At 61.0% G+C, this 92,807-nt stretch carries 90 protein-coding genes, 1 tRNA gene, 1 pseudogene and 1 riboswitch (1 of these 93 only partly in view); of the genes and pseudogenes, 34 read left to right on the top strand and 58 right to left on the bottom strand.

What is annotated here, in order from left to right; genetic code table 11:
• Positions 1-634: PLP-dependent aminotransferase family protein (locus ACR0C9_RS12615; protein WP_480781140.1), on the bottom strand; the 634-nt coding region annotated here is incomplete at its 3' end.
• A gap of 167 nt (positions 635-801) precedes the next feature.
• On the opposite strand from ACR0C9_RS12615, the gene ACR0C9_RS12610 reads away from it, so the two are divergent.
• Positions 802-1,563: an NAD kinase gene (locus ACR0C9_RS12610; protein ID WP_170449318.1), complete on the top strand. Its 762-nt coding sequence runs from the start codon at positions 802-804 to the stop codon at positions 1,561-1,563.
• A gap of 257 nt (positions 1,564-1,820) precedes the next feature.
• Here the strand turns inward: ACR0C9_RS12610 and ACR0C9_RS12605 are convergent, their stop codons facing one another.
• From ACR0C9_RS12605 to ACR0C9_RS12595, 3 genes are all read right to left on the bottom strand, one after another.
• Complete coding sequence (locus ACR0C9_RS12605; protein ID WP_480781139.1) at positions 1,821-3,257, bottom strand: amidase family protein; 1,437 nt, start codon at positions 3,255-3,257, stop codon at positions 1,821-1,823.
• 76 nt (positions 3,258-3,333) lie between these two features.
• Positions 3,334-5,223, bottom strand: a complete 1,890-nt coding sequence (gene prpE, locus ACR0C9_RS12600) for a propionate-CoA ligase PrpE (RefSeq protein ID WP_170449321.1) — start codon at positions 5,221-5,223, stop codon at positions 3,334-3,336.
• 263 nt (positions 5,224-5,486) lie between these two features.
• The gene (locus ACR0C9_RS12595) at positions 5,487-7,760 is read right to left on the bottom strand and encodes an NADP-dependent malic enzyme (RefSeq protein ID WP_170449323.1); all 2,274 of its coding nucleotides are present in this window, start codon (positions 7,758-7,760) and stop codon (positions 5,487-5,489) included.
• A 279-nt stretch (positions 7,761-8,039) separates the two neighbouring features.
• On the opposite strand from ACR0C9_RS12595, the gene ACR0C9_RS12590 reads away from it, so the two are divergent.
• From ACR0C9_RS12590 to upp, 7 genes are all read left to right on the top strand, one after another.
• Positions 8,040-8,672 (top strand): hypothetical protein, encoded by a 633-nt coding sequence (locus ACR0C9_RS12590; RefSeq protein ID WP_480781138.1) that lies wholly within the window; start codon positions 8,040-8,042, stop codon positions 8,670-8,672.
• A complete protein-coding gene (locus ACR0C9_RS12585) occupies positions 8,617-9,717 on the top strand; it encodes a cupin domain-containing protein (RefSeq protein WP_480781137.1) in 1,101 nt (366 codons plus the stop codon). Before ACR0C9_RS12590 ends, ACR0C9_RS12585 begins: the two co-directional genes overlap by 56 nt.
• A gap of 92 nt (positions 9,718-9,809) precedes the next feature.
• Positions 9,810-10,202, top strand: a complete 393-nt coding sequence (locus tag ACR0C9_RS12580; protein WP_480781136.1) for a cytidine deaminase — start codon at positions 9,810-9,812, stop codon at positions 10,200-10,202.
• Positions 10,203-10,206: 4 nt separating this feature from the next.
• Positions 10,207-11,514, top strand: coding sequence for a thymidine phosphorylase (locus tag ACR0C9_RS12575; protein ID WP_480781135.1), 1,308 nt, complete (start codon positions 10,207-10,209; stop codon positions 11,512-11,514).
• Positions 11,511-12,722, top strand: coding sequence for a phosphopentomutase (locus ACR0C9_RS12570; RefSeq protein ID WP_480781134.1), 1,212 nt, complete (start codon positions 11,511-11,513; stop codon positions 12,720-12,722). The genes ACR0C9_RS12575 and ACR0C9_RS12570 overlap by 4 nt, the downstream gene beginning before the upstream one ends.
• Positions 12,719-13,705 (top strand): adenosine deaminase, encoded by a 987-nt coding sequence (locus tag ACR0C9_RS12565; protein WP_480781133.1) that lies wholly within the window; start codon positions 12,719-12,721, stop codon positions 13,703-13,705. The genes ACR0C9_RS12570 and ACR0C9_RS12565 overlap by 4 nt, the downstream gene beginning before the upstream one ends.
• Positions 13,702-14,334, top strand: coding sequence for a uracil phosphoribosyltransferase (gene upp, locus ACR0C9_RS12560; RefSeq protein WP_170524854.1), 633 nt, complete (start codon positions 13,702-13,704; stop codon positions 14,332-14,334). The genes ACR0C9_RS12565 and upp overlap by 4 nt, the downstream gene beginning before the upstream one ends.
• A 6-nt stretch (positions 14,335-14,340) precedes the next feature.
• Here upp and ACR0C9_RS12555 read toward each other — a convergent pair whose 3' ends face one another.
• Positions 14,341-15,354 carry a hypothetical protein gene (locus tag ACR0C9_RS12555; RefSeq protein ID WP_170449339.1) on the bottom strand — a complete coding sequence of 338 codons (1,014 nt, stop codon included), beginning with the start codon at positions 15,352-15,354 and terminating at the stop codon, positions 14,341-14,343.
• A 127-nt stretch (positions 15,355-15,481) separates the two neighbouring features.
• Between ACR0C9_RS12555 and ACR0C9_RS12550 the strand changes: the two genes are divergently transcribed.
• The 3 genes from ACR0C9_RS12550 (at position 15,482) to ACR0C9_RS12540 (ending at position 18,022) form a co-directional block, all read left to right on the top strand.
• Positions 15,482-16,417 carry a DMT family transporter gene (locus tag ACR0C9_RS12550; RefSeq protein ID WP_480781132.1) on the top strand — a complete coding sequence of 312 codons (936 nt, stop codon included), beginning with the start codon at positions 15,482-15,484 and terminating at the stop codon, positions 16,415-16,417.
• Complete coding sequence (locus ACR0C9_RS12545) at positions 16,414-17,073, top strand: sulfotransferase family 2 domain-containing protein (RefSeq protein ID WP_480781144.1); 660 nt, start codon at positions 16,414-16,416, stop codon at positions 17,071-17,073. The genes ACR0C9_RS12550 and ACR0C9_RS12545 overlap by 4 nt, the downstream gene beginning before the upstream one ends.
• Positions 17,074-17,248: 175 nt before the next feature.
• Positions 17,249-18,022, top strand: a complete 774-nt coding sequence (locus ACR0C9_RS12540; RefSeq protein WP_480781131.1) for a Hint domain-containing protein — start codon at positions 17,249-17,251, stop codon at positions 18,020-18,022.
• A gap of 55 nt (positions 18,023-18,077) precedes the next feature.
• Here ACR0C9_RS12540 and ACR0C9_RS12535 read toward each other — a convergent pair whose 3' ends face one another.
• From ACR0C9_RS12535 to ACR0C9_RS12500, 8 genes are all read right to left on the bottom strand, one after another.
• A complete protein-coding gene (locus ACR0C9_RS12535; protein WP_170628345.1) occupies positions 18,078-20,279 on the bottom strand; it encodes a 3-hydroxyacyl-CoA dehydrogenase NAD-binding domain-containing protein in 2,202 nt (733 codons plus the stop codon).
• Positions 20,272-20,760, bottom strand: a complete 489-nt coding sequence (locus ACR0C9_RS12530; RefSeq protein WP_170449345.1) for a cupin domain-containing protein — start codon at positions 20,758-20,760, stop codon at positions 20,272-20,274. Before ACR0C9_RS12530 ends, ACR0C9_RS12535 begins: the two co-directional genes overlap by 8 nt.
• Entirely contained in the window at positions 20,760-21,971 is a 1,212-nt protein-coding gene (locus tag ACR0C9_RS12525) for an acetyl-CoA C-acetyltransferase (RefSeq protein WP_170449347.1), read from the bottom strand. Before ACR0C9_RS12525 ends, ACR0C9_RS12530 begins: the two co-directional genes overlap by 1 nt.
• An 11-nt stretch (positions 21,972-21,982) precedes the next feature.
• A complete protein-coding gene (locus tag ACR0C9_RS12520) occupies positions 21,983-22,621 on the bottom strand; it encodes a glutathione S-transferase family protein (protein WP_480781130.1) in 639 nt (212 codons plus the stop codon).
• A 276-nt stretch (positions 22,622-22,897) separates the two neighbouring features.
• Positions 22,898-23,110 carry a hypothetical protein gene (locus ACR0C9_RS12515; RefSeq protein ID WP_005981899.1) on the bottom strand — a complete coding sequence of 71 codons (213 nt, stop codon included), beginning with the start codon at positions 23,108-23,110 and terminating at the stop codon, positions 22,898-22,900.
• Positions 23,111-23,165: 55 nt separating this feature from the next.
• Positions 23,166-24,947 (bottom strand): acyl-CoA dehydrogenase C-terminal domain-containing protein, encoded by a 1,782-nt coding sequence (locus tag ACR0C9_RS12510; protein ID WP_170449351.1) that lies wholly within the window; start codon positions 24,945-24,947, stop codon positions 23,166-23,168.
• 42 nt (positions 24,948-24,989) lie between these two features.
• Positions 24,990-25,391 (bottom strand): MerR family transcriptional regulator, encoded by a 402-nt coding sequence (locus ACR0C9_RS12505; RefSeq protein ID WP_170449353.1) that lies wholly within the window; start codon positions 25,389-25,391, stop codon positions 24,990-24,992.
• A 247-nt stretch (positions 25,392-25,638) separates the two neighbouring features.
• On the bottom strand, positions 25,639-26,007 hold the full coding sequence (locus tag ACR0C9_RS12500) for a MerR family transcriptional regulator (RefSeq protein WP_170449355.1): 369 nt from the start codon (positions 26,005-26,007) through the stop codon (positions 25,639-25,641).
• A gap of 116 nt (positions 26,008-26,123) precedes the next feature.
• On the opposite strand from ACR0C9_RS12500, the gene ACR0C9_RS12495 reads away from it, so the two are divergent.
• Genes ACR0C9_RS12495 through ACR0C9_RS12485 form a run of 3 tightly spaced genes read left to right on the top strand, consistent with a single transcriptional unit; the run spans position 26,124 to position 28,382 of the window.
• A complete protein-coding gene (locus tag ACR0C9_RS12495; RefSeq protein ID WP_170524846.1) occupies positions 26,124-26,543 on the top strand; it encodes a PaaI family thioesterase in 420 nt (139 codons plus the stop codon).
• On the top strand, positions 26,544-27,062 hold the full coding sequence (locus ACR0C9_RS12490; RefSeq protein ID WP_170449359.1) for a PaaI family thioesterase: 519 nt from the start codon (positions 26,544-26,546) through the stop codon (positions 27,060-27,062).
• 3 nt (positions 27,063-27,065) lie between these two features.
• Positions 27,066-28,382 carry an MATE family efflux transporter gene (locus tag ACR0C9_RS12485; protein WP_480781129.1) on the top strand — a complete coding sequence of 439 codons (1,317 nt, stop codon included), beginning with the start codon at positions 27,066-27,068 and terminating at the stop codon, positions 28,380-28,382.
• Here the strand turns inward: ACR0C9_RS12485 and arsC are convergent.
• Genes arsC through ACR0C9_RS12465 form a run of 4 tightly spaced genes read right to left on the bottom strand, consistent with a single transcriptional unit; the run spans position 28,379 to position 30,538 of the window.
• Complete coding sequence (arsC, locus tag ACR0C9_RS12480; RefSeq protein ID WP_170524840.1) at positions 28,379-28,720, bottom strand: arsenate reductase (glutaredoxin); 342 nt, start codon at positions 28,718-28,720, stop codon at positions 28,379-28,381. The two genes, ACR0C9_RS12485 and arsC, sit on opposite strands and share 4 nt — an antisense overlap.
• Positions 28,717-29,775 carry a quinone-dependent dihydroorotate dehydrogenase gene (locus tag ACR0C9_RS12475; RefSeq protein ID WP_480781128.1) on the bottom strand — a complete coding sequence of 353 codons (1,059 nt, stop codon included), beginning with the start codon at positions 29,773-29,775 and terminating at the stop codon, positions 28,717-28,719. Before ACR0C9_RS12475 ends, arsC begins: the two co-directional genes overlap by 4 nt.
• Positions 29,772-30,203, bottom strand: coding sequence for a DUF1330 domain-containing protein (locus ACR0C9_RS12470; RefSeq protein ID WP_480781127.1), 432 nt, complete (start codon positions 30,201-30,203; stop codon positions 29,772-29,774). The genes ACR0C9_RS12475 and ACR0C9_RS12470 overlap by 4 nt, the downstream gene beginning before the upstream one ends.
• On the bottom strand, positions 30,200-30,538 hold the full coding sequence (locus ACR0C9_RS12465) for a DUF952 domain-containing protein (protein WP_170524832.1): 339 nt from the start codon (positions 30,536-30,538) through the stop codon (positions 30,200-30,202). The genes ACR0C9_RS12470 and ACR0C9_RS12465 overlap by 4 nt, the downstream gene beginning before the upstream one ends.
• A 109-nt stretch (positions 30,539-30,647) precedes the next feature.
• Here ACR0C9_RS12465 and ACR0C9_RS12460 point away from each other — a divergent pair, with 109 nt between their 5' ends.
• Positions 30,648-32,231: a bifunctional metallophosphatase/5'-nucleotidase gene (locus tag ACR0C9_RS12460; RefSeq protein ID WP_480781126.1), complete on the top strand. Its 1,584-nt coding sequence runs from the start codon at positions 30,648-30,650 to the stop codon at positions 32,229-32,231.
• Positions 32,232-32,287: 56 nt separating this feature from the next.
• On the opposite strand, the gene ACR0C9_RS12455 is transcribed toward ACR0C9_RS12460, so the two are convergent.
• Complete coding sequence (locus tag ACR0C9_RS12455) at positions 32,288-33,940, bottom strand: tetratricopeptide repeat-containing sulfotransferase family protein (protein ID WP_170622074.1); 1,653 nt, start codon at positions 33,938-33,940, stop codon at positions 32,288-32,290.
• A gap of 54 nt (positions 33,941-33,994) precedes the next feature.
• Between ACR0C9_RS12455 and ACR0C9_RS12450 the strand changes: the two genes are divergently transcribed.
• Complete coding sequence (locus tag ACR0C9_RS12450) at positions 33,995-34,660, top strand: SOS response-associated peptidase (protein ID WP_480781125.1); 666 nt, start codon at positions 33,995-33,997, stop codon at positions 34,658-34,660.
• A 47-nt stretch (positions 34,661-34,707) separates the two neighbouring features.
• The gene (mnmH, locus tag ACR0C9_RS12445; RefSeq protein WP_480781124.1) at positions 34,708-35,760 is read left to right on the top strand and encodes a tRNA 2-selenouridine(34) synthase MnmH; all 1,053 of its coding nucleotides are present in this window, start codon (positions 34,708-34,710) and stop codon (positions 35,758-35,760) included.
• Here the strand turns inward: mnmH and selD are convergent.
• The 7 genes from selD to ACR0C9_RS12410 are packed head-to-tail and all read right to left on the bottom strand — an operon-like array spanning position 35,751 to position 43,822.
• Complete coding sequence (gene selD, locus ACR0C9_RS12440; protein ID WP_480781123.1) at positions 35,751-37,910, bottom strand: selenide, water dikinase SelD; 2,160 nt, start codon at positions 37,908-37,910, stop codon at positions 35,751-35,753. The genes mnmH and selD overlap by 10 nt on opposite strands.
• 5 nt (positions 37,911-37,915) lie before the next feature.
• On the bottom strand, positions 37,916-38,302 hold the full coding sequence (locus ACR0C9_RS12435) for a Na+/H+ antiporter subunit G (RefSeq protein WP_170524815.1): 387 nt from the start codon (positions 38,300-38,302) through the stop codon (positions 37,916-37,918).
• Between the two features lie 7 nt (positions 38,303-38,309).
• Positions 38,310-38,579, bottom strand: a complete 270-nt coding sequence (locus ACR0C9_RS12430; protein ID WP_170524812.1) for a K+/H+ antiporter subunit F — start codon at positions 38,577-38,579, stop codon at positions 38,310-38,312.
• Positions 38,576-39,073 (bottom strand): Na+/H+ antiporter subunit E, encoded by a 498-nt coding sequence (locus ACR0C9_RS12425; protein ID WP_170630878.1) that lies wholly within the window; start codon positions 39,071-39,073, stop codon positions 38,576-38,578. The genes ACR0C9_RS12430 and ACR0C9_RS12425 overlap by 4 nt, the downstream gene beginning before the upstream one ends.
• Positions 39,073-40,596 carry a monovalent cation/H+ antiporter subunit D gene (locus tag ACR0C9_RS12420; RefSeq protein ID WP_480781122.1) on the bottom strand — a complete coding sequence of 508 codons (1,524 nt, stop codon included), beginning with the start codon at positions 40,594-40,596 and terminating at the stop codon, positions 39,073-39,075. Before ACR0C9_RS12420 ends, ACR0C9_RS12425 begins: the two co-directional genes overlap by 1 nt.
• Entirely contained in the window at positions 40,593-40,952 is a 360-nt protein-coding gene (locus tag ACR0C9_RS12415; protein ID WP_170449386.1) for a Na+/H+ antiporter subunit C, read from the bottom strand. The genes ACR0C9_RS12420 and ACR0C9_RS12415 overlap by 4 nt, the downstream gene beginning before the upstream one ends.
• A complete protein-coding gene (locus tag ACR0C9_RS12410; protein ID WP_480781121.1) occupies positions 40,952-43,822 on the bottom strand; it encodes a monovalent cation/H+ antiporter subunit A in 2,871 nt (956 codons plus the stop codon). The genes ACR0C9_RS12415 and ACR0C9_RS12410 overlap by 1 nt, the downstream gene beginning before the upstream one ends.
• 220 nt (positions 43,823-44,042) lie before the next feature.
• Here ACR0C9_RS12410 and ACR0C9_RS12405 point away from each other — a divergent pair, with 220 nt between their 5' ends.
• Both ACR0C9_RS12405 and ACR0C9_RS12400 read left to right on the top strand, forming a co-directional pair.
• Positions 44,043-44,513, top strand: a complete 471-nt coding sequence (locus tag ACR0C9_RS12405) for a rhodanese-like domain-containing protein (RefSeq protein WP_170524806.1) — start codon at positions 44,043-44,045, stop codon at positions 44,511-44,513.
• Positions 44,513-45,337, top strand: a complete 825-nt coding sequence (locus tag ACR0C9_RS12400; protein WP_170524803.1) for an alpha/beta fold hydrolase — start codon at positions 44,513-44,515, stop codon at positions 45,335-45,337. Before ACR0C9_RS12405 ends, ACR0C9_RS12400 begins: the two co-directional genes overlap by 1 nt.
• Here ACR0C9_RS12400 and mdoH read toward each other — a convergent pair whose 3' ends face one another.
• The 13 genes from mdoH to cbiE all read right to left on the bottom strand — a co-directional run bounded on the left by mdoH (position 45,338) and on the right by cbiE (position 60,031).
• Positions 45,338-47,206, bottom strand: a complete 1,869-nt coding sequence (mdoH, locus tag ACR0C9_RS12395) for a glucans biosynthesis glucosyltransferase MdoH (protein ID WP_480781120.1) — start codon at positions 47,204-47,206, stop codon at positions 45,338-45,340.
• Positions 47,203-48,702, bottom strand: coding sequence for an OpgD/OpgG family glucan biosynthesis protein (locus ACR0C9_RS12390; RefSeq protein ID WP_480781119.1), 1,500 nt, complete (start codon positions 48,700-48,702; stop codon positions 47,203-47,205). Before ACR0C9_RS12390 ends, mdoH begins: the two co-directional genes overlap by 4 nt.
• The gene (locus ACR0C9_RS12385; protein ID WP_170735256.1) at positions 48,699-49,916 is read right to left on the bottom strand and encodes an OpgC domain-containing protein; all 1,218 of its coding nucleotides are present in this window, start codon (positions 49,914-49,916) and stop codon (positions 48,699-48,701) included. The genes ACR0C9_RS12390 and ACR0C9_RS12385 overlap by 4 nt, the downstream gene beginning before the upstream one ends.
• A 28-nt stretch (positions 49,917-49,944) precedes the next feature.
• The gene (locus ACR0C9_RS12380) at positions 49,945-51,315 is read right to left on the bottom strand and encodes a tetratricopeptide repeat protein (protein WP_480781118.1); all 1,371 of its coding nucleotides are present in this window, start codon (positions 51,313-51,315) and stop codon (positions 49,945-49,947) included.
• Between the two features lie 179 nt (positions 51,316-51,494).
• Positions 51,495-52,679, bottom strand: coding sequence for a CaiB/BaiF CoA transferase family protein (locus tag ACR0C9_RS12375; protein WP_480781117.1), 1,185 nt, complete (start codon positions 52,677-52,679; stop codon positions 51,495-51,497).
• Complete coding sequence (locus ACR0C9_RS12370; RefSeq protein ID WP_480781116.1) at positions 52,666-54,285, bottom strand: thiamine pyrophosphate-binding protein; 1,620 nt, start codon at positions 54,283-54,285, stop codon at positions 52,666-52,668. Before ACR0C9_RS12370 ends, ACR0C9_RS12375 begins: the two co-directional genes overlap by 14 nt.
• 79 nt (positions 54,286-54,364) lie before the next feature.
• A complete protein-coding gene (locus ACR0C9_RS12365) occupies positions 54,365-54,823 on the bottom strand; it encodes a DUF302 domain-containing protein (RefSeq protein ID WP_480580515.1) in 459 nt (152 codons plus the stop codon).
• Between the two features lie 82 nt (positions 54,824-54,905).
• Positions 54,906-55,649, bottom strand: a complete 744-nt coding sequence (gene cobF, locus ACR0C9_RS12360) for a precorrin-6A synthase (deacetylating) (protein ID WP_480781115.1) — start codon at positions 55,647-55,649, stop codon at positions 54,906-54,908.
• Entirely contained in the window at positions 55,642-56,370 is a 729-nt protein-coding gene (gene cobA, locus ACR0C9_RS12355; RefSeq protein ID WP_480580519.1) for a uroporphyrinogen-III C-methyltransferase, read from the bottom strand. The genes cobF and cobA overlap by 8 nt, the downstream gene beginning before the upstream one ends.
• The gene (locus ACR0C9_RS12350) at positions 56,367-57,683 is read right to left on the bottom strand and encodes a cobyrinic acid a,c-diamide synthase CobB (RefSeq protein ID WP_480781114.1); all 1,317 of its coding nucleotides are present in this window, start codon (positions 57,681-57,683) and stop codon (positions 56,367-56,369) included. The genes cobA and ACR0C9_RS12350 overlap by 4 nt, the downstream gene beginning before the upstream one ends.
• On the bottom strand, positions 57,676-58,470 hold the full coding sequence (cobM, locus tag ACR0C9_RS12345) for a precorrin-4 C(11)-methyltransferase (RefSeq protein ID WP_480781113.1): 795 nt from the start codon (positions 58,468-58,470) through the stop codon (positions 57,676-57,678). Before cobM ends, ACR0C9_RS12350 begins: the two co-directional genes overlap by 8 nt.
• The gene (locus ACR0C9_RS12340; protein WP_170452982.1) at positions 58,467-58,835 is read right to left on the bottom strand and encodes a cobalamin biosynthesis protein; all 369 of its coding nucleotides are present in this window, start codon (positions 58,833-58,835) and stop codon (positions 58,467-58,469) included. Before ACR0C9_RS12340 ends, cobM begins: the two co-directional genes overlap by 4 nt.
• Positions 58,832-60,031: a precorrin-6y C5,15-methyltransferase (decarboxylating) subunit CbiE gene (gene cbiE / locus ACR0C9_RS12335; RefSeq protein WP_480781112.1), complete on the bottom strand. Its 1,200-nt coding sequence runs from the start codon at positions 60,029-60,031 to the stop codon at positions 58,832-58,834. The genes ACR0C9_RS12340 and cbiE overlap by 4 nt, the downstream gene beginning before the upstream one ends.
• On the opposite strand from cbiE, the gene ACR0C9_RS12330 reads away from it, so the two are divergent.
• On the top strand, positions 60,030-60,761 hold the full coding sequence (locus tag ACR0C9_RS12330; RefSeq protein WP_480781111.1) for a cobalt-precorrin-6A reductase: 732 nt from the start codon (positions 60,030-60,032) through the stop codon (positions 60,759-60,761). The two genes, cbiE and ACR0C9_RS12330, sit on opposite strands and share 2 nt — an antisense overlap.
• On the opposite strand, the gene cobJ is transcribed toward ACR0C9_RS12330, so the two are convergent.
• From cobJ to ACR0C9_RS12295, 7 genes are read right to left on the bottom strand one after another with little or no spacing between them, the layout of a single operon-like run.
• Positions 60,752-61,516, bottom strand: a complete 765-nt coding sequence (gene cobJ, locus ACR0C9_RS12325; RefSeq protein WP_170524766.1) for a precorrin-3B C(17)-methyltransferase — start codon at positions 61,514-61,516, stop codon at positions 60,752-60,754. The genes ACR0C9_RS12330 and cobJ overlap by 10 nt on opposite strands.
• The gene (locus ACR0C9_RS12320) at positions 61,513-62,241 is read right to left on the bottom strand and encodes a precorrin-2 C(20)-methyltransferase (RefSeq protein WP_170524763.1); all 729 of its coding nucleotides are present in this window, start codon (positions 62,239-62,241) and stop codon (positions 61,513-61,515) included. The genes cobJ and ACR0C9_RS12320 overlap by 4 nt, the downstream gene beginning before the upstream one ends.
• Positions 62,238-62,867 (bottom strand): precorrin-8X methylmutase, encoded by a 630-nt coding sequence (locus ACR0C9_RS12315; protein ID WP_170449426.1) that lies wholly within the window; start codon positions 62,865-62,867, stop codon positions 62,238-62,240. The genes ACR0C9_RS12320 and ACR0C9_RS12315 overlap by 4 nt, the downstream gene beginning before the upstream one ends.
• Positions 62,867-63,988: a cobalamin biosynthesis protein CobG gene (locus ACR0C9_RS12310; protein WP_480781110.1), complete on the bottom strand. Its 1,122-nt coding sequence runs from the start codon at positions 63,986-63,988 to the stop codon at positions 62,867-62,869. The genes ACR0C9_RS12315 and ACR0C9_RS12310 overlap by 1 nt, the downstream gene beginning before the upstream one ends.
• Entirely contained in the window at positions 63,985-67,278 is a 3,294-nt protein-coding gene (cobN, locus tag ACR0C9_RS12305) for a cobaltochelatase subunit CobN (protein WP_480781109.1), read from the bottom strand. Before cobN ends, ACR0C9_RS12310 begins: the two co-directional genes overlap by 4 nt.
• A gap of 3 nt (positions 67,279-67,281) precedes the next feature.
• Positions 67,282-68,337 (bottom strand): cobalamin biosynthesis protein CobW, encoded by a 1,056-nt coding sequence (gene cobW / locus ACR0C9_RS12300; protein ID WP_170449431.1) that lies wholly within the window; start codon positions 68,335-68,337, stop codon positions 67,282-67,284.
• Complete coding sequence (locus ACR0C9_RS12295; protein WP_170449433.1) at positions 68,334-68,714, bottom strand: DUF1636 domain-containing protein; 381 nt, start codon at positions 68,712-68,714, stop codon at positions 68,334-68,336. The genes cobW and ACR0C9_RS12295 overlap by 4 nt, the downstream gene beginning before the upstream one ends.
• Positions 68,715-68,807: 93 nt before the next feature.
• Positions 68,808-69,027, bottom strand: a riboswitch (cobalamin riboswitch).
• A gap of 103 nt (positions 69,028-69,130) precedes the next feature.
• Between ACR0C9_RS12295 and ACR0C9_RS12290 the strand changes: the two genes are divergently transcribed.
• Positions 69,131-70,123 (top strand): NAD(P)-dependent oxidoreductase, encoded by a 993-nt coding sequence (locus tag ACR0C9_RS12290; protein WP_480708378.1) that lies wholly within the window; start codon positions 69,131-69,133, stop codon positions 70,121-70,123.
• A 50-nt stretch (positions 70,124-70,173) separates the two neighbouring features.
• Here the strand turns inward: ACR0C9_RS12290 and ACR0C9_RS12285 are convergent.
• A tRNA-Cys gene (locus ACR0C9_RS12285) sits at positions 70,174-70,247 on the bottom strand.
• Between the two features lie 228 nt (positions 70,248-70,475).
• Between ACR0C9_RS12285 and ACR0C9_RS12280 the strand changes: the two genes are divergently transcribed.
• The 3 genes from ACR0C9_RS12280 to ACR0C9_RS12270 all read left to right on the top strand — a co-directional run bounded on the left by ACR0C9_RS12280 (position 70,476) and on the right by ACR0C9_RS12270 (position 73,494).
• Positions 70,476-71,129, top strand: coding sequence for a protein-L-isoaspartate O-methyltransferase family protein (locus ACR0C9_RS12280; protein WP_170449561.1), 654 nt, complete (start codon positions 70,476-70,478; stop codon positions 71,127-71,129).
• A gap of 95 nt (positions 71,130-71,224) precedes the next feature.
• Complete coding sequence (locus ACR0C9_RS12275) at positions 71,225-72,643, top strand: TolC family outer membrane protein (RefSeq protein WP_170449564.1); 1,419 nt, start codon at positions 71,225-71,227, stop codon at positions 72,641-72,643.
• A 74-nt stretch (positions 72,644-72,717) separates the two neighbouring features.
• Positions 72,718-73,494, top strand: coding sequence for a hypothetical protein (locus ACR0C9_RS12270; protein WP_170622053.1), 777 nt, complete (start codon positions 72,718-72,720; stop codon positions 73,492-73,494).
• 4 nt (positions 73,495-73,498) lie between these two features.
• Here ACR0C9_RS12270 and ACR0C9_RS12265 read toward each other — a convergent pair whose 3' ends face one another.
• Complete coding sequence (locus ACR0C9_RS12265) at positions 73,499-74,956, bottom strand: cobyric acid synthase (RefSeq protein WP_480781108.1); 1,458 nt, start codon at positions 74,954-74,956, stop codon at positions 73,499-73,501.
• A gap of 61 nt (positions 74,957-75,017) precedes the next feature.
• Between ACR0C9_RS12265 and ACR0C9_RS12260 the strand changes: the two genes are divergently transcribed.
• Positions 75,018-75,587 carry a cobalamin biosynthesis protein CobQ gene (locus tag ACR0C9_RS12260; protein ID WP_170449573.1) on the top strand — a complete coding sequence of 190 codons (570 nt, stop codon included), beginning with the start codon at positions 75,018-75,020 and terminating at the stop codon, positions 75,585-75,587.
• A gap of 66 nt (positions 75,588-75,653) precedes the next feature.
• Here ACR0C9_RS12260 and ACR0C9_RS12255 read toward each other — a convergent pair whose 3' ends face one another.
• Positions 75,654-75,974: a DUF6280 family protein gene (locus ACR0C9_RS12255; RefSeq protein WP_037310273.1), complete on the bottom strand. Its 321-nt coding sequence runs from the start codon at positions 75,972-75,974 to the stop codon at positions 75,654-75,656.
• Positions 75,975-76,192: 218 nt separating this feature from the next.
• On the opposite strand from ACR0C9_RS12255, the gene efp reads away from it, so the two are divergent.
• A complete protein-coding gene (gene efp / locus ACR0C9_RS12250; RefSeq protein ID WP_170449576.1) occupies positions 76,193-76,756 on the top strand; it encodes an elongation factor P in 564 nt (187 codons plus the stop codon).
• Between the two features lie 52 nt (positions 76,757-76,808).
• On the opposite strand, the gene ACR0C9_RS12245 is transcribed toward efp, so the two are convergent.
• Together ACR0C9_RS12245 and ygfZ are read right to left on the bottom strand one after the other, a co-directional pair.
• Positions 76,809-77,750 (bottom strand): ABC transporter transmembrane domain-containing protein, encoded by a 942-nt coding sequence (locus ACR0C9_RS12245; protein WP_480781107.1) that lies wholly within the window; start codon positions 77,748-77,750, stop codon positions 76,809-76,811.
• A 111-nt stretch (positions 77,751-77,861) separates the two neighbouring features.
• Positions 77,862-78,599: a CAF17-like 4Fe-4S cluster assembly/insertion protein YgfZ gene (gene ygfZ, locus ACR0C9_RS12240; RefSeq protein ID WP_480781143.1), complete on the bottom strand. Its 738-nt coding sequence runs from the start codon at positions 78,597-78,599 to the stop codon at positions 77,862-77,864.
• A gap of 73 nt (positions 78,600-78,672) precedes the next feature.
• Between ygfZ and ACR0C9_RS12235 the strand changes: the two genes are divergently transcribed.
• On the top strand, positions 78,673-79,347 hold the full coding sequence (locus tag ACR0C9_RS12235; protein WP_480781106.1) for a TIGR04283 family arsenosugar biosynthesis glycosyltransferase: 675 nt from the start codon (positions 78,673-78,675) through the stop codon (positions 79,345-79,347).
• Between the two features lie 7 nt (positions 79,348-79,354).
• Here the strand turns inward: ACR0C9_RS12235 and ACR0C9_RS12230 are convergent.
• Positions 79,355-80,101, bottom strand: a pseudogene (locus ACR0C9_RS12230) (hypothetical protein); the annotation flags it as partial.
• Positions 80,102-80,205: 104 nt separating this feature from the next.
• Here ACR0C9_RS12230 and ACR0C9_RS12225 point away from each other — a divergent pair.
• Both ACR0C9_RS12225 and ACR0C9_RS12220 read left to right on the top strand, forming a co-directional pair.
• Complete coding sequence (locus ACR0C9_RS12225; RefSeq protein ID WP_480781105.1) at positions 80,206-80,976, top strand: alpha/beta hydrolase; 771 nt, start codon at positions 80,206-80,208, stop codon at positions 80,974-80,976.
• A 91-nt stretch (positions 80,977-81,067) separates the two neighbouring features.
• Positions 81,068-81,907 carry a DMT family transporter gene (locus tag ACR0C9_RS12220; RefSeq protein ID WP_170449587.1) on the top strand — a complete coding sequence of 280 codons (840 nt, stop codon included), beginning with the start codon at positions 81,068-81,070 and terminating at the stop codon, positions 81,905-81,907.
• A 6-nt stretch (positions 81,908-81,913) separates the two neighbouring features.
• On the opposite strand, the gene ACR0C9_RS12215 is transcribed toward ACR0C9_RS12220, so the two are convergent.
• The 4 genes from ACR0C9_RS12215 to ACR0C9_RS12200 all read right to left on the bottom strand — a co-directional run bounded on the left by ACR0C9_RS12215 (position 81,914) and on the right by ACR0C9_RS12200 (position 86,415).
• A complete protein-coding gene (locus tag ACR0C9_RS12215; RefSeq protein WP_170519658.1) occupies positions 81,914-82,195 on the bottom strand; it encodes a hypothetical protein in 282 nt (93 codons plus the stop codon).
• 319 nt (positions 82,196-82,514) lie between these two features.
• On the bottom strand, positions 82,515-83,294 hold the full coding sequence (locus ACR0C9_RS12210) for a hypothetical protein (protein WP_480580553.1): 780 nt from the start codon (positions 83,292-83,294) through the stop codon (positions 82,515-82,517).
• Positions 83,295-83,324: 30 nt separating this feature from the next.
• The gene (parE, locus tag ACR0C9_RS12205; protein WP_480781104.1) at positions 83,325-85,283 is read right to left on the bottom strand and encodes a DNA topoisomerase IV subunit B; all 1,959 of its coding nucleotides are present in this window, start codon (positions 85,281-85,283) and stop codon (positions 83,325-83,327) included.
• 139 nt (positions 85,284-85,422) lie between these two features.
• Positions 85,423-86,415: a Hint domain-containing protein gene (locus tag ACR0C9_RS12200; protein WP_170449597.1), complete on the bottom strand. Its 993-nt coding sequence runs from the start codon at positions 86,413-86,415 to the stop codon at positions 85,423-85,425.
• 198 nt (positions 86,416-86,613) lie between these two features.
• Between ACR0C9_RS12200 and ACR0C9_RS12195 the strand changes: the two genes are divergently transcribed.
• On the top strand, positions 86,614-87,222 hold the full coding sequence (locus ACR0C9_RS12195) for a peroxidase-related enzyme (RefSeq protein WP_170449600.1): 609 nt from the start codon (positions 86,614-86,616) through the stop codon (positions 87,220-87,222).
• A gap of 3 nt (positions 87,223-87,225) precedes the next feature.
• Here the strand turns inward: ACR0C9_RS12195 and ACR0C9_RS12190 are convergent, their stop codons facing one another.
• The gene (locus tag ACR0C9_RS12190) at positions 87,226-88,107 is read right to left on the bottom strand and encodes an alpha/beta fold hydrolase (protein ID WP_480708376.1); all 882 of its coding nucleotides are present in this window, start codon (positions 88,105-88,107) and stop codon (positions 87,226-87,228) included.
• Positions 88,108-88,227: 120 nt separating this feature from the next.
• Between ACR0C9_RS12190 and ppk2 the strand changes: the two genes are divergently transcribed.
• A complete protein-coding gene (gene ppk2, locus ACR0C9_RS12185; protein ID WP_170449603.1) occupies positions 88,228-89,151 on the top strand; it encodes a polyphosphate kinase 2 in 924 nt (307 codons plus the stop codon).
• 115 nt (positions 89,152-89,266) lie between these two features.
• Positions 89,267-90,631 carry an MATE family efflux transporter gene (locus ACR0C9_RS12180; protein WP_170452993.1) on the top strand — a complete coding sequence of 455 codons (1,365 nt, stop codon included), beginning with the start codon at positions 89,267-89,269 and terminating at the stop codon, positions 90,629-90,631.
• A gap of 3 nt (positions 90,632-90,634) precedes the next feature.
• Here ACR0C9_RS12180 and ACR0C9_RS12175 read toward each other — a convergent pair whose 3' ends face one another.
• The gene (locus ACR0C9_RS12175) at positions 90,635-91,036 is read right to left on the bottom strand and encodes a hypothetical protein (RefSeq protein ID WP_170622045.1); all 402 of its coding nucleotides are present in this window, start codon (positions 91,034-91,036) and stop codon (positions 90,635-90,637) included.
• Positions 91,037-91,048: 12 nt separating this feature from the next.
• Positions 91,049-92,251 carry a pyridoxal phosphate-dependent aminotransferase gene (locus tag ACR0C9_RS12170; RefSeq protein WP_170622044.1) on the bottom strand — a complete coding sequence of 401 codons (1,203 nt, stop codon included), beginning with the start codon at positions 92,249-92,251 and terminating at the stop codon, positions 91,049-91,051.
• A 91-nt stretch (positions 92,252-92,342) separates the two neighbouring features.
• Between ACR0C9_RS12170 and ACR0C9_RS12165 the strand changes: the two genes are divergently transcribed.
• Positions 92,343-92,735, top strand: coding sequence for a helix-turn-helix domain-containing protein (locus tag ACR0C9_RS12165; RefSeq protein ID WP_170622043.1), 393 nt, complete (start codon positions 92,343-92,345; stop codon positions 92,733-92,735).
• Positions 92,732-92,807: the 5' end (the start) of a succinate dehydrogenase assembly factor 2 gene (locus ACR0C9_RS12160; RefSeq protein ID WP_170519632.1), read on the top strand. Its footprint extends 182 nt past the window's final position; the window shows 76 of its 258 coding nt (coding positions 1-76); the start codon lies at positions 92,732-92,734; its stop codon lies off the right edge, out of view. Before ACR0C9_RS12165 ends, ACR0C9_RS12160 begins: the two co-directional genes overlap by 4 nt.

The following is a 92,807-nucleotide window of genomic DNA, read 5'->3' as shown; positions in this document are numbered from 1 at the left end:
AATGCGCCATGTCCACGTGCAGATACGCGCCGACCATGTCGGCGATCTGACGCATGCGGGCAAAGTCGATCTGACGCGGGATGGCCGAGCCACCGGCGATGATCAGCTTGGGCTGGTGTTCCTTCGCCAGCGCCTCGACCTGATCATAGTCCAGCATGTTGTCTTCTTTGCGGACACCATATTGCACCGCGTTGAACCACTTGCCCGACTGGTTAGGGCGTGCGCCATGGGTCAGGTGGCCGCCTGCGTCCAGGCTCATGCCCAGAATGGTGTCGCCGGGCTGGATCAGTGCCTGAAATACACCCTGATTGGCCTGGCTGCCAGAGTTCGGCTGCACATTGGCAAAGCCGCAGCCAAACAGTTCCTTGGCGCGGTCGATGGCCAGGTTCTCGGCGATATCGACGAACTGGCAGCCGCCATAGTAGCGCCGACCGGGATAGCCTTCGGCGTATTTGTTGGTCATGACCGAGCCCTGCGCCTCCATCACGGCGGCAGAGACGATATTCTCGGACGCGATCAACTCGATCTCGTCGCGCTGGCGGCCCAGCTCGGATGTGATCGAGCCGAAAAGTTCCGGGTCGCGGTCGGACAGGGATTGGGTGAAAAAGCCCGTATCACGAAGGTTGGCGTTCATTTGCGCTCCATAGACTGGGGTAAAAACTTGCGGATTTCCTATCGGAAACCCACCATCGGCAAAAGGCATAAAGCGACGATTTGGCCCGCTGCGGCGTCAAGTCTGGCCTATTGAGGAAAGGTATGTTTGTTTCGGAACCAAATGTGTAGCACCGGAAACCAGACCCAATGAAAAAAAGAATCGCCTTCCTCGCCAGTGAGGCCGAGATGGCGCAGGACGCCCGTGATCGCCTGATTGAACAATATGGCAATGCCGCCCCGCGCGACGCCGAGGTGGTGGTTGCCCTGGGCGGTGACGGTTTCATGTTGCGCACATTGAAGAACATGCAGCATCTCGACGCGCCGGTATACGGTATGAATCGCGGAACAATCGGGTTCCTGATGAACAATTTTCATGAAGAGGACCTGATGGCCCGTCTTGCAGATGCGCAGGAAGAGGTCATCAACCCGCTGGCCATGCGGGCCATGGACCAATCGGGAAAGCTGCACGAGGCATTGGCGATCAACGAGGTCTCACTGCTGCGCGCAGGCCCGCAAGCCGCACGGTTGAAAATCAGCGTCGATGGGCGCGAGCGGATGGCGGAACTGGTCTGCGACGGTGCGCTTCTGTCCACGCCTGCCGGTTCGACGGCGTATAACTACTCGGCCCATGGTCCGATTCTGCCAATCGGGGCGGACGTCCTTGCCTTGACCGCAATTGCCGCATTCCGGCCGCGCCGCTGGCGGGGGGCTTTGCTGCCGAAGATTGCCAAGGTTCGATTCGACGTTCTGGACGCAGACAAACGCCCCGTCATGGCCGACGCTGATTCCATTTCATTCCCGGATATCGACTGGGTTGAGATTCGGTCAGAGCCTGCAATCACCCATCGCATCCTGTTTGACCCGGGCCATGGTCTGGAAGAGCGCTTAATCTCTGAGCAATTCACCTAAACTGCGATTTTTTTAGATTTATTTTCTCTTGTGTGAAGAAGTTCACACGGCATTCGTTACGGATTGGCTAATCTGACCGTGCTCGGAGATCACGCTATGGTGGGAGTGAGTGGCCACCTGTACGGCGTTTTCGAATGATTGCGTAAATTTCGCGCTGGCGAGGGTGGGTGGTGCTACGCTCGTCATCAGAAATCCGGGCATATTTAAGCAGCTGGACCCCGGGCCCAATAACCCGGGGTCTATTTTGTTTGGGGCGGTTACCCGTCTGAAAGCCTGTCCCATAGTGGCAGACACATCTGCCCGACACGTTCTTCGATGGCGGCGGCAGCGTCCACGGCCAGATCTTCGCGCCAGCGCCGCGCGGCAATCTGGACATTGATGGGCTGCGGACCTTTCGGCAACTGAGCCAGACGGGCAGGGACGCAGGCGGCGGGCAGGCCCAGAAAGTTCATCGCGTAGGAATAAACGGCGCAGCCCAGAACCTCATGCACGCCTTCGGCCCCTTCGGTGTCGCGGTCCGGCTTGAAGAAGGGTTGCGGCAGGAAGGGCGACAGGACCAGCGGGTAATCCTGTAGAAACAGCGACCATTCGCGCGCATAATGGCTGCGTTTGGCCAGCATCCTAAGCAACTCGGTTTCGACGATAGGCGGGAATTCCTGAAAATAGACGTCGAAGATGTCCTGAATGGTCTGAGAGCCCGCAGCCTCGACATCCGACTTCATCAGCGTCAGCACTTCGCCCATCAACGAGCGATAGCCGATCCGCCCGCATTCAAAGACATCGGGCGGATCGATTTCTTCCACCAGATACCCGGCATCCGCCAGCGCATCGCGCGCGGTGTCCTGCGCCTTTTCGACCTCGGGGTGAAGGGCGTAGCCAAAGGTGTTTTTGGTAAAGGCAACTTTGATCGGCCCTTCCAGATCGTCCCCGCGCCAAGGCATCGGCACGTGGAAAGGGTCCCGTGCGTCGGGCGCGATCAGGCTGGGCATCGACAGGTGCAGATCCGCAGCGGACCGGGTCAACAGCCCTTGCACCGACATGGATTGGGCCAGCGATCCGCGCTCGGCCTTTTGGCTGGGGTTCCAGGCGGGCACGCGACCCAGGCCGGGCTTGACCGTAACCGCGCCATTGGCGGCGGCGGGAAACCTGAGGCTGCCACCGATGTCATTGCCGTGAGCCAGCGCGCCGATACCCGCCATCACGGCAGCACCGGCCCCACCAGACGATCCCCCGGGCGAGATATGCTGACCCCAGGGGTTATGGGTGCGCCCGTATAGCGGGTTGTCCGTATCGGCGCGGAAGGAAAACTCTGGCGTGTTCGTGCGGCCGATCACAATGGCCCCGGCCTTTTGCAGGTTCGACACAACCGGGGCGTCATCCGGCGCGATCACGTCTTTCAACGCGACCACGCCGTTTGTGGTGGCGTGGCCCTTTTGATCGACATTCACTTTGATCGTGACCGGGACGCCGAACAACGGGCCGGGATCTTCGCCCTTTGCACGCGCCTGATCCAGATCTCGGGCACGGTCAAGCGCCTGATCGCTCAGGTCTTCGACCACTGCATTGAGGCTGGGATTGACCGCATGCATCCGATCAATCGCGGCTTGTGTTGCGGTTTCGGCGCTCAAGTCGCCGCTGCGGATCAGCTGTGTCAACTCGGTGGCGCTGAGACGCCAGATATCGCTTTGTGTCATGGGCCCTCACTGTCTGATCGTGACAGTAGGGGGCCTGTATCCGGTTGCAAGGGGGGCGGTGCAGGCCGCCCCGGACTTATTGCGCGTATCCGATGGTTTGCAGGGCCGCTTTGATCTCGTCCAGAATGGCCGGATCATCAATGGTTGCAGGCATCTTGTAGTCCTGCCCGTCGGCAATCGACACCATGGTGCCGCGCAGGATCTTGCCCGAGCGGGTTTTGGGCAAACGATCCACCACGACAGCCAGCTTGAAGGCCGCGACCGGCCCGATCTTGTCGCGGACCATCTTGACGACCTCCTGAACCACGTCGCCATGATCGCGTGCGGCACCCGCGTTCAGACACAGGAAGCCGACCGGCATCTGGCCTTTCAGCTGATCCGAGACGCCAATCACTGCGCATTCTGCGACGTCGGGATGGGCGGCCAGTACCTCCTCCATCCCGCCGGTCGACAAGCGGTGGCCCGCCACGTTGATCACATCGTCGGTGCGCGCCATGATATAGAGGTATCCATCCTCGTCGATCATGCCTGCGTCGCCGGTTTCGTAGTATCCGGGGAAGTGTTCCAGATAGGATTTCCGGAAACGGTCCTCGGCATTCCACAGCGTTGGCAACGTGCCGGGGGGGAGGGGGAGTTTCACGGCAATCGCGCCCAACTCACCCGGTTTCATCGGGTGGCCGCCCTCGTCCAGGATTTGCACATCATAGCCGGGCATCGGTTTGGCGGGCGAGCCAAGTTTGGTCGGCAATTCCTCGATCCCCAATGGGTTGCCAGCAATGGTCCATCCGGTTTCGGTCTGCCACCAGTGGTCGATCACCGGAACCTTCAGCGCGTCCTGGGCCCAGATGATCGTATCGGGGTCAGCGCGTTCGCCCGCCAGATACAGCGCGCGCAAGCCGGACAGGTCATATTTGGCCAGCATCTCGCCTTTGGGGTCCTCGCGCTTGACGGCGCGGATGGCGGTGGGGGCGGTGAAAAAGCTACGGACATTGTGTTCCGAGATCACCCGCCAGAAGGTGCCCGCGTCGGGGGTGCCGACAGGTTTGCCTTCGAACACGATGGTGGTGTTGCCGTGGATCAGCGGGGCATAGCAGATGTAGGAATGCCCCACGACCCAGCCCACATCCGAGGCCGCCCAGAACACATCGCCCGGATCGACATTGTAGATGTTCTTCATCGACCAGTTCAGCGCAACCAGATGCCCGGCGGTTGGTCGCACAACCCCTTTCGGCGCACCCGTGGTACCCGAGGTATAGAGGATATAGGCCGGATCATTGCCTGCAACCGGCACGCATTCCGCCGGTTCAACGCCGTATTGGAAGCCGTGCCAATTGAAGTCGCGTCCTTCAATCAGTTGCGCAACCTCTTGTTCACGCTGGAAAATCACGCAGAACTCGGGCTTGTGCTTTGCCATGTCGATGGCGCCGTCCAGCAGGGGTTTGTAGTGCACCACGCGGCCCGGCTCCATCCCGCATGAGGCGGCGATGATCGCCTTGGGCTGTGCGTCATCGATGCGGACGGCCAGTTCGTTGCTGGCAAAACCGCCGAACACCACCGAATGCACGGCACCCAGTCGGGCGCAGGCCAGCATCGCCTCAAGCGCTTCGGGGATCATCGGCATATAGATGATGACCCGGTCGCCCTTTTCGATGCCCTTGGCCCGCAACGCCCCGGCCAGGGTGGCGACGCGGTTGCGCAGCTCGACATATGAGATCTCGCGCTTGGTATGGGTGATCGGGCTGTCATAGATAATGGCGGTCTGCTCGCCGCGCCCGTTTTCGACGTGGCGGTCGACGGCGTTCCAGCAGGTATTGACCTGCGCGTCACTGAACCATTCATAAAGCGGGGCGTTATCGTCAAACAGCGCTTTGCTCGGAGGTTTGTCCCAATCGATCCCTTTTGCAGCGTCCATCCAGAACGCCTCGGGGTCGTTTTTCCAGCTATCGTAAACGTCCTGATATGCCATTTTGTCTTCCTCCCAAAGCACTGAGCACGTTGTTAGGTATCCGCCGCGTATCAAACAAGCGGCGCTTGTGGCGCCGCGTCAGTTTATCGCAAAATCTTTGCAGTTCGGTTCGGAATGATCTGCAAATTATTGCAAACCCGTTTGGTTTTTTGGGCTTAGTTGAATAACCTTGCGGAAATTGCAAATTTGTTAACTTTTCTGTGCAAAGGCGACGACTCGCCGAACGCCAAAGCAGGCGTTCGGCTTCATAATCGCGCATCGCATCAGCCGTAATGTGCGACTGGGGTGCCGGCGATGGCCGCCATGTTCAGCAACCCGCGCGCTGTGATCGACGGTGTCACGATATGGGCTTTGTTTCCCATACCCATCAGAATCGGACCAACCTCGATCCCGTCGGCTTTCATCTTCAGAATGTTCCGCACTCCGCTTGCCGCATCGGCATGGGCAAAGACCAACACATTTGCCGCCCCTTCCAAACGCGAGGCCGGGAAGATCCGGGCCCTGAGCTCCGGGTCCAGCGCGGCATCAAGGTTCATCTCGCCTTCGTAGATGAAATCTCTTGGTCGCTGATCGAGTATTTCGATGGCAGCACGCAGGCGTTTGCCCGAGCCTTCGGCCTGATTGCCGAACTGAGATTGCGAACAGAAGGCGATTTTGGGCTCCAGCCCGAAACGCCGCACATGGCGGGCCGCGCCTATGGTGGATTCGGCCAGTTCCTCGGGCGTTGGCAATTGCCGGACATGGGTGTCGGCAATGAACAGGGGGCCGTCTTCCAGAATCATCAGCGACAGCGCGCCATGCGGACGCAGGTCGCCCTTGTTCAGCACCTGCTCGACATAGTTCAGGTGCCAGCGATATTCGCCGAACGTGCCGCAGATCATGCTGTCCGCTTCCCCCCGGTGCACCATGATCGCCCCAATGGCGGTTGTATTGGTGCGCATGATGGCCTTGGCCAGATCCGGCGTCACGCCCCGGCGTTGCATGATCTTGTGGTACGAGCTCCAATAGTCGTAATAGCGCGGGTCGTTCTCCGGGTTCACGATCTGACAGTCCTTGCCGGGGCGGATGGTCAGGCCCAGCCGGTCGCAGCGGGCATCGATCACCTCGGGCCGTCCGATCAGGATCGGTGTTTCGGTGGTTTCTTCCAGAACGGCCTGCGCGGCACGCAGGACCCGTTCATCCTCGCCTTCGGCAAACACGATCCGGCGCGAGGCTGCAGCGGCGGCTTCGAACACAGGCCGCATCAGCAGGGCGGATTTGAAGACGGTCTGGTTCAGCTTTTCCCTGTAGGCATCCAGATCCTTGATCGGACGTTTGGCAACGCCGCTGTCCATCGCTGCGCGCGCCACAGCCGAGGACACAACGCCCACCAGACGCGGATCAAAGGGTTTGGGGATCAGATAGTCCGGGCCGAAATTCAGCTGCTCGCCCTTATAAGCAGCGGCAGCCTCGGCGCTGGTGGTGGCGCGGGCCATTTCGGCGATACCATCGACGCAGGCGATTTGCATCTCGTCATTGATCTCGGTCGCGCCAACGTCCAGCGCGCCGCGGAAGATGAACGGAAAGCACAGGACGTTGTTCACCTGATTGGGAAAATCGCTGCGCCCTGTGGCGATGATCGCATCCGGCGCGACCTCGCGCGCGGCTTGGGGCAGAATTTCCGGGGTCGGGTTGGCCAACGCGAAGATGATCGGCTGATCGGCCATTCGGCTGACCATTTCGGGCTTCAGAACGTTCGGGCCGCTGAGACCCAGAAACAGATCGGCCCCATCGATCACGTCGTCCAGCGTGCGCAGGTCGGATTTCTGCGCGAACTGATCCTTGTGCGGGTTCATATCCTCTTCGCGGCCCTCATAGACCAGCCCGTGAATGTCGCACAGCCAGATGTTTTCGCGCTTCACGCCAAGCTTGACCAACATGCTCAGACACGCGATGCCCGCCGCGCCACCGCCGGTCGAGACGATCTTGATGTCCTCGAAGGACTTGCCGGCGACGTGCAGCGCGTTTTTGGCGGCTGCTCCGACCACAATGGCCGTGCCATGCTGGTCGTCGTGAAAGACGGGGATGTTCATGCGCTCGCGGCACAGCTTTTCGACGACAAAGCAATCCGGGGCCTTGATGTCTTCCAGATTGATTGCGCCGAACGTGGGTTCAAGCGCGCAGACGATATCGGCCAGCTTTTCCGGGTCGGGCTGATCGACTTCGATGTCGAAACAGTCGATTCCGGCGAATTTCTTGAACAGGACCGCCTTGCCCTCCATCACCGGCTTCGAGGCCAGCGCGCCGATATTGCCCAACCCCAGAACAGCCGTTCCGTTCGACACCACAGCCACCAGATTCCCGCGCGAGGTATAAAGCTCCGCGTTCGACGCATCGGCCTTGATCTCAAGGCTCGCCTCGGCCACGCCGGGCGAATAGGCGCGGGCCAGATCGCGACCATTGGCCATTGGCTTTGTGGCCTTGATCTCAAGCTTTCCGGGTTTTGGATGGGCGTGATAGTCAAGCGCGGCTTGTCTTTGGCTGCGTGAGTCAGACATCAGCGATACGGCTCCCTTCTGGTATCTAACCGTGTGGTAACCCAGTTTTTGCGGCTTGGCTACGTTGCGTCACCTATCACAGCTTGATGTCTCTTAATCCCGGCTTGGTTGATTTCCGTTGTAAAATATTTACATTCGGCCAAATCCACTCACTCAAACTGCCGAACCAGCAGAACCAAGATAGGCATGACTTTCAGCACTGAAACCAAAGCAGAGCGTTTGACTCTGCCCGTTCGATTTGCACCCGCAACCGGCGTTGCGGTGACCCATTGTGTCATGTTGGCGACGCTGCTGTTTTGCGTGGTTGGGATACTGTGGCCAACCTGGGCGATCACGCATGTTAATGAAGGCGGTATTGTCGAGATTGCATCGGCTGTGATGCTGTTCGGCGCGGCTGTGGCGGCGTTGGTAACTTTGAAGGGGTTGCCGCGAGTGTATATTTCGCTGGGCTGTTTCCTTCTGGCAGAGCGAGAGATCGACACCGAGATCTTCGCCACAGACAGCTCGCTTGCGGCTGTTTTCAACGCGATTGACAACATGCTCGATCCCACTTGGGTTCGGGTGGTTCTGGGTCTGGTCTTGCTATTCGGAGTGGTTTGGCACGGGATCCCAACGATCTGGAAAGCCCGCAACGCCCGTGCGCCATTCCTTACCGTTTTTGCTTTGGCAGTGTTGGCTGTCGTCGTGGCGCAAGTCGTGGATCAGGTCGCACGGCCCAAATATACGGACTTTTCCCAACTGACACTGATGCGTCTCTTTGTTGTAGAAGAAACGCTCGAGCTATTGTTTTCGATTGGCATTTTCGCTTCGGTTCTGATCGGATGGCGTAAACACCAACAGCACGAGACACTGCCCGATGCGCCCTTTGCGTTCGAACCAGACGATAGCCGAGTTCCGCTTACCAACGAATGAGCTAAGGGACGACATCCCGTTTTACACCAAGGTTCTGGGGATGCGGATGGACATGATCTATCCCGCAGACGATCCGCGGACTGCCGTGTTTTCGGGTCATGGGTTGCGCCTGCGCATCGAAAAGGATGCGCCTGAAGGTGCCGGAACGCTTCGCATCCTGACCGAAGACCCCGACGCATTTGCAGGCGGCGAACGGGTATTGGTCGCGCCAAACGGAACCCGAATCGAGATTGAAGACCGCGACCCGCCGCTGGTCATGCCTGAGACTGTCCATTCCTTTGTCGTCCGTCGTCTGAAAGATCAGGCCCCTTGGATCATCGGGCGCGCGGGCATGCATTACCGCGATCTGGTGCCGGATCGTCTGGGCGGCTCGATCATCGCCAGCCATATCCGCATCCCCGATGGCGGGCCGGTGCCGGATATGGTGCATTTCCACAAGGTGGGCTTTCAGCTGATCTTCTGCATCCATGGCTGGGTCGATGTTGTCTACGAGGATCAGGGTGACAAGATGCGCCTGACCGCCGGGGATTGCTTTATCCAGCCCCCGGAAATCCGCCACCGTGTGTTGGAAGCCTCGGACAACGTGCAGGTGATCGAGATTGGCGTCCCGGCCGAGCATGTCACCGAGATCGACCATGAGATGGAACTGCCGACGCCTCATTTGCGTCCGGACCGGGAATGGCAGGGCCAACGCTTTGTCTACAATCAGGCCAAGGATGCCGAGTGGATGCCCTTCCGGTTGCCGGGATACATCTGCCGAGACACGACGATTGCCGAAAACACCAAGGGTGTGGCCGGGGTACAGGTCGTCCGCCGCGGGCAGGGGGATCCGGTCTGGGCCAGCCATGATACCGACATTCACTTTACCTTCGTCATGACCGGAGAGGTCACGTTGGAGGGCGAAGGGCGCGAGCCATACCGGCTGGAACAGGGGGATGCCTTTGTTATTCCGCCACGAATGCGCACGCGGCTGGCGGATCCTTCCGAGGATATCGAATTGCTTGAGGTGACATTACCGGGAACCTTCAACACAATGCTGGAATAGGCGAAAAACACATGCTGGGGGCTTCAACTTCCCCGGCGCTTGCTATTAGGGTACGTTTTTCTGACCAACTGATCAAAAATTGGGGAATCGCCATGTCGCTCAAAGATGCTGCCTTGAAGGTTCGCGAAAACGCCCATGCGCCTTATTCGAACTTCAAGGTGGGCGCGGCGATCCTGTCCGGGTCCGGCACTCTGTATGTTGGCTGCAACGTCGAAAACGTGGCTTATCCCGAAGGCACCTGTGCCGAAGCAGGGGCGATAGCCGCCATGGTTGCCGCAGGTGAGACCGAACTGGCCGAGGTCTACGTCGTGGCCCAAAGCCCACAACCAGTACCGCCCTGCGGGGGGTGCCGTCAGAAACTGGCCGAGTTCGGTGGGCGCAACGTGAAGGTCACGCTGGCGACGACCGGGGGGATGGAACTGGAAACCACCATCGGTGATCTTCTGCCGGGCGCGTTCGACGCGTCCCATATGCAGGACGCCTGAGCCAATGGATGCCCGCTCGATCATCGCAAAACTGCGCCGGCATGAGGTGCCGACCAGCGAAGACCTGTCATGGTTTGCACAAGGTCTGGCTGATGGCGGGGTCAGCGATGCGCAGGCCGGGGCTTTTGCGATGGCAGTCTGCATGGGCGGGCTGGGCGCGCAGGGACGTGCCGACCTGACCCTAGCCATGCGCGACAGCGGCGATGTCCTGAGTTGGGATTTGGATGGGCCGGTCATCGACAAACACTCGACCGGTGGCGTGGGGGACTGCGTCAGCCTGATACTGGCCCCGGCGCTGGCGGAATGCGGGGCCTATGTTCCGATGATTTCCGGGCGGGGCCTTGGTCATACAGGTGGCACGCTGGACAAGCTTGAGGCAATTCCCGGCGTCACCACGCAGATCGGGCAGGACCGTCTGGCCCAGATACTAAGCGAAACCGGGGCCGCGATTGTTGGCGCAACCGGTCAGATCGCACCGGCCGACAAGCGGCTTTATGCGATCCGGGATGTCACGGCGACGGTCGAAAGCCTCGATCTGATCACCGCGTCAATCCTGTCCAAGAAACTGGCGGCTAGCCCCGAGGCATTGGTGCTCGACGTCAAGGTCGGCAGCGGCGCGTTCATGAAAACGCTGGACGAGGCGCGCAAGCTGGCACAGGCCCTGACCGAGACCGCGAATGCGGCGGGGTGTCGGACCTCGGCCGTGATCACCGATATGCATCAACCCTTGGCCCCGGCGCTGGGCAATGCGCTGGAAGTGGCCGAGGTGATGAATGTTCTGACAAATGCGCATTACGCGCCGTTGGCCGAAATTTCGGCCGAGCTGGGCGGCGTATTGCTGGCCGATGCGGGCATGGTTGCCACGGCGGATGAGGGGCGCGACAAAATCACTGACGTTATCCGCGACGGGCGCGCAGCCGAGCGGTTTGGCCGCATGATGGCCGCTGTCGGCGGGCCGCTGCAGTTCGTCGAAAACTGGTCACGCTTCCTGCCCGAAGCCAGCGTGATCCTTGAGGTTCAAGCCCCGCGCGGTGGGTATATCAATGCGATAAATGGCGAGGCATTGGGCCTTGCCGTGGTTGCCTTGGGCGGTGGTCGGCAGGTCGAAAGTGACGTGATCGACCCGGCGGTCGGTATGTCCGGCATTGTCCGGCTGGGCGACAAAGTCGACAAAGGCGCGCCCTTGGCCGTGGTGTATGCAGCGCGTGAAGACGCCGCGCGGCAGGCCGCAGAAACGATCCTGCAAGCCATCTCGATCGGCGATGATGCACCGATGACCCCGACGCTGGTTCATGAAAGGATCACCGCATGAGCCGGGCTTTTCTGGTCGTCATGGACTCGGTCGGCATCGGCGGCGCGCCGGATGCGGGCCAGTATTTCAACGGCGACGTGCCGGACACCGGGGCCAACACGGTTACCCATATCGCGCAGGCCTGCGCCGAGGGTCGCGCCGAAGACGGGCGCTCTGGCACGCTAGACCTGCCCAATCTGGACGCGCTGGGCCTTGGTGCTGCGGCGCGTCTGGCGTCGGGGGAGGATACGCCGGGGCTTGATGCTGATCCTTCGGGCCTCTGGGGCTGCGCGCGCGAACGTTCGCCGGGCAAGGACACGCCCTCGGGCCATTGGGAACTGGCCGGTTTGCCCGTACCGTGGGATTGGCACTATTTCCCCGACACCACCCCGGCCTTTCCCGCTGATCTGAGCCGCGCCGCAGCCGAGGCAGCGGGCGCCGATGGCATTTTGGGCGACTGCCACGCCTCGGGTACCGCGATCATCGCGGAACTGGGGGCTGAGCACATGCGAACCGGCTGGCCGATCTGCTACACATCAGCCGACAGCGTATTCCAGATCGCGGCGCATGAAGACAGCTTTGGCCTCGAACACCTGCTGCAGATGTGCCGGACGCTCGCGCCGCGTTTGCACCAGATGAAAGTGGGTCGGGTGATTGCACGGCCCTTTGTCGGATCGCCTGAGGACGGATTCACCCGCACCACCAACCGCAAGGATTTTGCGATCCTGCCGCCTGCGCCGGTGCTGACCAATTGGGTGCAGGATGCCGGGCGCAAGGTGCATGCCGTAGGCAAGATCGGCGACATCTTTTCGATGCAGGGGATCGACACGCTGCGCAAAGGTTCGGATGCCGAGTTGATGAGGCACCTGTCCGATCTGGTGGACCACGCCGAAGAGGGCAGCCTGACCTTCGCCAATTTCGTCGAATTCGACAGCCTCTATGGTCACCGCCGCGACATCAGCGGCTATGCGCGGGCGCTGGAATGGTTCGACAGGGAAATCGGTGTGATCCTGCAAAAGCTGCGCCCGGACGACCTGCTGCTGCTGACGGCCGATCACGGCAACGATCCCAGTTGGACTGGAACCGATCACACGCGCGAACAGGTGCCTGTTCTGGTCGCTGGAAAAGGCAGCGGCCAGATCGGGCAAATCGCATTCGCCGACGTCGCCACCAGCATTGCCCATCACCTGAACGTACCGGCGCAAGGGCCGGGGAGAAGCTTTCTATGACCGTCGCAGACCTGCCCAAGATCGAGTTGCACCTGCACCATGAAGGCGCGGCCCCGCCCGCCTTTATCCGCCAACTCGCCCATGAAAAGCGCGTTGATCTGAGCGGGATTTTCAAACCCGACGGCAGCTATGACTTCCGCGATTTCGCCCATTTCCTCAGCGTGTATGAGGCCGCTTGTGAGGTTCTCAAAACGCCCGAGGATTTCCGCCGCCTGACGTTGGCGATACTTGAAGAAAGCGCCGCAAATGGTGTTGTTTATTCGGAAACCTTTCTCAGCCCCGATTTCTGCGGCGGCGGGGATCTTCATGCCTGGCGCGACTATCTGACGGCCATTCAGGACGCCGCTGACGAGGCTGAGCGCAAGTTTGGCATCACCCTGCGCGGCGTTGTCACCTGTGTCCGCCATTTTGGTCCTGAACAGGCCAAACGCAGCGCCCATTGCGCGGCGGAAACCGCAGGCGACTGGATCACCGGGTTTGGCATGGGCGGCAACGAATCCGTGGGCACCCAGGGGGATTTCAAATGGGCCTTCGACTGCGCCCGCGAGGCGGGTTTGCGTCTCACCACCCATGCGGGCGAGTTTGGCGGCCCGGAAAGTGTCCGTGATGCGATCCGCGATCTTGGTGTGGAACGCGTCGGCCACGGGGTGCGCGCGATTGAAGATCCTGACCTTGTGCACGAAATTACCGACCGTGGTATCACGCTAGAGGTCTGTCCGGGATCAAACGTGGTCCTTGGCCTGTTTCCTGATTTCGCAGCCCACCCGATTGCGCGGTTGCGCGATGCAGGCGTCAAGGTCACCGTTTCCACCGACGATCCGCCCTTTTTTCATACCACCATGCGGCGCGAATATGAGATGCTGCACGCAGCCTTCGGCTGGGACGCCGAGGACTTTGCCGCACTGAATGAAACAGCCCTGAACGCGGCTTTTTGTGACGAAGACACCCGCGCGCGGGTCAAGAAAAGACTGGAGAACTCATGAGCGATCACCTGACCGTCGTCGACCACCCGCTGGTGCAACACAAGCTGACGCTCATGCGGGACAAGGGTACCTCGACCGCCGTGTTCCGGCAGTTGCTGCGCGAAATCACGCTGCTGTTGGCTTATGAGATCACGCGGGAAATGCCGCTGACGACGCGGCATATCGAAACCCCGATGGAGGAGATGGACGCCCCCATTCTGGCCGGCAAGAAGCTGGCGCTGGTCTCGATCCTGCGGGCGGGCAACGGGATGCTGGATGGGGTGCTGGAACTGATCCCCTCGGCACGGGTGGGATTTGTCGGCCTCTATCGCGATGAAGAAACGCTGAAACCCGTTCAGTACTACTTCAAGGCCCCTGAGGGGCTGAAAGACCGTCTGGTCATCGCCGTGGACCCGATGCTGGCCACCGGCAACAGCTCTGCCGCCGCGATTGATCTGCTGAAAGAGCAGGGCGCGACCGATATTCGCTTTCTCTGCCTGCTGGCCGCACCCGAAGGTGTCGAACGCATGAAAGAGGCGCACCCAGATGTGCATATCGTCACCGCCGCGCTGGATCGCGAGTTGAACTCGAAAGGCTATATCATGCCCGGTCTCGGTGATGCCGGGGACCGGATGTTCGGCACCAAGTAAGGCGGATCACTCGCCGCAGATATTCTGTAGCCGGACCCAATCGCGGTCCGGCAACACCTGTTCCAACGTGCGCCCGGCCATCGGGTCGGCCTCGATCAGGCCCAGCACGGTTTCCCCGGTGATGTCACGTGCATAGGCATAAGGGGTCGAGGGCAGGGCGGCCTGCGCGAACATCGCCAGCAACGCCTCATCCGTGACCGAGGGGCGGGGTTCGGACAAGACCTGTTCGGTATAGCTGTCGACGATCTGAGGCGTCAGCCCTCCGGTTGTCAGCAATCGAAACGCCGAGGACGCGCCCGTCCGGTCCAGCAAATCATCCAGCGGGTCCTGCTGTTCGGACCGCGCCCGTTCTGCAATAACATATCCGGCGGCGACGGCTGGATCCTCATGATCCTCGACCAATGACCGGCTGAGTAGCACGGTACCGCCCGGCAGGCTGAGGCTGTCCTGCACCCCTGCAGGCAGGATGATGATCTGCCGCACGCCGGTCCGTTTCGCCAACCGATCCAATGACGCCTGCGCATCGCGTGAGGTACAGGCACGCCCCGACACACGCTCGATCCGTTTCAGAATCGCGCCGCCGATTTCCTGCCGCTTCACCTCGGGCACGACGGACACCACGTGGCTTTGCAGCGCTCCGGGCAGCCACAACAGCATGACCGCCAGAACAGCGGCAACAACGCCCCCAACGCTGAGCCACCGCAGACGCCCGGGATGCGGACGTGCCTTGTCGATGGCGCGTTGCAGCCGGTCGATGGCTTCTAGCATGGTCTTTTCGCTTTCGGCCAGCTCCAGCGTCTCATCCGGGTCGCCATCGGGGTTGAAGATCGCCGGGAAGACGCCCGGATTTTGCCGTTCCAGCGCCGCCAGTGACCAATGCGTCAACGCCCGGTCATTGAAATCCGAGATGGTGAGCGTGGCCTCACCAATCGAGACGACAACCTCGCGCCGTTGTTCATCGGGCGAGGGGCGCCACAGACCGGTGGCTTCGATCCGCTGGTACTGTTTCAGGGCGGTCATCTGGATGGGTTCTGCTCGTATTTCTTTTGCCGCAGCTTAGCACGCCCAAATCGCGTGGCGCAAACTTGTTGCGTCGGGATTGGCAATTGTGCTGGATGGCGGGACGCAGAACAGGAACATGTGGCAGATGCAGGCAGCTAAACCGACCTCACCGATTTTGGCCGCGGCCCTGATGGTCAGTTCCATGGCCATCATCGGGGTTGTGGACAATGTCGTGATTCTGCTGGCCGAGACAATAGGGCTGTGGCAATTCCACCTGAGTCGGGCCGCTTTGATGTTGCCCTTGATCGCAGGGCTGTCGCTGCTGGGCTTTGGCACGCTGCGCCCCAAACGGTTAAGGCCTGTCGTGGTGCGCAGCCTGCTGATCACCACGGCCATGCTGTTCTATTTCGCCTCGCTGGCTTTGATGCCGATTGCGCAGGCGCTGGCCGGGCTGTTTACCTCACCGATCTTTGTGCTTCTGATCTCGGCACTGGGGCTGAAACAACCTATCGGTCCGTGGCGTATCGGGGCAGTGATGATCGGGTTCATCGGCATCCTGTGCGTTTTGCAACCCAACCCAACCGATTTCGACGCCCGAACCCTGTTGCCGGTGGCGGGCGGGTTTTTCTATGCGCTCAGCGCCATTGTCACCCGCAGTCATTGCTCGGACGAAAGCACGGTGGCTCTGCTGGCGAATATGGTGATGACCCTGGGACTGGCAGGCGCAATCGGGTTGGCCTTTTTCACCGCCTTTCCGGTGGATACGCCCGAGGGGCCGGATGGGTTTGTGACCCGAGGGCTGGTCTGGGACTTCCAACCGGCCATCCCGTGGATCGTCGTGCAAGCCGTGGGGTCGACCATCGCGGTCTTCATGCTGATCAAGGCGTATCAAGTGGGCGAGCCGTCCTTTGTTGCCGTGTTCGAATATTCGGTGATGATCTTCGGCCCGCTTTTTGCCTGGGTGGCGTTGGGGCAGTCCATCGGCGTGATGCAGGTCTTTGGCATCGGACTGATTGCAACGGCGGGGGCCGTGCTGGGATGGCGCGCCAGTCGCGCAACGGCAGAGCAGGGCGTGGCGTGATCATCTCGACCGGACGCCGTTATGTGTTCGTGCATATCCCCAAGACCGGGGGCACGTCGCTGGTGTTGGCGCTGGAACAGCGGGCGATGAAGGATGACATTCTGTTGGGGGATACGCCCAAGGCGCTGAAACGTCGACGCCGCGCCAAATCCCTGAACGCGCGCGGGCGCTTGTGGAAGCATTCAACGCTGTCCGATATCGACGGGGTTCTGTCTGCCAAGGCTTTGACGTCGATGTTCGTGTTTACGATGGTGCGCAATCCGTGGGACCGGATGGTGAGCTATTATCATTGGCTGCGGGTACAGAGCTTTGATCACCCGGATGTCGGGCGCGCCAAAGATCTGGATTTCGGGTCGTTTGTCCTGCATCCGTCCACGCTGCGATCCTTTCGGCACCACCCCGCGCGCGCCTATGTGACCATGGCCAACGGGGCCGAAAGATGTGACGCATATATTCGCCTTGAGCATTTCGCACAGGACGCGTGGCCTCTGATCGAACATCTCGGGTTTGACGTGGAGCTGCCGCATCTGAACCGGTCGAAGCGGGATCGCGATTACCGTCGGTACTATACGACGCAAACAGTGGATGCGGTTGCCCAAGCCTGCGCGGAAGATATTCGGAGATTCGGATATCAGTTCGACGGATCGGCCCAGTAATCGTTTCCGAACGCGGATCAAAAGAAGTATTTACCCCGCATTTGTCTGTAAAATGTGCGCAAAAGGGGCCTCAAAAGGCCCAAATTGGGCGCAAATATGTCAGAAATAAGTCACCTCTTAAAATTCATGCTATCCGTTTTGCATCGTTAGTTTGTGCCACAAGGGGGTGAGGCACGTGTTTGAAGTAGTGAGTGTTTCGGGGTTTTCGGATCAATCTGGTGACGTTGATTTCGCCGACCCGAATAAAGCGGTAAACGCACGCCGTGGTGGTTTGTTGCACGGCACCAAAGTTGCTACCACAAGTGGCTGGAAGTTGATCGAACGGGTTGCCGTGGGCGATCTGGTGCGAACTTTGGATAACGGGTTTCGCGAGGTGCGCCGGATTTCGACCTGTTGCGTCGTTATTCCGGCCGATGAAACCCGCGCCGATTACATGCCGATATTTGTACCCGCACGGGCGACCTATAACGGGCGGCCTGTCTGGTTGATGCCCGAGCAGGGCATGGCGCTGGATCTTGGGAAACTCGATCCCGACGCGGCGGGTGTCTCGGTTATTCCGGCCCGGATGTTGAACGGCGCGTGCCGGATGTCGGCGCAGGTGCCGGGGTCATCGTTCCAGGTGACGACTTTGTTTTTTGACACGGATGAGGTGATCTTTGTCGAGGGTGGGCTGCAGGCCTTTTGCCCGGCTGGTCGGTTCAGTGCCCGTTCGGCACAGGATCACGCGCCCTATAGGGTGGCGGATGAACAGACCGCGACGGCTTTGGTCAATTCGATTGCAATCAGGGGCGACGTTTCAGCCCTTGCAAACCCGTTGGGTGCACTGCCTGCACCCATCCCGCAGGAACCGATTTTTCCGATCCGCCCGCCATCCGGCATGCGCAGACCGGGGCGTCCGGGCAGGCCAAATGCGCCTGTCCTGTTTCTGCGGCCTGAATGGCAGACCTAACCAAACACGAAAAGAACGATGCAGGCGCGTGGTGTCACGCGCCTGCATCAATTGATTAAGCGGCTTTGGCTTCGGGGTCGAAGCGGCCATAGAAGGTCTGACCTTTCTCGGCCATCTCACGCAGCAGCGGCGGGCAGGCAAAACGCTCGCCATAGGCTGCGGCCAGTTGGTCGCAACGCTCGGCGGCGTAAGGCGCGCCGATGATGTCAAGCCAGCTCAGCGGACCACCGGACCACGGCGCAAAGCCCCAGGCCAGAATGGCGCCCACATCGCCTTCGCGGATGTCTTCCAGTACACCCTCTTCCAGCGCGCGCACCGCTTCCAGAACCTGCGCGAACATCAGACGTTCCTGCACTTCGATCAGGTCGGGCTGATCCTCGGCCAGCGGATACTTGTCCTGCAGGCCGTTCCAGTACCCGACGCGCTTGCCCTTTTCGTCATAGTCAAAGAAGCCTGCGTTCGATTTGCGGCCCAGACGGCCCTGTTCTTCCATCCAGAAGATCAGATCGTCCGAGGGGCTTTCGGGATAGGCATCGCCCATCGCCGCCTTGGTGGCACGGGCGATCTTGGCCCCCAGATCGATCGAGGTCTCATCAGTCAGCTGAACCGGACCCACCGGGAAGCCCAGTTGCCGCGCGGCGTTGTCGATCAGCACGGGGCTGACGCCCTCGGTGATCATGCGCGCACCTTCGTTGATGTAGGGGATGATGCAGCGGTTGCAGTAGAAGAAGCGTGCATCGTTGACCACGATGGGCGTCTTCTTGATCTGGCGCACATAGTCCAGCGCCTTGGCGACCGCGCGATCCCCGGTTTCCTTGCCCTTGATGATCTCGACCAGGAACATCTTCTCGACCGGCGAGAAGAAGTGGATGCCGATGAACTGATCCGGACGCGCCGAGGCTTTGGCCAGATCGGTGATCGGCAGGGTCGAGGTGTTCGAGGCAAAGATGCAATCCTCGGGGATGATCGCTTCGACCTTCTTTGTCATCTCGGCCTTGACGCCCATGTCTTCGAAGACGGCTTCGATGATCAGGTCACAGCCTTTCAGGTTGTCCAGATCCGGGGTCGCGGTGATGCGGCCCAGCATGGCCTCTTTCTTTTCAGCGGTGACCTTGCCGCGCTTCATGCCCTTGTCCAGATAGGTCTCGGTATAGGCCTTGCCCTTGTCGGCGGCTGCTTGATCACGGTCGACCAGAACCACTTCCATACCGGCCTGCGCCGACACCAGCGCGATGCCCGCACCCATCATGCCCGCGCCCAGAACGCCGATCTTCTTGACCGACTGATCGGGAACACCAGCGGGACGCACAGCGCCTTTTTCCAGCGCTTCCTTGTTCAGGAACAGCGAGCGGATCATGGCACCCGAGGACGGGTTCATCAGCACGGATGTGAACCAGCGCGCCTCGATCTTCAGCGCGGTGTCGAAATCGACCAGAGCGCCCTCATAAACCGCGCTCAGCAGCGCCTTGGCAGCCGGGAAGGCGCCTTGGGTCTTGCCATGCACCATCGCCGAGGCTCCGACGAAGTTCATGAAGCCCGCAGGATGGTAGGGCGCGCCGCCGGGCATCTTGTAGCCCTTGGCGTCCCAGGGCTTGACGATGTCGCCGTCCTTGGCATTCAGCACCCATTCCTTGGCCGCAGCCATCGGGTCTTCGGCGATCTCATCGATATAGCCTGCGCCCTTGGCTTTCTTGACGTCCAGCATCTTGCCTTCCAGCAACAGTGGAGCCGCCGCGATCGCGCCAACCTTGCGCACCATCCGCGTGGTGCCGCCCGCGCCGGGGAAGATGCCGACCATAATCTCGGGCAGGCCGAACTTTGCCTTGGGGTTTTCGGCGGCAAAGATGCGGTGCGTGGACAGCGGCAGTTCCATACCGATGCCCGCGGCGGTGCCGGGCAGAACGGTGGCAATCGGCTTGCCGCCCTTCTTGGTCTTGGGGTCCATGCCCGCAAGCTCGATCTTGCGCAGCAGGGCGTGCATCTGCATCGTGCCCTCGAACAGACCCTTGGCCGGATCGTCGCCCGCCTGTTCCTTCATCACCGCCAGCAGGTTCAGGTCCATGCCACCGGCAAACGACCCTTCCTTGCCCGAGGTGATGACGATGCCCTTGACCGCGTCATCGGCCAGCGCATCATCGATGCAGCTGCTCAGTTGCGCCAGCCCGTCAAAGGACATCACGTTCATGGTTTTCCCGGGCACATCCCAGGTGATGACGCCCACGCCATCAGAGTCTTTTGTCAGAGTGAATTCAGTCATTGTCATCTCCAATCTGGTCAGCCGTCAGCGGGCTGCCGTCTTTGCGGGTAAAGCGAAAGCCGTCGGCATCGAACTTCACCATCATGTCTAGGTCGCTGTAATAGCCGGTCTCGGTCGGGGTCCGTGTGCCCACCACCAGAAAGGTCGCGGGCGCATCGGTTTTGTTCACAAGGTGGTGGCCGTTGGCCTCACCTGCGGGAAAAGCGGCGCAATCACCGGGCTGCATCTCATGCTCACCATCATCGTCGATCAGGGTACAGGTGCCGCTGAGGACGATGGCGAACTCGTCCTGTTCCATGTGATAATGGCGCAGCGAGGACAGCCCCTGCGGTTCCAGCCGCACGATGTTGACCCCGTACTGGGTCAGCCCGCCAGCATCCCCCACAGGCTGGACAAAGCGGCCATCGCCTGCCTTTGCCAGCTTGCCGGGATAGCCCGAACCGCCCCTGAATGGGATCTGAGAGAGATCCAGCTTGGGCATCAGACCCTCTCGATGATGGTTGCCGCACCCATGCCGGACGCGATGCAAAGCGTTGCCAGACCCATTTCCTTGTCCTGACGCTCAAGCTCGTCCAGCAGCGTGCCGATGATCATCGCACCGGTTGCGCCCAGCGGGTGACCCATCGCGATCGAGCCGCCATTTGGGTTGACCAGCGCCGGATCGACGTCAAACGCCTGCTGGAACCGCAGCACGACCGAGGCGAAGGCTTCGTTCACTTCGAACAGGTCCAGATCGCTGATCTTCATGCCATTGTCGGCCAGAATCTTCTCTGTCACCGGAACAGGGCCGGTCAGCATGATGGTCGGATCGGTGCCGATCTTGGCGGTCGCCTTGATACGCGCGCGCGGTTTCAGGCCGTATTTCTCGCCAAACTCCTTGTTGCCGATCAGCACAGCAGCGGCCCCATCCACGATGCCCGAGCTGTTGCCCGCGTGGTGGACGTGGTTGATCTTTTCCAGATGCGGGTATTTCAGCATCGCTACCTTGTCAAAGCCCGGCATCTGCTCGCCCATCATCTGGAAGGACGGGTTCAGCGAACCAAGGCTTTGCATGTCGGTGCCGGGGCGCATGTACTCGTCGCGGTCCAGAATGGTCAGCCCGTTCTGATCCTTGACGGTGATGACCGATTTCTCGAACCGGTTGTCCGCCCAGGCCTCTGCGGCACGGCGCTGCGATTCAACCGCCAGCGCGTCCGCGTCATCGCGAGTAAAACCATATTCGGTGGCAATGATGTCGGCCGAAATGCCCTGCGGCACGAAATAGGTGCCCATCGCCAGCGAGGGGTCCACGGCAATCGCCGCACCGTCGCTGCCCATGGCCACGCGGCCCATCATCTCGACACCGCCGGCGATATAGGCCTCGCCTGCGCCGCCTTTGACCTGGTTCGCCGCCAGGTTCACCGCTTCCATGCCCGAGGCGCAGAAACGGTTGATGGCCAGACCGGGGATCGATTCATCCAGATCCGAGGCCAGAACAGCCGAGCGCGCCAGACAGCCGCCTTGCTCCATCACCTGCGTGACGTTGCCCCAGATCACGTCCTCGACAGCGTGGCCTTCCAGATTGTTACGCTCTTTCATCGCGTTCAGGGTCAGGGCGGACAGGCGCACCGAGGTCACCTCGTGCAGGCTGCCATCCTTGCGGCCCTTGCCGCGCGGGGTGCGCAGGGCATCATATATGTAAGCTTCGGTCATGAGACTTCTCCTTAAGCTCGATCCGACGGGTTGCCGGGCATCAGGTCATAGGGGTGTTTCCAGCCGGGCTGTGCGCTGAGACGGGTCAGCCAGGCATCGATATGGGGCCAGTCGGCACGGTCAAAGCCGAATGGTTCGGGGTAATACAGATAGCCGCAGCAACTGAGATCCGCGTTGGTGACGCCATTACCAACAATCCAGTCACGGCCTTCCAAATGGGCATTAAGGACTTCGTAAGCCGCTTTCAATCGCCCCTGATTAAACGCAATCACATCCGGGTTACGGTGTTTTTCCGGCAGGAAATTGACCAGAAACCGCGTCAACCCGGCCATCGAGCTGAGCTTGTGGTTGTCCCACAGCACCCAGCGAAGGATCTCGTAGTTCTCGTCCCGGTCCTTGCCGCCGAACTTGCCGGATTTTTCGGTCACGTAAGCCTGAATGGCGCCGGACTGGCTGGTGCGAAAATCGCCATCGACTAGAAACGGGGCTTCGCCCATCTCGTTGGCGTCCTTGCGGAACTCTGGCGTGCGGGTCTCACCGTTGAAGAAGTCGACAAAGACCGGCTCCCACTGCAGCCCGGACATCTCCAACGCCAGCGCCGCCTTGTAGCTGTTTCCGCTTTCTCCGAAGCAGTGCAGTTTGATCGTCATGCGATTGCCCCTCCCAAGGCGCATGTGGTCAGGTTGGAATTGAGTATTTGTAAAAAGATGAAGTGAGGACGTTTACCATTTATCAAACCGGATCTGTTTCACTCGGCTTGCGGTACAGGCTGGAGAGCCGATGACCGCAAAAGGTGAAGTCGTCCCTGTCCTGATGGCGAGTGCGCCCGGTGGCAGGGGCGCATCACGTCTTCATCTTTTCAGAAATACTCCCGCCGGAGGCGTCCGGCCCTAAGGCCGTAGCAGGCAGTTGGTTGGTGCGTGCCCTCACCGTTTTCGCGCTTCCAGCTCAGAGTTGAAGATGCGCAGACGGTGGGTCAGATTCTCCTCGTCAATCACGCTGTTGAAGTTCTCGAACAGAAAGGACAGCGCCTCACCTTCATCCAGACCGGCCTCACGGGCGAAACCCTTGAGTTTGCGATACCCGTCTTCAGTCATGGCGACCGGAAAACGGCGGGTCAGGCGAAAACGTTTTGGCATCTTGTATCCTCTCAATAGCTGGGCCCGGGCATGAGCGCCCGGACCCAGACTGAGATCAGAAGCTCGCCGCGTCCAGAGCCATCACAGTGTCCGCACCGGTCTGGATACGGGCCAGATGCAGCGTCGTGGCGGGCAGGCGGCGGGCCATGTAGAAGCGACCGGTATTGATCTTGGTCTCGTAGAACTCTTTGTCCGACGCACCATTGTCCAGCGCACCCTGCGCGGCCTTGGCCATCTGCGCCCACATCAGGCCCAGGCAGACATGGCCGAACATATGCATGAAGTCATAGGATCCCGACAGCGCGTTGTTGGGGTTCTTCATGCCCTGCTGCATGAAATACATTCCAGCGGCCTGCAGATCCTTCGACGCAGCCTTCAGCGGTTCGATGAACGCCTTGTCATAAGCTTCGTCCTGGCCCGTGTTCTCTTTGCAGAACCCCTTGACCATTTCGAAGAAGGCCATCACGTGCTTGCCGCCATCCTGTGCCAGTTTGCGGCCCACCAGATCCAGCGCCTGAACGCCGTTGGCGCCTTCGTAGATCTGGGCGATACGGGCGTCGCGGGTGTATTGCGACATGCCCCATTCCTCGATGTAGCCGTGGCCGCCATAGACCTGCTGCGCCTGAACCGTCATGTCGTAACCCTGATCGGTCAGGAAGCCCTTGATCACCGGTGTCAGCAGCGAAATCAGACCGTCCGCGTCCTTGTCACCCGAGCGATGCGCCTTGTCGATCATCGTCGCGCCCCACAGGATGAACGCGCGCGCGCCTTCGGTAAAGCTTTTCTGATCCATCAGGTTGCGGCGGATGTCGGGGTGCACGATCAGCGGATCGGCGGGGCCGTCCGGGTTTTTCACGCCGGTCACGTCGCGGCCCTGTAGGCGGTCCTTGGCATATTCGACGGCGTTCTGATAGGCGGCCTCGGCCTGCGCCAGACCCTGCATGCCCACACCCAGACGCGCTTCGTTCATCATGGTGAACATGGCGCGCATGCCTTTGTGTTGGTCGCCCAGCAGCCAGCCGGTCGCCTCGTCATAGTTCATCACACAGGTCGAGTTGCCGTGGATGCCCATTTTCTCTTCGATCTTGCCGACCGAAACACCGTTGCGCTCGCCCGGGGTGCCGTCTTCGTTCACGATGAATTTGGGCACGATGAACAGCGACACGCCTTTGATGCCTTCGGGGCCGCCGGGGATCTTGGCCAGCACCAGATGGATGATGTTGTTGGACATGTCGTGATCGCCAGCCGAGATAAAGATCTTCTGACCCGAGACCTTATAGCTGCCGTCTTCCTGCGGTTCCGCCTTGGTGCGCATCAGGCCCAGATCGGTGCCGCAATGCGGTTCGGTCAGGTTCATGGTGCCGGTCCATTCGCAGCTGACCATGTTGGGCAGGTATTTGTTCTTCTGCTCGTCCGAGCCGTGCGCCAGAATGGCCGAGGCCGCGCCGTGGGTCAGGCCCTGATACATGGTGAAGGCCTGGTTCGCGGCCGAGAACATCTCGCCCACAGCAGTCCCGATGACATAGGGCATGTTCTGGCCGCCATACTCTTCCGGCATGTCGAGGCCAGTCCAGCCACCTTCTTTCACCTGCTCGAAAGCGTCCTTGAACCCGGTCGGCGTGTAAACGATGCCGTTTTCCAGCCGACACCCTTCGGTGTCGCCCACGGTGTTCAGCGGATGCAGCACATTCGCGGCAACTTTGCCTGCTTCTTCCAGAACTGCGCCGGTAAATTCGGCTTCCAGTTCATCATAGCCGGGAATATCCGACTGCGAGACTTTCAGAACGTCATGCAGGATGAACTGCGTGTCTTTGGTAGGCGCGTTATACACGGGCATGGAAAGCTCCCTTAATTCATATTTCCAGCCGGCAGGCCGAGGTTACTCGGCTGCCTTTTTTTCCTGTTTCATCGAGGCGATGACTTTTTCGCCCCAACGCAACTGTTCTTTCAGATCGTCGATTGCCTGCGTCAGTTCTTCGCGGCGCGATTCCATGTCTGCCAGACGGTCGCACGCGATCTCATAGGTGCGGGTCATCTGGGTCAGTTGCTGATCGCCCACATGGTACAGATCCAGAAGCTGGCGAATTTCCTCCAGGCTGAACCCGAACCGCTTGCCGCGCAGAATCAGCTTCAGCCGCGCGCGGTCGCGTTTGGTGAACAGGCGTTTCTGACCCTCGCGGATCGGAAACAGCAGTTCCTTCGCCTCGTAGAACCGCAAGGTACGGGGCGTGACATCATAGGTCTCGCACATCTCACGGATGGTCATCAGATCTTCGGTCATTCGTCATACTCTCGTCACTGGCGTCACTGGACATGACTTGCGCAGTTGCTGGTCGCTTTACAACATGAGAGTGACGTTTACGTAATCCAAACGCTGCGTCATTTCCAAGTTGACGTAACTTCCGAACGCGTAAACAGACTCAGGGGCAATTTTATTTCCCCCGCGTCAACCGGGAATCGGGGCGGACGCCGCCAAAACGACTGGCAGATTTATGGGCGCTTGCGGCACCCGGCAGGCATTGAGCCTGTCAGTTCAGAGATTTTGCTGTCTGGTCGCGCAGGCGCTTGAGCTCGCCCATCGCCTCGTCCAGTTGCTGGCGTTGCTGGTTCAGTTCGTCCATCTGGCGGTCGGCCATTTCGACAAAGGCAGCCATTTGCGCCTCGTTGCCCTGATCTTCATAGATCAGCAGCCACTGACGAATCTCTTCCAGCGGAAAACCGAATTTGCGCCCGCGCATGATCAGCGTCATGCGCGCGCATTCGCGGGGGCCGTAAAACCGCGACCGGCCTTCCCGATCGGGCTGCAACAACTCGATATACTCGTAGTAACGCAGGGTACGCGGAGTCACATCGTACTCAGCGCACATCTCTTTGAATGACAAACGGTTGTCGGACATTCCTGGTCTCCTTGGCAGCACCGTAGGGTGTCATGAGGACGAGCGCAACAGGCGGGCTTGCCCTTTGCATCGTCCGCGGCTCATAAAGGGGCAACTTGACGACAGGAGCCAAATGTATGGCGGATATCTCAAAATTTGCGCGCCAGTTCATCCAGGCCATTCCTCACGCACAGGCACTTGGGTTAGAGCTGACGTATATTAACAATGGTGAAGCGGAAATCACCATGCCTTACAACGAGGCGCTGGTTGGCGATCCCCGGACCGGTGTCATTCATGGTGGTGCCGTATCGACAATGCTGGACACGTGCTGCGGCGCAGCGGTGATGAGCAATCCGGTGAAGCCGACAAGCACCGCAACCATCGATCTGAGGATAGATTACATGCGCGCCGCAAAGCCGGGCCAGACCATCACCACACGCGCCAAATGCTATCATATCACGCGGAACGTGGCCTTTGTACGGGCCACGGCAACCGATGAAGATCAGGACAATCCGGTCGCCACCGCATCGGGTGCCTTCACCGTGGAGGTCAAGTAAATGGCGCGTGCACGTCCCGAACCCATGCAGGTTGTCAAACAGCGCCGAGATGCCGCGCTGACCGCTTTGGTCGAAGGTGTTCCGTATATCCGCTTTCTCAATATCAGCTTCGACCGGCGCGGAGATGAGCTGACCGGTGTTCTGAATTTTGACGAAAAGTTGATCGGAAACCCGCTATTGCCCGCCCTGCACGGTGGCGTGACGGCGGCGTTTCTTGAGGTCACAGCCCTTATCACTCTAAGCTGGGAACGTCTGTTCCCCCGGATCGAAAGCGGTGAACTGGATGTTGCGGATATTCTGAAATCAGAAGAGACACGCTTTCCCAAGACGATCGATTTCACGGTGGATTTCCTGCGCTCAGGCCTGCCGCGCGACGCCTATGCCCGCGCCTTTATCAACCGATCCGGTCGGCGTTATGCCTCGGTTCGGGTCGAGGCATGGCAGGACAATCACGACAAGTTGTTCGCGCAGGGCACAGGGCATTTCCTGATCCCCCAAAGCCGCTCTGACAAGAGCTAAGGAATGCACGATGCCCCGGCACCCATAACGCACGGGCGGGTGCTGAAGATCGCGGTTCCGATTGTGCTGTCCAACGTGACGGTGCCGATTCTGGGTGCGGTGGACACCGGCGTTGTCGGGCAGATGGGTCAGGCCGCCCCGATTGGGGCCGTGGGGATCGGCGCTGTGATCCTGTCTGCGGTCTATTGGATATTCGGTTTTCTGCGCATGGGCACCACCGGCCTTGCCGCGCAGGCGCGAGGGGCAGGGGATACGACCGAGATGCGCGCCCTGCTGATCCGGGGGCTGATGCTGGGTGCGGCGGCCGGGCTGGTCTTTATCGTCACGCAGGTCGCGATTTTCAGCGGCGCGTTTCTGCTGTCTCCGGCCAGCCCAGAGGTCGAGGCGCTGTCCCGGGCCTATCTTGAAATTCGGATCTGGGGCGCGCCAGCCACCATCGCGCTTTACGCGGTGACCGGATGGCTGATCGCGGTCGAGCGGACGCGGGGCGTGTTCCTGCTGCAAATCTGGATGAACGGGCTGAATATCGCTCTGGACCTGTGGTTTGTTCTGGGCCTCGGCTGGGGCGTTGAAGGCGTTGCCATTGCAACCCTGATCGCCGAGTGGACGGGGCTGGCGCTGGGGCTGTGGTTGTGCCGCGACGGGTTCCGGAACCGGATCTGGCGCGATTGGGCGCGTATCTTCGATGCGGTCCGTCTGCGGCGGATGCTTCAGGTGAACAGCGATATCATGATCCGCTCGGTCCTGTTGACCGGGTCCTTCACAACCTTCCTGTTTGTTGGGGCCGATCTGGGCGATGTCAATCTGGCCGCCAATCAGGTGTTGCTGCAATTTCTGGAAATCACCGCCTTTGCGCTGGACGGGTTTGCGTTTTCTGCCGAGGCGCCGGTCGGTGGCGCGGTCGGCGCTCGGGACCGGTTTCAGGTCCGGCGCGTCTCTGTCGTGTCGTCGCAATGGGGTGTCGGCGGGGCCGTGCTGCTGGGCGCGGTTTTCTTTTTCGCCGGACCTGCGCTGATCGATCTGATGTCCACCTCGCCCGAGGTGCGCGAGGCCGGGCGCGCGTTTTTGTTCTGGGCCGCGATTGCCCCGGTCATTGGCGTGGCAAGCTGGATGTTTGATGGCATCTATATTGGCGCCACCTGGACCCGTGAGATGCGCAATGCGATGCTGCAATCGGTGGCCATCTACGTCGTGGCCCTGTTCCTGCTGGTGCCCAGCTTCGGCAACCACGGGCTGTGGGCCGCGCTTATGGTCCTGAACTTTGCGCGCGGCGTGACAATGGGCTGGCGCTATCCCCGGCTTGAGGCTCAGGTGGCTTAAAGCAGGTCCAACAGGTTTTCCGGGGGTCGCCCGATGGCAGCCTTACCGCCCGCGATAGCCAGCGGCCTCTCGATCAGGATCGGGTTCTCGGCCATGGCATTGATCAGTTCCGCATCCGGTGCATCTTTTGACAGGCCCAATTCCTTGAACCGCTTCTCGCCCGTGCGCATCATCTGAACGGCGGATACGCCCAGAAGGGCCTGAGCTGCGCGCAACTCCTCGACCGAGGGGGCATCTTCAAGATATTTCCGAACCTGAACCTCCGCACCGCGCTCTTCCAGCATTGCCAGACCCGTGCGGGATTTTGAACAGCGCGGGTTGTGCCAATATTCGATCACAGCCAATCCTCTCGTTTGCTACCCACGGCCTGCGCCACCGAGTCGAACCCGTCACGCGCCAGCAGGGCGTCCAGCCCCTGCGCGATCTCCGCAGCCAGCGACAGACCGCCATAGACCATTGCGGTATAGAACTGCACCGCGGACGCCCCGGCGCAAATCTTGGCATAGGCTTGTTCCGCCGTGCTGACGCCGCCGACGCCGATCAGAGGGATGTTGCCGCCGGTGAGGTGACTCAACCGGGCCAGCACGCGTGTCGATTTCTCGAACAAGGGCGCACCCGACAGGCCGCCTTTTTCGTCCTTGTGCGCACTGCGCAGACCGTCACGGGACAGGGTGGTGTTGGTTGCGATCACAGCATCCACGCCGGTCTCGGCGGCGACCTCGGCGATGTCCTGCAATTCGGCCTCGATCAGATCGGGCGCGATTTTCAGGAAGATGGGCAGGGGGCGGGGCAGGGCATTGCGTGTCTCGATGACGCCGCTCAGCAGTGCGCCAAGCGCGGCTTTGCCCTGAAGATCGCGCAGCTTTTCGGTGTTGGGGGATGAGACGTTGACGGTGGCAAAATCCAGATGCGCGGCGCAATGGGCCAGCACTTTGGCGAAATCTCCCGGCCTGTCGTCGCTGTCTTTGTTTGCGCCAAGGTTCAGGCCGATCACAGCATCCTTGGGACGGTTCGCCAACCGTCCGGCCATGACCTCCATTCCGTCATTGTTGAACCCAAACCGGTTGATGGCGGCCTTGTCCTCGGTCAGGCGGAACAGGCGGGGCTTGGGATTGCCGGGCTGTGGGCGCGGGGTCACGGCCCCGACCTCGATAAACCCAAAGCCCGCGCGGGACAGAGGGGTCAGGACCTCTCCGTTCTTGTCAAATCCAGCGGCCAGCCCCACCGGGTTGGGCAGGCGCAGCCCCGCAACTTCGGTGCTCAGCCGGGCCGAGGTGATCGGCCCGGGCGCAGGGGCCAGCCCGGCTTTCAGCGCCTTGATCGACAGCCCATGGGCGGTTTCCGGGTCCATCCGGTGCAGGGCGGCCAGCCCGAGTTTTTCGGTCAGTTTCATCCGAAGGACGCCCCGCCCTCGGTCGAACCGCAGCGGATCAGGCGCGAGGTTTCGACCGCCGCCTGACGATGCACAACGGCTTTCTGATAGTCGGGAGCGGTGACCATTTCCAAAAACACATGAGCGCTGGGATAACGGGCGATGAACACTGCATCCCACGCTTCATCCGTCGGTCCGATCAGGGTTGCCTGAAACACGCCGCGCCACAGGATCGACGCGCCCAAACGGGCAATGATAGGGGCGGTCTCTGCCCCGTATTTGCCATAGGCATCCGCCCCGGTCAGGTCGGCCCCGGCCAGTTCGTGACCCGCCGGATAGGCGGCCTTGGCGCGAAACTTGACCAGATTCAACATCTCGATGGGGTGATCGCGATCCAGCGTCTTGAAGGTTTCAAACTGCTCGCGTTCGGGATCGATATAGGCGGTCATGCCATCTCCTTCGGGAAGTGGTGTGTTTGGCCATCAAAGGGCAGCGCGCGCGACCAGACCACGTCACTCATGCGGATCTGGCGATAGAGATGTGGGAACAAGGCCCCGCCGCGCGACACCTCCCATTTCAGGTCATCGCCCATGGCATCCGCGTCGCAGGCCAACAGGGTCAGCCCCTCGATACCGGCGAAATGCTTGGCTGCGGTTTCAGCCGCCTGTTCAGCGGTGGAAAAATGCACGAACCCGTCGGACAGATCGATCGGAGCCCCGTCCGATGCCCCATTGGCCTGCAACTCGGCCCATTCATCGGCCCGGAAAATTTTGTAGATCAGCATGTCTTGGGTGATGCCTCGCGCTGCGGGGGGAATCAAGTCGGATTTGCCCCTTTGACTCTTTCCCGTCCACAGCGCACGATCTGCGCAATCAAAGATAGGGAGTATTCAAATGTTGACCCGTTTCCTGACATCGGCCGCCGTGTTGGCCCTGACCGCAGGTGTTGCGGCGGCTGAGTATAAGCTGACGATTTTGCACACAAACGACATTCACAGCCGCATCGAGTCGATCAACAAATACGATTCCACCTGCGACGCCGAAGACGAGGCCGAGGGCAAGTGTTTCGGCGGCGTGGCCCGGCTGAAAACAGCCGTGGACGCCAAGCGGGCCGAGCTGGCGGATGAAAACGTGCTGCTTCTGGATGCGGGTGACCCGTTCCAGGGCTCGCTGTTCTACACCACCTACAAGGGCGCGGCCGAGGCCGAGTTCATGGAAGGTATCGGCTATGATGTCATGGCCGTCGGCAACCACGAGTTCGACGATGGCCCCGAAGGTCTTGCAGCCTTCATCGACGCGGTCAGCTTCCCGGTGATCTCGGGCAATCTGGATCTGTCGAATTCGGCCGAGTTGAAGGACAAGGTGCAAAACCACGTGGTTCTTGAGGTTGGTGGCCAGAAGATCGGCATCATCTCGGCGCTGGCAACGGATACGGTCGATACCTCAAGCCCCGGCAAGGACGTGGTGTTTAAGGACGAAATCGAAAGCCTGAAGGCCGACGTCGCGGCGCTGCAGGAAGACGGGGTGAACATCATCATCGCGCTGAACCATGTGGGTCTGGCCAAAGATCTGGAGATCGCCGAACAGGTTCCCGGCTTGGATCTTGTCGTTGGCGGCCATTCGCACACGCTGTTGTCGAACACGGACGAAGGTGCTGCGGGTGCCTATCCGACGATGGTGGGCGATGTGCCGGTGGTGCAGGCCTATGCCTATTCGAAATATCTGGGCGAAGTGGTTCTGACCTTCGACGATGACGGCAATCTGATTTCCGCAGAAGGTGAGCCGATCCTGCTGGACGCCTCGGTCGCCCCTGACCCGGACGTCGCAGCGCGTGTCGCCGAAATGGGCGCACCGATTGAAGAGATGAAGCAGCGCGTGGTTGCTGAAACCGGTGCCGCGGTCGAAGGGTCGCGCGATATTTGCCGGGTGCAGGAATGCGAGATGGGCAACCTTGTCGCCGATGCGATGCTGGCGCGGGTTGCGGATCAGGGGGCCCGAATCGCCATCGCAAACTCGGGCGGGCTGCGCGCCTCGATTGACGAAGGCGAAGTGACCATGGGCGAGGTCCTGACGGTTCTGCCGTTCCAGAACACGCTGTCGACCTTTGAGATCAGCGGTCAGGGCGTCATTGACGCGCTGGAAAACGGTGTCAGCCAGGTGGAAGAAGTCAAAGGCCGTTTCCCGCAGGTTGCCGGTATGACCTTCACCTGGGATCCTTCGGTCGCGCCGAACGAGGGCCGTATCACTGAAGTCATGGTTGCCGAGGGTGACGGCTTTGTGCCGATCGATCCGGCAGCGACCTATCTGGTCGTGACCAACAACTATGTGCGCAATGGCGGAGACGGGTACAGCATGTTCGAAGGCGACGACAAGAACGCTTATGATTTTGGTCCTGATCTGGCGGATGTGACAGCGGAATATCTGGCCGCAAACGCGCCGTATACGCCTTATGTCGATGGGCGTATCAAGCAGAAGTAAGGCGCTGGTATATCAAAGAAAGCCGCATCATTTCGATGCGGCTTTTTTCGTTTGGATCAGCTGAAATCGTACTCAGGCCATAGATCGGGATCGAACCCGTCCAGCATGGGCTGAATATGCTCGGCGACGGCGCGCCAGCCACCGATCGACTTGGTCGAGATCTTGTTGCGCACCTGATCGATACTGGCTGTTCGCACTTGTTTCGTATTGTCCTCGGGGCGCACCATCGCGGGGTGCCATTCAATCTCGCAGAACGCAGCGATGTCTCTGCTATAGGTTTCCGGGTCGGCAACCAGTTTTTCATAAGGCACGGTCAGGATGCGACCGGCAAACGCGGCATCCCAATGCGCCATGTACCGACGGTACAGGTTGGCCGTATGCGCAATCGATTCCAGGTTCGAGGCATAGTTCATACCGCCCGCCGGGAAACGCCGAATCCATTTTGACAGGCCAACATCCCGAGGATCGCGCAACATGTTGATGACTTTCGCGTTCGGGAACGCCCCAAGGACGAAGCCGACGCGCTGGAAGTTATGGGGCATCTTATCGACAAAGGCTGTCGAATCCTCGGGGATCGGCGGCATTAGCTCGCGAAACTGCTGCGCGAACTCGCGTGCTGCATCCGCGTCGAACGCCTGTTCGCCCGATTGGAACTCGACAGACAAATCCGCCGCCAAAGTCAGTTCGCCACAACCCGCGATACCGGGCGCGGCGCTGAGCATCATTTCCATCAACGTTGTGCCAGAGCGGGGCTGCCCGATCACGAAAATCGGGGCTGGGGTCTCGACCAGATCAGAACTGACTGCAGGCCCGCCAACCGGAAACAGGTTCGTAATCGCGTTAAACTTCTTATCTTCCGCCGCAAAATGGTAGGGATTGGTGCCGTGCTGCGTCGCGTTGGCTTGCGCGAAATGCGGCATCGCCGCACCCAGCCCTTCAATCTTCGAGGTCAGGTGGGCCTTTGCGAATTGAAGCTCTTGCAAGTCGTGATCACTGGCATCTATCGCCGCTTCAACCTTGTTCAAAAGGGCAGAGGCATTACCCTTGTCGGCAATGGTCGACAATTGCAGCAACGCGTTCTTGTGGTTCGGGTCCTTGTCCACAATCGCACGATAAAGCGTGCCAGAGCTCTCTTTGTCGCCGCTTTGGTGCAAGGTAACTGCTTTGGCAAAGGCGACTGCCGGATTCTCGGCGTCCAACTCGAATGCGCGTGAGACATCGCGCGTATTTTCCTCCACAAAGCCGATCCTTGCGAAAGCACGCGCCCTTTTGATCAGCAGATCAGCATTATCGGGATCATTGGCCAGTTTCTGCGTCGCATAGTCGATGATCGACCGCCAGTTGCTGCCCTTCAGCGAAATCTCTTCGATGACCCGCGCAAGTTCCTTGTTGTTCGGAAACTTCTCGGATTTTTGTTCCGCATAGGTCAGCGCGCGCTCGATCTGGCCGGTCTGCATCAACGCATTTGCAAGGTTCTCGACAAATTGCGGGTCTTCCGGCTTCATACGCGAGGCTTCGACGAAATGCGGGATCGAGCGTTTGTATTGCTTCATCTCGGTCAGGACGAACCCGGCTATGGCGCGATAATCGCAGTCCTTCGGGAATTTCTTGATCCCCAGCTCGGCCTTTTTCAACGCCTGTGGCAGTTTTCCTGCCTCCAAAAGCTCGATTGCCTTGTCTTTCAGGGATTTCGCCGTTTGATTTTTCATGTCACCCCATGAGACCTTGTGCCTGAATGAAACACTTTCGAGGGTTCATTACCCATGTGCGGACGGTTTGCAATAACTCTTCCCAATGATGCCATGGCGCAGCTTTTTGCCGGCAGGCCTGCCAACGCCTTGCCCGCCGTCCCGAACTACAACATTTGCCCGACAAATCAGGTCCACGCCGTGCGGTTGGGTGAGGGCGGTCGGCAGTTGGACGCGCTGCGGTGGGGATTTCTGCCCCGTTGGTACAAGACCGAAACCGCAGGGCCCTTGTTGATCAACGCCCGGGCTGAAACACTGGCTGAAAAACCCGCTTTTCGCGATGCCTGCCGCGCGCGACGGTGCCTGATCGTAGCCACCGGTTTCTACGAATGGACCAAGACGGAACAGGGCACCCGTCTGCCCTGGTATATTCATCGCAAAGATGGGGCTCACATCGCGTTTGCAGGGGTCTGGCAGGATTGGGGCCCTGATGACGCCCGGCAATCCACCTGCGCCATCGTCACCACGCAAGCGAACCAAAACCTGTCTGCCATTCACCACCGGATGCCCTTGATCCTTGAGCCGGACGACTGGTCCTTGTGGTTGGGTGAGGCAGGCAAAGGTGCCGCGCGGCTGATGAAACCCGGGGCCGAGGATGTGTTGGAGTTTCACCGGGTCGACCCGACGGTCAATTCCAACCGCGCGTCGGGCCCCGAATTGATCGAGGCAATCGAAGAATGATCGCTGACAGGCTTTCCATAGGTCGCGCGGACAGCTAGATCGTTGCCATGGCTCTGAAATTCTCTGATCTCACACAGCTTTATTCGCATGGGTTCGACACCGTGATCGACGTGCGCAGCCCGGCAGAGTTTGCCGAAGATCACCTGCCTGGTGCGATCAACCTGCCTGTTTTGGACAATGAAGAACGCGCGCGGGTGGGAACGATCTACAAACAGCAAAGCCCGTTTCTGGCCCGCAAGCTTGGGGCCGCGTTGGTGTTTCGGAACGCGGCCAACCACATCGAACACAGGCTCAGCCATCATGAGGGCAACTGGCGTCCACTGGTCTATTGCTGGCGCGGCGGTCAGCGCTCGGGCTCATTCACCTGGACATTGCAACAGATCGGGTGGCGGGCCGAAGTGGTTGAGGGCGGGTATCGCACCTATCGCCGTTTGGTGAATGCCTACCTGTATGACCAACCGTTACCGTTCCGGCTGGTGGCGTTGGATGGGTATACCGGGACCGCCAAAACCGACCTGTTGCATTATCTGAACCAACGAGGCGTTCAGGTCGTCGATCTGGAAGGTCTGGCCAATCATCGCGGGTCTTTGCTGGGGGAAAGGCCGGGCGGGCAGCCCAGCCAGAAGGCTTTTGAATCCGCTCTCTCTGCCGCCTTATGCGCTCTGGACCCGGCACGCCCGGTTGTGGTCGAGGCGGAGTCGTCCAAAATCGGAGAGCGCATATTGCCGCCCAGCGTCTGGACCGCGATGTGCAACGCGCCGCGCATTCACATCAGCGCACCGATTGAAGCTCGCGCCGCCTATCTCGCTCGCGCATATGACGACATCCTGTCGGACACCGAACGTCTGCGCGACCGGCTGTCACCGCTGCGCCTCCATCGTGGGCACGAGGTTGTTGATGGGTGGTTGCAACTGATCGATGCCGGTGACAAACCGGCCTTGACCCGCGCCCTGATGGAGCAGCATTACGATCCCGCCTACACCAAATCCCGACGGTCTTTTGCGACCGACACACTGGCGCAGATCGAAGTCGTGCGCTTGGATGAGCCGGGCTTGAATGAGGCAGCCGCCCGGATCGAACGGGCTCTGGATCAGCATTGAAGCCGCAGGCCCGGTGCTTCGGTCAGGGAACCGATGCGCACCGCCGGATACCCGGCGTTTTGCAGGTCTTCCAACACCGCGTCGGCATCGTAGGGCGCAATGGCTGCTAGCAACCCGCCTGCGGTTTGAGGGTCGAACAACAGCGCCGCCTTGCCGTCCGAGGGAAGTTCGGGCGCGATTGATCTGTTATCCGCGAACAAGGTGGAATGCATGCCGCTGTCGTTCAGGTCCAAGGCCCCGGGCATTGCGGGAACAGCCTCCAGATCCAGAACCGCGCCACCGCCCGAGGCGTCGCACATGCCCTTCAGGTGACCCGCCAGACCGAAGCCGGTGACGTCGGTCATGGCATGCGCATCGACCAGAATACGCGACGCAGCACCCTGCGGTTGGGTCATGATTTCATAAGCTCTTGCCACGCTTGCACCATCTCCGCGCCCGGCCATTTCCGCAGCCATCACGACGCCGCTGCCAATAGGCTTGGTCAGGATCAGTACATCCCCCGGTCGGCCACCGGCCAGAGTGATCGGCGTATCCCGGCACAAACCCGTCAGCGTAAACCCAATCGTCATCTCATCGCCCATCGAAGAGTGACCGCCGACGATCTCGGCCCCGGCCTCTCGCATGACCTCGTTGGCGGTGGTCATGATCTCGCTCAGGGTGCGTTCCTGTAGTGCTGCGGACATGCGGGGCAGGATCAGAGTCGCCGTTGCAGCCTGCGGTTCGGCCCCCATGGCCCAAATGTCGCCCAAAGCATGCACCGCCGCGATACGCGTCATCAAAACCGGGTCATTGGTCACGCTGCGCAAATGGTCCGAGGTCATGACCTGCCGCACCCCACCCGTTGTCAAAAGCGCCGCGTCGTCTCCGGGCAGGGGCGTCACGTCGGTCCGGGTTGGATCAGGCAAAGCCGCCAGCGCCTGTTGCAATGCACCGCGCCCAACCTTGGCCCCGCAGCCGCCGCACATGGGTTTGTCGCCCAATGTCTCCGTCACGCCTGCCGCATGATCGCGCGGCAGCGCCGGGGCTTGCATCGCGGGAAGATCGCGGAACTTATTCATAAAACTCTGATCGATGTGGTTCTTCCACTGCCACATCAATGCGCCGCTGAACGAGGTGCCCAGCCGCTCGCCCAATGCGGATTTGCCGCCCAGCGAGATCAGTTTCAGGTAATCCTTTTGCGGCACATAGCGCCGCATTGTCCCGGCCCCCAGCGCCGCCCACAGGTTGTGAAACAGAACCGGGGCTTCACGCACCGCATAAACGCCCGCCTTGGGGCGTGGGTTTTCCGTCAGATGGGCGCAGTCCCCGGCGGCGAAAACGGCCGGATCGCTGGTTTGAAGATGGCCGTTCACCCGTATGAACCCGTCCTGCAGGTCCAGCCCGGTGCGGGTGATCCAGTCATAGGGGCGGGCCCCTGCGGCTCCGGTCACGAACTGGGCCTCGATCCGGCGGCCATCCTGCAACGCCACATGATCGGCGGCGATTTCCTTGATCGCGGTCTGTTCCAGCACCTCGACGCCAAGATCAACCATCGCCCGACGGATCGTCGCGGCCGCTTTGGCTCGGGTCGCTGTCAGGGCCGAGGCATTGTCGATCAGCGTCACCTGCGCCGCGCGCTGGCGGGATTTCAACGCATGGGCCATGGCCATGGCCAGTTCGACCCCCGCGACACCTCCGCCGATCACGGCAACCGATGCGGGGCCGCTGCCATCCAGATACGCAGCCCAACGGGCGGCGAAGGGGCCCAAGGGCTTGGCAGGCACCGCATGTTCGGCAAAGCCGGGCAGGGCGGGCATATCCGAGGTAATCCCGACATTGACCGAGGCCACGTCGAACGCCACCGGCGGACGCCCCGGTACATGAACGCAGCGCTGATTGGTATCGATGCCATCGACCGCCCCCAGAATGACCCGCGCACCGGCAAATCGGGCCAGCTTTACCAGATCGATATCCAGTTCCCACCGGGCATAGTGCCCCGCGACATAGCCGGGCAGCATCCCGGAATAAGGCGCGGTCGGGCCGGGGTTGATCACAGTCACCCGTGCACCGGGCAGCGGGTTCATCCCCCATTTGCGCAGCAACAGCGCGTGGGTGTGTCCTCCGCCAATCAGAACCAGATCACGGGTCAGGGGCAGCGGAGATCTATTCATCAGGATCAGTTCGTACTGTGGTCAGGGACGTCTTCGACCTGCTCGACCGCGTGGGTGGCCCAAAGCTCATCCTCACCCGCGTCGGGCAGATCCTCGGGCTTTTCATGGCGATGTATGTGCCATTTGGCAATGAACAGGGCCGTGATCGGGGCGGTCAGGAACAGAAACAGGGTGATCAGCAACTCGTGCAGGGAAAGTTTGCCTTCCAACAAAACAGAATGCGCGATCGAGGCCAGCAGGACGCCGCCAACCCCCAGCGTCGTTGCCTTGGTGGGTGCGTGCAGACGCGACATCGGGTCCTTCAGTTTGATCATCCCGAAAGAGCCCACAAAGCCGAAGATGCCAGACATGATCAGGAAGGCTGCAATCAGAAGTTCGACGAGAAAAGTCATGCCGCCCTCACTCGATAATATTGCCGCGCAGCATAAAGCGCGCGTAGGCCACGGTTGAAACAAAGCCCAGCATGGCGATGATCATGGCGGCTTCGAAAAAGATCTCGGTGCCCTGATCCAGACCGTAAAGGATCATCAGGGCGATGGTGTTTATCACCATCGTATCCAGTGCCAGAACGCGGGTGCCGACGCCATCGGCGGTGATGATCCGCCAGAGGCACATCATGATTGCCGCTCCGAAACAGGCGAAGGCAAACCAGATCGCATAGTCTATCATTCGAAAATCTCCTTCAGGCGGCGCTCGTAGCGGTGCTTGATCTGGTCACGGACCGCGTCGGGGTCGGGCGCGTCGAGGCAGTGCACCAGCAGGTTATGCCCCTGCGCTGACAGATCGCAGCTGACGGTGCCGGGCGTCATGGTGATGGTGCCTGCCAGAACGGTGATCGCCTCGGGCGTGCGCAGTTCCAGCGGGATACAGACCCAGTTGGGCTGGCGGTCCCCGTCGCGCTTGAACAGGATGATCCGGGCAACGGTGATGTTGGCCATGACGATGTCCCACAGAACGACCAGCATGTATTCAACGACCATCGGCCAGTTGCGCAGCTTGGGGCGGTCGGGCCAGTAGGGTTGAGTGATGAAGGGAATGATGATCCCCAGGATCAGCCCGAAGACCAACGAGTTCAGCGACGGTTTGTTGGCCAGCAGCATCCAAACCACCGTCAGCAGGAAGGTCAGGTGCGGGTGCGGGAATACGCGGCGCAGCAGCTTGATCATTCTTCCCCTCCCAACACGGCCGAGATGTAGTGCTCGGGCGTGAACAGTTGTTCAGCGGTTTTGCTGGTGTAGGTCAGTGCGGGCCCGGCAAATATAGTCAGCAGGATCAGCCCGGCGACCAGACCGCAGACGGATGTAAAGGCCAGTCCGGGTTGCGGCTCGGGCGCGGTTTTGGGGGTGGCGTCATCTTCCGGTGTTGATGCATCGTGGCTTTTCCAGAAGATCAACGATCCTGCGCGCGCCAGTCCGACGATGGTGACAAAGGACCCGATCAGGATCACGGCCCAGACCCATCTCGCATCCGGCGCCCCGCGCGAGGCATCGAGCACCAGCAGTTTGCCGACAAAGCCCGACAGCGGCGGCATACCGGCCATGGCAATGGCTCCGACAAAGAACAGGGCCGAGATCAGCCCGGTCTGCGCCATCGGCGCTTTGGGCATGATCGCTCCGCCCCGTCGTTCCATCACCAGATCGGCGACAAGGAACAGCAGCGCCGTGGCGAGCGTCGAATGGAACACGTAATACAGCGCAGCGGCGCTGGCCTGAGGCGTGAACAGTGAGATTGCGATCAGCAGCGTACCCATCGAAGCAATGGCGCAGAAGGCCACCATCCGCGCGATATGTTGCGAGCCCAGAATACCGATAGCCCCGACCGCAAGCGTGACCAGTGCGGCGGGTTGCAGCCAGTCACCGACCAGCCCTTGGGTCGCCTCGACCTCGGGACCGAAGGCCAGCGTATACATTCGGATGATCGAGTACGCGCCGACCTTGGTCATGATCGCAAACAGGGCGGCCACCGGCAGCGGCGCGTTGGCATAGCTGGCTGGAAGCCAGAAATGCAGCGGCAGAACGGCGGCCTTGATGCAGAAGACCAGCAGCAGCAGCACCGCACCGACGCGCAGCAGCGCGGTGTCTTCGGGCGGGATTTCGGCCACGCGCAGGGCGATATCGGCCATGTTCAGCGTGCCGGTCACACCGTAAAGCGTGCCCAGAGCAAACAGGAACAGGGTCGAGCCCAGCAAGTTGTAGGCCACATATTGAACGCCGGATTTCAGCCGCACGGACCCGCCGCCATGGGTCATCAGACCGTATGAGGCGATCAGCAGAACCTCGAAGAACACAAACAGGTTGAAGGCGTCACCGGTCAGGAAGGCGCCGCAAACGCCCATAAGCTGGAAATGGAACAAGGCGTGGAAGTGTTTCCCCCGTTCATCCCAGCCCGAGGCGATAGCGTAGAGCACAATGGGCAACGCCAGCAAAGCGGTCAGCAGAACCATCATCGCCGAAAGCCGGTCCAGCACCATGACGATGCCGAACGGCGCGGGCCAGTTGCCAAGCTCATAGACCTGAATCTCCCCTCCCGCTGCCTGGGCGGTGACGGTCAGGGCAATGCCCAGCAAGGCAACGACGCCCGAGACCGAGAAGATGCGTTGCAGGTCCAGATGATAGCGCAGGACCATGATAATGAACGGGGCCAGGATCGCGGGAAGGACGATCGGCGCAACGATCCAGTGGTTCATGCGTCTTCCTCCGGCGCGTCCACGCTGTCGCTTGCGCTCATGTCGATATGGTCATCTTTCGAGGACAGATAGGCCGACAGGGCGATCATCACGATCACCGCCGTCATCCCGAACGAGATCACGATGGCCGTCAGCACCAGGGCCTGGGGCAGCGGGTCGGTATAGGGGACGTCTTCGTATTTGTTCAGAACCGCAGGCGCATTCAGGGCCAAACGTCCGGTGGCAAACAGGAACACGTTCACCGCATAGGTGATCAGCGACAGGCCAAGAATGACCGGGAATGTCCGTCGGCGCAGGATCAGGAAGATCCCGGCGGCGGTCAGAATGCCTACGGCAGAGGCAACCAGCGCTTCCATCAGGCCTGCTCCTTCTCTTCTACTTCGTCCTGTGGGGCATCCCGCAGCGGGTTGATATCCATCGGGAATTCCTGCGCCATGCCCGGTCGCCACGCAAAGCGCGACAGGCTGTCGAGCGCCAGCATCACGGCCCCCAGAACGGCCAGGAACACGCCCACGTCAAACAACATGGCGGTGGCCCATTCGAACTCTTCCAGCGGGGGCCAGTTGATGTAGCCGAAGTCGCTGGTCAGGAAGGGGCGTTCGTTGAACCAGGCCCCCAGACCGGTGGCGGCGGCGATCAGCACACCCCAGCCGATGGTGCCGTGATAGTAGAACCTTTGTCGTTCAATCGCCCAGGTATAGCCGCTGGCCATGTATTGCATCAGAAACGCAATCGCGACGATCAGACCGGCGATGAAGCCGCCCCCGGGCTGGTTGTGACCCCGGAAGAAGATATAGGCCCCGACCATCAGCGCGATGGGCATCATCACACGGGTGACAACCACCATCATCAGCGGGTGTGAATCCCCCGATTGCGGCCAGTGCGGTTTGCGGTTCAGCAGGTAGCCGCGCACATTGGTGCCCAGAATCGCCTCGGTCAGGGCAAAGATGATCAGCGCGGCAATGCCCAGAACAATGATCTCACCAAAGGTATCAAAGCCCCGGAAGTCGACCAGAATGACGTTCACCACATTGGTGCCTCCGCCGCCTTTGTACGAGTTTGCCAGATGGAAATCGGAAATCGTCGGGAAGGCGAAGTCGCGCAGCATGATCGCATAGATCAACGCCCCGGTTCCCACGCCAGCAACCACGGAAATCGCCGCATCCCGCCAGCGCCGCGCGGCGGAACTGTCCCATGGCGTCTCGGTGGGCAGGAAGTTCAGCGACAGCAGCAGCAGGATCATCGTCACCACTTCGACCGAGATCTGGGTCAGCGCCAGATCCGGTGCCGACAGATAGTTGAAGGCAACCGAAACGATCAGGCCAACAACGCCGATCAGCACGAGCGAGAGCAGACGGTTGCGATGGAACCACATGATGCCCAGCGTCGCGCCGACCAGACAGATCCAGCCAATGATGGGAATGATCTGCGCGGGAATCGGTACACGGGTTTCGACACCGATGGTTCCCGTCGAATAGGCGTAATAGCCAAGCCCTACGGTAAAGGCGACAAAGATGATCGCGTAGCGGCTCAGGACCCCATTGTGCAGTTCATCCGTAATCCACTGGCTGAGGCGCGTGAAGGCGTTGATGATAGCCTCGAAAATCACCTTGGCTTCGGGGCGGGGCAGAGCGTTCCACACATACTCGCCCCGTTTGTGCAGCGCCAACAGGAACAGACCGCCCAGCGTGGCCACGACCGACATATACAACGCCGGAGTAAACCCGTGCCACAGTTTCAGCGAGTAATAGGGCAGTTTCTCGCCCCCGATCACAGCGCTGGACACAACGGCCACCAATGGGCCGACGATAGCGGCGGAATAGAAGCCGATCAGCACAACCAGAACCACAAGGAACGCCGGCGCAATCCACAGCCCGACAGGCGGATCATGCGGATGCGCGGGGTAATCGTCGCGCTGCGGTCCAAGGAACACATGGCTGACGAAACGGAAGGAATAGGCGGCGGAAAACAGCGCCGCCAGCAGGGCCAGACCCGGCATCAGATAGTGCGAGTTCAGCCATGTGGTGTGCACGGTTTCCTCCAGCATCATCTCTTTCGAGAGGAACCCGTTCAGCGGCGGCAGGCCGGCCATCGACAGTGCCGCGATTGTGCCGATTGTGAAGGTGATCGGCATCAGGTGCCTTAGACCCCCCAGCCGTTTGACATCACGCGTTCCGGTCTCGTGATCGACGATCCCGGCGGTCATGAACAAGGCGGCTTTGAACGTCGCGTGGTTGATGATGTGGAACACGGCGGCCACGGCGGCAAACTTGGTGCCAAAGCCCAGCAGCATGGTGATCAAACCCAGATGCGAGACGGTTGAAAACGCCAGCAGCGCCTTCAGATCATCCTTGAACAGCGCGATCACCGCCCCAAGCAGCATGGTTACTAGACCGGTGGTGGCAACGATATAGAACCACGCATCGGTGCCCGACAAAACCGGCCACATCCGCGCCATCAGAAACAGGCCCGCTTTCACCATCGTGGCCGAGTGCAGATAGGCCGAAACCGGCGTCGGTGCGGCCATCGCGTGCGGCAGCCAGAAATGGAACGGGAACTGCGCCGACTTGGTGAAACAGCCCAGCAGGATCAGGATCAGCGCGGGCATGTAATAGGGCGATGCCTGTATCAGTTCCTTGTTCTGCAGAATCACACTCAGATCGTAGGACCCCACGATATTGCCCAGGATCAGCATCCCGGCGATCATCGCCAGCCCGCCGCCACCGGTGACGGCCAGTGCCATTCGCGCGCCCTGACGGCCTTCGGGCAGGTGTTTCCAATAGCCGATCAGCAGGAAGGAACTTAACGAGGTCAACTCCCAGAAGATCAACAAAAGCAGGATGTTGTCGGACAGAACGATCCCGACCATCGCGCCCTGAAACAGCAGCAGATAGGTATAGAACTGCCCCATCGGATCTTCGCGCGACAGGTAAAACCGCGCATAGAGGATGATCAGCAGACCGATGCCCAAGATCAGCAGGGCAAACAGAAAACCAAGCCCGTCCAGCATGAAGTTCGCGTTCAGCCCCAGGCCCGGTATCCAGTCGTACCGGGCGGTCACGACCTCACCTCGCATGACCGAGGGGATGTGGATCAACAACCCCATCAGGGCCAGGAAGGTGGTCAACCCAGCGGCCGAGGCGGCTGCGTTTCGTCCCGCCCGGATCAGGAGGGCTGGAAACACAGCTCCGATAAAGGGAAGGGCCGCGATGAGGAATAGGGACAAGTGCGATACTCCGGTCTGAGCGGTCAATATGATTGAATTGGTAAGGATAATTTATTGACTGTCCAAAAATTGCAAGGTTTCGAACGGCCTCAAAAGATGTATTCCGGATGTGATTAACCTGCGTAATAATGACGCGAACTTGAACGGGTGGCCGGTTTTCCGCGCAGCACCGGCCCCGCTGCTGTGTTAGAAAACACCCGTCAGCGCAGGAGGGCGCCGCATGGCGGACAGGACAAACCGGACCCGAAGGTGGGTTTTGCTGGGTGGCGGGGCCGCCATCGCAGCCGGGTTTGCGATACGGGAATATCGTCTGATCCCGCAGGATTATTCTGGTGGTCAGCTGGACGTATCTCAGGCGCATCAACAGGCGGTTTCGGGCGATGTTCTGCTGGTGGATATCCGCACGCCGCGCGAATGGCGCGCAACCGGCATCGGGCAGGGGGCGCAGCCTCTGGATATGCGGCGGGACGATTTTGTTCAGGCTTTGACGACGTTGACGGGCGGAGATCAATCCGCCCCCGTTGCCCTGATCTGCGCCCGCGGGGTCCGCTCAGCCCGGCTGAGCAACCAACTGACCGAGGCGGGTTTCACCAATATCATCGATGTGCCCGAAGGCATGCTGGGGTCTGCCGCCGGGCCGGGCTGGGTGCGCGCCGGGTTGCCGGTCGAAGCTTATACCGAGGGGACGTAATGGAAACGAAATACTGGCTGTCTTTTTGTTTGGCTTGCGCAGGAAGCTCGGCCCTTGCCGATTGTGGTCCGGATCAAGGGACCTGCCAGACGCCGTCGGGCGAATATCACATAGAATTGCCCAACGCCGAAAACCCGCCATTGGTGGTTTTCCTGCATGGCTATGGGGGCAGCGGTGCCGGAACCATGAGAAACCGCGCTATGGTGGACCCATTGCTAGAGCGTGGCTATGCCGTCATGGCTCCGGAAGCGCTGGAACGACCGGACAGGGGCGGCACCAAAAGCTGGAACTTCTATCCGGGCTTTGGGGATCGTGATGAAACCGCGTTTCTTAGCGAAACGGTCGAAGATGCGGCCGCGCGCTTTGGCATCGACAGTGAACGCGCGATACTTGGCGGGTTCTCGGCTGGTGGCTTCATGGTGAATTACCTGGCCTGCGCGGCACCCGATACATTCTCGGCCTATGTGCCCGTCTCGGGCGGGTTCTGGCGTCCGCATCCCGAAGCCTGCGAAGGGCCGGTTCGGATGTTCCACACCCATGGTTGGACCGACAATGTGGTCCCGTTAGAAGGGCGTCTGCTGGGCGGCGGGCGCTTTCATCAGGGCGATATCTTTGCGGGCCTCGAAATCTGGCGCATCGCCAACGAATGCGAGGATACGAAGCCCAGCGGGTTTTCGACCACCGGGCAATTCATGCGGCGCAACTGGATGGGATGCGCCGAAGGCAGTGCGCTGGAATTTGCGCTGTTTCCCGGCGGTCACAACGTGCCAAGTGGCTGGGCTGACATGATGCTGGACTGGTACGAGGGGTTGCCCGGCGGCTGATTACTCCGCCGGGGTCATTGTGCCTTTGCCTTCGATCAGCCGCTTCAATTCATCCCGGTGACGACGGGCCGAGCGGGTGATGGCCGGTTCGGCAAAATCCTCGCGCATGCCAACCATGCGGCGGGCGGTACCGGCGGACACGCCGCTGAGCGCAGACAGCGGGATCGCCAGTGCTAGGCTGATCGCAATCGGGGCCAGCCAGACCGAGACCAGACCGGCCAGAATACCAACGCTCAGCGCGATGCCGCTGATGGTTTCCAGCGTGTGGCACAGGATCAGGGTGCGCAAGGAATAGCTGCCGCCATCGCGTGCCTGTGGCGACCAGCCCCTTTGAATGCCCAAGGCGGTGCGGAACACGGCGATCATCTGCTGCACCATCAGGATCGGAGCGTAGAGGATCGACAAGATGACCTCGAACAGGAACGAGGTGAAGAACCGCCGCCAGCCGCCGAAATCCGAATAGCGCACACCGCTGAGGGGCAGGGCGGCGACGCCCAGAACCTTGGGGGCCAGCAGCATGGCGTACATGACCAGAATGATCAGTACGTGGCGCGTCTCGGTCATTTCGGGCCATTGCGGGAACAGCGGATTATCGGGGCTGAAGTAATGCAGAACCGAGGCCTCTTCGCCCTGACCGATCAGCGCCCACATCAGCAGCAGCGCAAACCACAGTGGCGACATCAGATATCCAACCGCCCCATGGAACATGTGAAACCGCGAGACCGAGCGGAACCCGCGCGAGCCCAGCAGTTTCAGATGTTGCAGGTTGCCCTGACACCAGCGGCGATCCCGCATGGCGTGGTCGATGAGGGTGGGTGGCGTTTCTTCGTAAGACCCCCGGATGCGCGGCAGGAACCGCACAGCCCATCCGGCGCGACGCAGCAGACCGGCCTCGACGAAATCGTGGCTCATGATCAGCTTTTCCTGCCCGGTCAAGGACCGCAGCTTGGGCAGACCGGCACAAGTGGCGAAGGCCTTGGTGCGGATGATGGCGTTGTGGCCCCAATAATTGCCCTCTTGCCCGCACCAGCGGGCCAGACCTTCGGCAAAGGCGATGCCATAAACGCCATTGGCAAACTGCTGCATCCGGGCAAAGACCGATTGCGCGCCGATCAGTTGAGGGTAGCTTTGGATCAGGCCTGCGCCGGGGTCGCGCGCCAGCGAATCCGTCAGGCGGGCAATGGCGCGGCCGGTCATCAGGCTGTCGGCATCCAGAACCAGCATCGCGTCCCAATCCGCGCCCCAGCGGCTGACCCAATCGGCGATATTGCCAACCTTGCGGTCGGTGTTCTGCGGGCGGCGGCGGTAATAGAGCTTCAGGTCCGGGGCCAAGGTCGTGCGCAGCGCTTCGATACTGGCTTGCTCTTGCGCGGCGATATCCGGGTCGCGCGTGTCCGAGAGGATGAACATCGCGTATTCATGCTGACCACCACGCGCGCGCAGTTCTTCCAGCATGGTGCGGGCATTGCCCAGCACGAACCACGGGACCTCATTATAGGTCGGCATCAACAGGGCCACGCGCAGCGGTTGGGCGCGTTCCCGTCTGATCGGGCGATCCTGCCGGGACAGGGAAATCATGCCCAGAAGCACCGTGCAGACGGTGAAGGAAATCCAGAAGAAGTTGAACGAGATCAGAGCCAGCAGAATGCCTTCGACCAGATTGATCCCCTCGGCCCCGAACCAGTCGCTCATGACCCAGAGCAGGCCCAGCGTTGCCGCCATGGCGGGCGAAAAGGCCAGCGCACGCCAGAACCCGGCGGATCGGCGTTTGCCCGACGGCACCCCGGCATCGCGGAACCCCGCGCGGAAATCCTGCGCGGGCATGGCCAAGGGCGCCTCGGGCGGCATGATATGCAGATCGCGGCTCATGTGGTCCAACGGTACAGCCAGACTTCGGAGGCCGGTTGCTTGCCCACCAGCAGTTGCGCGCGCAGTTCAACATAATCGCGGTCGCCGGGCTGGAACGAAAAGGCCAGACGCACACCGCCTGTATCGGGGTTGCGCTGCAACACGCCGTCCGAAGTTTCGGCATGAGGCGAATTGGCAAAGATGCGAATGGCGTCCAGATCGTCGAACAACTCGCTGGGTTCGAAGTCGATCACGGCCAGACGGCCTTCGCCGAAGGTGTTTTCCCCCATCGCCGTGTTGATGACACGCGGCATCGAGGTGCGCTGGGGTTCCTCGCCCCAGATCAAACGGTAGGTCAGATCAACCCGACTGCATGCAGCATAGGGTTCCGCCGGACGCCAATAGGCAACGATGTTGTCATAGATTTCCTGATCGGCCGGAATCTCGACCAGTGTGACGGTGCCCTTGCCCCAGTCATCCCCCGGTTCGACCCACAGGCTGGGGCGCTTGTGATAGTTCGCCTCAAGATCCGCATAGTCTGAGAATTCGCGCTTGCGCTGCATCAGACCAAACCCTTTGGGGTTGGTATCCACGAAAGACGAAATTTGCAGGCGCGTCGGGTTGGCCAGAGGCCGCCAGATCACCTCACCCGCGCCGTTGCGGATCAGCAACCCGTCACTGTCATGGACAGCGGGGCGGAAATCGTCGAACCGGCTGTGGTTGGTTTGATCGAACAGGAACATCGAGGTTCCAGGCGCGATGCCGACGTGATCCAGCTCGGTGCGCGGGAACAGGGTGGCTTCGACATCCATGATGCAGTCGGCACCGGCGGTAACGTTGAAACGATAGGCCCCGGTCACGCTGGGGCTGTCCATCAACGCGTGGACCACCATGTTGCGCTGGCCCGGTTCCGGGCGTTCCAACCAGAAGCGGATAAATTCCGGGAATTCCTCACCATCCGGATCGCCGGTTTTCAGCGCCAGACCGCGGGCGGACAGACCGTAAACCTCGTGCAGGCCGATGGCGCGGAAATAGCTGGCCCCCTGCCAGACGCAGAACTCATCTGTTTTGCCGGGGCGGTGCATTTCGGTGCGCAGGCGCAGGCCCGAGAAGCCCAGCGTGTCGTCGATAGGCAGGGTCGGAACCTCATCCGACTTGTCGAACATCGCAAGATCGAAGGCCACCGGCTTGGTCATTCCATTCTCAACCGTCGACACTTTGACCGTGCGCGGGAAGTACAGGCCCGGCGTGAAGAAATCGACGTTGAAGGGGGTCTCGGTCTCGTACCAAAGGGCGCGATCCAGTCGGAACCGGATCGAGCGGTATTGCTGGTACGTCAAGTCCTGCCATTCCTGCGGCACCATCTCACGCTCGGCAAAGGGACGGCTGGCCAGTTCACGGGCCAGCTCGATCACATGATCACGGTCAAATGGCACGTCCCCGCCCGAGGCAAAGGTGGCCGGCGCCAGAAACAGCGCGGAGGTTGAGGCCAGAAATGCGCGGCGCGTAAAAGTCATTTCTTAGATTTCCACGGATGAGATTTGAACCAGCCGGCCAGATAGGCCACTGCGATGATCATGGCAAAGCCAATCATGTTGGCGGCGAAAACGGTGGCGCCATCCCGCCCGGCCTGATCCAGCGCAACGCCGATCAGACGGGCTGCCGCCATCGAGAAGACGAAGACCGCAAGCGATTGCTGGCCGACTTTGGTCACCAGCTTCAGCACCACTTGCCAAACCCGTGCGCCAACACTGTGGCCCGAGGCGATCAGGCGGTGGCCATGTTCACCCGCGACGACCCAGCCCAGATAGGCCAGCGACAGGAAGTGGATGTAACGGAACAGGCCGAACTCGGTCTTGCCGCGCAGTTCCTTGGTCAGGGGCCAGATCTCGCGGATTTCTTCGGCCAGGCCGGGGGCTGCAGATTGCACCCACAAGAACACTTTCCACGACCCGATAGGCGCGGACAGAACCAGAAACGCAATCGCCGCCCAGATCAGTGTTTTTGACACCCGCGGGGCAGGGATCCAGCCGCGCATGAAAGCAAAGCCGGTGAAGAACAGCAGCTGCCAGCCGAACGGGTTGAAGAACCATTGCCGGTCCGACCAAGGCTCGGCCGGAAGGGCAAGCGCGCCGGTCTGAGCCACCAGCCAGATCGACACCGAAGCCAGCGCGACGGCCCAGAACCCGATGCGCGACAACGCCATGAACAACGGCATCATCGCCAGCACGACCAGATACATCGGCAGGATGTCAAAGTAGTTGGGCACATAGGTCAGGGTGAAAATCCCGACCATCTGCGGCAGCGGATCGTTGAAGAAATGCTGCAGGTTCAGGGACGAGACGTAGTTCTTTGTAAACAGGCCGGAATTATCCAACGCCGCCATGGTCATGGCGACAAAGAAGAACAGACAGATATGCGCCCAATAGACCTGCCAGATGCGGAACGCCACGCGGGCGGTGCCCATCCACCAACCCTTGCGCAGAAACGCGCCGCCAAAGGCGATGGCCGAGGCCATGCCGGAACAGAACACAAAGATCTCGGTAGCGTCGGAAAACCCGAAGCGCGCCGGGATCCAGCTTGTCCAGGGGTTGCCGGGGATATGGGCAACCAGAATGATGAACATCGCGATGCCGCGATAGAAATCCAGTCGCGGGTCGCGCACGGTTGCCGGAGCGGCCACCGGGGCCGCCACAGGCGCAAAATCAGAAGCGGGCGATGCAGTCGCCATACGTTTTCTGTCCTTCTTGGTCTTTTTGTTATTCGGCCGGGACGCTTTGAGCGTCTCCGCTGTCGCGGGCCGCGTCGATCAGGGCGCGGCGCGCAAGTGCGTAATTGTCCTCGCCCCCGGCACGTTTGGCGCGCCGGTCGTCCAGGATGCGCTCCACCGCGTCCAGACGCCCGGCGCGCAGGCCGGAATCGATTGTGATGCGCTCGAATACATCACGTTGTGCGTGGCTGCCACCTGCCATTTGCATGCCAGCGCGCGCGGTCGACAGGAAATCGAAGGCCGCGCCATAAAGCCCGTCGCCGAAGGCCTCCAGGCCCTTGGCCGCAGCAATGCCTGGATCGGACATGCGGATCGGGGTGTCCCCCTGATTGCGCTGCGCATCCTTCTGAATGCGCTGCAACATTTTGCCCGTCGCGTCCGTGCGGTTGTCACCGGTCAGCGCCAGCAGGTAATGCAAGTCGGCAAAGATCAGGCAGCCATCCTCGGTCCGCGCGGCGCTGAGGTCGGCGAGTTCTTCCCAGCGGTTGCCGACATCGATGCCCTCAAGCTCCAACCGCGACAGCAGCGAGGTCGCGTTCGAGATGTCGCGATAATCATCCGTCTTGTCCTTGCGGATATGCTGATCATACAGCGCCATCACCTGATCGACCTGACCCAGATCCAGATGCATCAGCGCCTTGTGCCACCAGACGTGATAGCGGAAGTTGTTGCAATGCGCCCAGGCATCCTCGCGCCCCGCGAGCCAATCCAGACCCAGTTGCGCGTTCCCCGTCATTTCATGCACATGCGCCACGGCGTGCAGGCCCCAGGCATCGTCCGACACCATCCACAGCGCCTGACGCCCGGCGATTTCGGCCTTCTCGTATGCGCCGGTTTCCTCCAGCGCGAAGGAATGGCAGCCCAGCAAATAGCCGCGTCCGGCATGATCCGGCTCGTAAGCGGGCAGAACCCGTTCAATCGACCGGCGCATTCCCGCCGAGTCGCCCAATACAAACCGCGTTGCATGGCTGAGTTTCATCGCCAGCGTGTCGGTCGGATGGGCGCGCAGAACCTCTTCGAATTTCTGCACAGCTTGCGAGGGCAGGTCGGCCAGATAGAGCGACAAAGCGTCGACATACAGCTTCTCACGCGCCGACACGGTCTGGCGTGTCATTGCGGTGTTGGCTGCGGCCAGAGCCTCGGTCGCGACGGGCAACATCTCGCGCCGACCCAGCAGAACCATGAACAGACCCTTGATCGCATGACCCAATGCGAAATCCGGCTCAAGCTCGAGCACTTTGCCCAGATGCTGAGGGGTGATCGCCGCGTGCGCCATGAACCCAAGCAGAACACCATCCCACGCTTCGACGGCTGCCGGGTGGCTGAGGGTGTTCAATTGTCCAAAAACGTCTTGTTTCATACTTGGGTCCAATCTGATTGCGATATTTGACACTGTTCGATTTATCAGAGTGTGCGGGCGCGTCGTAACAGTATCGACCCTGCTCTCGAATTGGTGAAAAGCCGTGTGTGTAAAAATTGAAAAAAACCGCCGATTCAAGGGCATGTTTCAGCAACTTGCCGCCGAAATGGGCAAGTGTTTCAGTCTTCGAAGGGGTTTTCAGCGCCTAAAACTGCATCAGTATCCGCACCAAACACCGGCGGGGCATGCCGATATGTTACAGGCGTGCGTGACAGGTTCAGGGGATTCCCGATCAGTTTCACCTCGGCAGGATCGGCCTGCATGGCGATCTGCATGCCGCGGGCTGCCACCTGATCCGAGGCAAAAACCTTATCCAGCGTCCGCACCGGGCCAACCGGCACCTTGCGGGTTTCAAGCTCGGAAATCACCGTGGCTGTTGCCTGGGATTTCATTGCCGGACGCAGCACCGCGTTCAGGTCATCGCGATGTTCAAGCCGCGCGGGGTTGGTTGCAAAACGCGGATCGTCGGCCAGTTCGGGATGCCCGATGAAATCGCAGAACCGGCGGAACTGGCTGTCATTGCCAACTGCCAGAATCACGTGGCCATCGGAGGTTTCATAAACCTCGTAGGGCACGATATTGGGATGCCCGTTACCGCGCCGCTGGGGCACATCGCCCGAGGTCAGATAGTTCACGCCTTCATTGATCAACCAGGCCACCTGCGAATCCACCAGCGCCAGATCGATCTGCTGACCTTCGCCGGTTAGGTCGCGGTGACGCAGCGCCGCCAGAATGCCGACCGTCGCGTACATGCCGCACATCACATCGGCGATGCCCACGCCCACTTTCATCGGCGCGCCGTCGGTATCGCCGGTCAGCGACATGATCCCGCCATAGCCTTGCGCCATCAGGTCATAACCGGGCTTGCTGGAATTGGGGCCGGTCTGCCCGTATCCGGAGATCGAGCAATAGACGAGCCCCGGAAGATCCTGAGACAAGCTGTTGTAATCCAGCCCGTATTTCGCCAGCCCGCCGGGTTTGAAATTCTCGATCAGAATATCGGCATGTGAGGCAAGGCGTTTGATTTCAGCCTGTCCCTCGGGCGTTGCGATGTCGATGGCGACGGATTTCTTGTTGCGGTTGGCCGACATGAAATAGGCGCTCAGGTCCGAGCGGTTGCCGTCTGCATCCTCGACGTAAGGAGGGCCCCATTGCCGCGTATCGTCGCCGCCGGTTGCGGGGTTTTCGATCTTGATGACGGTTGCACCCAGATCGCCCAGCAATTGCGTGCAGGTCGGTCCGGCCAGAATGCGCGACAGGTCAAGAACCTTTACGCCCTTCAGCGGTCCTTCAGATGCGGCCATCATACCCTCCACGATCAATCTCGGCGGCGATCACGGTAAAGCGGTCGGCCTTCATCGCCTCGTTCAATGCTGCGCGCAGTTCTGCGCGGTTGCGCACGGTATGTCCATAGCCGCCAAAGGCGCGGCCCATCGCGGCAAAGTCGTGGCGGTCGAAATCAACGCCCCGGTTGCCCATCTGGCGCTGGCGTTGCTTCAATTCGATCAGCGCCAGCGAGGCGTCGACGAACACGAGAAAGATCGGATTTCCGCCCATTTCGGCAGCGGTCGACAGCTCTCCGGCGATCATCAAGAACCCTGCATCGCCCGAAAAGCTGATCACCGGGCGGTCGGGTTCGGCCAACCTCAGGCCCATCGCCATCGGAAGGGCGCAACCCATTGTGCACAAAGCAGAAGATTGGATCAGCCCGCGCGGCTCTTGGCACTCCCACATCTGGCTCAGCAGGATGCGGTGTGCGCCGCTATCGGCCGAGGCCAGCGTGTTGCCGGGCAGCACGGCGCGGGTTTCGGCGATCACACCCGCAGGCCCCCAATCGTCGTCCTGCGGGAAGGCTTGCGCCAGCGCGGCCTTGACCTGAGCGGGTTCTCCACCGGGCCACGTGGCGCGGGCCGGGTTGCCTTTGGCAATCGCCTCCAGCGTCTGGCCGGTATCGGCCACCAGATTCAGGCCGGCCTGATGCATGTAGTGATCGTTCACCACGGCCGAGATGTCGATGACGCGCTTTTCGTCCGGATCCCAGATCTCGCGCCAGCCGGGGCGCATTTCGATGGGGTCATAGCCAAGGCACAGAACCAGATCGGATTGTTCGATCAGCGGCACCAGATGTTTGTCGGCCAGAGGCGACAGCCCCGCGCCGCCCAGACACAAAGGGTGATCCTCGGGGATCACGCCCTTTGCCTTGTAGGTGGTGACAAAAGGAATGCTGAAATGTTCCAGAAACGCCTGAACCACACTGCGCGAGTCGTCATACAGCACATCCAGCCCGATGATCGCGACGGGGCGTTCGGCCTCGGCCACCCAGCGGCGGGCCTTGGACAGGCAATCGCCTTCCGGCGCTACGGCTGCCACCTTGGCCAGACGGCGGCGTTTGGGCGAAGACACGCGCGCATCCGCAACCGAGATCGGCACGTCGATATGAACCGGGCCGGGGCGGGGCTGATTGGCCAGAGACACTGCCTTATCCGCAATGATACCCGCGCCTTCGGCGGTCATCACATAGGTGGCCTTGGTGATCGAGCGGTAGACCTGTGAATGGTCCATCACCTGATGGGTATAGGTCAGCGCCTCGTCTGCATCCACACAGCCGGTCAGAACAATCATCGGCACCCGGTCCTGAAACGCGTTGGCGACCACGTTGATCCCGTTCATCGCACCCGGCCCGATGGTCGCAACCAGAATGGCGGGCGCACCGTCGCGGTGATGCACGGCCTCGGCCATGAAGCCTGCGGCGTTTTCGTGTTTGGTCAGATGAAAGGTGATGCCAGCCTTTTCCAGCGCATCAACCAGCGTCAGAACCTCGCCGCCCGGCATGCCAAACGCGTGGCGGCAACCCGCCTCGTACAGCCGTTGGGCCAGAAGGTCCGCAGCGCGGGGGGACAGGTCCTGCATCAGTCATGCTCCGAATTAGCCAATGGGAAGCAAATGTCTGACATCCCTAACAGAGGCAAGCCGGATCACGCCAGTGTGACTATTTGACTGCGGAATCCGCGATGGATTGAAACTTTGCGTCCAATTCTTCGGCAATCGCAGACAGCGCCGCGCCGCCTTCGTCAGCGTAAGGCTGGAAGACAAAGCTGGGCGTTTTGTAGGACAATGTCGCCGTGCCATCGTCATTTTCGGTGACGTAAAATCGGATCGGCGCTTCGATCATCGCGGCGGTCGAGCTTTCCAGAACGCGCACGGCAAAATCGTTGTTGAAAACGCCGATTACACGGTTGCCGGGGATGGTAATCCCACGCGCCGCGGCGGCCTTGGTCGGACCGGCCTGAGTGACCACGATTAGCCCATTGGCCTTCACTGCCGCTTTCGTGTCAGCGACCAACGCCTCATAGGATTTTTTGCTGTCAAACACGGCCCATCCGGGCAAAGGCTCATCCGCAAGGGCGGGCAGAGCCAGCAAACACGCAAACGCAACGACAGGTTTCATCGCAGGCCCTCCGTCAACTTGGCTGCCTGCTTGATGCCAGAATTCGCGTGTCGGCGCACTCACATTCTTGTGCTGTTACTTGTTAGTCAGCGCGTCGCTTCAACAGATAGATATCCATGATCCATCCATGTGCGGCCCGATGTCTGGTGCGATTGGCCAGAATTTCTTCGGCCACGTCGGCCAGCGGTCCGTGGATCAGAATCTCTTCCTTCATTCCGACATAGGCGCCCCACCAGATGTCATACTCGGCCATGTCCAGTGACTGGAACGAACACTCTCCATCCAGCATGACGGCCACATTCGACGCGCTCGGGGGCCAGCCCTCGTCCCGCAAACGCCGCCCGGTTGTGACGACATAGGGCGCGCCGATCTCGTTGATCGGAATGGCATGGGCCGCCGTCAGCGCTTGCAACGCGGTGATGCCCGGGATCACCCGCTTGTTCGGCTGCGGATCCAGCCGGGTCGCGATGCGCAAGGAACTGTCATAAAGCGACGGATCGCCCCAGATCAGCAGCGCGACTTTGCTGGCCGTTGGATGGGCCGAGATCGCCTCCTGCCAGCGCAGCGCAATGGCGTCGTGCCACTCATCCACGCCTTGCAGATAACCGTCCTCGGACCGCCGTTTGGGAATGTCGAAATAGGCGATCTGCGGCGAGCTGTCCGTGACCGTGGCAATGATCTCTTCGCGCAGCCCGGCCAGATCGGCCTTGTTCTCACCCTTGCGCGGGATCAGGATCAGATCGGCCTCGCGGATTGCCTGAACGCCTTGCCGGGTCACATGATCGGGGTTGCCGGTACCGATCCCGATCAGGGTCAGGTCATACATCATCCAACTCCGCCAATGGACCATAAAGGATCAGGGCAGGGGCCGTGCCGATTTCGGATTTCAGCGTGTCTGCAAGCGCGCCGATGGTGGATCGATGCAGCGTCTGATCGGGGGTCGACACGGATTCAGCCATCAGCGCCGGCGTGTCCAACGGCAGGCCATGTGCATGCAGCGCCTCGACCAGCAGGGGAAAGGTGCGCTTGCCCATGAACACAACCGTCGTGGCCATTCCGTCGGCCAAAGCGGGCAGGTTCAGATCGTCCGGTAACTGCCCGCTGACGTCGTGGCCGGTGACAAATTGCACCCGCCGTGCCGTCAGGCGACGTGTCAGCGGGATACCAGCAGCGGCGGCTGCTGCGACAGCCGAGGGGATGCCCGGAATGACCTCGTACTCGATCCCGGCCTCGCGCAACGCCACCAGTTCCTCCTCCAGCCGCCCGAACAGCCCGCCATCGCCGGATTTCAACCGCACCACGCGTTGACCGGTCTGCGCATATTCGACCAGCAGGCGGCTCACGTGATCCTGCTTGGGCGAGGGGCGTCCGGCGCGTTTGCCGACGCCGACCAGATCCGCATCCTCGCGCGCATGCGTCAGGATCGGCCCACTGCTCAGGTCATCGAACAGCACCGCGTCGGCCTTTTGCATCCGGTCCACGGCCTTGAGCGTCAACAGCTCCGGGTCGCCGGGGCCTGAGCCTACGAAAGAGACAAAACCGCTCATGCCGAGGCCTCGGCAATCAGGTGAAAGAACGTGCCGGTGACGTTGCCGCGCACTGATCCAGTTTGGGGACCTTCGGTTCCCTCGGCATCAAACACCCGCGCCAAGGGGGCATCGGGCTGTTCGACAATCGAGGAATAGTGGAACTCATGCCCCCGCAGGGCGGTGCCCGCCGCAAGTCCCGGCATCGGGGCCAGAAGTTCAGCCCGGCGATAGCCCAGATTGAATTTGCGCTTTTCGTAGGATGTGACCAACCCAAGCAGCCCGGCCATCTTATGCCGCGTGCCGTCCTTGTCGATCAACCCTTCGCCCAAAGCCATGTACCCGCCGCATTCGCCGTGAACCGGTTTGGTTTTCGCGTGACGACGCAGTCCGGTCAGGAAGGTATCAGCAGCAGCAAGCGTTCCTGCGTGCAATTCGGGGTATCCACCCGGCAACCAGACCAGATCGGCATCCGCCGCCGGGGCCTCATCCGCCAAAGGCGAGAAGGGCAACACCTCGGCCCCAGCCCTGCGCCAGCCTTCCAGCAAATGTGGGTAGGTAAAGGAAAATGCCGCATCCCGCGCCAATGCAATTCGCTGGGCCGGGGGGCGCGGCAGCGCGGCTGACGATGGCCCAGCCGGGCCTGAGGAGGCCGCCCGCTTGATCGCTTCCAGATCTACATGCTCACGCAGGAAGGCCGCATATCCGGCGATGGCGCTTTCCAGATCGGGGTGCTCAACGGCCTGGATCAGGCCCAGATGCCGCTCGGGCAGGGTCAGATCACCGCGTCTTGGTAGCACGCCCAGAACCGGCAGGCCTGCGCGCTCCATGCCCAGGCGGGTCAGACGCTCGTGGCGTGGGCTGGCACAGCGGTTCAGGATCACGCCGGCAAAGGGCAGATCGGGGTTGTACATCTTGAACCCCAGCGCCGTCGCCGCCGCCGATTGCGCCTGTCCGCCCACATCCAGCACCAGCACCACCGGCCAGCCCATCCGCTGCGCTGTCTCGGCGCTGGAGCCATGCCCCAGTTCTCCGGGCTTCGCGACGCCATCAAACAACCCCATCGAGCCTTCGGCGACCACAATATCCGCCCCGTCCGCCTGCGCAGAGATCGCGTTCAACAGCGGATCGCCCATCGCCCAACTGTCGAGGTTGAACGAGGCCCGTCCTGCCGCCGCCCGGTGAAAGGCCGGGTCGATATAGTCGGGGCCACTTTTGAACGGTTGCACGGTCAGGCCGTCCTCGGTCAGTGCACGCAGCAGACCCAGCATTACGGTGGTCTTCCCGGTTCCCGAAGACGGGGCCGAGATCAGAATGCCCGGAGGATTAGTCATCACCGTGGCTCCAGCTTGACCACGGGCTGTCCGCGCTTTGCGGGCGATACCGGCGGTCATAGGACTTGGAATACAGGCAGCTTTCGTCGAACCCTTCGCCCGCCAGCGCTGGTCCGACCATTATCAGTGCAGTGCGCGAGATGCCCTCATCCAGTGCATCTTTCAACGTTTCCAAGGTCGCGCGGATGATCTGCTCATCCGGCCAACTGGCGCGATAGACAACGGCCACCGGGCAATCCGCGCCGTAGGCCGGGGTCAGGTCAGCGATAACCTTGTCCAGATTGCCAATCGAAAGGTGAATGGCCAGCGTGGCCCCGGTGCGGGCGAAGTTCTCCAACGTCTCACCTTCGGGCATGGAAGATGCACGTCCCGGCGTGCGGGTCAGCACCACCGATTGCGCGAGTCCGGGCAAGGTCAGTTCAGTGCCCAGAGCCGCCGCCGCCGCGGCAAAAGACGGCACACCGGGCGTGACGCTGACCGGAATGCCCATCTCTTTCAAACGACGGATCTGTTCCCCCATTGCCGACCAGACCGACAGATCGCCTGAATGCAGCCGGGCCACGTCTTGCCCCGCTTTATGGGCCGCTTCAATCTCGGCCATGATCTGGTCCAGATCCATCGGCGCGGTGTTCACGATCTTCGCGCCTTCGGGGCAATGGCTCAGGATCTCCTCCGGCACCAGTGAGCCCGCATAAAGGCACACCGGGCAAGAGGCGATGATATCGCGCCCGCGCAGGGTCAGCAGGTCGGCGGCACCCGGCCCGGCACCAATGAAATGAACGGTCATGTCTGTCCTCCGATGGCAATGGCACACGTGGCCAGCCGGTCGTCTGAGATGTGTCTGGGTGTAAGCAGCCGCGCGCCGAACCCGGCGGCAGCCAAAGCGGATGCTTCGGCCACGCTGCCGGTGCCATAGCTGGCGCCGCTGCGGGCTGAGCATGTCAGGGTGCGCTGTCCGGCCAGGTCAGCGGGTGCAACAAGGTGCAAGGGCAGGTCGACGATTGCCGCAAAGGCGTCCAACGCGGCATGGCCGTCCTTGTCCGCGACCGTCGCCAGCGCATCCACGGCATGGCCCGAGGACGCCTGATCATAGGCCGCCTTCAGGCTGTCCACCGTGGCGGAGCTGGAAAAACCAAGACCGGCGACGATCATAGGGTCACGCTCCACTGCACCACCGGATAGGCGGATTTCCATCCGCGGCGGGGGCCCAGAGCGCCCGCCTGCGCCAATTCAATCCGCAGCAAGTCGCCGCCAAGGGCCTCGTGCCATTGGGCGAGCAAAGCCTCGCTTTCCAGCGTCACGGCATTGGCGACCAGCCGCGTGCCCGGTTTCAGGTTGTCGCGCAGCCAGACCAGCAAAGCCTCGGACAGCCCGCCGCCAATAAAAACCACATCAGGCATGGCCAAGCCCGGCAGAGCATCGGGCGCGGTGCCATGAACGACCTCCAGCCGATCCTGCCCCAACGTGTCCGCGTTGCGCCTAATTCGGTCTGCACGCTCGGCCAGCGGCTCGATCGAGGTTGCGGTCAGGGTCGGGTCGCACATCAGCCACTCGATGCTGATCGAACCGGTACCGCCACCGATGTCCCACAGATGCTCGCCCCGTTGCGGTGCCATCGCGGACAGGGTCAGCGCCCGGATGGGCCGCTTGGTGATCTGACCATCCGTTTCAAAGATGTCGTCCGGTTTTCCGCTTGCTTTGGGGAAAGCCAGTCCGGGGCCGGTGACCTCAAGCCCAACACAGACCGGGTGATCGAACGTGCCCAGCAAGGCTTCGGTCAGTGTCACGGTCTGCGTGTTTTCGCGTGGCCCGCCCAGGGCTTGCATCACATGCAGCGCGCTGTCGGCGAAACCGGTCTCGGTCAGATAGGTGGCCAATTCAGCCACCGCCTTGCCATCGCGCAGCAGCAAAATGGCACGCAACCCCGCCGCCAGATGCGGTCTCAGCCGGGTCAGCGGCGCGGCGTGCAGCCCAAAGGTCAGCGTACTTTCCAGCGGCCAACCCAACCGGGCAGCGGCCAGCGAAAAGGTGGATTGACCGGGCAGGGCAGTCCATTCACCCGCGTCAAAGGTTCTGGCAATGACCGATCCCGCACCGAACCAGAACGGATCGCCCGAGGCCAGCACAACCGTTGGCCGCCCGCGCAGACCCGTCAGTATCGGGATGCCATCGGCAAACGGCACGGGCCATTCGATCCGTTCAGCCTGTGTTTCGGGGATCAGCGACAGATGACGGGGCGGGCCCATGACGACCTCGACCCGATCCAGCACTTGACGACTTGCGGGCGGCAGGCCATCCAGTCCATCTTCGCCCAGCCCCAGAATGGTCAGCCACGGAGCCTTAATCATGCCCAACCTCCTGCTTCTTGGCGGCACGACCGAAGCCAATGCACTGGCCCGCAGCCTTGCCGAAAGGGGGGTGCGCGCAATCTACTCTTACGCCGGGCGTGTGGACAATCCTCGCCCGCAACCTTTGCCGGTGCGCGTCGGTGGGTTCGGAGGGGCCGACGGACTGCACAGCTATATCTGCGACAACGCGATCACGCATGTCGTGGACGCAACGCATCCCTTTGCCGCGCAGATGAGCCGGAATGCCATCGCCGCCTGCGAAGCCGCAGGTGTTCCGCTGGTTTCGTTGACCCGACCGGCCTGGGTTCCGCAGCACGAAGACCGCTGGCAGCATGTTCCGGACATTCCGGCGGCTGTTGCTGCGCTTGAAGGCCCCGCTCGGCGCGTCTTTCTGGCTGTGGGCCGGATGCACCTGCAGGATTTCGCTGCCCAACCCCACCATGACTATTTGCTGCGGCTGGTTGACGAACCTGACAATGTGCCGCTGCCTAACGCCGATATTGTTGTCTCGCGCGGGCCGTTTACGGTTGAGGGCGACCTTGCGCTGATGAAACACCACGCCACCGAACTGGTGATTTCGAAAAACGCAGGCGGCACCGGCGCGCGCGCCAAGCTGGACGCCGCGCGGGCGCTGGGCGTGCCAGTCCTGATGATCGACCGGCCCAGCCTGCCGCCCCGGCAGGAACTGTCCTCGGTCGCGCAAGTTCTGGACTGGCTGGCTCATCCCTGACCCTCGGCCAGAGTGAACCTTGGCGTATAGACAATCGACGCGCCGTCGCGTTCGATCACGCGCGTCAGAGAGGATCCGACAATCACAACCGTCTGCATGTCGGCCATATCCGGTGTCGCCTCGGCCAGCGTTGAGATTCGGATCGCTTCATCCGCCCGAGACACGGCCCGTGCGAACAGGATCAACCGTTCTGGCTCACATTCTTCCCGCAGGATTTCCAGCGTTTTTACAAAACCTTCCGGGCGGGACTTTGAGCGCGGATTATAGAACGCCATGGCGAAATCGCCCTGTGCCGCAAGGCGCAGGCGCTTTTCGATCAGGGACCATGGCTTGAGGTTGTCGCTCAGGTTAATGGCGCAAAAGTCATGGCCCAAGGGCGCACCGGCACGGGCCGAGGCGGCCAGCATCGCGGTGATGCCGGGCAGTACGTCCACCGGAATGTCACGCCATTCACGCGGCCCGTTTTCCATAGCCTCGAACACTGCTGCCGCCATGGCAAACACGCCCGGATCACCCGACGAAACCACGACCACGCGCTTCCCCTCAGCCGCCATTTGCAGCGCGTGCTGGGACCGGTCGATTTCGACCCGGTTGTCGCTGGCATGCAGGGTCAAGCCCTCACGGTCGCCAACACGGGCAACATAGGGAATGTAGCCGACAACATCAGTGGCCTCGGCCAGCGCTGCGGATACTTCGGGCGTCACCAGTTGTTCATCACCGGGGCCCAGCCCGGCGATCTTGACCCATCCGCTCATGGTCTGCGTCCTTGGCCATGCACGATGATAATCGAGAAATAAGGGGCAATGCCGTCCCCGTCCTCGGACAGTTTCCGCACCCGTTGATTGGGCATCTGCGCAAACTCGACGATCCAGGCCCGGTCAAAAAGACCCGCAGTCTTCAGCGCCCGTTTGACCTTGTCGATATTGCGCCCGATCTTCATCACAACCAACGCATCGGTTTGCGCCATACGTCGCGCCAGATCATCCTCGGGCAGGGTTCCGACCAGCACGGTCAGCACATCATCGCCCCATGTGATCGGGTCGCCCGTTGCCGTCCACGCGCCGGACATGCCAGTAATTGCAGGCACCACATCTACATCAGCTTCATCGCGTAAGCGGCTGTAAAGATGCATGAATGACCCGTAGAAGAACGGATCACCCTCACACAGAACAACAACGTCCTCGCCTTTGTCGGCCAGCGTTTTCAGATGTCGTGCGCAGTCTTCGTAGAAAGCGGCGAGCAATTCGTTGTAGCGCGGGTCTGTCACGGGAATTTCCGTGGTGACGGGGTATTCCATCGGGAATTCCACCGCGTCTCCGGGGATCATGCCGTTGACGATCTTGCGCGCCTGACCGCTGCGGCCCGGCTTGCGGAAAAACGCCACGTGGCGGGCATTGCGCAGCAGCCGGTCGGCCCGGACGCTCATCAGATCCGGGTCGCCAGGGCCGAGGCCCACGCCATAGATTTTACCCGCGCTCATTCGGCGCGGCTCGCGATGGCGTTGATAGCGGCCACAGTGATCGCGCTGCCGCCCAGACGGCCCTTTACTATGCAGGACGGCACCGGCTGCGCCTCCCACAGCGCGTCCTTGGATTCCATTGCGCCGACAAAACCCACCGGGCAGCCGATGATGGCGGCGGGGCGCGGGCAGTCGGGGTCTTCCAGCATGTTCAGCAGGTGGAACAGCGCCGTGGGCGCGTTGCCGATGGCGACCAGAGAACCCTCCAGATGCGGCCGCCACAGTTCCAGCGCGGCGGCGGAGCGTGTGTTGCTCATCTCAGCCGCCAGCGGGCGCACGCGGTCGTCATGCAGGGTGCAGATCACCTCATTGTCGGCGGGCAGGCGAAAGCGGGTCACACCTTCGCTGACCATCCGCGCGTCGCACAGGATCGGCGCGCCATTTTCCAGCGCGGTGCGGGCGGCGGTCACGAAACCGGGTGAGAAATGCACGAACTCTTCCAGTCCGACCATGCCTGCGGCGTGGATCATGCGGACGGCGACCTGCTCCTCGTCGGCGTCGAACCGGGCCAGATCGGCCTCGGACCGGATGGTGGCAAAGCTCTCCTTGTAGATCGCTGCGCCGTCGGTTTCGTATTCATAGGGCATCAGGTCAGGTCCATGGTCAAAAGTGTTTCGGGGCTGAGCCCGCGCTGACAGGGCTCATCCCCTGCGCGGCCCCGTTTGACAAGATCAAATCGTCCGTTGTTGCCGACCAAAGTGACGTCGGCGGGGCCCATGCGGGCACATCCCTTGGCGCAGCCCGAGACATGCAGGCTGCCGGGAACGCGCGCGGCCAGGGCGCGGGCGATGTCGCGGGTTTCCACTTGCGCCTGCGGGCAGAATGGCGCGCCGGGGCAGGCGTCGGTGCTCATCAGCGGGTCGGTGCCATCGGTGACGAAGTCCGGGGCAGGTATCGCCGCCCCGCCTTCCAGCAGGATCAGCCGCCACGGGGTGACACGCAGGGCGGTTGCGCCGCTGTCGTCAATCAGATCATAAAGCTTGCGGGCAGGCAGCGACCCAAAAGCGGCACCATACAACGCACCAAGTTCACAAGGGCCGGGGCGCAGTTTTTTACCGACCGGGCCGGGTGCATGTCCCTGCCATTCCTGCGGCAAAGCGTCGGTGACCCGTGCCATGCGGCGCGTCTCGGGCGTATATGTTCCTGCAAACCACCGTGCCAAAGCGATGACATGGGCAATGGCGTCGGCCTCGGCCACAGGCCGCCCGGTCTCGCAGCCGTCGGCGCGCAGGATCAGATCGTCAACGCCGGTTTCCAGACGAATATCCGCTGAATCCGCGCTCAGCAGGCGCGCGGGCCCGGTGTCGATGGCAAAGCCGAACTTTGCGGGCAGGGCAGGCAGTTCCGCCAGCCGGTCAATCAGTTCCTGCGTCAGGCGCGCGGTCAAATCGCCCGCCTGGTACAGCGGCGTGACCAGAATGTTGCGCCGCACCTCGATGCCCGGTTCCGCATCCAGCAGGTCCAGTGCCGCCAGTTCCTTGAGCAGTGGCTGGTGGTCATAGTCCTCGACCCCCCGCAGTTGCAGATTGGCGCGGTTGGTCAGGTCGATCGAGCCATTTCCAAACCGATCTGCAAGGTCGCACAGACCCAGCGCCTGATCGACCGTCAGACGCGCCAGCCGAGGCCGTACCCGCACCACCAGACCGTCGCCCGACATCATCGGGCGGTGCGCGCCCGGGCACCAACCTTGAACAACGGGGGCGCTCATCCCAGCCCCTCCAAATCCGCGCGGATCGAGTTCCGGCGGGTGTTCCAAAGCCCCGCCTCCAAAAGGGCGCGGAACCGGTCCTGCATGGCCTGATGCGCCTGCGGGTTGGCCTCGGCCAGAAAGGCATCGACCTGCGGATCGCCCAGCGTCGCGTCGTGATACAGATCGAACAGATGCGGCGCGACCGTGCCCGACAGATGCGCGAAGGACGCCATGTGATCCAATGTTGCCGCGATCTCGGCAGCGCCCCGGAACCCGTGCCGCTGCATTCCGGCGATCCAAGCAGGGTTGGCGGCGCGGGCATGGACAACGCGGCTGATCTCTTCGGGCAGGGTGCGCGCGCGGGGATTGTCCGGGTTGGTGTTGTCCAGATGGTACAGCTGCGCCTCGCCGCCGGTCACCTTTTTGGCCGCTGCAAACCCGGCCTCGTGCGTGGCGTAATCGTTGGCCAGCAGCAGGTCGGTCTCGGTCAGGTCCTGCAGGTGGACAAAGCTGTCGGCATTGGCGACGCGCTGCGTGATCCCATCGACGTCCTGCGCGATATGCTCGCCTTCCAGCGCATAGGAACTGGCCTGCAACCATGCTTCACCCGCCTGCGTGCGGGCCTCATCCGTATAAATTTCAGACAGTTGCGTCATGTTCACGCCATAGCTGCCCGGCGCGGGGCCGAACACGCGCGCAGCCGGGGCCTGCCCGGCATAGGGGTTCCAGTCCGGTGCCTCATCCCGTTCGGACAAGACCCGCACCGCTTGACCGTAAAGCGCAGAGAGCGTCGGGAACACGTCGCGGAAAAGTCCCGAGACGCGCAGGGTGACATCCAGACGCGGGCGGCTGAGGTCGGTGATCGGCAGAACTTCGATGCCTGAGACGCGCTCGGACCCCTTGTCCCAGACCGGCTTGACGCCCAGCAGGTGCAGCGCCATGGCGAATTCTTCCCCGGCGGTGCGCATGGTGGCCGAGCCCCAGAGGTCGACGATCAGCCCCTTGGGATAATCGCCCTCTTCCTGCAAATGCCTCCGCACCAGTTCCTCGGCCAGTTTGACCCCTTGGGTATAGGCGGCACGCGTGGGCACGGACCGTGGATCGGTGGTGTAGAGGTTGCGCCCGGTGGGCAGCACATCCGACCGACCCCGATAGGGGGAACCCGAAGGGCCAGCCTCGATCCGTTTGCCCGCCAATGCGTCCAGCAAAGCGGTGCGTTCGGCATGGGCCGAGGGCGCGGGGTCGAAATTGCCGGTCACGTCGGGCACCCGGCCAAAGACATGCAGCCCGTCGCCGAACTGGCTTTCCTTGATGTCACAGACAAAGCGGTCGATGCGGGTAATCGCCTCGGCGGTACAGGTGGCCTGATCGAGGTCCAGGTCGCTTTCCAGCCCGATGGCCTGCGCCTCATCCCGGATATCCTCTTGCAGGCGGTCGCGGCGCTTGGGGTCCAGCCCATCGGCGTTTGAAAACTCGTCCAGCAGAGATTCCAGCCGCACCATCCGATCCGGCGTACCGCTTTCCTTGAGCGCGGGCGGGATATGGCCCAGCGTGACGGCCCCGATCCGGCGTTTGGCCTGCGCGGCCTCGCCGGGGTCGTTGACAATGAACGGGTAGATGACCGGCAGATCGCGGATCAGCGCCTCGGGCCAGCAATCGGCGGACAGGGCGACGGATTTGCCGGGCAGCCATTCCAGCGTGCCATGCGCGCCGATATGGATCAGCGCATCCGCACCCAGCCCTTGGCGCAGCCACAGGTAAAACGCCACATAGCCGTGGCGCGGAGTGCGCGAGAGGTCGTGGTAATCGTCATCGCGCAGCTCGGGCGAGCCGCGTTCCGGTTGCAGTGCGATCAGGGCCTTGCCGCGTCGCAGGGCGGTGAAATGGAAGGCTCCATCGGCGCAGGCCGGGTCATCTTCGGGCTTGCCCCAGACGGATTGCAGATCACTGCGCAGGGTTTCGGGCAATTCGGCCAATGCGGTCAGGTAGTCCTGCAGCGGCCATGAAATCCGGGCATCCGGCAGCGCATCGGCAATCGGCTCGGCAGGGGTGGTGTCATAGCCTGCGCCTTGCAGATCGGACAGCATCGCCTCGGCCGAGGTCAGCGCGTCGAGGCCTACCGCATGGGCCATCTGCCAGTCCTTGCCGGGATAGCTGGACAGCACCAGCGCAGGCGTCTGATCGGCTTTGGGTTTGTCGTGCAGGTTAAGCCAGCCTGACACGCGGTCGATGATCGCTTCGATCCGCTCGGGCTCGGCCCGGTGGGCGAAACGGGAATATTCCAGATGCGGGTCGCGCTTGCCCGGTTCCTTGAACGAGGCGATGCCCGCTGAAATCCGCCCGTCCACTTCGGGCAGTACCACATGCATGGCGAGGTCGGCGGGGGATAGCCCGCGTTCCGCCTCGGCCCATGCCTTGCGGCGCGAGGTGGCCAGCGCGACCTGAAATACCGGCACGTTGGCGGCGTCCAGAGGCGAGGTGCCCGACGCGCCTTTGCCCGAGAATGAGGTGGCGTTGATGATGGCCGACGGGGCCAGCGCCACGACCTGCTCACGCAGCCAATCGGCTGCTGCGGGCGCTTTCAGAGACGGAGCGAACAGGCCCACCGCCTCAAAACCCCGCGCGCGGAGGCTGCGGATCAGAGCCGCGACAGGAGCGGTGTCGGCTGAGGTCAGATAGGCCCGGTAGAAGGTCACAAGGATGCGTTTTGCATCGCCCGTGAAGGCGGCATCCACCGGGATCACGCCGCGATCCGGGCACCACGCGCCGCATTCGGGCAACGTCTTGGCCCCCATCACCGGCCCGGCATAAAGCCCCGCCGCCAGCGCCATTTGCGCCAGGGCGGCCTGCGCCGCGACCTCTCCGCCGGTGTCGCACAGATGCGCCAATCGCCGCAGGGTCGAGATGGGCAGAGTGGAATAGTCATCCAGCCGCGTATCCTCGCGCCCGTCCGCAGGCAGGACCGCCAGCGCGATGCCCTTGGCCTGCGCCAGTGCCAGAACCTGTTGCAACCCGTAGGACCAGTAGGGCACACCGCCGATCAGGCGGATCAGTATACCCTTTGCGCCCTCCAGCGTCTGTTCCACATAGGTATCGACCGACAGAGGGTGCTTGAGCGCCGTGAGGTTCGCCAGCCGCATCGTCGGCATCCGCCCCTCGGGGCCGCCACCGCGATGCCAGCCCGCCGCAAAGGCGCCGAGGTCACTGTCCGAGAACGACAGCACCACCAGATCCGCCGGGCTCTGGCCCAGATCGGTCGGGGTCTCGGTTTCCTCTAACCCGTGGCTTTCGCGGAAGACGACGTGCATGGTTTACTCGGCAGCCTCGGTCACACCCACGAGGATATCGCGGATCGCGGCCTCTTTGATGTCGTCATGCTCGGCAATCACGACCAGACGTGAGCGACGGTCCTCGCCGGGCTCCCACGGGCGGTCATACTGGTGACGCACGCGGGCACCAACGGCCTGCACCAGCAGACGCATGGGTTTGCCCTGAACGGCGGCATAGCCCTTGACGCGCAGGATGTTCAGCTCATTCGCCAGACGTTCGATCTTGGCGACCAGTTCCGCCGGGTCGGTCTGTTCCGGCAGCTCGACGATGATGCTTTCGAAATCGTCATGCTCGTGGTCGTGGTGGCCGTCGTGATGTGACGGGCGCGCGTCCATGTCATCCTCGGCGGCGGCCTCAAGGCCCAGCACGACGCGCACGTCCACCGCGCCTTCGGCCACTTCGACCACGGGCAGGGGGCGGGGGGCTTCGGCGGCGATGACCTCTTTGGCTTTCGCCACACCTTCGGGACCGGCCAGATCGGGTTTGGTCAGCAGGATGATGTCGGCGCAGGAGATCTGATCCTCGAACACCTCCGACAGGGGCGTTTCGTGGTCGATCGAGTCATCGGCCAGACGCTGGGCGTCCACCGCCTCGACATTCGGCGCGAAGCGACCGGCGGCCACAGCCTCGGCATCGGCCAGAGCGATCACGCCGTCCACGGTGATTTTCGACCGGATATCGGGCCAGTCGAACGCCTTTAGCAGCGGTTTTGGCAGGGCGAGGCCCGAGGTTTCGATCAGGATGTGATCCGGGCGCGGTTCCAGCGCCATCAGCGCCTCAATGGTGGGGATGAAGTCATCGGCCACGGTGCAGCAGATGCAGCCATTGGCCAGTTCCATGATGTTTTCCGCCGGGCAATCCGGGATCGCGCAGGATTTCAGGATGTCGCCATCAACGCCCACATCGCCAAATTCGTTGACCACCACGGCCAGCCGCTTGCCTTGTGGGTTCTGCATCAGATGCTTGACCAGCGTCGTTTTGCCCGAACCCAGAAAGCCGGTGATCACAGTGACGGGGAGTTTTTCGAGGTTGCTCATTTCAGGGCTCCAATCGGGGGAATGCGCGAGGCGCAGTTCTTGCGGAAATGTTCGGGGCGCTCGCGCCATTTGACCAGGCCGTCCTCGGTGGCCAGATACTTGGTCGCACCATCGACGATGACGTCAACGTGATCGGCCTCATTGAGGTTCTCATAGACAAAGGTCCAGCGATCCGGCCCGCCGCGCAGCACGATGGAACAGCCCTGATCGCAGTTCGACAGGCATTCGACGGCTTTCAGCGTGACGCCCTCGGGCAGGTCCGCCTGTTCCAGCGCTTTGTGCAGCAATGTGCCGGGGCGTTGATCGTCATCCTCGATGGGCAGACCACGGCGGCACGTGGTGCAGACCAGCAGCTCGACCGGCGCAGTCTCGGTCATGTCTCTCATCCCCCCAAATCCTCTTCGCGGGGGACGGGGTTTCATGCGGGCCACGCGATGCACATGGACCCGACACCGGAACACCCCGCCCGGTTTCAACTTCGGGTGCTGGCAGGTCTCCCGGCTTGCGGATGTCAGAGGCCCGGTTCGTCTGGCTCCTCTGTCGGATGTCCCGCCTTCCCGGCCTGGCAGGCCAGTGGCATTGGGCACCCTCTCCGGTCACGGTCGCGGGGGCGGCTGCGTTTGGCGGATAAACCGTTGACGCATTCCCTTTTCATCGGCTGTCGCCGACACCAACGACAGGGACATGCGGCACGTGCGGGCAGGTTGTCAAGCGCGATGCGACCACCATCGCGTGGCTAGGATGAAAAGCGACCTGCCAGCGTCGCTGGGCGGCATGACGCGGTGCCCGCGACATGGTCGCATACCGGAAAACACGCAGGGAGACGCGAATAATGAAAGTTGGGTTCATCGGACTTGGAAATGTGGGCGGAAAACTCTCGGGCTCATTGCTGCGCAACGGGATCGACCTGACGGTCCATGACCTCAATGCAGACCTGGTGGCAGAATTCGTCGAAAAGGGCGCAAAGGCCGCCGAAAGCCCGGCCCAGCTGATGCACGATTGCGACGCGGTGATCACCTGCCTGCCATCGCCTGCCGCCTCGGACGCGGTGATGCAGGAGATGTTGCCCGAGGTCGGCCCCGGCAAAATTTGGATGGAAATGTCCACCACCGACGAGGCCGAGGCCAAGCGGCTGGGTGCCATGGTCATCGAACGGGGCGGGGCGGCGGTTGATTGCCCCGTTTCCGGCGGATGCCACCGGGCGGCAACCGGCAATATCTCGATCTTCGCGGGTTGCGACCGGGATACTTTTGAGCGAATCCTGCCCTTCCTGACAACGATGGGCCGTCGGGTGTTGCATACCGGCGATCTCGGCTCGGCCTCGGTTCTGAAAGTTCTGACCAACTATCTGGCCACCGCCAACCTGATCACCTGCGCCGAAGCGCTGGTGACCGCCAAAGCCGCCGGGATGGACCTGAACACGACCTATGAGGCGATCAAGATCTCGTCTGGCACCTCATTTGTGCATGAGACCGAAAGCCAGGTCATCCTGAACGGCTCGCGCGATATTTCCTTTACCATGGACCTTGTCAAAAAGGATATCGGCCTGTTTCAGGACGTCGCCGACCGCGCGGGTGTCCCGCTTGAGATCAACCCGATCATGATCAAGATCTTCGAGGACGGCATCGCACGCTACGGCGAACGCGAACTGTCGCCCAACATCATCAAACGCCTGGAAGACGCCACCGGCCTCGACATCCGCGCGCCCGGCTTTCCACCTGAAATGCAGGACGATGAACCTGAAGAACCGGGTTATGAGGTTATCCCGGCGGGGCGCGATTCCTAAGAGGGGCGCGCTTTCGTCTTTGCGTCGCGAGGTGAAGGTATTGAAGGAAGTGGAGGCGAGTACCGGAATCGAACCGGTGTACACGGATTTGCAATCCGCTGCGTCACCACTCCGCCAACTCGCCTTTTCAAGTAAAATCAAATACTTGCCGTGGTGTGACAGGCGTTTTAGCAGCTTTCTTATGGGGCGTCCAGAGGATTGCGTGTAATTTTGGCGCCTGAGGCGGGAAATGCTGATCTGGGCCGGATCACAAACCTGTCGCACGGGCCGGGCTGTGGCAACAGGGCCGTTGCCGGTTGCTGCGGGATGTGGCAAAAGCCAAAAAAACGTGGGAATTCAGACGAGAGATCAAATGACAGATTTCGCAACCCGACGCCGCACTATGGTCGATACGCAGATTCGGCCCTCTGATGTCACGAAATTCCCGATCATCGATGCCATGCTGACCGTCCCGCGTGAAAATTTTGTGCCGGATGCGCAGCGCGAGGCCGCCTATGTTGAAGGCATAATCGATCTGGGGGACGGGCGCAGCATGCTGGAGCCTCGGACTCTGGCCAAGATGCTGGACGCTGTGAATATTTGCAAAGATGAGGCGGTTCTGGATATCGCGCCGGGGCTGGGGTATTCCACCGCCGTTGCCGCGCGCATGGCTGAACTGGTGGTTGCTGTTGAAAGCGATGAGGCGCTGGCCGCAGAAGCGCAGGATGCCCTGACCGAGGCGGATGCAGACAATGCCGTGGTGCATGTGGGCCCGCTGGAGCAAGGGGCCGAGGAACACGGGCCTTACGACGTGATCATGATACAGGGCGGCGTGCAGCAGGTGCCGGACGCTCTGCTGGGTCAGTTGAAAGACAACGGGCGCATCGCCTGTCTGTTTGTGCAGGATGGTCTGGGCGTCGTTCGGATCGGGCGCAAGGCTGGTGACCGGGTCAGCTGGCGCGACGCTTTCAACGCCAGTGCGCCGACACTGGACAGTTTTTCAGTCGAGTGTGCATTTTCGCTATAGTCGGGCGGTGGTTTTTTCTGCCACCTTGATTAGTTGAAAACGGCAACGCAAACTTCCCGCAGGGCAGTGTAATTTTGATTTGAGAGGATTTGGTGATGCGTGGAACGGCAACTGGTAAGCTGGTCAGGGCCTTGGCGGTGACCGCTGGTCTTGCCCTTAGCGTTATGCCTGTACGCCTGGCATGGGCGGACAACCTGACCGATGCCTTTATCGGGGCGTATAACACCAGCGGTCTTCTTGAACAGAACCGCGCGCTGTTGCGTGCCGCTGATGAAGATGTTGCCATTGCGGTGTCCGCGCTGCGTCCGATCATCAACTGGACAGTGCGCGTTTCGCAGGATTACACGCGGACAACGACTAGCGGTATAGTGGTCCGGAACGAGCCTTCGACATTCTTTACCGGCCTCACGCTGGCCCAGTTGATCTATGATGGCGGGTTCTCGATTCTCGGTAAGCAATCCGCGCAGGAAATCGTGTTGTCCACGCGCCAAAGCCTGATCGATGTCGAGCAGGCCATTCTGTTCCGCGCAGCAAACGCTTATCTCAACGTCGTTCTGCAGGAAGAAACCGTGCAGATTCAGGTGAATGACGTCGATGTGTCGGCCGAGGAACTTCGGGCCTCGCGGGACCGTTTCGAAGTGGGTGAAGTCACGCGCACGGACGTCGCCCTGTCCGAGGCACAGCTGGCCAGTTCCCAGGCCGATCTGGCAGTTGCACGCGGTAACCTGAGCACGGCGCAGGCGGAATATGTAAATGCCGTCGGCAAACTACCGGGGGCGACCGCTGGTCAGCCCAGCCTTCCGTCACTGCCCCGGTCCGAGTCAGAGGCGATTTCGTTCGCGCGCCGCAACCATCCGGCCATTCTTGCGGCCCAGCACGAAGTGCGTGCGCTTGATTTGCAGGTGCAGCAGCAGCGGGCGAATCTGGGGCCGAATGTCACGCTGAATGCAGATGCGGGCATTACGGAAAGCTATGATAATGACGATGACACCGAAAATGCGAGTGTCTCGCTGAACTTCAACCAGCCGATCTATGCCGGCGGACGTCTGGCGGCATCGGTGCGCCGGGCGATGGCCACCCGCGATGCGTCGCGCGCGAACCTTCTGAACGTGCAAAAGGACATCACGCAGGGCGTGTCCGAAGCCTATGCAAACTTTCAGGCCGCCTCGGCCAGCCTGCGGGCATCGACCGAGCAGGTACGCGCCTCGCAGGTCGCCTTTGACGGGATTCGCGAAGAGGCAACCCTGGGCGCACGGACCACGCTGGACGTTCTGAACGCGCAGCAGGATTTGCTGGATGCGCAGCTGAACGAGGTCGCCTCGCGCACCGAGCGTTCGCGCGCTGCCTATCAGCTGTTGCAGGCTCAGGGCCTGTTGACGGCGGAACGTCTGGGTCTGGCGGTGCAGATCTATGACCCGACGCTGTATTATAATCTGGTCAAGAAAGCCCCTGCACAGGTCAGCAAACAGAGCAAAGACCTGGATCGCGTCCTCAAAGCGTTGCGTCGGGACTGACGGGCAATACTATCTGTTGTTCGCTCTGACAGGATTGGCTACACTCGGGCCTGAGGAAAGAGCGGTAGAGCAAAATGACGGACAATGTCGTAAAAGCCGGGATCGAAGACGTTTTGTCTTCGGTCAAACGTCTGGTCAGCGAAGAGGGGCGCAAAGCCCCGTCCTCGGGCGCGCGCAAGCCCGGGCGTCTGGTGCTGACCGAGGCGTTGCGAATCTCAAAACCCGCTCAGGTTGAACAGCCCCCGCTGAAGCTGGAACCGAAATACAGCGCCGAGGAGTCGGCGAAACCAATGCTGCTGCGCGCCTGTGACATCGTGAAGGCCGATGCGGCGGCCAATAGCGATGCGCCGCGTCAGGAAGAGGCCAGGCCAGAGCCTGAGGCCACCGAAGACCCCGCAACCAGCCTGAGCGCGAAGATCGAAGCGCTGGAAGCTGCAATCGCACGGACCGAAGATCAGTGGGAACCCGATGGCGACAGTGACGATGCCTATTCAGGGACGCCGACTCAGGGCCTCGCCTGGACCACGGATTCAGGGTTCGAAGAGCCCGAGCCAGAGGATGTGCCTGCAGAGCAGGCAACAGACGGTGAGGACGCAGCTGCAGCGGCCGAGCCCGAGCAGGAAGAACCGCAACCGGCCACCTTCATTCGTTCGCCCGAAGTCATGCCTGTGGCCGAAGACGCTGTGCCCGCGCGCGACGTGGCCATCGACGAAGACGCGCTGCGTGACATGATTGCCGAGGTTGTCCGGCAAGAGCTTCAGGGCGTGCTGGGCGAGCGGATCACCCGCAACGTGCGCAAGATGGTCCGGCGCGAGATTCACCGGGCGCTGGCAGCGCAGGAGCTGGAGTAACAGCTCAGCCCCGCTGCGGCGGCTCCGCAAGGTCCAGCAGTAAATCCAGGTTCATGTTCTGCTCTAGATGATCGGCCAGATCATCCAGCGTTTGCTCGACACCATCCTCATAGGCGGTTTCCGATTTCACACCCAGTTTTGCCAGAAACTGCGCCCGAAACGCGTCGGACGAAAATATGCCGTGCAGATAGCTGCCCAGAATGCGCCCATTGGCGCTGGCTGCGCCTTCGGGGCGGCCCTCAACCTCCAGCCAGGCCCGCGTACAATCCGGGCCTTCCGTTTCACCCATATGAATCTCATACCCGCTGACAGGTTCGCGGTTGGGCAGGGCGCAGGCTTCGGTCAGCGTGACATGCTTTTTACCGGCCATGACAGTGTCCACATCCAGCAGGCCCAGCCCTTCAACCTTGCCCGGCCGACCGTCCACCCCGTCGGGGTCCGAGATTGTTCTGCCCAGCATCTGATAGCCGCCGCACAGGCCAAGAACATGCCCGCCGCGGCGTACATGGGCGAGAAGGTCAATATCCCAGCCTTGCGCCCGGAAATAGGTCAGATCGCCAATGGTGGATTTGCTGCCCGGCAGCAGCACAAGGTCGGCATCGCCGGGCAGGGGGCGGCCTGCGGGGATGATCTCGACGCTCACACCGGGTTCGGCTGAAAGAGGGTCCAGATCGTCGAAATTGGCCATGCGCTCAAGCTGAGGCACAACGACCTTGCACGCCCTGCCGGTGTGTGAGCGGATGTCCATCATATCCTCGGCGGGCAGCTTCCACGCATCGTGAAACCACGGCACCACGCCCAGACAGGGCCAGCCCGTGCGTGCGGCTATATCGTCGCGGCCCTCATCAAACAGCGACACATCGCCCTTGAACCGATTCACGGCAAAGCCCTTGATCATGTCAAGATCGCCGGGGTCCAGCACGGCCTGCGTTCCAACGATCTGCGCGATCACACCGCCCCGATGAATGTCTCCGACCAGCACCACCGGCACACCGGCTGCGCGGGCAAAGCCCATATTGGCAATGTCGCCTTTGCGCAGGTTGGTTTCCGCCGGGCTGCCCGCGCCTTCGATCAGCACCAGATCGGCGTCGCTGCACAGCCTGTTGAAACTCTCCAAAGCCGCGCCAAGCAGTTTGGATTTGTCCTTGCGGTAATCCCCGGCCTTCATCGTGCCTGCGCGCTGGCCCTGAACGATGATCTGGGCACCGGTGTCGGTTTCAGGTTTTAACAGGATCGGGTTCATATCGGTATGCGTCGGACGGTTCGCAGCCCACGCTTGCAGGGCCTGAGCGCGCCCGATTTCGCCCCCGTTTTCGGTCACGGCGGCATTGTTTGACATGTTCTGAGGTTTGAACGGGGCCACCCGCAACCCGCGTCGCGTATAAGCGCGCGCCAGTCCGGCTACCAATACCGATTTTCCGACATTGCTGCCGGTGCCCTGAATCATTATGGCGCGAACCATGGTCGTCTCCTATACCTTGTCGCGCAGATGACCTGATTTAAGGCCAAAGGGAAAGCCCCGGATGAACACGCCAGCGCATCTTTTGATCGGTGCTGCCGCCTTTGCGCGGCCCGCACGGGGACGCATCCTGTGGGCGGCGGTGCTGGGATCACTGCTGCCGGATCTGTCCTTGTATCTGATGGCGGGGACGTCGCTGTATATCCTCGGCATCCCGCCACAGGTCGTGTTTGACGAACTTTACTTCTCGCCCGCCTGGCAAACGGTCTTTGCCATCGACAACTCATTCATTCTGTGGGGGTTGGCTTTGGCGTTGGGGATGTGGCGGGACTGGTCGTTTCTGACGGTGGCCGCTTCCGCAGGACTGCTGCATCTGGTGATGGATTTTTTCCTGCACGCGGGCGACGGGCGGCCTCAGTTCTGGCCGATCAGCGATTGGGTCTTTCACAGCCCGGTCAGCTATTGGGACAGCACCCATCATGCGCTGTGGGTGGCCCCTGTATCCGCCATGATCTGCCTGTTGGCCTATGTCGCCTTATGGCAGCGCGGCCTGTCCATCACGGCAAAGCTGTTCTTTGCCCTGCTGCTGATGGCCGAGGTCTGGGTGCTGCGGCAGTGGCTGCTGTTTTTCTGACCCCGCAACAGAAAAGCGCGCCCCTGTTGACGGAGCGCGCTTTTTCAAAGGGAAGTCGCCCAGTGTCTAGGCAGCTTCGGCCTGCTGAGCGGCATTGCGACGCTCGCTTTCTTCACGCGACAGCGCGACCGAGGTCCGCACGCCACGGCCAACGAACTCCATCAGTCCGCTGACAACCCGCTCATTCGGGTCGATACCGGCGCAGGACAGCACCTCGCGCCCATCGCGCGAGCGTGCCCAGCGGGCGATCTGTTCGGGGCCATTGCCGTATTTCTTGTCATCGGCGATAGCGTCATCAAGTGCAGCCAACACAACGGCCGCGAAAAGTTTGCGTGCACGATTGCCTTGCTCGTTGTTAAAGGCAGTGCCGTCAACGAAATCTCTCATCTCGTCTTCCTTGTTGTTCTTGCTCTTGCATTTTCGGCGTGACGGTCCTTATGACCTATTAGGTGCGATTCGGATACACCTAAAATGCATAGTTGCGTTGCGTCATGTGCATGGCTTGCTGCAAGTGCAGCACTAGGTCTCGTTGTCTTGTCAGGGTTGGTCCTGCCAGATATAGGGACCGCAACTGACGCATCAACCGTTTGTGAAGGATTTATGTCATGCCCAAGATAAATGGGAACGAAATTCGCCCCGGCAACGTGCTTGAGCATAACGACGGGCTGTGGGCGGCTGTGAAAGTGGATCACGTAAAGCCCGGTAAAGGCGGCGCTTTTGCCCAGGTCGAGCTGCGCAACCTGCGCAACGGATCGAAGCTGAACGAACGGTTCCGCTCGGCGGACAAGGTCGAACGTGTGCGCCTGGAACAGAAGGATCAGCAGTTCCTTTATGAGTCCGACGGGATGCTGGTGTTCATGGATGCCGAGACCTATGAGCAGATCGAACTGCCCGCTGACCTGCTGGGCGAACGCCGCCCGTTTCTGCAGGACGGCATGACCATCGTGGTCGAATTCTACGAAAGCGAAGCGCTGAACGCGACGCTGCCCCAGAAAGTGACCTGCAAGATCGTCGAGACCGAGCCAGTGGTCAAAGGTCAGACGGCTGCGAACTCGTTCAAACCGGCGATTCTGGACAACGGCGTCAAGGTCATGGTGCCGCCCTTCATCGGGCAGGACGAGATGATCATCGTGAACACCGAATCCATGGAATATTCCGAACGCGCGTAACGCTGCGTTACCGGATCGAAAAGACCGCGCAGGCACCCGCCCGCGCGGTTTTCTATTTTCTGTGCATCCGCCGATAGCGGGTCGGGTCCGGGCCGAAAAGCTCTAGCATCAGTTCGTATTTGATGCGGTTGGCGCTGACCTGCCGGTAGAAGGCGATCAGAAAGGCCGTCGGCCCCTGGATGCGTCCCAGCCCGCTGACGGCGGCGACCACGGTGCCCACATCGGTTCTGCCCTGCAGAACCAGCCAGCCGCCCAGCATCAGCACCCCGACCGTGCCCGCGCCGTTGATGACGCTCAGCAGGAACTTGGCGGACAGTTTCCACAGGAACATCCTTCGCCGGGTTTCGTAGATATCGTCGAACATCGCATCGATGTCTTTTTCGACGGCCTCAAGGTCTTCGACCGTCAGGCTGTCGGTGGCACTGCGCAGAATCTGCACGCGCCGGGCGACGAAGACATTCACTTTGCGCTGCGACAGCAAGACGATGATGATCTGCGGCACGATCATCGAAAACGCGATCATCCCAAGCCCCGGCTGGGTGGACGAGATATAGCCGATCACGCTGATCAATGTGCCGATCTGCACCACAGGGTCCGAGAACGCGCCACCCGCGAATTTACCCAACTCTTCGGCCTCGGCCGAGATGGCCGTGCTCATCGCGCCCTTGCGAACCGTTTCACCGGATTCGTTCAAATCGGTCGAGCGCCAGAGCAGCCGTTGCCGGATCATGCGAATGAGGTCTTCGCCCAGAGCGCCCGCGCGGTAGCCCAGCACCCATTTCAGCCCGAGACTCAGCAGGATGACCCCCATCATGCCCAGACCCAGCAGGATCAGCCGCTCGGTTCCTACATCGTCCGAGGTCAGGTGGTTGATGATGTCGCGCTGAAACTCAAGGGGTACGGCGGCCAGCGCCGCAACGGCCAAGGACAGCACGATCAGGATGATCTGCCGTCCGGCACTGGCGCGCCAAATCGCAAGGTAAAGCTGTAGCATGCGGGCATCCGGGTGGTTCCGTTGCCCGTACTGTGACAGTGGGAAGTGTCACGTCAAACCGGCAGGCGGCGCGTTGGGGCCCAAGCGTAACGGATCGGCAACAGCGTCGGGTCAGTCCGCCAGAGTGACAATAGCGTCTGCAGCTTGCATCGGCCCGCTTGCCCGGTCAAAGCGCAGATAGGCAATGGCGTGATCGCCGGATTGGGTGAACAGGATCCCGACCGGTTTGCCGTTGGCCGTGATCTCGGTCCCGACGGGCGCTGTGCCGGTGATCCGGACGCGGCGCAGCCCCTTACGCAGTTCGGTTTTGTGCTTCATGCGGGCGGTGACTTCCTGACCGACATAACAGCCCTTTTTGAAATCCACGCCGTTCAGACCCTCGAACCCGGATTCCAGAATGTAGCTGTCCGGTGTCAGTTCCACCCCGCTTTCCGGGATACAATGGCGCACGCGGATCGCGTCCCAATCGGTACCGTCATCGCTTTCAAGGCTGTCAGAGTATGCGCGCCAGCCCATATCGTCATGGCGCGGATCGGGCAGGGCGCCGTCCGGTGCAGGCCCGGTACCGCGTTGCAGGTTCAGGCCTGACGGTTCGATTGTCACATCCGCCCGCAGCTTGTACATGCCCAGCCGCTTGGCCAGCCCATCCGCCATGTCCTCGGCCACGTCCAGCAGCAAGGCATCGCCGTCACGCTTCAGGAAGAAGTCGGCCAGATACTTGCCCTGGGGCGTCAGCAACGCCGCATAAACCAGCCCAGTGTCCAGCCCGCCGATATCGTTGGTGATGAGGTCCTGCAAAAAGCTCTCGGTGTCCGAGCCGGTCAGGCGCAGGATGCGGCGATTGGGCATGGCAGGGTCCTCGTCATTTGCCTTGGCCTCGTGATATAGGAAGTTCCGCTGCCAAGACCAGAGGTTATCCGCCGTGCCCGCCCCGATCAGCATCGTGATCCCCACGCTTAACGCTGAAACCGCGTTGCCCGCCTGCCTTCAGGCTCTGATGGAGGGGCTGCACGCCGGTCTGATCCGCGAACTGATCATCAGCGATGGCGGCTCGACCGACCGGACGCTTGATATCGCCGAAGAGGCCGGGGCCGAGGTGGTTGAAGGGCCCGCCTCGCGCGGGGGGCAGCTCAGGCGAGGATGCGCGCTGACAAAAGGTGACTGGGTGTTGGTTTTGCATGCCGATACTGTGTTGGAACCGGGATGGGCAAAACCCGTGGCAGATCATTTGGCGTCCAAAACCCCGGCGGCGTTTCGGCTGGCGTTTCGGGCCAAGGGGATCGCTCCGCGATGGGTCGCCGGTTGGGCCAATCTGCGCAGCCGTCTGTTCAGTTTGCCCTATGGCGATCAGGGTCTGCTTGTCCCGCGCGATCTTTATATCCGCGCGGGGGAATACAAAGATCAGCAGTTGATGGAGGATGTCGCCCTTGCCCGTGCCTTGCCGCGGATCACGTTGCTTGACCCGCGGGCCGTTACGAGTGCGGAACGCTATGAGCGGGCGGGCTGGCTGCGGCGGGGTGCTCGGAATCTGTGGACTCTGACACGGTATCTTCTTGGGGCCGATCCGGAACAGCTGGCTCAGTCGTATCGGCGATAAGGGTTGTCCGCAGCTCGACAATGGATTTCCCCAATCGGAAAGGTGCTGCGAAACTGACCAGACACAAGGCGACGATCTGCAAGACCAGAATATGCGCGTTGGCCTGCAGATATTCCCATTCGTCTTTCAGCTTGCTGACCTGCTCGATCAGGTCGTCATAGCTTTGGGCCAGGATCAGATAGTCTCCGGCAATCGCGGGCACCTTGCGGCGCATGTTGTCGATGGCGGTTTGTGTTTCGTCATCCATCGAGGTGAAGACCAGAAACTGGTCGATATCAAACGCATCGGCCTTGGCGGCCATCTGCTCCATCTCGTCCTTGTCGTCCCGGCCGAACAGGAAATGCAGCCCTTGCAGCGGGGCGACCTCGTTCGTGACTTCGATGAACAGGGGCAGATCTGCGTTGCTGGCGGTTGAGGCCGACAGAAACTCGACCTTCTCGCACAGAACGCCTGTATCCGGGTCATAGGCCGGATCGCAGAACCGCAACCGGAACCGCGCAGCGTCGCGGTCAAAGGCTGATGAGGCCGCAAATGCCACATCAATCTGTCGGTCCAGCCGAGAGCTGTCGGCCGTGTAAAGCCCCGCCAGAACCGCCACCAAAGCCCCGATGCCGCCCAATACGACCCAGACCAGATCAGCCAGTTTCCAAGCCCGGTGCCCTGCTGGCTTGCGGAACAGAAAGCCTGTTCCGACCGATCCGATCAGAAAGAACAGGATGAGCAGTGGCAACTGGTTTTCGGTCACAAATGTCATGGGGCTGAGTTTAAGTGGTCCGCCCCCTCACGCAACAGCGATCACGCGCAGTTGTTTCGTTTTACAGGATGCTCATACTGGACGCGCTGAGGTGGGAGATTTTCATGACCAAAGACATCGTTCTGATCCACGGCGCGTTTGCGGGCCCATGGTGTATGGAAGATTACGCAGGTTTTTTCTGTGATCGCGGCTGGACCGTCCACACCCCGGCGCTGCGCTATCACGGCGGTGACCCGAAGGCTGAACCGGACCCGGGTCTGACCGATACCAGTGTCACGGACTATGCCGGTGACATTGCCGAGTTCGTTCAGGGATTGGACAGCAAACCCGTCCTTCTGGGCCACGCGATCGCGGGCGTCGTGGCGCAGCAGGTGGCCGCGCGCGGCTTGGCCAGTGCGATTGTCCTGATCAACCCAAACGCCGCCTGGGGCACGCTGCCCGAAACCGACGACGAACGCGCCGTCCCGCGCGCATTGATGGAGGGCGGGGCGTTTTGGAAACAGCCCATGCGGGTCGAGTTCGACCTGATGGCCCCCTTCGCGCTCAACAAGATGCCCGAGGCTCAGCAGCACGCGGTGTTCGACCAACTCGGCCCCGAAAGCGGGCGGGTGATGTTCGAGATGTTCTTTTGGATGTTCGATGACCACCACGCCATGAAGGTCGATATCGACAAGGTCGACTGCCCGGTACTGATCGTTTCCGGCACCGAGGATCGGGCTGTGAACCCCAACACCTGCCGGGCGCTGGCGAAACTGTATGGAGACCGCGCGACTTTCCTGCCGGTCGAAAACCACGCGCATTTCCTGTTTATGGAGCCGGGGTGGGAGCGTCCAGCCGCACAAATCGCCAATTGGCTGCAGGAAAAGCTGGGTTAGGCCACACATCCCGTATTGAGATCGCCCAAACGCTGTGCAAACTCCGCGATTGACCCAATCAGGGCCAATACTCAGCGCGGAAGGCACAAGCGTGACACTGTTTGTCATCCTCATCATTCTCACGGCGGCTTTGCTGCACGCGGTTTGGAACGCCATCGTCAAAACCGCCGCTGACCGTACCACGACGTTGGGCCTTGTGGCGTTTGGGCACGTCATTCCGGCCTCGGTGATGATCCTGCTGCTGCCGCTGCCGAGCGCCGAGAGCTTCATCTACATCGCCCTCTCGACCGTCGTGCATTTCGGCTATTACTTCATGCTGGGCAAAGCCTATCAGCACGGCGATCTGAGCGTCGTCTACCCGATCGCACGGGGTATCGTGCCCGCGCTGGTCTCGCTTTGGGCCATGCTGCTGGTGGGCGAGGTTCTGCCCCTGCAAGCCTGGGCCGGGATCGCCCTGATCGCGCTGGGCATCCAACTCAGCAGTTGGAGCGCCCTGCGATCCGGCGTCGGGCGCAGCGCGCTGGGCTTTGCGCTGGGCACCGGATTCTGTATCTCGATCTATTCGGTGGTCGACGGGATCGGTGTGCGGCTGTCAGGCAATACGCTCAGCTACTGGGCCTGGGGCGCGTTCCTGCACCTGTTCATCGCGGGGTTCGTGGGAGTGCGAAAGCGGGACACGCTGGCGGCACTGCCCGCCAAGGTCTGGATGATCGGCATCCTTGGCGGGCTGGTCTCTATGACGGCCTATGGTCTGGTGCTTTACGCCAAGAACTTTGCCCCGCTGGGCGCGGTCTCGGCCCTGCGCGAAACCTCTGTCATCTTCGCCGCCCTGATCGGGTTCATCTTCCTGCACGAGGGCAACTGGATCCGCCGCCTCGGCGCAGCCGTCCTGATGGCGGGCGGAGTAGCCCTGATCGGACTGGCCGTTTAACAGGCATTACTTGCTGACCTGAAACGTGCTTTGCGGCTTCCAATGCATCGGCCCGGCCTCGCTTGGGACGCAACGCAGCAACCGTTCCTCACGCGTGTTGACGGTGGGCGTAACGGTATTGTCGCCGCTGATGACGATGAACGAGTCCATCGAATAGGCCATGCCTTCGTAATAGCAAAACCGGGTCTCGGCCCCATCCGGGATCGGAGACGCAGTGCTGAGCATCTGCTGCGCGGCGGCTGCCGAGGCCAGCAGGCCAAAGGCCAGCCCGAGGGTTAGTGTTTTCATGTCGTCCTCCCGTTCGAAAATCTGTTCGTGGTCAAATTGGGTCTTGGACGCCCGGAGCCTCAAATGTCGTTCTTGGATGACGGGTTGAGGGTAAGTGTGAAGGGGATCAACGGGTTAGGCAAGGGGGTTGCGGTGTGCCGGGCTGAAGCCCGGCCTACGCGTTGTGGAGATGTGCTGCGCTGCCCGTCCAATGCTTGATGCTTTGAACCAAGCACGCGCCCAACCAGCCCGCGATCAAAAGGCGCGGCGATTGTAGGATGGGTGTTTACACCCATCATTGAACGGTAGATTTGCCAAGTGATGGGTGCAAGCACCCATCCTACGCTTGCTGGTATTTGTTTAGTCTCGCTAGGAAGGCATCAATATCAGCTTTGTATTTTTGCGACTTAATCGTTTTGGGGCGCACTACAAGCCCGCGTTCGCGCACGTTTAGGACACCTTTGTCGTTCGTCTTCCCCCAAAGCAATCCAGATAGTTGCGCAAGTAGCTTAGCACCTACTTTGTCTTTCTCCGGTTCATTAATCACCCAACGAAAAGATCCTACTACTATGTCGGTGACAGAGTTTAGGTGGGACATGCCGTTTTGCGTAGTTCCAACTGCAATTACGCGATCTAACTTCTTTCGTGTGCCGGCTTCGCTTTGAACACCCAACTCTGAGATTTCTCTCAGAAACTTATTCTGATTGTAGTCTTCAGTGTGGTCGAAGTGCGCAGAACCAGGGATGCTACCACTTTCCTTAAGAAATTGGTCAAACTTGATGAGTAGTGTGTTCACAGCAAATTTTAGTCGGTCCTCGTGCGGCTTTCCTTTCGCAATAGCATGGGGAATGACATAACAGCAGGCTTTGCAATCGTTTTTGACGGCAAGGCGTAGGATTTCTGCCTTAATCGCCGTGTGTTGTTCCCGGCTTACATCGTCGGGCTTGGTGCCGGTTGAGAACTTCAAACTATCCCCATTGCGGAAGCCGTGTTTGCCACGAAGCTGGGATACTCTGTTAGAAATGTTAAGAAGGTTTTTTGCGGGAAAGAAAACGGAAGCGTAAACGAGAAACTCTCGTTGACCATCTTGGTCCGCTTCGTCAGCGTACATAAGGTACAATTACGCCTCCTGAAAAGTGCTTTTTAAGTATTAAACATCCAACTCCTCCACAAACCGCGCATTCTCCTGAATATATTGGAACCGCAGTTCGGGCTTCTTGCCCATCAGGCGCTCGACCAGGTCGCCGGTTTCGCCGGGTTCATCCTCATCAATCGTGACGCGGATCAGTTTGCGGGATGCCGGGTCCATTGTGGTCTCTTTCAGGTCCTTGGCGTCCATTTCGCCAAGACCCTTGAAGCGCGAGACGTCGATCTTGCCCTTGCCGCCCAGACCTTTCTCAAGCCACTCGTCACGCTCGGCCTCGTCCAGACAATAGACGCGTTTGGCGCCCTGCGTCAGGCGGTACAAAGGCGGGCAGGCCAGATACAAATGGCCCGCGTCGATCATGGGGCGCATCTGGGTGAAGAAGAAAGTCATCAGCAGCGAGGCGATGTGCGCCCCGTCCACATCCGCGTCGGTCATGATGATGACCTTGTCATAGCGCAGGTCGTCGACGTTGAACTTGGTGCCAAGCCCCACACCCAGCGCTTGGGTCAGGTCGTTGATCTCGGCGTTCGTACCAAGTTTCGAACTGGCCGCACCCAGCACGTTCAGGATTTTACCGCGCAGGGGCAGAAGGGCCTGTGTTTTGCGGTCGCGGCCCATTTTGGCGGACCCGCCCGCCGAGTCGCCCTCGACAATGAATAATTCGGTGCCGTCGCGTGTTTGAGAAGAGCAGTCCACCAACTTGCCGGGAAGACGGAGTTTCTTAGTGGCGGACTTGCGTTGTGTTTCTTTCTCGGCCCGTCGGCGCAGGCGTTCTTCGGCCCTCAGGATGAGGAAGTCGAGGATTGCGCCTGCGGATTTCGTGTCCGCGGCCAGCCAGTTGTCGAAATGGTCGCGGACGGAGTTTTCAACCAGCCGCTGCGCCTCGACCGTGGCCAGGCGGTCTTTGGTCTGGCCGACGAATTCCGGTTCCGAGATAAAGCAGGACACCAGCGCACAGCCGCCGGTGATCAGGTCATCGCGGGTGATCTGACCGGCCTTCTTGTTGTTGATCAACTCGCCATAGGCTTTTATCCCCTTGAGGACCGCAGCCCAGAATCCGGCCACATGGGTGCCACCTTCGGGGGTGGGGACGGTGTTACAGTAGGACTGGATGAACCCGTCGCGTGACGGTGTCCAGTTGATCGCCCATTCGACCTTGCCGGGGGTGCCGAATTTTTCCTGAAAGTCCACCGTGCCTGCGAACGGCTGCTCGGCGTATGTGGACGAGCCGTTCATTGTCTCTTTCAGATAATCCGACAGGCCGCCGGGGAAGTGGAATGTGGCCTCGGTCGGGGTTTCCCCGTCGTCGATGGCGGATTTCCAGCGGATTTCGACGCCCGAGAACAGGTAGGCCTTGGAGCGGATGGATTTGAACAGACGGGCGGGTTTGAACCGGTGGTGGCCGAAGATGTCCGGGTCAGCATGGAACGTAACGGTGGTGCCACGCCGGTTGGGGGCCGCGCCGATCTTTTCGACCGGACCCAATGGAATGCCGCGCGAGAACCGCTGTTCGAACAGCGTCTTGTCGCGGGCGACCTGCACGACCATCGAATCCGACAGAGCGTTGACCACCGACGCACCCACGCCGTGCAGACCACCCGAGGTCTGATAGGCTTTACCCGAGAACTTCCCGCCCGCGTGCAGCGTACAAAGGATGACCTCCAGCGCGGATTTGTCCGGGAATTTGGGGTGCGGGTCGATCGGGATACCGCGCCCGTTGTCGCGCACGGTCAGGGCGTAGTCAGAGTGCAGTTCGACCTCGATCCGGTTGGCGTGGCCTGCGACCGCCTCGTCCATCGAGTTGTCGAGGATCTCGGCCACCATATGGTGCAGCGCGCGTTCATCCGTGCCGCCGATATACATGCCGGGCCGTTTGCGGACCGGTTCCAGCCCTTCTAGCACCTCAATGGATGAGGCGTCATAGGTAGTGGTCGCGTCAGGCGTCAACAGATCGTCGGGCATATGGGCTGCTCTTGCTTTTGAGTTTCCCCCATTATGGCAGGGGATGTGGTTCGGGGGAAGAGGGCCACGAGGTGTTGTGGACAAATTGCTTGCGATCACCGTCGAACTTGGATTGACGGTGTGCCGTCCCTTTCAAACGCTAAAGCGGAAAGACAGTTCCGGCAGGAGAGGTTAGATCAGATCGCAGCAAACGCGCCTCATGCGGTTTCAGGACAGGTAGGGCGGTTTCGCTGAATGGACCATTGGGCGTCATGAGCTCGGGAAACAGGTCCAGAAGCTCTTGCCGGGTGGCACGTGTCATGGCGTCAAGGCTTGTGTCGCCGGGAAAGAATGTCTCGGACCAGACGCCTTCGACACGGACAAGTTCGTGCTGGTCGAACAGGATATGAACATAATCCACGTCCCGGTCCGGCGGCAGTTGAGAGATCGCGTCGCCGGTTACAAGACCCTTGGCCGGGGCCAGCATCAGGTCGTCGCCGAAAAACAGCTGCGTATTGTAAGACGACACAACGATCCGGTGTTGCGGCGAAACCAGCAGGTCGCGCGCCGGGCAGCCGTGCGAAAAACTGTTGGCTCTGATGCGAATGGGGCAAAATTTCGGTTGTCTTCTCAGGTCGCGCACCGAAAGGTGCCGCCGTCCGATCCACCGGACAGGGCGGCTGCTGCCATCCGCAACGATTACGGGGTCGCCCGGGCGCAGGGTCTCGATCCGCTTGTCTCCAGACGGGGTCAGGATCAGCGACCCGGCAGTGAAGCAGACGAAAGAGGGCAGGGTGTCATAATCCACCGGCGGGGCGGTGATGATCGAATTGTTGGTGTTTTCGATCGTGTCGCCAACATCCACATTGCCTGATGTGACAATGATATATTGGGGGTCGGAAAACTGAATCAGCGTGAATGTGACCGGCGATCCGCCAATGTCTCCGCTATAAGTTTCAAAGGTCTGAAAGTTTGTTGAATCACCGATGAACCCCGGAACGCTGGATACATCCAACTGCTGACTGCCATCGGCATCAGGGTCTTCCAGCGTATCGTCATCGTCAATAACGGCGACCTGAAAGGAATTCAGGACGGTGACATCCGTAAAGCCAAGCGGGTCGTTATCTATTTCTAGAATCGTGACAAATTTCATTCTGCCAACTCGCGCGGTACAACTTTTTCAACAAATAGAATTCTACAATACACGACATGGGTGTGAAAAAACACATTTCAGTCGTGTTTAGTGATTACCGGGGGCTGGCAGGGATATTCAGGCGATACACGCTCTTCTCGGGCATGGGTTCTGTTGTTTATATGTTGCCTGAAACTCTCCAAAACGGGCAGGCCGCGTATGAGCTGGATCAGAACAATTCCCTTTGCCGAAGCTACGGGGAAGCTACGAACCCTTTATGAGCGGGTCACGGGGCCCGGCAACAATGTGGACAACATCATGATGGCGCATTCGCTGCGGCCACATTCGATGGAAGGCCATATGGCGATCTACAAAAACGTGCTGCATCATTCGGGCAACACGGTGCCGAAGTGGTTTCTTGAGACGCTTGGTGTTTGGGTCAGTTCGCTCAATCAATGCAGCTATTGTGTCGAGCATCATTTCAACGGCTTGCAAAGGCTGCTGAAGGACCCGGCACGTGGCGATAAGATCCGAGCAGCGATTGAGCAGCGTCGTCCCGATGATGCGCCGCTGAACAGGGCGCAGATTGCGGCGATGGGGTATGCGCGAAAGTTGACCGAAGCTCCGGCGGAAATGGTCGAGGCGGATGTGATTGCCCTGCGGGAGGCCGGGTGGGACGATGGCGAAATCCTCGAGATCAATCAGGTCTGCGCCTATTTCTCTTACGCGAACCGCACGGTTCTGGGGCTGGGCTGCTCGACCAAGGGCGATGTGCTGGGCCTATCGCCCAACAATTCGGACAATCCTGACGATTGGGGGCATCGGTAAGGTTTATGAGGGATGTCCGAGCCAGCCCAGAATTGCCTCAGCCACGGCTTTGGGGTTCTGGTGGTGCAGCCAATGATCGGTTCCCGGAATCGCGATCCGCGTCAGGTCTGGCGCAAAGTCCTCTAACCCTTCTGTTGTTTCGGGCAACAGGGCCTTGTCCTCTGGGCCCCACAGCAGAAGATGGGGGCAGGTGATATGAAGCCGGTCCAGCGGCAATTCAGGCAGGTGGGTCAGCGGTTCACCCGGTTTGGCCACGACCAGGGGTGAGGCGCGGTACCAGTTCAACATCGCCTCCAGCCGTCCGGGGCGCGCCCACTCGGCCCGGTAGTCCTCCATCCGGTCATCAGACAGCCAGTCAAGGCCCATACCGTGGCGGAAGAACCGCTCTAGCCTGGCAAAGCGGTTATCGGCCAGCTTTTGCACGGCATCGGACGCGCGCAGTAGGTTGATGTATTGCGAGGCCTCGGATTGCGCGCCTCCCGCCGCCATGGCCCGCTGAAACGGAACCGGATGCACACCGTTGGCGATGATCAGATGGCTGACAAGATCAGGCCGGAACATCGCCAACCCGTAGGCCACCGATGCACCCCAGTCGTGCCCAAGAACGGCAAGCGGTGCCCCCAGTTGTTCGATCAGCGTCGCCATGTCCCCGACCAGCTTTGAAAGCGCATAGTGCCGAACGCCTTCTGGCGCCCAGCTTTGTCCGTATCCGCGCTGATCCGGTGCGACGCAGAGGAAGTGCTGTGAAAGATACGGGGCGAGATCGACCCACGCACCGCCATATTCCGGAAACCCGTGCAGCATCAGCAACGGAGGATTAGCCTTGTCGCCCCATGTTCGGACAAAAAATGTCTGGCCGTTCAGATCGGTGAAGGTGCTGTCCAACTCTCTCTCCTACGACTTCGGAACAATCGGCGTTTTCGGGCATCAGTTTGATACCAATCAAAGCGCATTTTCCCTGTTTCTGCTAGAGCTTCTGCAGGACAGTGAAAAAGGAAAATGTGCATGGACGCAGTGGCTCAACTCGATCTGAAATCCGTTCCGAACCAGCAGGTTCCGCCTCAAAACACGCAAAACTCAACACCCGGCCCGGAAGAAATCCGCAAGGCGTTTGAAAGTGGGAAATACCCTTATGGGCGCAAGATGGCCCGTCCGGCCTATGAAAAGCAAAAGGCGCTGTTACAGGCCGAGCTGCTGAAAGTGCAGCTTTGGGCACAGGAGACAGGGCAGCGCTTTGTCCTGCTGTTCGAAGGGCGCGACGCGGCCGGCAAGGGCGGCACGATCAAACGGTTCATGGAGCATCTGAACCCGCGTCAGGCGCGTGTGGTCGCGTTGAACAAACCGACATGGGAAGAGAAGGGCCAGTGGTATTACCAACGCTACGTGCAGGAACTGCCGACAGTGGGCGAAATGGTGTTCTACGACCGGTCCTGGTACAACCGGGCAGGGGTGGAACGTGTGATGGGGTTCTGCACGCCCAACGAGTATCTGGAATTCATGCGGCAGACACCGGATCTGGAGCGGATGCTGGTCCGCTCGGGCATTCAGTTTTACAAATATTGGTTCTCGGTCACGCAGGACGAGCAACAGCGCCGGTTCAAAAGCCGCGAGACCGATCCATTGAAACAATGGAAGCTGTCGCCCATCGATAAGGCAAGCCTGGACAAATGGGACGACTATACCGAGGCGAAAGAGGCGATGTTTTTCTACACCGATACCGCTGATGCGCCCTGGACCATTGTCAAATCGAACGACAAGAAACGCGCGCGTTTGAACTGTATGCGCCATTTCCTATCGACGCTGGACTACCCCGGCAAGGATCATGAGATCGTTGGCGAACCCGATCCCCTGATCGTCGGGCAGGCCCATCACGTCATCCACCGGTCCGAGCATATTCTGGGTACTGCCCTGCACCCCGAGACGCGCTGAAGGTTCCCCCTGTTTCGCGTTGCACCGATGGCAGGCAGAGGCCGGATTAGTCTCAATTTGAAATTTGCTTGATCTGGTCTTGTCCCGGCGTCAAGCCGGGCATATGGCTGGTCGGATGAACAAGGTGATGACATATCCGGCCCATTTCAAGGCCATTGCTGTTCTGGGCCTGCCGTTGGTCGGTGGACATCTGGCGCAGTTTGCCATCGGCTTGACCGATACGATCATGCTGGGCTGGTACGGGGTCGAGGCTTTGGCGGCGGTGACGCTGGCCAGCAGCTATTACTTTGTATTGTTCCTGTTTGGGGCCGGGTTCGGCTGGGCTGTCATGCCCATGGTGGCCACCGCTGCGGCCGAAGAGGATGAGACCAGCATTCGCCGCTCGACCCGGATGGGGCTGTGGCTGTCCTTGCTGTATGCGGCGCTGATGATGCCGCTGCTGTGGTGGTCGCACCCGATCCTGATCGCCTTGAAGCAAGAGCCGCAAGTGGCTGAAACCGCAGCGGAATACTTGCGTGTGGCCGGATGGGGTCTGTTCCCGGCGCTGCTGGTGATGGTGCTGAAATCCTACCTTGCGGCGCTGGAGCGCACACAGATCGTCCTTTGGATCACCGTTGTCGCTGCGGTCGTCAACGGTCTGACGAATTATGCGCTGATCTTCGGCAATTGGGGCGCGCCCGAGCTTGGGGTCATGGGGGCGGCGATCGCCTCGATCGTGACGCAGGTCGTGTCGCTGGTGGCGGTTGTGATTTATGCCGTGAAAGTGCTGCCGGAACACAGCCTGTTCCGCCGGTTCTGGCGGCCCGATTGGGAGATGTTCGGAAGCGTTCTGCGCCTTGGTGTACCCATCGGATTGACGACTTTGGCCGAGGTGACGTTGTTCGCCACATCGGCTGTCATGATGGGCTGGCTGGGGCAGGTACCTCTGGCCGCGCACGGGATCGCGCTCAATCTGGCATCGGCCACCTTCATGGTGCATCTGGGCCTGTCCAACGCCGCGACCATTCGGGCTGGCAACGCGCTGGGCCGTCGGGATCGCCCGCACCTTGAGAAAGGTGCAATCGCGGTCACTGCCATGTCGCTGGTTATGTCCGTGCTGACGATCATCCTGTTCCTGACCTGCGCCGAGCCGCTGATTTCCCTGTTCATGGAGGCGGACGACCCGCAGCGCGCGCAGATCCTGATGATCGGTACCGGGCTGCTGGCGATGGCCGCGTTGTTCCAACTGGTGGATGGTGCTCAGGTCATTGCGCTGGGGCTGTTGCGCGGCTTGCAGGATGCGAAAATTCCGATGCTGATGGCGGCGCTCAGCTATTGGGTCGTGGGGCTTCCGTCGTCATACTATTTCGGCTTTATCCGCGGGATGGACGGAATTGGCGTCTGGCTGGGCCTTGTGCTTGGACTGGCCTGCGCGGCGGTGCTGTTGATGGCCCGGTTCTGGATGCGTTCCGTGCGCGAGGTTGGGGTTCCGGCTGAATAGCCGTTACTCTTTCCCCATCCGGTCCGCTTTTTTGCGCACCAGGACCGAGCGCAGATCGTGCATTGCCATCAAAAGCCTGTCGGTGACGTCTTCCAGCTGTTCGTCCGTCGCTTTGGACTGCGCCCACTGGGTGGTCAGGTTCAGGTAATCGACCGCGCGATGGATGTCGTCGATGTCGCGCTGGGCCAGCAGGGCCTTACGTTCGTCCATCCAGCGCGCGATTTCGGTCTTGTCGGCCTCGCTCAGCGTGCGTTGCCCGTGTGGTTTGACCTCGCCGTTGCGGATATTGATGACCGCGATCTGGTCCATCTCGATCCGGCGCTGGCGGTTCTCGGTGTCGATCCGAAAGACTGCCGCACCATTCTCGCGGACACGAAAGTAGTATTCTGGCAATTCAGTGGACATGAAAGGCTCCGCCTAGGTTAAGGACGCACAGAAGGTCTGAATGCGGGTGCAGGCCTCGGTCAGTGCCTCGTCCGAGGTTGCGTAGCTGACGCGGAAGTTCGGCGACAGGCCAAAGGCGGCACCAAAGACGACGGCGACGTCGGCCTCTTCCAGCAAGGCGGTGGCAAAGGCTTCATCATTGTCGATCAGGGTGCCTGCAGGGGTGGTCTTGCCGATCAGCCCGGCGATGGACGGATAGACATAGAACGCGCCTTCGGGGGTGGGGCATTGCACCCCGTCAATCTCGTTCAACATGCCGATCACCAGATCGCGGCGGCGTTTGAAAATCTCGTTGTTGGTGGCCAGAAAATGCTGCGTTCCGTTCAGTGCCTCGACCGCCGCCCATTGGCTGACCGTGCAGGGGTTCGAGGTCGACTGAGACTGGATCTTGCGCATGGCTGCGATGATCTCGACCGGCCCGGCCGCGTAACCAATGCGCCAGCCGGTCATCGCATAGGCCTTGGAAACCCCGTTGCAGGTCAGCGTGCGATCATAAAGCCCCGGTTCCACCTCGGCAGGGGTGCAAAACTCGAACCCGTCATAGGCCAGATGTTCATACATGTCGTCCGACATGATCCAGACCTGCGGGTGGCGCATCAGCACATCGGTAAGAGCTTTCAACGCATCCCGGCTGTACCCTGCGCCGGTGGGGTTCGACGGCGAGTTGAAGATGAACCACTTGGTCTTGGGGGTGATCGCGGCCTCAAGCTGCTCGGGTGTCAGTTTGAAGCTGTTCTCGACGCTGGTTTCGACAACAACCGGTGTGCCACCGGCCAGCAGCACCATATCCGGGTAGCTGACCCAATAGGGGGCGGGAATGATAACCTCATCCCCGTCATTCATCGTGGCCATCAGCGCGTTATAAAGCGTCTGCTTGCCGCCGGTCCCGACCGAGATCTGTGCGGGTGTGTAATCCAGACCGTGATCGCGCTTCATCTTGGCACAAGCGGCCTGTTTCAGCTCGGGGATGCCGTCGGGGGCCGTGTATTTGGTTTTGCCAGCGGCAATCGCGGCAACGGCGGCGTCCTTGATGTTCTGCGGCGTGTCGAAATCGGGCTCACCGGCGCTGAGGCCAATGACATCCCGCCCGGCGGCCTTCAATTCGGCCGCTTTAGCCGTCATTGCGACGGTCGGCGAAGGTTTGACGCGGGACAATGTCGCAGACAGGAAACTCATGGGCGGCCTCGGTTTGTATGTTCAGCCTGACTGTCATAGGGTGCGCCCGAATGACGATCAAGCGATATGAAACCGGGAATCGGAGACCTGAATGAGCGACGAAAACGATTGGTTCGGACCAGACGCGGCGACATTTGGGGATCGGCTGGCAGGCGCGCGCGAGGCGGCGGGGATGACTCAGGCCGAACTGGCGCGTCGGCTTGGGGTCAAGAAGTCAACGATCGGGGATTGGGAAAACGACCTGTCCGAGCCGCGCGCCAACCGTCTGTCGATGATGGCGGGGATGGTCAACGTCTCGATCAAGTGGCTGCTGACCGGCGAAGGCGAGGGGATGGATGCGCCTGTGGACGAAGAGCATGCAAATCTGGATCTGGCGGGGGCCGTGGCCGAACTGCGCGCCATCCGGGGCGAGATGCGCGCCTGCTCGGAACGCGCCGCGCGGCTGGAAAAGAAACTGCGCCTGATGCTGGAGGCCAGCAAATGACCGAACCCCGCGATATTCGGATCAAACGGATGAAAATGCGGTCGATGCGGCGGGGCATCAAAGAGATGGACC

Source organism: Ruegeria sp. C12 (assembly GCF_056537745.1).
This window is presented reverse-complemented; position numbering and strand designations above follow the sequence as displayed.

Coding starts and splice junctions, on each gene's coding strand:
- ACR0C9_RS12510 (WP_170449351.1), bottom strand. CDS start 24,947: ATGCCCGTGTATAACGCGCCTACCAAAGACACGCAGTTCATCCTGCAT.
- ACR0C9_RS12490 (WP_170449359.1), top strand. CDS start 26,544: ATGGCGCGTGCACGTCCCGAACCCATGCAGGTTGTCAAACAGCGCCGA.
- ACR0C9_RS12165 (WP_170622043.1), top strand. CDS start 92,343: ATGAGCGACGAAAACGATTGGTTCGGACCAGACGCGGCGACATTTGGG.
- ACR0C9_RS12525 (WP_170449347.1), bottom strand. CDS start 21,971: ATGACCGAAGCTTACATATATGATGCCCTGCGCACCCCGCGCGGCAAG.
- ygfZ (WP_480781143.1), bottom strand. CDS start 78,599: ATGCCCAATCGCCGCATCCTGCGCCTGACCGGCTCGGACACCGAGAGC.
- ACR0C9_RS12340 (WP_170452982.1), bottom strand. CDS start 58,835: ATGATCGTCGCCGGTCTTGGTTTTTCCAGCTCCGCCACGGTGGACAGC.
- cobF (WP_480781115.1), bottom strand. CDS start 55,649: ATGTATGACCTGACCCTGATCGGGATCGGTACCGGCAACCCCGATCAT.
- ACR0C9_RS12365 (WP_480580515.1), bottom strand. CDS start 54,823: ATGAAACCTGTCGTTGCGTTTGCGTGTTTGCTGGCTCTGCCCGCCCTT.
- cbiE (WP_480781112.1), bottom strand. CDS start 60,031: ATGATTAAGGCTCCGTGGCTGACCATTCTGGGGCTGGGCGAAGATGGA.
- upp (WP_170524854.1), top strand. CDS start 13,702: ATGAGCGATCACCTGACCGTCGTCGACCACCCGCTGGTGCAACACAAG.
- ACR0C9_RS12485 (WP_480781129.1), top strand. CDS start 27,066: ATGCACGATGCCCCGGCACCCATAACGCACGGGCGGGTGCTGAAGATC.
- ACR0C9_RS12460 (WP_480781126.1), top strand. CDS start 30,648: ATGTTGACCCGTTTCCTGACATCGGCCGCCGTGTTGGCCCTGACCGCA.
- ACR0C9_RS12290 (WP_480708378.1), top strand. CDS start 69,131: ATGGTCGCATACCGGAAAACACGCAGGGAGACGCGAATAATGAAAGTT.
- ACR0C9_RS12350 (WP_480781114.1), bottom strand. CDS start 57,683: ATGACTAATCCTCCGGGCATTCTGATCTCGGCCCCGTCTTCGGGAACC.
- ACR0C9_RS12455 (WP_170622074.1), bottom strand. CDS start 33,940: ATGAAAAATCAAACGGCGAAATCCCTGAAAGACAAGGCAATCGAGCTT.
- ppk2 (WP_170449603.1), top strand. CDS start 88,228: ATGGACGCAGTGGCTCAACTCGATCTGAAATCCGTTCCGAACCAGCAG.
- ACR0C9_RS12605 (WP_480781139.1), bottom strand. CDS start 3,257: ATGACACAAAGCGATATCTGGCGTCTCAGCGCCACCGAGTTGACACAG.
- efp (WP_170449576.1), top strand. CDS start 76,193: ATGCCCAAGATAAATGGGAACGAAATTCGCCCCGGCAACGTGCTTGAG.
- ACR0C9_RS12280 (WP_170449561.1), top strand. CDS start 70,476: ATGACAGATTTCGCAACCCGACGCCGCACTATGGTCGATACGCAGATT.
- ACR0C9_RS12390 (WP_480781119.1), bottom strand. CDS start 48,702: ATGACTTTTACGCGCCGCGCATTTCTGGCCTCAACCTCCGCGCTGTTT.
- ACR0C9_RS12385 (WP_170735256.1), bottom strand. CDS start 49,916: ATGGCGACTGCATCGCCCGCTTCTGATTTTGCGCCTGTGGCGGCCCCG.
- ACR0C9_RS12215 (WP_170519658.1), bottom strand. CDS start 82,195: ATGAAAACACTAACCCTCGGGCTGGCCTTTGGCCTGCTGGCCTCGGCA.
- ACR0C9_RS12255 (WP_037310273.1), bottom strand. CDS start 75,974: ATGAGAGATTTCGTTGACGGCACTGCCTTTAACAACGAGCAAGGCAAT.
- ACR0C9_RS12315 (WP_170449426.1), bottom strand. CDS start 62,867: ATGCCCTATGAATACGAAACCGACGGCGCAGCGATCTACAAGGAGAGC.
- mdoH (WP_480781120.1), bottom strand. CDS start 47,206: ATGAGCCGCGATCTGCATATCATGCCGCCCGAGGCGCCCTTGGCCATG.
- ACR0C9_RS12180 (WP_170452993.1), top strand. CDS start 89,267: ATGAACAAGGTGATGACATATCCGGCCCATTTCAAGGCCATTGCTGTT.
- ACR0C9_RS12520 (WP_480781130.1), bottom strand. CDS start 22,621: ATGACGATCAAACTGCACTGCTTCGGAGAAAGCGGAAACAGCTACAAG.
- ACR0C9_RS12260 (WP_170449573.1), top strand. CDS start 75,018: ATGAACACGCCAGCGCATCTTTTGATCGGTGCTGCCGCCTTTGCGCGG.
- ACR0C9_RS12295 (WP_170449433.1), bottom strand. CDS start 68,714: ATGACCGAGACTGCGCCGGTCGAGCTGCTGGTCTGCACCACGTGCCGC.
- ACR0C9_RS12265 (WP_480781108.1), bottom strand. CDS start 74,956: ATGGTTCGCGCCATAATGATTCAGGGCACCGGCAGCAATGTCGGAAAA.
- cobN (WP_480781109.1), bottom strand. CDS start 67,278: ATGCACGTCGTCTTCCGCGAAAGCCACGGGTTAGAGGAAACCGAGACC.
- ACR0C9_RS12375 (WP_480781117.1), bottom strand. CDS start 52,679: ATGGCCGCATCTGAAGGACCGCTGAAGGGCGTAAAGGTTCTTGACCTG.
- ACR0C9_RS12270 (WP_170622053.1), top strand. CDS start 72,718: ATGACGGACAATGTCGTAAAAGCCGGGATCGAAGACGTTTTGTCTTCG.
- ACR0C9_RS12515 (WP_005981899.1), bottom strand. CDS start 23,110: ATGCCAAAACGTTTTCGCCTGACCCGCCGTTTTCCGGTCGCCATGACT.
- ACR0C9_RS12175 (WP_170622045.1), bottom strand. CDS start 91,036: ATGTCCACTGAATTGCCAGAATACTACTTTCGTGTCCGCGAGAATGGT.
- ACR0C9_RS12470 (WP_480781127.1), bottom strand. CDS start 30,203: ATGACCGCCTATATCGATCCCGAACGCGAGCAGTTTGAAACCTTCAAG.
- ACR0C9_RS12200 (WP_170449597.1), bottom strand. CDS start 86,415: ATGAAATTTGTCACGATTCTAGAAATAGATAACGACCCGCTTGGCTTT.
- ACR0C9_RS12400 (WP_170524803.1), top strand. CDS start 44,513: ATGGAAACGAAATACTGGCTGTCTTTTTGTTTGGCTTGCGCAGGAAGC.
- ACR0C9_RS12405 (WP_170524806.1), top strand. CDS start 44,043: ATGGCGGACAGGACAAACCGGACCCGAAGGTGGGTTTTGCTGGGTGGC.
- cobJ (WP_170524766.1), bottom strand. CDS start 61,516: ATGAGCGGATGGGTCAAGATCGCCGGGCTGGGCCCCGGTGATGAACAA.
- cobA (WP_480580519.1), bottom strand. CDS start 56,370: ATGAGCGGTTTTGTCTCTTTCGTAGGCTCAGGCCCCGGCGACCCGGAG.
- ACR0C9_RS12570 (WP_480781134.1), top strand. CDS start 11,511: ATGAGCCGGGCTTTTCTGGTCGTCATGGACTCGGTCGGCATCGGCGGC.
- ACR0C9_RS12530 (WP_170449345.1), bottom strand. CDS start 20,760: ATGCCCAAGCTGGATCTCTCTCAGATCCCATTCAGGGGCGGTTCGGGC.
- ACR0C9_RS12565 (WP_480781133.1), top strand. CDS start 12,719: ATGACCGTCGCAGACCTGCCCAAGATCGAGTTGCACCTGCACCATGAA.
- ACR0C9_RS12500 (WP_170449355.1), bottom strand. CDS start 26,007: ATGTCCGACAACCGTTTGTCATTCAAAGAGATGTGCGCTGAGTACGAT.
- parE (WP_480781104.1), bottom strand. CDS start 85,283: ATGCCCGACGATCTGTTGACGCCTGACGCGACCACTACCTATGACGCC.
- ACR0C9_RS12475 (WP_480781128.1), bottom strand. CDS start 29,775: ATGAAACTGACCGAAAAACTCGGGCTGGCCGCCCTGCACCGGATGGAC.
- ACR0C9_RS12310 (WP_480781110.1), bottom strand. CDS start 63,988: ATGAGCGCCCCCGTTGTTCAAGGTTGGTGCCCGGGCGCGCACCGCCCG.
- ACR0C9_RS12535 (WP_170628345.1), bottom strand. CDS start 20,279: ATGACTGAATTCACTCTGACAAAAGACTCTGATGGCGTGGGCGTCATC.
- ACR0C9_RS12555 (WP_170449339.1), bottom strand. CDS start 15,354: ATGACCGCCCTGAAACAGTACCAGCGGATCGAAGCCACCGGTCTGTGG.
- mnmH (WP_480781124.1), top strand. CDS start 34,708: ATGGCTCTGAAATTCTCTGATCTCACACAGCTTTATTCGCATGGGTTC.
- ACR0C9_RS12435 (WP_170524815.1), bottom strand. CDS start 38,302: ATGACTTTTCTCGTCGAACTTCTGATTGCAGCCTTCCTGATCATGTCT.
- ACR0C9_RS12550 (WP_480781132.1), top strand. CDS start 15,482: ATGCAGGCAGCTAAACCGACCTCACCGATTTTGGCCGCGGCCCTGATG.
- ACR0C9_RS12320 (WP_170524763.1), bottom strand. CDS start 62,241: ATGAGCGCGGGTAAAATCTATGGCGTGGGCCTCGGCCCTGGCGACCCG.
- ACR0C9_RS12450 (WP_480781125.1), top strand. CDS start 33,995: ATGTGCGGACGGTTTGCAATAACTCTTCCCAATGATGCCATGGCGCAG.
- ACR0C9_RS12580 (WP_480781136.1), top strand. CDS start 9,810: ATGTCGCTCAAAGATGCTGCCTTGAAGGTTCGCGAAAACGCCCATGCG.
- ACR0C9_RS12370 (WP_480781116.1), bottom strand. CDS start 54,285: ATGCAGGACCTGTCCCCCCGCGCTGCGGACCTTCTGGCCCAACGGCTG.
- ACR0C9_RS12595 (WP_170449323.1), bottom strand. CDS start 7,760: ATGTCTGACTCACGCAGCCAAAGACAAGCCGCGCTTGACTATCACGCC.
- ACR0C9_RS12575 (WP_480781135.1), top strand. CDS start 10,207: ATGGATGCCCGCTCGATCATCGCAAAACTGCGCCGGCATGAGGTGCCG.
- ACR0C9_RS12225 (WP_480781105.1), top strand. CDS start 80,206: ATGACCAAAGACATCGTTCTGATCCACGGCGCGTTTGCGGGCCCATGG.
- ACR0C9_RS12170 (WP_170622044.1), bottom strand. CDS start 92,251: ATGAGTTTCCTGTCTGCGACATTGTCCCGCGTCAAACCTTCGCCGACC.
- ACR0C9_RS12585 (WP_480781137.1), top strand. CDS start 8,617: ATGCGCCCTTTGCGTTCGAACCAGACGATAGCCGAGTTCCGCTTACCA.
- ACR0C9_RS12610 (WP_170449318.1), top strand. CDS start 802: ATGAAAAAAAGAATCGCCTTCCTCGCCAGTGAGGCCGAGATGGCGCAG.
- selD (WP_480781123.1), bottom strand. CDS start 37,910: ATGAATAGATCTCCGCTGCCCCTGACCCGTGATCTGGTTCTGATTGGC.
- ACR0C9_RS12465 (WP_170524832.1), bottom strand. CDS start 30,538: ATGCTGATCTACAAAATTTTCCGGGCCGATGAATGGGCCGAGTTGCAG.
- ACR0C9_RS12330 (WP_480781111.1), top strand. CDS start 60,030: ATGCCCAACCTCCTGCTTCTTGGCGGCACGACCGAAGCCAATGCACTG.
- ACR0C9_RS12430 (WP_170524812.1), bottom strand. CDS start 38,579: ATGATAGACTATGCGATCTGGTTTGCCTTCGCCTGTTTCGGAGCGGCA.
- ACR0C9_RS12195 (WP_170449600.1), top strand. CDS start 86,614: ATGAGCTGGATCAGAACAATTCCCTTTGCCGAAGCTACGGGGAAGCTA.
- cobW (WP_170449431.1), bottom strand. CDS start 68,337: ATGAGCAACCTCGAAAAACTCCCCGTCACTGTGATCACCGGCTTTCTG.
- ACR0C9_RS12420 (WP_480781122.1), bottom strand. CDS start 40,596: ATGAACCACTGGATCGTTGCGCCGATCGTCCTTCCCGCGATCCTGGCC.
- ACR0C9_RS12415 (WP_170449386.1), bottom strand. CDS start 40,952: ATGGAAGCGCTGGTTGCCTCTGCCGTAGGCATTCTGACCGCCGCCGGG.
- ACR0C9_RS12275 (WP_170449564.1), top strand. CDS start 71,225: ATGCGTGGAACGGCAACTGGTAAGCTGGTCAGGGCCTTGGCGGTGACC.
- cobM (WP_480781113.1), bottom strand. CDS start 58,470: ATGACCGTTCATTTCATTGGTGCCGGGCCGGGTGCCGCCGACCTGCTG.
- ACR0C9_RS12505 (WP_170449353.1), bottom strand. CDS start 25,391: ATGACCGAAGATCTGATGACCATCCGTGAGATGTGCGAGACCTATGAT.
- ACR0C9_RS12495 (WP_170524846.1), top strand. CDS start 26,124: ATGGCGGATATCTCAAAATTTGCGCGCCAGTTCATCCAGGCCATTCCT.
- ACR0C9_RS12245 (WP_480781107.1), bottom strand. CDS start 77,750: ATGCTACAGCTTTACCTTGCGATTTGGCGCGCCAGTGCCGGACGGCAG.
- ACR0C9_RS12380 (WP_480781118.1), bottom strand. CDS start 51,315: ATGAAACAAGACGTTTTTGGACAATTGAACACCCTCAGCCACCCGGCA.
- prpE (WP_170449321.1), bottom strand. CDS start 5,223: ATGGCATATCAGGACGTTTACGATAGCTGGAAAAACGACCCCGAGGCG.